Source organism: Rhodococcus sp. YL-1 (assembly GCF_001942025.1).
In the GTDB taxonomy this organism is placed as follows: Bacteria; Actinomycetota; Actinomycetes; order Mycobacteriales; family Mycobacteriaceae; genus Rhodococcus_F; species Rhodococcus_F qingshengii.
On sequence record NZ_CP017303.1, the window covers coordinates 172,169 to 287,511 of the forward strand.

Annotated in this window: 104 protein-coding genes and 8 pseudogenes; 44 read left to right on the forward strand and 68 right to left on the reverse strand. The window is 61.1% G+C overall.

Annotated features, from left to right (window positions below; translation table 11 throughout):
• The first annotated feature begins 73 nt into the window (after positions 1–73).
• On the forward strand, positions 74–1,090 hold the full coding sequence (locus BH682_RS32975; RefSeq protein WP_075836212.1) for a trypsin-like peptidase domain-containing protein: 1,017 nt from the start codon (positions 74–76) through the stop codon (positions 1,088–1,090).
• Positions 1,091–2,073: 983 nt separating this feature from the next.
• Entirely contained in the window at positions 2,074–3,171 is a 1,098-nt protein-coding gene (locus BH682_RS32985; protein ID WP_075836214.1) for a hypothetical protein, read from the forward strand.
• 1,899 nt (positions 3,172–5,070) lie between these two features.
• On the opposite strand, the gene BH682_RS36930 is transcribed toward BH682_RS32985, so the two are convergent.
• Complete coding sequence (locus BH682_RS36930; RefSeq protein WP_223304538.1) at positions 5,071–5,307, reverse strand: hypothetical protein; 237 nt, start codon at positions 5,305–5,307, stop codon at positions 5,071–5,073.
• 923 nt (positions 5,308–6,230) lie between these two features.
• Positions 6,231–7,134, reverse strand: a pseudogene (locus BH682_RS33000) (IclR family transcriptional regulator).
• A gap of 198 nt (positions 7,135–7,332) precedes the next feature.
• Between BH682_RS33000 and BH682_RS33005 the strand changes: the two are divergent.
• The 4 genes from BH682_RS33005 (at position 7,333) to BH682_RS33015 (ending at position 10,197) form a co-directional block, all read left to right on the forward strand.
• Positions 7,333–7,530 (forward strand): hypothetical protein, encoded by a 198-nt coding sequence (locus BH682_RS33005; RefSeq protein ID WP_143542550.1) that lies wholly within the window; start codon positions 7,333–7,335, stop codon positions 7,528–7,530.
• A gap of 814 nt (positions 7,531–8,344) precedes the next feature.
• Positions 8,345–8,500, forward strand: a complete 156-nt coding sequence (locus BH682_RS36535) for a DUF6131 family protein (protein WP_087503832.1) — start codon at positions 8,345–8,347, stop codon at positions 8,498–8,500.
• Positions 8,501–8,745: 245 nt separating this feature from the next.
• Positions 8,746–9,678, forward strand: coding sequence for a DoxX family protein (locus BH682_RS33010; RefSeq protein WP_003944048.1), 933 nt, complete (start codon positions 8,746–8,748; stop codon positions 9,676–9,678).
• Between the two features lie 297 nt (positions 9,679–9,975).
• Positions 9,976–10,197, forward strand: a complete 222-nt coding sequence (locus BH682_RS33015) for a hypothetical protein (protein WP_178377395.1) — start codon at positions 9,976–9,978, stop codon at positions 10,195–10,197.
• 69 nt (positions 10,198–10,266) lie between these two features.
• Here BH682_RS33015 and BH682_RS33020 read toward each other — a convergent pair whose 3' ends face one another.
• Both BH682_RS33020 and BH682_RS37390 read right to left on the reverse strand, forming a co-directional pair.
• Positions 10,267–10,620: a hypothetical protein gene (locus BH682_RS33020; protein WP_075836219.1), complete on the reverse strand. Its 354-nt coding sequence runs from the start codon at positions 10,618–10,620 to the stop codon at positions 10,267–10,269.
• Between the two features lie 336 nt (positions 10,621–10,956).
• Positions 10,957–11,289, reverse strand: coding sequence for a sigma factor (locus BH682_RS37390; protein ID WP_064442799.1), 333 nt, complete (start codon positions 11,287–11,289; stop codon positions 10,957–10,959).
• Between the two features lie 503 nt (positions 11,290–11,792).
• Between BH682_RS37390 and BH682_RS33030 the strand changes: the two genes are divergently transcribed.
• The 3 genes from BH682_RS33030 to BH682_RS33040 are packed head-to-tail and all read left to right on the forward strand — an operon-like array spanning position 11,793 to position 13,566.
• Positions 11,793–12,935, forward strand: coding sequence for an alkane 1-monooxygenase (locus tag BH682_RS33030; RefSeq protein WP_075836220.1), 1,143 nt, complete (start codon positions 11,793–11,795; stop codon positions 12,933–12,935).
• The gene (locus BH682_RS36540; protein WP_198174647.1) at positions 12,935–13,282 is read left to right on the forward strand and encodes a hypothetical protein; all 348 of its coding nucleotides are present in this window, start codon (positions 12,935–12,937) and stop codon (positions 13,280–13,282) included. Before BH682_RS33030 ends, BH682_RS36540 begins: the two co-directional genes overlap by 1 nt.
• Positions 13,273–13,566, forward strand: a complete 294-nt coding sequence (locus BH682_RS33040; protein ID WP_083954795.1) for a BldC family transcriptional regulator — start codon at positions 13,273–13,275, stop codon at positions 13,564–13,566. Before BH682_RS36540 ends, BH682_RS33040 begins: the two co-directional genes overlap by 10 nt.
• A 66-nt stretch (positions 13,567–13,632) precedes the next feature.
• Here the strand turns inward: BH682_RS33040 and BH682_RS33045 are convergent.
• Positions 13,633–13,898 (reverse strand): annotated as a pseudogene (locus tag BH682_RS33045) (carbonic anhydrase); the annotation flags it as partial.
• 1,164 nt (positions 13,899–15,062) lie between these two features.
• Complete coding sequence (locus BH682_RS33060) at positions 15,063–16,004, reverse strand: GlxA family transcriptional regulator (protein WP_075836171.1); 942 nt, start codon at positions 16,002–16,004, stop codon at positions 15,063–15,065.
• Between the two features lie 108 nt (positions 16,005–16,112).
• Between BH682_RS33060 and BH682_RS33065 the strand changes: the two genes are divergently transcribed.
• Positions 16,113–16,424: a putative quinol monooxygenase gene (locus BH682_RS33065; protein ID WP_075836169.1), complete on the forward strand. Its 312-nt coding sequence runs from the start codon at positions 16,113–16,115 to the stop codon at positions 16,422–16,424.
• Between the two features lie 245 nt (positions 16,425–16,669).
• Here BH682_RS33065 and BH682_RS36135 read toward each other — a convergent pair whose 3' ends face one another.
• From BH682_RS36135 to istB, 3 genes are all read right to left on the reverse strand, one after another.
• Positions 16,670–16,834, reverse strand: coding sequence for a hypothetical protein (locus tag BH682_RS36135; protein WP_157127686.1), 165 nt, complete (start codon positions 16,832–16,834; stop codon positions 16,670–16,672).
• 800 nt (positions 16,835–17,634) lie between these two features.
• Positions 17,635–17,892 (reverse strand): hypothetical protein, encoded by a 258-nt coding sequence (locus BH682_RS36140; protein WP_143542633.1) that lies wholly within the window; start codon positions 17,890–17,892, stop codon positions 17,635–17,637.
• A 517-nt stretch (positions 17,893–18,409) separates the two neighbouring features.
• Complete coding sequence (gene istB / locus BH682_RS33075) at positions 18,410–19,192, reverse strand: IS21-like element helper ATPase IstB (RefSeq protein WP_075836228.1); 783 nt, start codon at positions 19,190–19,192, stop codon at positions 18,410–18,412.
• Positions 19,193–19,234: 42 nt separating this feature from the next.
• Here istB and BH682_RS33080 point away from each other — a divergent pair, with 42 nt between their 5' ends.
• A complete protein-coding gene (locus BH682_RS33080) occupies positions 19,235–20,524 on the forward strand; it encodes an ISL3 family transposase (RefSeq protein ID WP_083954796.1) in 1,290 nt (429 codons plus the stop codon).
• A gap of 107 nt (positions 20,525–20,631) precedes the next feature.
• On the opposite strand, the pseudogene istA reads toward BH682_RS33080, so the two are convergent.
• The 12 genes and pseudogenes from istA to BH682_RS33150 form a co-directional block, all read right to left on the reverse strand.
• A pseudogene (gene istA / locus BH682_RS33085) lies at positions 20,632–22,175 on the reverse strand (IS21 family transposase).
• 931 nt (positions 22,176–23,106) lie between these two features.
• On the reverse strand, positions 23,107–23,379 hold the full coding sequence (locus tag BH682_RS33090) for a DUF4235 domain-containing protein (RefSeq protein ID WP_003943358.1): 273 nt from the start codon (positions 23,377–23,379) through the stop codon (positions 23,107–23,109).
• Positions 23,376–23,597, reverse strand: a complete 222-nt coding sequence (locus BH682_RS33095) for a DUF3618 domain-containing protein (protein WP_003943397.1) — start codon at positions 23,595–23,597, stop codon at positions 23,376–23,378. The genes BH682_RS33090 and BH682_RS33095 overlap by 4 nt, the downstream gene beginning before the upstream one ends.
• Before the next feature lie 71 nt (positions 23,598–23,668).
• On the reverse strand, positions 23,669–25,219 hold the full coding sequence (locus BH682_RS33100) for a YhjD/YihY/BrkB family envelope integrity protein (RefSeq protein ID WP_075836230.1): 1,551 nt from the start codon (positions 25,217–25,219) through the stop codon (positions 23,669–23,671).
• A 381-nt stretch (positions 25,220–25,600) separates the two neighbouring features.
• The gene (locus BH682_RS33110) at positions 25,601–26,164 is read right to left on the reverse strand and encodes a hypothetical protein (protein WP_003943350.1); all 564 of its coding nucleotides are present in this window, start codon (positions 26,162–26,164) and stop codon (positions 25,601–25,603) included.
• A 102-nt stretch (positions 26,165–26,266) separates the two neighbouring features.
• Positions 26,267–26,533: a hypothetical protein gene (locus tag BH682_RS33115; RefSeq protein WP_075836232.1), complete on the reverse strand. Its 267-nt coding sequence runs from the start codon at positions 26,531–26,533 to the stop codon at positions 26,267–26,269.
• A 536-nt stretch (positions 26,534–27,069) separates the two neighbouring features.
• Positions 27,070–27,864, reverse strand: a complete 795-nt coding sequence (locus BH682_RS33120) for a transposase (RefSeq protein ID WP_083954797.1) — start codon at positions 27,862–27,864, stop codon at positions 27,070–27,072.
• Positions 27,824–28,915: a hypothetical protein gene (locus BH682_RS33125; RefSeq protein WP_075836235.1), complete on the reverse strand. Its 1,092-nt coding sequence runs from the start codon at positions 28,913–28,915 to the stop codon at positions 27,824–27,826. The genes BH682_RS33120 and BH682_RS33125 overlap by 41 nt, the downstream gene beginning before the upstream one ends.
• A gap of 530 nt (positions 28,916–29,445) precedes the next feature.
• Positions 29,446–30,309, reverse strand: coding sequence for an IS5 family transposase (locus tag BH682_RS33130; RefSeq protein WP_223304550.1), 864 nt, complete (start codon positions 30,307–30,309; stop codon positions 29,446–29,448).
• 68 nt (positions 30,310–30,377) lie between these two features.
• Positions 30,378–30,839, reverse strand: a complete 462-nt coding sequence (locus BH682_RS33140) for a hypothetical protein (protein WP_223304549.1) — start codon at positions 30,837–30,839, stop codon at positions 30,378–30,380.
• Between the two features lie 111 nt (positions 30,840–30,950).
• Entirely contained in the window at positions 30,951–32,063 is a 1,113-nt protein-coding gene (locus tag BH682_RS33145; protein ID WP_019749850.1) for an NDMA-dependent alcohol dehydrogenase, read from the reverse strand.
• Positions 32,064–32,178: 115 nt separating this feature from the next.
• Positions 32,179–33,633, reverse strand: coding sequence for an aldehyde dehydrogenase family protein (locus tag BH682_RS33150; RefSeq protein WP_075836237.1), 1,455 nt, complete (start codon positions 33,631–33,633; stop codon positions 32,179–32,181).
• 299 nt (positions 33,634–33,932) lie between these two features.
• On the opposite strand from BH682_RS33150, the gene BH682_RS33155 reads away from it, so the two are divergent.
• Both BH682_RS33155 and BH682_RS33160 read left to right on the forward strand, forming a co-directional pair.
• Positions 33,933–35,567, forward strand: coding sequence for a helix-turn-helix domain-containing protein (locus BH682_RS33155; protein WP_075836239.1), 1,635 nt, complete (start codon positions 33,933–33,935; stop codon positions 35,565–35,567).
• A gap of 129 nt (positions 35,568–35,696) precedes the next feature.
• Positions 35,697–36,056, forward strand: a complete 360-nt coding sequence (locus BH682_RS33160) for a histone-like nucleoid-structuring protein Lsr2 (protein ID WP_075836241.1) — start codon at positions 35,697–35,699, stop codon at positions 36,054–36,056.
• Positions 36,057–36,142: 86 nt separating this feature from the next.
• On the opposite strand, the gene BH682_RS33165 is transcribed toward BH682_RS33160, so the two are convergent.
• Complete coding sequence (locus BH682_RS33165; RefSeq protein ID WP_070160344.1) at positions 36,143–36,391, reverse strand: hypothetical protein; 249 nt, start codon at positions 36,389–36,391, stop codon at positions 36,143–36,145.
• Positions 36,392–36,568: 177 nt separating this feature from the next.
• On the opposite strand from BH682_RS33165, the gene BH682_RS33170 reads away from it, so the two are divergent.
• The 3 genes and pseudogenes from BH682_RS33170 to BH682_RS33185 all read left to right on the forward strand — a co-directional run bounded on the left by BH682_RS33170 (position 36,569) and on the right by BH682_RS33185 (position 39,408).
• Complete coding sequence (locus BH682_RS33170; RefSeq protein WP_075836243.1) at positions 36,569–37,303, forward strand: IS6 family transposase; 735 nt, start codon at positions 36,569–36,571, stop codon at positions 37,301–37,303.
• A gap of 929 nt (positions 37,304–38,232) precedes the next feature.
• Positions 38,233–38,463 carry a hypothetical protein gene (locus BH682_RS33180; RefSeq protein ID WP_075836245.1) on the forward strand — a complete coding sequence of 77 codons (231 nt, stop codon included), beginning with the start codon at positions 38,233–38,235 and terminating at the stop codon, positions 38,461–38,463.
• 169 nt (positions 38,464–38,632) lie between these two features.
• Positions 38,633–39,408, forward strand: a pseudogene (locus tag BH682_RS33185) (SigB/SigF/SigG family RNA polymerase sigma factor).
• A 150-nt stretch (positions 39,409–39,558) separates the two neighbouring features.
• Here BH682_RS33185 and BH682_RS33190 read toward each other — a convergent pair.
• The 8 genes from BH682_RS33190 to BH682_RS33225 all read right to left on the reverse strand — a co-directional run bounded on the left by BH682_RS33190 (position 39,559) and on the right by BH682_RS33225 (position 48,960).
• Positions 39,559–39,885 (reverse strand): hypothetical protein, encoded by a 327-nt coding sequence (locus BH682_RS33190; RefSeq protein WP_075836247.1) that lies wholly within the window; start codon positions 39,883–39,885, stop codon positions 39,559–39,561.
• A 308-nt stretch (positions 39,886–40,193) separates the two neighbouring features.
• Positions 40,194–40,439 carry a hypothetical protein gene (locus tag BH682_RS33195; protein WP_075836249.1) on the reverse strand — a complete coding sequence of 82 codons (246 nt, stop codon included), beginning with the start codon at positions 40,437–40,439 and terminating at the stop codon, positions 40,194–40,196.
• Positions 40,436–41,944 (reverse strand): YhjD/YihY/BrkB family envelope integrity protein, encoded by a 1,509-nt coding sequence (locus tag BH682_RS33200; protein ID WP_075836251.1) that lies wholly within the window; start codon positions 41,942–41,944, stop codon positions 40,436–40,438. Before BH682_RS33200 ends, BH682_RS33195 begins: the two co-directional genes overlap by 4 nt.
• A gap of 51 nt (positions 41,945–41,995) precedes the next feature.
• Complete coding sequence (locus BH682_RS33205; protein ID WP_232354271.1) at positions 41,996–42,826, reverse strand: FUSC family protein; 831 nt, start codon at positions 42,824–42,826, stop codon at positions 41,996–41,998.
• Positions 42,827–43,086: 260 nt separating this feature from the next.
• Positions 43,087–45,207 (reverse strand): xanthine dehydrogenase family protein molybdopterin-binding subunit, encoded by a 2,121-nt coding sequence (locus tag BH682_RS33210; RefSeq protein WP_075836253.1) that lies wholly within the window; start codon positions 45,205–45,207, stop codon positions 43,087–43,089.
• The gene (locus tag BH682_RS33215) at positions 45,207–46,199 is read right to left on the reverse strand and encodes an FAD binding domain-containing protein (RefSeq protein WP_191908629.1); all 993 of its coding nucleotides are present in this window, start codon (positions 46,197–46,199) and stop codon (positions 45,207–45,209) included. The genes BH682_RS33210 and BH682_RS33215 overlap by 1 nt, the downstream gene beginning before the upstream one ends.
• On the reverse strand, positions 46,196–46,702 hold the full coding sequence (locus tag BH682_RS33220; protein WP_029256721.1) for a 2Fe-2S iron-sulfur cluster-binding protein: 507 nt from the start codon (positions 46,700–46,702) through the stop codon (positions 46,196–46,198). The genes BH682_RS33215 and BH682_RS33220 overlap by 4 nt, the downstream gene beginning before the upstream one ends.
• 305 nt (positions 46,703–47,007) lie before the next feature.
• The gene (locus BH682_RS33225; RefSeq protein ID WP_232354280.1) at positions 47,008–48,960 is read right to left on the reverse strand and encodes a cutinase family protein; all 1,953 of its coding nucleotides are present in this window, start codon (positions 48,958–48,960) and stop codon (positions 47,008–47,010) included.
• Between the two features lie 300 nt (positions 48,961–49,260).
• On the opposite strand from BH682_RS33225, the gene BH682_RS33230 reads away from it, so the two are divergent.
• Positions 49,261–50,331: a PDDEXK nuclease domain-containing protein gene (locus tag BH682_RS33230; protein ID WP_075835789.1), complete on the forward strand. Its 1,071-nt coding sequence runs from the start codon at positions 49,261–49,263 to the stop codon at positions 50,329–50,331.
• Between the two features lie 127 nt (positions 50,332–50,458).
• Here BH682_RS33230 and BH682_RS33235 read toward each other — a convergent pair whose 3' ends face one another.
• The 11 genes from BH682_RS33235 to BH682_RS33290 form a co-directional block, all read right to left on the reverse strand.
• A complete protein-coding gene (locus tag BH682_RS33235) occupies positions 50,459–51,256 on the reverse strand; it encodes a hypothetical protein (RefSeq protein ID WP_064688352.1) in 798 nt (265 codons plus the stop codon).
• On the reverse strand, positions 51,256–53,106 hold the full coding sequence (locus tag BH682_RS33240) for a hypothetical protein (RefSeq protein WP_075836257.1): 1,851 nt from the start codon (positions 53,104–53,106) through the stop codon (positions 51,256–51,258). Before BH682_RS33240 ends, BH682_RS33235 begins: the two co-directional genes overlap by 1 nt.
• Before the next feature lie 28 nt (positions 53,107–53,134).
• Positions 53,135–53,434 (reverse strand): type II toxin-antitoxin system PemK/MazF family toxin, encoded by a 300-nt coding sequence (locus tag BH682_RS33245; protein WP_064444974.1) that lies wholly within the window; start codon positions 53,432–53,434, stop codon positions 53,135–53,137.
• A complete protein-coding gene (locus BH682_RS33250) occupies positions 53,434–53,670 on the reverse strand; it encodes a YlcI/YnfO family protein (RefSeq protein ID WP_042445813.1) in 237 nt (78 codons plus the stop codon). The genes BH682_RS33245 and BH682_RS33250 overlap by 1 nt, the downstream gene beginning before the upstream one ends.
• Positions 53,671–54,042: 372 nt before the next feature.
• Entirely contained in the window at positions 54,043–54,783 is a 741-nt protein-coding gene (locus BH682_RS37155) for a TetR/AcrR family transcriptional regulator (protein ID WP_082920770.1), read from the reverse strand.
• Positions 54,780–55,748 (reverse strand): DUF2637 domain-containing protein, encoded by a 969-nt coding sequence (locus BH682_RS33260; RefSeq protein WP_064444976.1) that lies wholly within the window; start codon positions 55,746–55,748, stop codon positions 54,780–54,782. The genes BH682_RS37155 and BH682_RS33260 overlap by 4 nt, the downstream gene beginning before the upstream one ends.
• Before the next feature lie 630 nt (positions 55,749–56,378).
• Complete coding sequence (locus tag BH682_RS36940) at positions 56,379–56,573, reverse strand: hypothetical protein (RefSeq protein WP_232354273.1); 195 nt, start codon at positions 56,571–56,573, stop codon at positions 56,379–56,381.
• A gap of 116 nt (positions 56,574–56,689) precedes the next feature.
• Positions 56,690–57,472 (reverse strand): ParA family protein, encoded by a 783-nt coding sequence (locus BH682_RS33270; protein ID WP_029256883.1) that lies wholly within the window; start codon positions 57,470–57,472, stop codon positions 56,690–56,692.
• A 4,220-nt stretch (positions 57,473–61,692) separates the two neighbouring features.
• Positions 61,693–61,950, reverse strand: coding sequence for a hypothetical protein (locus BH682_RS33280; RefSeq protein WP_029256882.1), 258 nt, complete (start codon positions 61,948–61,950; stop codon positions 61,693–61,695).
• Positions 61,951–62,685: 735 nt separating this feature from the next.
• Positions 62,686–63,624, reverse strand: a complete 939-nt coding sequence (locus BH682_RS33285; protein ID WP_064444978.1) for a phospholipase D family protein — start codon at positions 63,622–63,624, stop codon at positions 62,686–62,688.
• Positions 63,625–64,099: 475 nt separating this feature from the next.
• Complete coding sequence (locus BH682_RS33290; protein WP_190287610.1) at positions 64,100–64,327, reverse strand: hypothetical protein; 228 nt, start codon at positions 64,325–64,327, stop codon at positions 64,100–64,102.
• Between the two features lie 78 nt (positions 64,328–64,405).
• On the opposite strand from BH682_RS33290, the pseudogene BH682_RS36945 reads away from it, so the two are divergent.
• The 6 genes and pseudogenes from BH682_RS36945 to BH682_RS33315 all read left to right on the forward strand — a co-directional run.
• Positions 64,406–64,654: pseudogene (locus tag BH682_RS36945) on the forward strand (NAD(P)-dependent oxidoreductase); the annotation flags it as partial.
• Entirely contained in the window at positions 64,655–65,122 is a 468-nt protein-coding gene (locus BH682_RS36950; RefSeq protein WP_232330094.1) for an imine reductase family protein, read from the forward strand. It abuts the pseudogene before it with no gap.
• A 10-nt stretch (positions 65,123–65,132) separates the two neighbouring features.
• Positions 65,133–65,321 (forward strand): hypothetical protein, encoded by a 189-nt coding sequence (locus BH682_RS33300; protein WP_190287609.1) that lies wholly within the window; start codon positions 65,133–65,135, stop codon positions 65,319–65,321.
• A 36-nt stretch (positions 65,322–65,357) separates the two neighbouring features.
• On the forward strand, positions 65,358–66,641 hold the full coding sequence (locus BH682_RS33305; RefSeq protein WP_075832375.1) for an IS256 family transposase: 1,284 nt from the start codon (positions 65,358–65,360) through the stop codon (positions 66,639–66,641).
• Positions 66,642–66,668: 27 nt separating this feature from the next.
• Positions 66,669–67,400, forward strand: a complete 732-nt coding sequence (locus tag BH682_RS33310) for a phytanoyl-CoA dioxygenase family protein (RefSeq protein ID WP_075836263.1) — start codon at positions 66,669–66,671, stop codon at positions 67,398–67,400.
• A gap of 461 nt (positions 67,401–67,861) precedes the next feature.
• Positions 67,862–68,611, forward strand: a complete 750-nt coding sequence (locus tag BH682_RS33315; RefSeq protein ID WP_075836265.1) for a GAF and ANTAR domain-containing protein — start codon at positions 67,862–67,864, stop codon at positions 68,609–68,611.
• A gap of 108 nt (positions 68,612–68,719) precedes the next feature.
• On the opposite strand, the gene BH682_RS33320 is transcribed toward BH682_RS33315, so the two are convergent.
• A complete protein-coding gene (locus tag BH682_RS33320) occupies positions 68,720–69,487 on the reverse strand; it encodes a GAF and ANTAR domain-containing protein (RefSeq protein ID WP_075836267.1) in 768 nt (255 codons plus the stop codon).
• 269 nt (positions 69,488–69,756) lie between these two features.
• Between BH682_RS33320 and BH682_RS33325 the strand changes: the two genes are divergently transcribed.
• Together BH682_RS33325 and BH682_RS33330 are read left to right on the forward strand one after the other, a co-directional pair.
• A complete protein-coding gene (locus tag BH682_RS33325; RefSeq protein ID WP_075835087.1) occupies positions 69,757–70,404 on the forward strand; it encodes a GAF and ANTAR domain-containing protein in 648 nt (215 codons plus the stop codon).
• 58 nt (positions 70,405–70,462) lie between these two features.
• Positions 70,463–71,161, forward strand: coding sequence for a GAF domain-containing protein (locus BH682_RS33330; protein WP_042445280.1), 699 nt, complete (start codon positions 70,463–70,465; stop codon positions 71,159–71,161).
• 194 nt (positions 71,162–71,355) lie between these two features.
• On the opposite strand, the gene BH682_RS33335 is transcribed toward BH682_RS33330, so the two are convergent.
• Both BH682_RS33335 and BH682_RS33340 read right to left on the reverse strand, forming a co-directional pair.
• A complete protein-coding gene (locus tag BH682_RS33335; protein WP_042445278.1) occupies positions 71,356–71,556 on the reverse strand; it encodes a hypothetical protein in 201 nt (66 codons plus the stop codon).
• 27 nt (positions 71,557–71,583) lie between these two features.
• Positions 71,584–71,928 carry a MerR family transcriptional regulator gene (locus BH682_RS33340; RefSeq protein WP_054781737.1) on the reverse strand — a complete coding sequence of 115 codons (345 nt, stop codon included), beginning with the start codon at positions 71,926–71,928 and terminating at the stop codon, positions 71,584–71,586.
• 164 nt (positions 71,929–72,092) lie between these two features.
• Between BH682_RS33340 and BH682_RS33345 the strand changes: the two genes are divergently transcribed.
• From BH682_RS33345 to BH682_RS33355, 3 genes are all read left to right on the forward strand, one after another.
• Positions 72,093–72,551: an Hsp20/alpha crystallin family protein gene (locus BH682_RS33345; RefSeq protein ID WP_058036959.1), complete on the forward strand. Its 459-nt coding sequence runs from the start codon at positions 72,093–72,095 to the stop codon at positions 72,549–72,551.
• A complete protein-coding gene (locus BH682_RS33350; protein ID WP_075836269.1) occupies positions 72,548–72,934 on the forward strand; it encodes a hypothetical protein in 387 nt (128 codons plus the stop codon). The genes BH682_RS33345 and BH682_RS33350 overlap by 4 nt, the downstream gene beginning before the upstream one ends.
• Positions 72,935–73,196: 262 nt before the next feature.
• The gene (locus tag BH682_RS33355) at positions 73,197–77,213 is read left to right on the forward strand and encodes a non-ribosomal peptide synthetase (protein WP_082920772.1); all 4,017 of its coding nucleotides are present in this window, start codon (positions 73,197–73,199) and stop codon (positions 77,211–77,213) included.
• A 3-nt stretch (positions 77,214–77,216) separates the two neighbouring features.
• Here BH682_RS33355 and BH682_RS33360 read toward each other — a convergent pair whose 3' ends face one another.
• The 5 genes from BH682_RS33360 to BH682_RS33380 all read right to left on the reverse strand — a co-directional run bounded on the left by BH682_RS33360 (position 77,217) and on the right by BH682_RS33380 (position 80,168).
• Positions 77,217–77,657, reverse strand: a complete 441-nt coding sequence (locus BH682_RS33360) for a DUF1003 domain-containing protein (protein WP_223304627.1) — start codon at positions 77,655–77,657, stop codon at positions 77,217–77,219.
• A gap of 68 nt (positions 77,658–77,725) precedes the next feature.
• On the reverse strand, positions 77,726–78,463 hold the full coding sequence (locus tag BH682_RS33365; RefSeq protein WP_064444988.1) for an SDR family oxidoreductase: 738 nt from the start codon (positions 78,461–78,463) through the stop codon (positions 77,726–77,728).
• A 10-nt stretch (positions 78,464–78,473) separates the two neighbouring features.
• Complete coding sequence (locus BH682_RS33370; protein WP_064444989.1) at positions 78,474–78,725, reverse strand: hypothetical protein; 252 nt, start codon at positions 78,723–78,725, stop codon at positions 78,474–78,476.
• On the reverse strand, positions 78,722–79,633 hold the full coding sequence (locus tag BH682_RS33375; protein ID WP_223304629.1) for a universal stress protein: 912 nt from the start codon (positions 79,631–79,633) through the stop codon (positions 78,722–78,724). The genes BH682_RS33370 and BH682_RS33375 overlap by 4 nt, the downstream gene beginning before the upstream one ends.
• Positions 79,527–80,168: a flavodoxin domain-containing protein gene (locus tag BH682_RS33380; RefSeq protein ID WP_223304628.1), complete on the reverse strand. Its 642-nt coding sequence runs from the start codon at positions 80,166–80,168 to the stop codon at positions 79,527–79,529. The genes BH682_RS33375 and BH682_RS33380 overlap by 107 nt, the downstream gene beginning before the upstream one ends.
• A 238-nt stretch (positions 80,169–80,406) precedes the next feature.
• Here BH682_RS33380 and BH682_RS33385 point away from each other — a divergent pair, with 238 nt between their 5' ends.
• Complete coding sequence (locus BH682_RS33385; RefSeq protein ID WP_064444991.1) at positions 80,407–80,784, forward strand: hypothetical protein; 378 nt, start codon at positions 80,407–80,409, stop codon at positions 80,782–80,784.
• 12 nt (positions 80,785–80,796) lie between these two features.
• On the opposite strand, the gene BH682_RS33390 is transcribed toward BH682_RS33385, so the two are convergent.
• The 3 genes from BH682_RS33390 to BH682_RS33400 are packed head-to-tail and all read right to left on the reverse strand — an operon-like array spanning position 80,797 to position 85,969.
• Entirely contained in the window at positions 80,797–84,051 is a 3,255-nt protein-coding gene (locus BH682_RS33390; protein WP_064444992.1) for an HAD-IA family hydrolase, read from the reverse strand.
• Entirely contained in the window at positions 84,048–85,046 is a 999-nt protein-coding gene (locus tag BH682_RS33395) for a zinc-binding alcohol dehydrogenase family protein (RefSeq protein ID WP_064445019.1), read from the reverse strand. The genes BH682_RS33390 and BH682_RS33395 overlap by 4 nt, the downstream gene beginning before the upstream one ends.
• A gap of 35 nt (positions 85,047–85,081) precedes the next feature.
• On the reverse strand, positions 85,082–85,969 hold the full coding sequence (locus tag BH682_RS33400) for a universal stress protein (protein ID WP_064444993.1): 888 nt from the start codon (positions 85,967–85,969) through the stop codon (positions 85,082–85,084).
• 236 nt (positions 85,970–86,205) lie between these two features.
• Between BH682_RS33400 and BH682_RS33405 the strand changes: the two genes are divergently transcribed.
• The 5 genes from BH682_RS33405 (at position 86,206) to BH682_RS33425 (ending at position 91,306) form a co-directional block, all read left to right on the forward strand.
• Positions 86,206–87,177, forward strand: a complete 972-nt coding sequence (locus tag BH682_RS33405; protein ID WP_064444994.1) for an Acg family FMN-binding oxidoreductase — start codon at positions 86,206–86,208, stop codon at positions 87,175–87,177.
• A gap of 80 nt (positions 87,178–87,257) precedes the next feature.
• The gene (locus tag BH682_RS33410; RefSeq protein WP_064445020.1) at positions 87,258–87,905 is read left to right on the forward strand and encodes a response regulator transcription factor; all 648 of its coding nucleotides are present in this window, start codon (positions 87,258–87,260) and stop codon (positions 87,903–87,905) included.
• On the forward strand, positions 87,902–89,593 hold the full coding sequence (locus BH682_RS33415; protein ID WP_082920773.1) for a GAF domain-containing sensor histidine kinase: 1,692 nt from the start codon (positions 87,902–87,904) through the stop codon (positions 89,591–89,593). The genes BH682_RS33410 and BH682_RS33415 overlap by 4 nt, the downstream gene beginning before the upstream one ends.
• 2 nt (positions 89,594–89,595) lie before the next feature.
• Positions 89,596–90,189, forward strand: coding sequence for a flavodoxin domain-containing protein (locus BH682_RS33420; protein WP_064444995.1), 594 nt, complete (start codon positions 89,596–89,598; stop codon positions 90,187–90,189).
• An 85-nt stretch (positions 90,190–90,274) separates the two neighbouring features.
• Entirely contained in the window at positions 90,275–91,306 is a 1,032-nt protein-coding gene (locus tag BH682_RS33425) for an Acg family FMN-binding oxidoreductase (protein ID WP_064444996.1), read from the forward strand.
• Between the two features lie 5 nt (positions 91,307–91,311).
• Here the strand turns inward: BH682_RS33425 and BH682_RS33430 are convergent, their stop codons facing one another.
• Entirely contained in the window at positions 91,312–92,217 is a 906-nt protein-coding gene (locus BH682_RS33430) for a bifunctional aminoglycoside phosphotransferase/ATP-binding protein (protein WP_064444997.1), read from the reverse strand.
• Between the two features lie 60 nt (positions 92,218–92,277).
• Between BH682_RS33430 and BH682_RS33435 the strand changes: the two genes are divergently transcribed.
• Entirely contained in the window at positions 92,278–92,976 is a 699-nt protein-coding gene (locus tag BH682_RS33435; protein ID WP_143542577.1) for an IS6 family transposase, read from the forward strand.
• Positions 92,977–93,534: 558 nt separating this feature from the next.
• On the opposite strand, the pseudogene BH682_RS33440 reads toward BH682_RS33435, so the two are convergent.
• The 4 genes and pseudogenes from BH682_RS33440 to BH682_RS33455 all read right to left on the reverse strand — a co-directional run.
• A pseudogene (locus BH682_RS33440) lies at positions 93,535–94,023 on the reverse strand (IS6 family transposase); the annotation flags it as partial.
• Between the two features lie 187 nt (positions 94,024–94,210).
• On the reverse strand, positions 94,211–95,056 hold the full coding sequence (locus BH682_RS33445; protein WP_075836275.1) for an alpha/beta fold hydrolase: 846 nt from the start codon (positions 95,054–95,056) through the stop codon (positions 94,211–94,213).
• Positions 95,056–96,084, reverse strand: coding sequence for a quinone oxidoreductase family protein (locus tag BH682_RS33450; RefSeq protein WP_075836277.1), 1,029 nt, complete (start codon positions 96,082–96,084; stop codon positions 95,056–95,058). Before BH682_RS33450 ends, BH682_RS33445 begins: the two co-directional genes overlap by 1 nt.
• Positions 96,081–96,350, reverse strand: a pseudogene (locus BH682_RS33455) (ABC transporter permease); the annotation flags it as partial. The gene BH682_RS33450 and the pseudogene BH682_RS33455, both read right to left, overlap by 4 nt.
• Positions 96,351–96,406: 56 nt before the next feature.
• Here BH682_RS33455 and BH682_RS33460 point away from each other — a divergent pair.
• Positions 96,407–97,105, forward strand: coding sequence for an IS6 family transposase (locus BH682_RS33460; RefSeq protein ID WP_125053637.1), 699 nt, complete (start codon positions 96,407–96,409; stop codon positions 97,103–97,105).
• Between the two features lie 67 nt (positions 97,106–97,172).
• On the opposite strand, the gene BH682_RS33465 is transcribed toward BH682_RS33460, so the two are convergent.
• Together BH682_RS33465 and BH682_RS33470 are read right to left on the reverse strand one after the other, a co-directional pair.
• Positions 97,173–97,727 (reverse strand): hypothetical protein, encoded by a 555-nt coding sequence (locus BH682_RS33465; RefSeq protein WP_075836281.1) that lies wholly within the window; start codon positions 97,725–97,727, stop codon positions 97,173–97,175.
• 179 nt (positions 97,728–97,906) lie between these two features.
• Positions 97,907–98,605 (reverse strand): IS6 family transposase, encoded by a 699-nt coding sequence (locus BH682_RS33470; protein WP_125053637.1) that lies wholly within the window; start codon positions 98,603–98,605, stop codon positions 97,907–97,909.
• A 235-nt stretch (positions 98,606–98,840) separates the two neighbouring features.
• On the opposite strand from BH682_RS33470, the gene BH682_RS33480 reads away from it, so the two are divergent.
• On the forward strand, positions 98,841–99,857 hold the full coding sequence (locus BH682_RS33480; RefSeq protein WP_075836285.1) for a nucleotidyl transferase AbiEii/AbiGii toxin family protein: 1,017 nt from the start codon (positions 98,841–98,843) through the stop codon (positions 99,855–99,857).
• Here the strand turns inward: BH682_RS33480 and BH682_RS33485 are convergent.
• Entirely contained in the window at positions 99,845–100,687 is an 843-nt protein-coding gene (locus BH682_RS33485) for an IS3 family transposase (protein WP_317629237.1), read from the reverse strand. The genes BH682_RS33480 and BH682_RS33485 overlap by 13 nt on opposite strands.
• A gap of 227 nt (positions 100,688–100,914) precedes the next feature.
• Between BH682_RS33485 and BH682_RS33490 the strand changes: the two genes are divergently transcribed.
• The gene (locus BH682_RS33490) at positions 100,915–101,976 is read left to right on the forward strand and encodes an IS110 family transposase (protein WP_075836287.1); all 1,062 of its coding nucleotides are present in this window, start codon (positions 100,915–100,917) and stop codon (positions 101,974–101,976) included.
• Positions 101,977–101,995: 19 nt separating this feature from the next.
• Here BH682_RS33490 and BH682_RS33495 read toward each other — a convergent pair.
• From BH682_RS33495 to BH682_RS33515, 5 genes and pseudogenes are all read right to left on the reverse strand, one after another.
• Positions 101,996–102,262 (reverse strand): annotated as a pseudogene (locus tag BH682_RS33495) (transposase); the annotation flags it as partial.
• 460 nt (positions 102,263–102,722) lie between these two features.
• Positions 102,723–103,010 carry a hypothetical protein gene (locus BH682_RS33500; protein WP_054781240.1) on the reverse strand — a complete coding sequence of 96 codons (288 nt, stop codon included), beginning with the start codon at positions 103,008–103,010 and terminating at the stop codon, positions 102,723–102,725.
• 407 nt (positions 103,011–103,417) lie between these two features.
• Positions 103,418–104,701: an IS256 family transposase gene (locus tag BH682_RS33505; RefSeq protein ID WP_075832375.1), complete on the reverse strand. Its 1,284-nt coding sequence runs from the start codon at positions 104,699–104,701 to the stop codon at positions 103,418–103,420.
• A gap of 77 nt (positions 104,702–104,778) precedes the next feature.
• Positions 104,779–105,612: a DUF5710 domain-containing protein gene (locus BH682_RS33510; protein ID WP_232354274.1), complete on the reverse strand. Its 834-nt coding sequence runs from the start codon at positions 105,610–105,612 to the stop codon at positions 104,779–104,781.
• Between the two features lie 349 nt (positions 105,613–105,961).
• Positions 105,962–107,959 (reverse strand): cutinase family protein, encoded by a 1,998-nt coding sequence (locus BH682_RS33515; RefSeq protein ID WP_083954801.1) that lies wholly within the window; start codon positions 107,957–107,959, stop codon positions 105,962–105,964.
• A gap of 613 nt (positions 107,960–108,572) precedes the next feature.
• Between BH682_RS33515 and BH682_RS33525 the strand changes: the two genes are divergently transcribed.
• The 5 genes from BH682_RS33525 (at position 108,573) to BH682_RS33540 (ending at position 112,052) form a co-directional block, all read left to right on the forward strand.
• The gene (locus BH682_RS33525; protein WP_223304598.1) at positions 108,573–109,349 is read left to right on the forward strand and encodes a hypothetical protein; all 777 of its coding nucleotides are present in this window, start codon (positions 108,573–108,575) and stop codon (positions 109,347–109,349) included.
• A complete protein-coding gene (locus BH682_RS33530) occupies positions 109,349–110,005 on the forward strand; it encodes an RES family NAD+ phosphorylase (protein WP_075836295.1) in 657 nt (218 codons plus the stop codon). The genes BH682_RS33525 and BH682_RS33530 overlap by 1 nt, the downstream gene beginning before the upstream one ends.
• 234 nt (positions 110,006–110,239) lie before the next feature.
• Positions 110,240–110,407: a hypothetical protein gene (locus BH682_RS36545; RefSeq protein WP_190287638.1), complete on the forward strand. Its 168-nt coding sequence runs from the start codon at positions 110,240–110,242 to the stop codon at positions 110,405–110,407.
• A gap of 336 nt (positions 110,408–110,743) precedes the next feature.
• Positions 110,744–111,193: a hypothetical protein gene (locus tag BH682_RS33535; protein ID WP_075836447.1), complete on the forward strand. Its 450-nt coding sequence runs from the start codon at positions 110,744–110,746 to the stop codon at positions 111,191–111,193.
• On the forward strand, positions 111,183–112,052 hold the full coding sequence (locus BH682_RS33540) for a zeta toxin family protein (protein WP_083954803.1): 870 nt from the start codon (positions 111,183–111,185) through the stop codon (positions 112,050–112,052). The genes BH682_RS33535 and BH682_RS33540 overlap by 11 nt, the downstream gene beginning before the upstream one ends.
• 328 nt (positions 112,053–112,380) lie before the next feature.
• On the opposite strand, the gene BH682_RS33545 is transcribed toward BH682_RS33540, so the two are convergent.
• Complete coding sequence (locus tag BH682_RS33545; protein ID WP_075836297.1) at positions 112,381–112,584, reverse strand: cold-shock protein; 204 nt, start codon at positions 112,582–112,584, stop codon at positions 112,381–112,383.
• A gap of 132 nt (positions 112,585–112,716) precedes the next feature.
• Positions 112,717–113,082 carry a MerR family transcriptional regulator gene (locus BH682_RS33550; RefSeq protein ID WP_075836449.1) on the reverse strand — a complete coding sequence of 122 codons (366 nt, stop codon included), beginning with the start codon at positions 113,080–113,082 and terminating at the stop codon, positions 112,717–112,719.
• Between the two features lie 789 nt (positions 113,083–113,871).
• On the opposite strand from BH682_RS33550, the gene BH682_RS33555 reads away from it, so the two are divergent.
• Positions 113,872–114,183 (forward strand): MerR family transcriptional regulator, encoded by a 312-nt coding sequence (locus tag BH682_RS33555; protein WP_075836451.1) that lies wholly within the window; start codon positions 113,872–113,874, stop codon positions 114,181–114,183.
• 85 nt (positions 114,184–114,268) lie between these two features.
• Here BH682_RS33555 and BH682_RS33560 read toward each other — a convergent pair whose 3' ends face one another.
• Positions 114,269–114,640, reverse strand: a complete 372-nt coding sequence (locus BH682_RS33560; RefSeq protein ID WP_075836299.1) for a hypothetical protein — start codon at positions 114,638–114,640, stop codon at positions 114,269–114,271.
• Positions 114,641–115,343 lie beyond the last annotated feature (703 nt).

The window sequence follows — 115,343 nt, forward strand, 5'->3', positions numbered from 1 at the left end:
GGTATGTTGATCTGGTGGGCCCACTCGCAGTAGGTGCATGTAGGAGACCGATGTCGTACGGAACCGGTCGCTGATGCACGTGCCGTCGACCGTCCGATCCTCTATCTGGGTGCCGCTGGTCGCGATCGTGGTCCTCCTCCTCGCGGGATGCGGCGGCTCGGCTCCCACCACCCCGACCCCCTCAGCCGGGCCCGCCGTGGACCTGCCGGCCCTGGTTCGGCAGGTGGAGGCCTCGGTCGTCACCGTGCTCACCGGGTCCGGTGTGGGCAGCGGCATCGTCTACAAGACCGACGGCACCATCGTCACCAACGCCCACGTGGTCGAGGGTGCCAGGCAGGTGAGCGTGGCCTTCGCGGACGGGCAACAGGTGTCTGCTAACGTGCTGGCCGTCGACCGGGTTGCCGATGTCGCGGTCCTTCACGCGGACCGCACGGGCCTGACTGCGGCGACGTTCGAGACAGCGCTGCCGGAGGTCGGCGCCCTCGCCGTGGCCATGGGCAGCCCGCTGGGATTCGAGGACACGGTCACCTCGGGCATCATCTCCGGATTGCACCGCCAGATCCCCGGGTCGGCCTCCACCGGTGCGCCGCTGGTCGACCTGATCCAGACCGACGCCGCGATCTCACCGGGCAACTCCGGGGGTGCGCTGATCGACGGACAAGGCCGGGTCGTGGGGATGAGCCAGGCCTACATTCCCCCGGCGGCGGGTGCGGTGGCTCTGGGCTTCGCCATCCCCGCGGCGGAGGTCGTCGACGTCGCCGACCAACTACTGGCCTCGGGAACCGCCCAGCATGCGTACGTCGGCATTCAGCCCGGCACACTGACCCCGCAGATCGCCGAACAATTGGCGGTCGACCGCACCGACGGTGTCGTCGTCCTCGAGGTCGCCCCGCTCGGTCCGGCAGCGACCGCGGGCATCCGGCCCGGCGATGTCATCACCGCGGTCAACGGCCACGACACCGAGTCGGCGGAGGACTTCATCGCGGCGCTCCGTGCCGTCGCCCCGGGCGATCGAGTCGAACTGACCGTGCTCCGCGGCGGCGAGACCCAGCAGATATCGGTCACCGTGACAGACCGCCCCGCCAGCTGAGACGATGCCTGGAGCGTCCGAAACGGGCGTGGACGCGATCGGTGCTACGGCCCGCCGGCACGTTGCGGGCGGCGCTGGCCAAAATTTTGAACGACGAGGTCACGCTGCGGAAGCAGCGGATCGAGATCGGTCAGGGTCCTCTGCCGTGATTCCCTCCAGGCGATATCCGGTCATGGATCCGCTTACGGGGTCTCCAACCACTCCTGACGTGGTGTCAGCCATCCTGATCGCGGCAGAGCACCGGCACGGCCCGTCTCGCTTCGTAATTGGCTGAGGAAATGCCAGGGAGTTCAGACAGATTGCTCTGGCCATGCCGGAGACGAGCAACACGTCCGCAGGTCGCGGCGGCTCACAATGCCACAGGTCTCGAGACCCTAGAAGTGGCCAAATTTCACGCGAGATGGCCACTCGGTGGCCAGTTGGCCATCTGGGTGAGATTGTCTCGGCGTGGCTGCGTGGTGGGAGCGGATTGCGGGTGGATGATCCAACCGAGTACTTCCGATGCGGGGAGATGCCGCGATGGGGAACGCTACGGTCGCTGGGTCGGCGAGAACGCGTGCCGGGTCGTCGAATCTGGGTGCGGCGCAGCTGTCGCGCCGCCACGTAGTGGACGGCGCCGAGGAGATCCGACCGCTGGATGAGGTCGCGGTCGATGATATCGTTGCCTCCGCGCTGTGGCGGACTTTTCGCTGGTATGGAGGTCAGCAGCATTATTCGGGTACCTATTGGACTGCGACCGAGTCCGATCATGTGATCTACGAATCGCGGCTGGAGCTGTCGGCGTCGAACACGGTGGCGTTTACGTGCGAGTGGACCAGGTTGGTGTTGATCGCGCGGGGATGGCGGTACGAGGTGTGGAGCGAGCCGCCTCCGATCGAGCTGGAGAATGTGCGGTTCCTCGCCGGCTATCGCCGGGCGTGGTTGTTCGATCCGGATGTGCTCGACGTGGTGAGAAGTGTAGTGCGGGAGGGGGTATGTGAAGGGTGGATGCGAATGAGCACCTGCAGGGAGGGCAATCCGGTGCGGACGGTGAGCAGGTCTCGGTACTGTTCATCGCGGATCCGGGCACGCCTGCGGCTCTCGCGGAACGCATCGCGGAGTACCTGCCGCAACGCCTGCGCAGCCCTGACCGGCTCGAGCGCCGGTGGACGACGGGCGTGCGCCCGAAACCGTACCTCCCCGACGAGCAAGCTGATTTCGCCGATGTCATCGACACGGTCGATCCGTCCTCCGAAGCGGAAGACATCGTCGTGTACCTCACCGACCTGCCGCGCCGCGAGGACACCCTTCCGGTAGTGGGCGAAGTCAGCGCCGACCACAAATTCGCGCTCATCTCGGTCGCCGGAGTGGGCGGCATCCACATCGAGCGCCGCGTCCGTACCGTCACCGAACTCGCCATCGCCCACATCCTCGGTGAGCCGGAACTCATGCCCCCCGGCGCGGCGCGACGGTTCCGGTCTGCGCAAGTTGAGGACGGCATCCGGTACTTCGCGCCCTCGGGCCTGCGGCGACTGCGACTGCTGTCAGGGATGGTGCGGGCCAACCGGCCGTGGCGACTGGTCACCGGAATGTCGAAGGTCCTCGTCGGCGCCTTCGCCACCGGTGCGATCGCGCTGGCCACCGACACGATTTGGCTGTTCGCCGACATGATGGGGCCATGGCGTATGAGTGTGGCGATGATTTTGTCGATCGTGGCGATCATTCTCTGGCTGATCCTCGACCACGAACTCTGGGAGCGGCCGAAGTCGCCGGCGGAACGCGATCGATCGGTGCTGTACAACACCGCGACCGTAGTCACCCTGGTCATCGGTGTCGTCGTCCTGTACGTGGCCCTGTTCTGCCTGCTGCTGTTCACTGCGTGTCTCGCTCTTCCCTCGGAACTGCTGTCCCGCACTCTCGGGCGAGGGGTGAACTTCTCCGACTACCTCACGCTCACCTGGCTGCTGGCGTCCATCGCCACCATCGGTGGGGCCCTCGGTTCGGGTCTCGAGGACGACGCCGCCGTCAAAGAGGCGGCCTACGGGGTCCGGCAGCGGCAACGAATCGAGGAAACGCGGAGTCGGTCGAACGAGGCGCGATGATCGCGGCCCGGCGAAACATGCGTCCCAACTCAAAAGCGCCGACGAGGTTTGCGATGTACCGTCTGCCGAACCCGCACCGGCACGTCCTGAAACCGGCCCTTGATCGAAACTCGCCGACCAGCACAAACCCGATAGCCCCGTCCACTGATTTTGCCTTCGGGGCGTCAAACGGGGCAGTCCGAACAAACGGGATCTCGCGGTCGGCTACTCGGAACCAACGCGAAAACACGGGGACAGCCAGCTGGTGTTGGCACAGTGTCCGATGAAGAAATGTCATCAGGTTGAGACAGATCGCGGTGGCCATACCGTGAGACCCGACATGAACGCGCATGTCACGGCGTCTCGAAATGTCATCGGCAGCGAGACCCTACACCTCTGCCAGAGCCGCAGGCGATGCAGGACGAAGATCCTGCATCCACGAATTCGCCTCGTCCTCGCGCCTGCGGATAGTCACAAATCATGCGACTCTCACACGATGGCGACGGGTGGGGAATCCGGCTTCTACACCGTTACGGAACATTCGTCGGACCCGCTGGACTTCGAGTCCGACGCCCACCCACACGCTGCCCGAACCGAAGACGAAACACTGCGTATCGCCCACATGCTTATGAGGCGCCGAAGCGAGAGCGAGCTCCTGGTCACATTCGACAACCGCGACGGCACGACTGAACCAGTCGGCACCCTGGACGCCTTAGTCCACTTACCAGGCAGCCCGGACCGGCCCCGACCTGTTACTCGTTTTCGGTCGTCAGCACCCATTCGCAACGGGGTGTCCTCTTTGGAAGAGATGTGAGTGAGGGCGCAGGTCACGGACTCTCACACGTACTCGAAGTACAGCGTGGACACCCAGATGCGTAGTGGACCACGAGGCGACCAGTTCGGGCGCCACCTTCTCTGCGGAGAGGATGACTTCGGCATCGTTCGCGATCCTTGTCTTCGACGATGACTACTGCCTTGCCTACCGCGATATCGGCGCTGCGCGCTCAATACTGTCGAACCCGGTCAAGTCTTGCGCGCCAGCGCTTTACAATCTAGCCCCTCCCTGCTCCTTCTCGCCGCCGGTTTCATCGCTGCGCCCAGCACCTCCGTAGATCGGGATATTCCCGGCTGCGCACTCGCTAGGTCAGGGACCGAAAGCTGGGCGGGCCCTCGGATGCCTTTTACACCCTGATTAAGAAGGTTCTGGATAACCCCAGGGAGCACTCTCACCTACCTCGCCGAGATCTACGCCTCGAAGCCCTCATCACCGAACTCCGCGACTTCCCCATCCGGACTTCAGTTGGTGAAGGCTCGCGCGAACGTCCACCCCCTACTGGCGGACGCCAACTGGAATGTCGATCCGATGGGCGTATTCGGCAATCTCGGTCACTGCCACCATTCCGCGCGGTCCTCCCATCGCTCGCAACGCGACGTTTTTTTGCCTGCCCGGCAGGCAAGCAGGAACCGAGGTTCTGACGAGAACCTCGGTACCGGCGGCTCGTTCACCTCTGTCACATGTTGAGCGAACTTGCTCAGCCGCCTCAAGGTGCTACTCGAGCAGGGCGGTAAGGGAGTGAAGCTTGCCGGCGAGCCGGACGCCCAGAGCCGGCAAAGGGCACGGGACCTCAAGTAGGGGTGGTAGGCAGAGAAATGCCGTGACCCGTCCCCCGGCGCCATACTCTCGGGGTTGGGTCGATAATCTGGCGGAATCCGACCCTACGTCGGGTAGTGAGCGATCGCACCGCAAACACGCCGAACGTTCTCCGACGATCGAGCACGGCATAGTCGAACGCATCCCGGAGAGCAGTCCCAGTGGTCTTCGAAAACGAGTTCCCCAGTCAGGAGCAGATACTCGTCCCTACCACTCCAGACCGTTCACCTTTCAGCGTCGGGGAACCGGTCTATAGCAGTACGTTTCGGTCAATCAGCGCCCGCAGTGATCTCTGGAAGTTTTTCTGCGCGGCGCAAACGTTCCGCCATGTCGACGACCAGCCCTGTGGACGACTCGGAAAGGCCGACCACTGCAGCCAACAGTTGCCGCAACGCCCCCTGTTCGAGACAGTCGATGACAACCGACGGTTCCGCCCCCTCACTGTCGACCGGCAGATAAAAATACTTGTCATCGACGCCGAAGAAATTAGCAAGCACGGCGACCACATCCGGAGAAGGGTTCGTCCGCCTACTTCGACGTAACTGAGACAGATAAGGGCGGGAGAGGCGAGAGCCACTCGCGGCGAGACCGTCCGCCACCACAGCTTGCGTGACCGGACGACCGAATCGCGGCGAATCCTCGAACAACATATTCAACCGATCAGCGAACATACGATCCTCACGTCGAAAAACCTAGACAGTATCGATTTCAGAACGATGATCACATGTCGCCGCCGGTTTGCGGAGCTTTCGGACTCAGCAGCTCGTATCCTTCCCGCGCATGCAGCGGTTCCCTCGCCGCTATCGCGGTTAACCCTGCCGTTTTCTGCTTCCGACTCCCGTGCGCCCCTGTCAAGCAATGGTGAAAATAAGGACACATTGCAGCACAACACCATTACCGCCAATAGTTCGCTGTCGTGCCGACAAAACGGAAACATTGTCGCAGGCTCGGCACAGAAATTTCCAGGGGCAGCCCCGGCCGAAGCATTGAAAGTCGCCCACATCAACCACGACGACAACGAAACTGAGGCCGGTCTGTCGCTACTATCGACCCTCGACATTTTCACCCAGACGCCCACCGTCTTCTTCGTTCCAGCCCCTGCACATTGCGCGGCACCTCGACGCCGCCGCAGCATCCTTCTTGCGTGGCGCGAACCTCTCCGACGGACTCGACAAATCCAACCGCCACTTCGCCGACATCCTCGCCCAGGACGCCAACGGAATCCGCATTCTCGCACAATGACGCATTCAACGAAAAATGTATCTGCTTGCAGCCCAACATGTTCAAAATGACATGGCTGATCCACGGCGAGCCCTGGAGAATGCAAACAAGCGCCATCCAGCGTGGTCGAGGAGTTAAGGATGCGTCAGCGAGTTCTCGGGAATACCGTCCAGAAACTGACACCGCGGACTCGATCGGTCGAGATACGTTAGATCCAGTCTTCCGGTGATGCCGCCAGGAGGCGATCCATTATCTCCGCGGAGAATGTGGCCGCAGGAACGGAAGGCGCCTTTCGTGGTCTACGGGAATGGTCCGATTCGGGGTACAACGATCGAGAAATTTCACGGACCACGTGGACGACCAAGGGGGCGAGGCGTTCTAGCTGAACGGATTTGTTGTTGCCGCACAGGGCGATGCTGCCGACGAGTTCTTCGTATCCGCGAACCGCAGCAGCGATGCAGGCCACACCATGAGCTGACTCTCCTCGCTCGAAGGCCACACCGCGGCGCCGGCGGATGCGACTCAGTTCCTGGTGCAAAACATTGATGTCTGTGATGGTGTTTTCCGTACTGCGAGAAAGGACTGAGCCGAAAAGAGCGTCGACGCGTTCGGGGGTGATCCACGCCAGGATCGCTTTTCCGCCGGCGGTGCAGTGGGCGGGGGCGTGACCCCCGACACGCGACGGGATTGCAGCGGCGAAACGTCCGCCGACTATGTCGAGATAGACGACGTCGGGGCCGTCGAGGACGGTCAGATGCACGACCATACCGGTCTGCTGGTGCAATTCGTGCAGAAACGGTGCGGCCGCTTCACGAAGCGAGCTGCGCCTCTCGCCGTCGCCGTCCCCCGAGAGCGCGGCGACCGAGGCAGTATCCGAAGGAGGCGTGCTCGACCCATCCGAAGGTGGTGAGTTGATCGAGAATGCGGTGGACAGTGGAGCGAGGTAATCGAGTACGGCATGCAACCTGTTCGAGCGTGATCCGAGCTCCTCGGCCGCCGAAGGCGTCGAGAATCAACGTCAGTCGCTCGATCATCGAGGGCGGCAGGTCCTTGCCCGACTGCATCTCTGTCGAGACGCCCGGCGTTGTGCCATTCTGGTCAGCGATGCCCATGAAGCCCCTTCCGAAATTTACTAGAATTCATTCTAGATCCTGTGTTCCCCACCCAGTCGGTGGCTCGCTTGCAGAATGCGACGGTAAGCGCAGCAGACACATACATCGCATCACAGACTTACCGGTGTCATCGGTGTGCGGGATGCGTTGCCTGCCATTAGGAATGCGCGTTCGAAGAATTGGCCTATGGTCGATTTCGTGAGCACTGTGCCCGTCGTCGGCACCGAACTCGGACGCGACTGCCTTCAATGTGGATGTCCACTATTTATTACCGTGCTCGAGTTCTACGCCGGTTCACCGCCTGAACTGACCGACCGCCGGGACAGTTTCGTTGATTGCCGCAGCGGATGCAGGGGCGTTATCGAACAGCCGGTCGGTATCGACATCAGCCGTTGACCGATACCACGATCTCGCCACTTCGCGGGGAGTGATCACCAACGTCTATCCGCGTCGCAACCGCTGCAGAATGGCATCGAATTACGGGCGCGAGGCTTCGCACCGCCGGCATGATCGAGATGAACATCCTCGGTCCCCCACCCACCCGCGCCAGCCTGGAACGAGGGCCGAACACTACGCTTCTCCGTCACTTGTCAGGAACGCGGCGATATACCTACTGACACACCGCCGAATAACGCGCGTCTGGCGCAACAGGAATCTCGGGACGACACAGCCAGCACCAGGAGTGCTGCCCGCCGCCTGATCGGTTTCTGCTGGGCTTCTCTAAGTCTGCTCGACAAATACGGCGGGCTGTTCATGTTTGTAGAACAAGGCACCAGGGCATAGAGGACGTTGACCCGCCGGTTGAGTCCCCCACTCCGTCCCGGCGGGTCTTCGGTCTGAGTGTCGGAGTTGTCGCCGGTTCTGACACGCACGGTCCACCGACCGGTGTTCACACCTGATGTCGGTGGACCACCCGAGCTTCGCGCTCGTCGCCGACACGGCGGGCGCGTGCCCGCCCACCGAGACTGTGCTCGCGCTCAGTGTCGGTGGGCCCTTGACTACGGCGTTCCTCAATGTCTGCCAGGCACCGACCGGCCTCCCGGCCGAGCCAGGTCGGCGCTTACCGCACCTCACTACATCTGGTTTCAATTTTGCCTATAATCTATGTCTGATGGTATAGATTCTGTGATCTATTGAACTTCTCGCACCGCCGGATCTGGTGGCTGGCCGGTGCGCAGAGCGAGAACCTAGCGAGAGAATAGGAATCACTGTGATTGTCCTCGGCATCATTCTGGCCCTGATCGGTTACTTCACCGCAATCAGTATTTTGACGACAGTCGGCATCATCTTGGTGGTGGTCGGCGCAATCCTGACACTTCTGGGCACCATGGGTCGCGCTGTGGGCGGTCGAAAAGTTTGGTACTAACACCCTATATACCCCGGCCTAACCCTCGCCTGGGACATCTGGCTCGCGCGGGTACCTAATTTGCTCGATCCATGATGATGCACCACTACCGGGATCGCCTCCTCCTGTAAGAGAGGTACTGGGCACATCCCACCTCCACGTTTGAGGGTGCCTGTCGACAGAGTTCAGTACAGCTGAGCAACCTGCCGGGAGGCCCGCGGAGAGTGGTTCTCCAAATGTCGCATTCACTCTGGAAGGCTTGAAACATGCTGGTACGTCGAATTGCTCGTCCACTGCTTTCCACGATCTTCATCGCCGGGGGAATCGATGCTTTGCGCAACCCCGCTCAGCGAGCAGCCAAAGCGTCACCGCTGATCGACAAATCCGTCGAGACGCTGCCAGGAGCAGTGACGCAGAAGGTGCCTGCTGATCCGGAAACACTCGTCAAGATCAACGCCGCCGTCCAGATCGGCGGCGGTGCCCTGCTGGCCACCGGCAAGGCGCCGCGGCTCGCGTCGTTGGTGCTCGCGGGGAGCCTGGTACCGACCACGCTTGCCGGTCACGACTTCTGGAACGAAACCGATCCGTCACTGCGAGCGATGCAGCGCACAAACTTCATCAAGAACGTCAGCTTGCTCGGCGGACTGATGATCGCCTCCGTCGACACCGAGGGCAAGCCGTCGCTCGGCTGGCGTGGCCGCCGCGCCGCGAAGAAAGCCCAGGCGTCTATCGCCGCAGCACTTCCATTGGTCGCATCGCAGACCGATCACACGAGCGATCGCGTCGAGCATGCTCTGTCGGTGGCATCCGAACGCGGTTCCGAGCTTGCCGAAACCGCGAAGGCACACGGCACGGATTGGCTCGAACTTGCCAAGGAGCGCAGCTCCGAGTTCGCGGAGATCGCGAGCAAGCGAGCCGCGGAATTCGGAGAGGTCGCCAAGGAACGCGGCCCGGACATCCTCGAAGTCGCGCAGAAGCGCGGCTCCGAACTGGCCGAGACCGCACGCGAGCGCAGCGCCGAACTGGCAGAGCTGGCGAGCAAGCGCAGCTCCGAGTTCGCCGAACTCGCGCTCGAAAAGAGCAACGAGTGGGCCGAAACGGCGTCGGAGCAGACCGAGGTGCTGGGTAAGCGTGCCCGAAAGCGCGCCGAGAAGGCGCTCGAAAAGGCTCGCGCCAAGAAGGACGAATTGACGCACTGAGTGCACCGAAAAACACGGTCACCATCCTGCAGTGACGTTGTTACGAGTTATTGGCTAGCATTTCCTGTTATTGGCTAGCATTTCCTGGCTAAATTTCATAGCCGACGAAAACACAATGGACATGCACTCCCAGAGATAAGTGCTCCGAGCGGATAACACAGCGGGGCACCTAGCTGCGCTCGCGCGAGGCTTTGTTTGAGAGCGCGACTCGGGGGTCCGCCAACGAACACGAAGGTAGAGGCAGGTCATATGGGGACCTGGCTCGCGAAATTGACGGATGATCACGGAGAGTGGCTGATGACGGCTCGCGCCGACAAGACCAAGATCACCAGAGAAGACGTCACCCTCCTACGCGGAGGACAGGTGATCGGTGTTGACGACGGTGTCATCGGCGTGGTCGGGTCGATGCCTCTCGATCCGACCACCGCATCTCCGCGGTGGGTCACAGTACGCCGGGACCACTCAGGAGTGGTGCACGCACCACTCCCCCCTGTACAACAGCGAGGTGTGCGGCCCTAGACCTCACGCGTGAGTCGACTGCAGATCAGGAATCATAGGTCCCCGACCGATACCTCACCGAGTCGTGCGTCATGTGGTCATGGAGAACGCGTTCGTGGGGCATGCTGAAGCGGATCGGCGGACATGCTCAAGCCATTGTGCGTGGCATATGTCTTCTACTTCCGGGAATGCGGGCCCTCCCGAGAGGTCGAGGATCTGGTCCGGTCGTCGAGGTAGGTCGGCGTCGGTCACACGCTCGATGAGCCCCAATGCTTTCCATCCGCACGAGCATTGCGCGCGCCAACCGATCGTCGCTTCATCGGGCACGTACGTTCCGTCCTCGAGTCCGAAGCCCCGGGCGCTGTACGACAGTGCGGTGCGATCGCCGGCGACGATCGTCGCCGGCGCTCCTTCGTGAGCGCCGTCAGTACTCGTCCAGCACATCTCGTCTCCTTCCTGCAAACCCTTTCACAGTCGGACCACCTAATTCGTGCAAACCTCGATTACTGCGCCCGATCACCCCGCGAAGCTCTCCGCTCGTAGCACCAACGCCGAACATGCCTCCGTCAGAACTCCGGCTACATCAGACCGCATTGCTGACTAGCGCGTGCAGTCAATACGGCTGATTTGATGCTCGATCGCACAAGGGTAACGGTCACCCCGTCACGGTGGGCTATCTGCCGCTGTGTCCAACCGCAGTAATATCCCTGGTAGAGGTATCTTCTTGCGCGGCAATCCCCTGTTGACCAACTGAAGCCGTCTTTGCATGCGTGGGCTTCCTCAGCCGATCCGGAGGCCTCCTGAGAGGACCATAAAGCCTCGCGCCGAGGGCGGGGAGCGAATCTTTTCTATCGCTCGCCGGTGAGCAATCATGATTACCCACGCCGTAGGGCTCCCGTTTTCCGTCTTGTACTCGGGCGCGCATGCCCATACCTCGCGATACACCGACCGTGCCAGTTCGTCGCTAACTCGCTGATCACCGAACATCTGCATGAGCAGGTCGCAGACCCAAGGGGAAGTCCGGTCGTAGAATTCGGCGAAAGCTGCACGACTCCCGGAGGAAACAGAACACAGCACAGCAACAAGGTGGTCGTCTGGATCAGCCTTTACCATCACGGTCGCCCCACTCTCACGTGAACTTACAGAGCGAGCATAGTCATCTGCACTCAGCAGGAACCTCGGAAAGTGGGGCTCGAACGTCTCGAATGAATGTCAGTTAGTACACAGCAGCCGGAAGTCGTGTAGCTAGCCCCTGCCATATTGCTGTGGTCTCCATCACCCGCATCCGAGGTTGATGGAGCGCTCGCTCCGAATCCTGGGCACACCCAAAGTCGCAACATGCCCAAGCAGGTTGGCAAAGGCATCCCGGAATGAACACGAGTCTTGTTCTTCACCAAGATCATTCATCGATCGTGCGAAAAAGACGGATTACCCACCGGCGAGTCATGGACATCTGAGCAGGCGAGATCGCAGGGCCACGCCTCAGCCCACGACTGGCGATCATCTCTTACTTCGATTCCACGTGTAACCTCGGCTCTGGAATGAGATACACATATCGTAAACGTCCTCTAAGACTGAATCCTTAGGAAAATGCCCCCTCTTCACCAGATGTCACCATGACTCCCGCGGCTTCCACACCCGCGAGCATCGAAGGCCCTTCGGTGTGGCGTGATCGTAAGAGGTACCTGTGGCCGCTCGGATTGCTGATTCCACTCAGCCCGTTCCTCTCCTGGATTCTCGTCGACAACCTTCGTCTCGGATTGTTCTGGGCGACCGGCGCGTGGCTACTGGTCATCGTCATCCCGATCATCGACATGCTGGCCGGTGAAGACGGCGAAAGTCCGCCGGACGATGCGATCCCACGACTGCAGAAGGACCGCTACTACCGCTGGTGCACTTACGCGTTCCTCCCCTTGCAATACGCCGGTCTGATCTTCGCCTGCTGGTGCTGGATCAACGCTCCGATGGGAATCGCGGAGAAGATCGCGATGTCGTTCACGGTGGGCGTCGTCGCCGGCGTCGGTATCAACGCGGCCCACGAGCTCGGCCACAAGAGCGAGAAGATCGAACAGTGGCTCGCGAAAGTGGCGCTTGCGCAATCTCTCTACGGGCACTTCTACGTGGAACACAATTTCGGCCACCATGTGCGTGTAGCTACTCCGCAGGACCCGGCCAGCTCACGGTTCGGTGAGAGCTTCTGGAGGTTCTTGCCACGAAGTGTGTTCGGCGGGCTGCGTTCGGCATGGCGCATCGAGAGCGCTCGACTCCAGAGGAAAGGCAAACGAACCTGGAGCTTCGAGAACAATATTCTCAACGCTTGGGCGATGAGTGTTGTCCTCTTCGCGACGCTGATCGGTATCTTCGGTTGGGAGGTCGCGCCCTGGCTCCTGCTGCAGGCAGTTGCCGGATTCACCTTCCTCGAAGCCGCGAACTACCTCGAGCATTACGGCCTGCTGCGTGGCAAGCGTGCCGACGGCTCGTACGTTCGCGCCAGCCCCGCTGACAGTTGGAACAGCGATCACGTCGTGAGCAATCTGTTTCTCTACCAACTGCAGCGGCACAGCGATCACCACGCCAACCCGAAGCTGCGGTACCAAAGTCTGCGTAGCGCGGCCGAAGCGCCGCAACTTCCGGCCGGCTACGCAGTGATGATCGTGATCGCGTGGATTCCACCGCTGTGGCGCCGGGTGATGGATCAGAGATTGTTGGACTACTACGACGGCGACACAGAACGAATCAACGCCAGGAGCACGACCTGATGAACGCCCACGACCCAACGGATACAGAGTCAGATCCGTACCCGCACACCGACATAGATCGCCACCTGCAGTCTCACGCCAGATTCGCACGTGTAGCGCCGAGTCCAGAAGTCATCGCCGCCGCGCAATTCCTGCTGCAGCAACCCGATGCCTATCTATACCGCCGCCGCTACCTCGAACTCATCGTCGATACCACAGACTCAGACGGCACCCCGATCACCGTCTACACCGCTGCCGAAAAATATCTGCTCACCGCGTACAGAAAAATTCTTCGATCCGATACCGGGCATCCGAGTCAGAAAGAATCACGCACCGTCGACTCCTCGAAAGGACAATCATGGGCCTGAACGGGTCGACTCCAGCCACCGCTCAGCACGAAAGCAGCGGCGGCAATGGACCGCCACCTCCTCCCGCTGTCTTCGATATCGGCTCCGAAGACTTACTCACTCCAAAACAAGTGTCCGAACTTTTTCGTGTAACTCCGAAAACAGTCGCTCGCTGGGCTGACGAAGGAAAAATCGGGTTTACCTCGACCATCGGCGGTCACCGCCGCTACCACCGCACCGAGATCCGTATGCTCTTGCACTCGCTTCACACTCCAGGGCCAAAAACGGATCCGACGGCACCCTGAAATTCAAGCCCGAAATGCTGCAACCCAACCCGGACGATACCGATGCACGTTACTTTCGTTCGCGGATCAGATGCTCCCGATGTCGCCGACTGTGCCCTGAACTCGCATGCGACCGTCGGACAACGTGTACGTGACACCGACGATCGCGCACGCACTCTTGTCCATTCTTGTCGGCGATAATCCGCGACCTCTGCATGATCAGCGAGCCGGTCTCCACGACGTGACGGCCTTCGAGTTCGTCGACGGTGGACAAGCCCTCGTTGCTGCCCATCAGAACCACGCTCGACCGCACTGCGGACGAAGCTGTCCGGAACAGTTCCGTTGTCGAGGGCATGGACGCGTGGTTGACAAACCGCTCGTTGCCTTCGCGAAGAGACGTCCAAGCGGAAAGGGGGGCTTGATCGCGGCATCCATCTACCGTGCATACAAAGTCTGGCGACTCACTATCGACACCTGAATTGAGGGCCTGGAACCGTGCGGCGGGGCGCTGGTCGACGATACTAGAACAGTACGAGGGACTGAGCCCGGAAAACAATTTACTGCGGTGCAGGCCGCATTCTCTTAACACCGTGGTGACGGATCGGGCCACCGCTGAGGGTCTGCACCCGAATCGAGGCTACGCGCCGCCACATCCTCAAGAAGATGCACGTCCATTTGTTGACCCCGAGATTCAGTCCGGCCGGAAGGTGTTCGCCGCGAGACTTGTTCGCCCACAATCACACGTCTCAGCCTAGACAGTGATGCGTACCGGAAAGCTGAATTTCTTCTCACCGTGGATATTACGTATTCCTATTGCCGGCGCCGATGGACCGGGATCAGGAATGACCGCTTCCGCTCCCCTGAGATCTATCTACTCAAAAACTGAACTGCTCCCTACACGTAGGGCCGTGGAGTTCGGTCCCGACGCGCAGGGAGCATCTCGTGGCGAACTCATACCTCGACAGGTTTTCGGTTCGGCGTCAGCCCGAATGTTCGCTCAGCTGAGCGAGTTCAGTGCGGTGATGAAAGAGACGGCGGTGATGCCGAGCTTGAGCAGTTCGCTGATCTTGCCGAGATTCAGTTCCTCGAGCGAGTCGGTGCTCAGCGATGCGGTGTCGAAAGAGGCTCTTCCCAGATGAGGGTGTAGGTCGGCCGGGCGCGTCGGTCCGCAGGTAGACGTCGAGGTCTCCCGACGATGGAGGTTCCTACGCCATCCATCCGAAAGACCTCGACGTGACCGACGCTACCCCGCCGGCCGGCTTCGGCCGCCCTGACCTGACCGCCTTCGCGTCTCATCCCAATCGACCCTGATCGAGTCTGCTGACCCCCTCGACGAGAACGCAGCGACATCACAGCCACCCAACCCCGACCGTCCGGGAAGCCGGGACACGTCACATGGCCTGTGCTGCGGGCGTGTCGAGTGGGTCGTCCAGGGGCGACGCAGGAGCGTCGACGCGACGTGCTGAGAGGTGGTTCCAGTCGAGCACTAGGACACCGGCTACAGGCATGGCGATAGGTCAGGAACGGCGTCGCTCCCTACGCAGGAGGGAGCGCAGAGTCTCGGCGTTCGCGTAGCCGACCCGTAGCGCGATCTCGGCGGAGGTGAGGTCCGTGGTTGCTGAGAGGTGCCGAGCTCGTTCGATGCGAAGCCGTTGGACGAAGCCGAGCGGAGTGAGGTTGAGCGCCGCACGGACTCGTCGTTCGAGGGTGCGCCGGCTGGTGCCGAGCGACTGCGCGACGAAGGCGACGTTGAACGGTTCGTCCAGGCGGGCGCGCACGAAGCGTTCGAACTCGACGACGATCGGGTCCTCGTGCCGGAGATGTTCGTAGGCGACGAAGGCCGCCTGCGACGGACGCTCGTCGATGATGAGGAGCTTGGCGACATGTTGGGCCAGATCGGGGCTGATCGATCGCACGAGTGAGAGCGCGAGGTCGATGTGGGCGAACGCGGCGCCGGCGGTGACGAGGTTCCCGTCGACCACGACCATGGTGTCGAGATCGAGGGCGACGGTCGGATAGCGCTTCAGGAACTCCGGCCCCAGGAACCAGCTGGTCGTCGCCCGCCGATGATGCAGCCGTCCGGTCTCGGCGACAGCGAACACGCCGGTGCACGCCGCGGCGATCCGGGTGGTCGCGTCGTCGAGGCGCCCGAGCGAGGCGATGACCGAACGAGCATCTCGGCTCTGGAGGGCGTCGTTGGTAGCGGCGGCCGTGAGGGTTCCAAGCGCAGGGATGACGACCACGTCGAACTCTGCGGACTCCGACAGCGGGTGGTCCACCGACAGGGTCATCGATGCCGTCGTGGTCACTCTCCGTTTCGGTCCGAGGATGGCGAGTTCGATCGGGTCGATCCGCGGGTCGACATCGCCGCGGGCTCCGTCGGCCACCCGCACGATGTCGATGACCGACGCGACAGCCGAACCGAAGCAGCCGTCGATCGCGATCAGTCCGATACGCATGGCGCGAACAATAGCAATACTGCCGTATACGCCACTTCTCACATGCCCTTGCTCGTCATACGCTGAACTCGCTTCACCAAGAAACCTCGACACCTAGGAGAACCCCTCATGTCCACACCCGCATCACTTCCGTATGCCTTCGTCGCCAAGATCGTCGCGGCAGATGGACAGCACGAGGCGCTCGCCGATCTGCTCGCCGGCGCTGTCGCGCTCGCCAACGAAGAAGTAGGAACGATTGTCTGGTTCGCGGTCAGGACCCACGCCGACACCTTCTGGATCTTCGATGCATTCCCCGACGAGGCCGCTCGCGACGCCCACGCCAACGGCGCCATCGTCGCAGCCCTGATGGCCAACCAGCACCTCCTCGGCGCAGCACCCGAGATCCTGGCGGCCGACGTCCTCGCGTCCAAGCTCCCGTAGTCCGCCAACGCACGAGACGATCGCGCCCCGCCGAGCCGTCGCCAGGTCGCGACGCAACGCCACGCTGCGTTGCCGAGCGGTACGAGGCCTATCGGCACACGGACAGGATGCCGGCCGCGAGCGCTCAGCCGGCGAGGGGTCCGTCGCAGAGGAGAGCGACATCGGTGTCGGGCAGAGCCGTGAGGCCAGCGCATCGCGCGACCACCAGAACCGAACCGCCTGTCGGAATCGAACCGACGACCTAATCACGTCGGCTTTGCGTCTATCGCTTGATGCTCCCACTGGGCGAACGAGCCACTGACCTGCGCAAACGCCGAGCGTGGGGGACGCCGCCATCCGGTGGTGACCGACGACGACCGACCAGTACCGACCGTTTCACCGGAGCTTGCGGCGGCGTCGAAGCCGAGCAAGCTCCATTCCTTTAGCTCACCGCGCCCTCCTCCTCGCCGGTCCCGTCGTCGTCGAAGACGTTTCTAATGCGACCGAATCCTTCTGTTCCGGACTTGCTTTATCGAGGCCGGACACACCGTCGGTGAACTCATCCTCGCGCTGCGCTGACCGGACGGTAGACCGGCACCTATTGATGAGGAAGAACACGTCCCGGGTGCGGTTGTACAAACCTCGAAGAATTTTGTGTCCTCGCGGCCCGTGCCTGCCGACAATCCGAGCCGTCCCGCCGTCCGTTGAGGCTGACGCCGATCGCCGCATCATCGCCCGGCCCGTGACCTGAGCATCCCGTACTTGACGACGATCGCACCGACGAAATCGCGGCGGACAAACAGCGGATACTTGATGTGACTCGTAGAGCGGGCCGGTAACCCGGTCCTGCATCTGCTCGAACACCTTGTACGTGATCCGCGAGATGGTCGCCTTCGAGACAGATGTGACTGATGCTTCCAAGAACCCTCGATGACGGCCACACTGAACGAGGAAAATAATGGTCAGAATAACCTTCATTTCACGATACACATTTTATGCTTTTGTCGGAGGACATGTGACGAGTACGACGATCGGTTGTATCTAGCGCCGGCACTGAGCCACGCTCTTGTCAGTACCGGCGTCGTGCATTTTCTTCGAGGGCACCGCGTGCCGCCACCGTTCATTCTCCGCGATCTCTGGAAAGCGGACCCGCATCACGAGGCTTTCGTGACCGACGTCGTTATCTGGGGTGGCCCGTTGCGGGGTGAAGTCGTGGTGACTCGCCCAGTCGTCAGGGGTGGAGGGATCTTTGCGCGCGGAAGGTATATCGCCGGCGCATCGCTTCGAGGGCGTGGGTGTCCTCGTCCGTGAAGCTCGACGCATGTGCCCGGGCCAATGCCTGACGATAATCGCGGTGGCATTGGTCCAGGCCTTCGGGTGACAGTCCCGCGTACCGACTTTCGGTCGGGCTTTGCTCGGGATCGGGAGACGGGACGAACTGGGCCAAGTGCGCGGCGAGTGCAGCGTGGCGACGACGATCTGCCGGCATGACGGTTTCACCTTTTCGGTCGAGACATATGTCGGTAATGCAACGCGCACACGCCTCTCGCCGCACCAGTGGCCGACGAGCCGCAGCGGCTCGTCGCCTCGGAAAAGATTGCAGCAATCACCTAGTTATCTACTAGGTATCGAGTGTTAGCAGAAAGGGTTGTGTTTCTCTTCCAGCACGTACCGTGACACCTTAACTGTGCACGGGCAGAACCGAATTCTTCCGAGCGTGTGCCTTCGGATTCCCCTCTGGGCGTGTTCTCGGAAGCTGTTATCCGGCGTTGAGGTTTCCTGGTGCGGTGATGTGAAGGTGAACGTTCTCGAACTCGGCGACGCCTGTCGGAAAACCTTGAATAGCGGTAGTTTTCGACGCGTGTTGTTGGGTTCCGCACGCATATCCCGTGCGGAGCAGAATCCCGCCTACCAGTGTCAATGGCCACGAAGTTCTCCCCGTAGGCGGCCAGTAGTTCTCCCCGGTGGCGGCCAGTTGTTTTTCCCCACCCGCTTTCTGATTTGGGTTAGCTGAAGGGCTTCACCCCCTTGCCGGTGGTGGCTTCGGTGAGGCGGAAGGAGTCGCCGTCGGTGACGACGACGTGCGCATGGTGCAGGAGCCGGTCAACGGTGGCGGTGGCCAATGTTTTGGGCATGATCTCGTCGAAGCCGCAGGGGTGCAGGTTGCTCGAGACGGCAATCGCTCGGCGTTCGTAGGCAGCGTCGACGAGGTGATAGAATCCTTCGGCGGCGTCTTCAGAGACCGGGAGCAGACCGATGTCGTCGACGATGATCAGGTCGGAGCGGATGATCCTCGTCAGGGCTCGGGCGATGGAGTCGTCGGCACGGTGCCGGCGGACCAGGGCACCGAGGTCTTCGATGGTGAACCAAAGACACCGCCAGCCCAGCTTCGACTGCGGCTGCCCGAGTGCCTCGGTGAAGTGAGACTTGCCAGTTCCCGAAGGCCCGCAGACGCAGAAACATTCACGCCGCCCGACCCACTCCAGGGTGCGGAGCGCGTCCTGGGTGGCGCGGGGAATCGACGATTTCGTTTCGTCCCAGTCGCCGAAGGTCTTGCCGGTAGGGAAACCCGCGCGGTTGCGGCGAGTGTGCAGGTTCGCCCGGTCCCGGCCGGCGGCTTCCTCAGCGAGGAGAACCCGCACGACTTCGGCGGGGTCCCAGCGTTGGGCTTTCGCAGTCGGGATGATATCGCTCAAGGACCTGCGGATATGGGGCAGTTTCAGGCGTTTAGTGGCTCTTCGCGCTTGAGCGGGGTGCCCGGTAGTTGATGGGGCTCGTGGCCCCGACATGCTGTTGGTCTCTCACAACGCGACAACAGCGAGGCCACGAGCATGAACGAGGGTACGTCAGTGCTGCTCGGGCTGGAGGACGAGTTCACCGTCCTGCAGCTCGAACGAATCGATGCCGACACGGTGCGTGTCGTCATCGAGGTCATCGACCCGGAGGGCGCCTGCCCCGAGTGCGGGGTGCTCACCTCAAGGATCAAGGAGCGGCCACTGGTTCGAGTCAAGGACTTGCCTGCCTCCGGCCAAAGAACCGATCTTTGGTGGCTCAAACGGCGCTTGGTGTGCCGCGAACCGGCCTGTGGGACAGCGACATTCACGCAGCAGTCCCGCGCTGTGCCGGCACGGTCGCGGCTCACGACCCGGCTACGAGAGAAGATCGGTTCGGCGATCGCGTCGGGCAACCGCGCCGTCAGCGAGGTCGCTAGCGAGTACCAGGTGGCGTGGTCGACCGCGCACCGGGCGCTCATCGCACTGGCCAACCAGTGGCTGCCCGAGCCGGAACCCACCCGCGTGCTCGGCATCGACGAGACCCGCGCCCGGTCGGTGCGCTGGGTGCTCGAAGAGGCCGGCTGGACACGGTCGAACCCGTGGATGACCTCGTTCGTCAACGCCGACCCCACCCTGCCTGGGCACCTTCTCGGGCTGACCCCGGGACGCTCCGGGGCGTGCGTGATCGACTGGCTCGCGCTGCAGACACCCGCGTTCCGGGCCGGCATCGACCTGGTCGTGATCGACCCGTCCGCGCCGTACGCGGGCGGGATCCGCACCGCCCTGCCGGACGCGCGGATCGCAGTCGACAAGTGGCATCTCGTCGCCCTCGCCAACCTCATGGTCACCCAGGTCCGTCAACGGATCACCCGGCAACTGCACGGCCGCCGCGGCACCGCCACCGACAAAGTCTGGGCCAGCCGGCAACTGCTGCTCACCGGCTACGAGCACCTCACCGTCAAGCAAAAGGCCCGGTTCAACGCCGCCCTCGCCGCCGAGGATCCGACCAACGAGATCGCCGCCGCGCATGCCGTCAAGGAACGCCTGCGCCTGCTGCTGGCCGAACACCAGCCGCACCAGATCCGGCGCAGGCTGTACGACTTCTACGACGCCGCTGCCCGCGCCGACATGGAGGAAACCAGCCGCCTAGCGACCACGATCGACACCTGGTGGCCAGCGGTGCTCGTCGCGCTCACCGAGGACGTGACCAACGCCCGCACCGAGGGCTTCAACCGGATCATCAAGCAAACCAAGCGTGTCGGATGCGGCTTCACCAACATGGACAACTACCGAAGGCGCATCATGGTCCACATCGCCCTCACCCGAGGGCAGAGACCAGCAGCATGAAATCAGCACACGCCCCGCTCAGATGCGGAGAGCCCGTTTAGTCAGGTCGATCGCCTCGGTCAACGGGTCGCCGTTAGCGCTGGTAACAGTGCGCAAAGGGGTGCTCATCAGGCGTCACCGCTTTCATCGTCAGTAGTGGCAGGGCTGGCCGGTGCTGGTGTCTGGCCGAAGGTGGACCAGGCGGCGGTGCCCGGTTGCAGAGTGTGGTTCTCGCTGCGACGGACCGGATCAGCGTGTTCGTGGGTGACTTGGTAGTCGAGGATCGAGATCAGGTCCCGATCGGCGAACCGGCCGGTCATCGCCGCCGCCCCCAGCGCTCTGTCGACTGCGTCCGGGGAGTGCAACTTCGAAAGGTCCACGGCCTCGGCCATCTTCGCCCTGATGCGGCGCGCTCCCGCGGCGGCAGCCTCGACCAGCCAGCTGTTGGCACCCTGGCCCAACTGTAGGAAGGCGAGCTCGGCGGCGGTACGAGGCTTGGGCACCCGGTCGGCGGCGTCGCGGTCTGGGCGGGGTGGGTAGTGGTCGTTGTCGAGGACCGGTGAACCGGGTTGGCCGCAGCGGTGCCGCGCGACTTCGACTGCACCGCAATCATTGTCGACGGCGGTCACGATCAGCTCCTCACCATGGAAGCGGGCCCAGACCCGCGTGACGATCAACGTGTGCGGCACCGAATACCGCACCCCTTCCACCGAGATCGTCGACTCCCAGTTCACCCGCCGGGTGGTGCCGAACACCGCGGTGAACGGAGATTTCGGCAGCGGATGCAGCCGCTGCAACTCTTCGGCCAGCCGCTCGACCGGCCGCCGCCGAGTAGAGCTGTGGACGCGGGTGTTGACGTCGGTGCAGAACTGCCGGCAAGCCGACTCGAGCTCACCGAAAGAGTGATACTGCTCGCGCAGGTTCACCTCCTTCGGCAACAGGTCGGCTTTGGCGATCCGCACCGTCGCCTCACTTCCTCCCTTCGACTCCGGATCAGCAGGTAAACACGTCCGCAGCGTCGTGCCGTAATGCCGTGCCACCTCCACGATCTCCGGATTGCGGACCGCGACCCCTCCACGTGATCGATCGTCGCGGTCTTCTCTTTGTCGGTGAGGACAACATAGACCGGAACCCCGCCCAAGCGGCGGAATGTCGCATCCAAACACGCCGCCACCGTCGGCAATGTCTTGTCCCAGATCGGGATCACCACCCGAAATAGCGACCACGCCAACCATGCGCAGAACAACGTCGTCTTCCGGACGGAAATCGTTGGCCCGTCACCGAAGTCGTACTGTAACCACAGCCCAGGTTCGGTTACCCACGGCCGATACACTCGCCGCCGACCAGCCCGACACTGGGCCTTCGCCTCCGCGACCGTCCGGCGCGTGGTCCGCTCACCGCCGGTGAACCCGAGCGCGACGATCCGTTCGTGGATGACATCCGCGCGGATCTTGCCCTGCGAGCGGACCACCAACTCCTCGATCTTCGGCAGAAAGTCGTCGATCGCCCGCGCTCGATGCCGCCGGCGGTCCGGCGGCTGCCCCGCAGCGCGCATCTGCACATACCGGGCCACCGTGTGGTGATCACACCCAGCCAGCTCCGCCGCCGCCCGATAACTACCCGTGAGGTCGTACGCCTCCAAAATTTCCATGATCTCCCTGCTCGATTTCATCCACCCAGCGTTGCCGGGACCGAATCTGACTCACAGCAGGCGGGGAACTATCTGGCCGTACGCGGGGAGAAACCATGGCCACAAAATGCGCCATAAATGGCCGCCATTGGGAGCTTACGACGGCCGTCGACATACCAGGTCGACGCGTTGCTGCGAGCCGGGCTCGACGCCGAAAACAATCATACCGACCACGCGAGTGCGAAGGCCTCACGCTCACAGTTCGATGAACGTTCCCCGTACCACCGTGTACGGGCACCTCAACACACGCACCCGGGCTGCGAGTTCGTCGGCTGTACCGGTGAACATGGTGGGCTGCGGTCCCTGTTGTGGCGATGCTGTCGCCGCGGATCTGCCCCTGCGGCTACGAGCCGAGCACCAGAGCCGAAGACGCCCACCAACGCGCGGACCTTCTTGGTTCGGTCATCGCCCGATCTCATTGCGACCAGTGCGAACCGCCGCCGGCATTCGATGTCGCGTGCGCGGTGTGCGGCGACGGGCCGAATCCTCGCCGGCGATCTCGCCCAGGCCGCCCACAGTGGTGATGGTTTTCCGGACCCGGTGCGCCGGTGGCTCACAGCGAGCGGATGGACCGTACCGTCTGAGTTGCGGTGCCCGGATCACGCCTGAGGGTTGACGTCGTTGTCGTTGTCGTTGTCGCAGCGACTCGTCAGTCCTGTACTCCACGCCGAAGGCGTCGGAGAAGGGTGCACATCGGTTATTGCCCGGGTAATAACGTTGGTCTGCCCACCTGCACCAAGATGGTCGGTTCGTCCGCGTCCCCCGGCCGTGCGGCGCGTCGTATCTTCACGCGAGCCGGTCCTCACGACTGGTTCCATCGACCAGGTCGAGCCGCGGCATCGTCGCCGACCGCGCATCTTTCGATGCCGAGAGTCAACCCACTTATTTCGGCAACCTCGGTGACCGAGAACGTCTACACCGGATCTTCGTGAGTCAAGGCACGATAACCGGTGGCACCGGCTCGGTCCACTGCTGCCTTGACCAGGCCGAAGAATGCCCCTTGAATGACTGCGGCAATCAATACTTCTCGGACACTACGGTGGAGATCTTTCGGGTTCGGTGCGGCCGCGTCGTTGTCGTCGACGCGCTTCCAAATCTGTTTGAACACCACGCCGGCGGCGATACCGCCGAGCACGCTCGTCGCCAGGGAGAGCGGTTTGTAGATTGCTTTCACGACCGCGCTCATCGATCACTCCTTCTGTGAGACCGCTTGCGGCGGAAGATGATCAACGCGACGAGGGCGATGCCGAGCGAGACTGCGGTGAGGATTTGCGGGTTTTCTTTGGCAAAGGCTTTCGCTTCGTGCAGCTGTGCATTCGCACTGTCCTGCACCCGCGCGGGTACATCCGCTTTGGCGGCGAGCGCGGCGACGGTGTCCGCGAGATCGGCGCGCTGTTCTTCCATGCTCCGCTCCGGGTCAGTCGACGCGGTCGCCCCAGGTGGAATGCTCTCGGACGGGTTGTCATGACTGTCGGTCATCGGATGCCCTTCTTGATGGTGGAGATGTCTTCGCTGACGCTGGCCGCGGTGTCCTGCGGAACTGGTGGTAGTGCCTTCTTGGATCGGGTTGCGCCCACCGCGGCCACCGCTCCGCCGATCATCAGAACAGTAACGCCGACGATCAACGCTGCGAGCCAGGGGGCAACGACGGTGGCGAGTCCGAGTACTGCTGCGGCGATCAGAGTTGCGAGTCCGAACAACGCCAAGACGGCTCCCGCTCCGGAGATGCCGATCCCGATCCCGAGTCGGGTGCCTTTGTTTTTGACTTCGTCCAGTCCGGCGGCGATTTCAGTGCGCACCAGTGTCGACACTTGCTCGGTGAGTCGCTCGACGAGTTGAACGGTCGACAAGTCCGCCGCTTGGGGGGAGTTCGGCGTAGGGGTGCGCTCAGCGTGGTCGCGTGTGGGATCACTCATCAGTGTTCCTCCCGGTTTCGGTGGGTACGGGTCGGCAGAACTAGCAGCCCTGGACTTTTCGCTACCGTGGTCGGAGATGTGCGCCTGACGCAACTCTCGCCCACGTTCGACCTCGTCGGCGTCTTTCTGGGCGTTCTTGTCCGAGACGCGAGTGTCTCTGGGTGGGAGTTGGAGTTGTTCTTCGGCGGCGATCCCGGCTTGAAGTTGTCGTCCGCGTTCGAGTTCGGAATCGAGTTCTGCGCCGAACAGCAGTGCAAGGTTGGTGATCCACAACCACAGCAGGAACACGATCGCGCCGGCGAGGGAGCCGTAGGTCTTGTTGTAGCTGCTGAAGTTGGCGACGTAAAACCCGAAACCGACCGATGCGAGGATCCACACCACAATGGCCAGGGCGGCGCCGCCGCTGATCCACCGAAACTTCGGTTGCTGGATGTTCGGCGTGGCGTAATACAGAATCGCAACGGCGAGAACGACGAACACCAGCACCACCGGCCAGCGAGCGATATTCCAGACAGTCAAGGCGGTGTCTCCCGCCCCGATCACATCGCCGATCGCTCGTGCAACGGGCCCACTGATCGCCAACATCGCTGCAGCGCAACCGATCAACGTCAACGCGACGATAGTCACCAGCAGCATCACCGGCCGAAGTTTCCACACTGGACGGCCTTCGTCGACCTCGTACATGCGGTTCATCGCACGCCCGAACGCTCCGACATACCCGGAAGCGGACCATAGCGCGCCCGCGATACCGGCGATGAGGGCGAACCCAGCCGCCGGGGCTTGCACGAGCTGCTGGATCGGTCCCCTCAGGGTATCCACTGCCGAGGATGGACCGAGGTCGCCGACAATTTGCAAAACCGCATCCACGGTCGACTGACCTTGGCCGAATACTCCGAGAAGGGAAACCACTGCCAGGATCGCCGGAAACAGCGACAGCACAGCGTAATACGTCAACGCAGCCGCGAGGTCAGTGCACTGATCACGCGAGAACTGGCGAGCGGTCGAGCGCAGTACGTAGAGCCACGACGATTTCGTCAGCTCGGTCGGCGACTGCGGTTTGCGAGGGTCGTCCGGGTCCGCCTCGACCGGAGCGGTGTCAGCGCCGGTCATCTCTGATCAGTTCCTCTCGCTCGAACTTGTACGTAGTAGTTGCGCAAAACCTGTTCGTCATCAGGAGTTAGAGCATCGACATGTCCCCGCTCCGGTGCAGCGCTGACCTGGGCGCCGGTGAACGGCACTCGCAGGCTTTGCCCGTCATGATAAGCACCAGTCAGAGGAACCAAGGCATACCCAGCGTCATCGAAGTCCACAGTCACCCAATGCGGTGACGCTGTGATCGGATCGAGAAGCAACGACCCGATCACACCGATAACATCGCCGTCAACTCCGATTACCTGCCCTCCGCGCAGCAGTCGAGCGTCCTCCACCGTAATCGTCGAACTGTCACTGTTTTGCATCATCAATCGTGTCTGTTCGGGAAACAGTGCGGGTTCACTTGCGGACACGACGGGCCAGAGTGGAACCGAGCCCGGTGAGAATTTGTGCGGGGCGTTGCTGCTCGCCCTGCTGCGCTCCCAGAACCACGATGGCCCCGGTCAGAGCCGGCAGAGCCCACTGCACATACTGCAGTTGCCGCTGAGCGGCGGTGACCTCGTCGGGGGTCGAGGGCGCCGGTTCGGTAGCACCCTCGACGTATTCGCCGTCTGCTGTGGCGATCTTGGCTCCGAGGACACCGCTGTATGCGGTCGCCGCAAGGGCAGCGCCCGTGACAACGATCTTGGTGATCGTGTTCGCTTTGACCCCGCCCTGGTGTTGCGCTCGGTCCCTGTTCGCATACAGCAGTGCCCCGCCGCCGACGAGGTGAGCACCGATAGCGGCCGCGTTGACCGGAGCCCATTTCGCCCATCCCAACGAGGCGACCCGTGCGCGGTCCTGGGGGTCACGAACCGCATCGGCGGCGCCGTTAAGACCGACTGCCCCCATCAGCGAGCCGCCGAACCATGCTGCTGCTCCGAGGTCGTGCAGACTGCGAATGACGGTATTACGTGATGGCATAAGTTCCTCCTGGACTGGGATGGACGGTGGCGTCGGGGGATGTCGCCGACTTCGAAGCCGCTCGATGTCGCGAGGTGAGTTGCGGCAGCGAACTGTGGTCTCTCACGTAGTGAGCGTGCCTAGAACGAAGCGGAAAGCTACCGCGGTGCCGAGCGTAATTGCCAAGCCTGCGGCGACGTTGGTAAGCAGCCACCCCACCGTGAGGCCCAGGACAACAGCTGCCATGACCACCAACGCGACATCGATGAAAGGCCCACGCGGGATGCCTCGAAGCATCGAAGCGATACGCCGCCCGACGTCCGCTGCACCCCAGCTCGCGCCGGTGAAGCTGATCTCGCTGTGCCGAGTTGGTGAGACGGCGATCGTCATTATCGGGCTCCCGACTCTGTGAGTGCTTTCTTCGTACCTACGTCAACAACACTCTAAAATCTATACCATCGGATACAGATTATGAACAGCTGCCGAGCTGTCCACCGATTGAAAGGGGCTGCGTCATTGGTTGTTGCGTAGTTTCCTGATCTGCGGAGATTTCGTTCTCCGTCAACGGCCGAGGGCTCCCTTCTTTCTCATCCGTGTTGAGCACATAACCGCTGAGTAGCACCACACGTTCGGGCTTCCATCTATGCGGGCCCAGAGGTGTGGAGGTCTTCTGAAGATCGCGGGCATTGAAGCAGAGTGGAAGGGGCAGAAGCTGGCAGAACCCGCCTTTGGTGTCCAAGGATTGGACGTCTATGCGCGCCGATATGGAGGGGCAAGTTGTGGAGTGGTTCGTATCGATATGGGATGAGGGATCCGGTTTTCTTCGCTATCGCGGCGGCTCCGGGTCCGATCGTGGGTGGGTGATCGAGCAGGTGGTTTCGGCGGGTTGCGCGGCTCTCCGCATTTGAGCGGGGCGTGTGCTGATTTCATGCTGCTGGTCTCTGCCCTCGGGTGAGGGCGATGTGGACCATGATGCGCCTTCGGTAGTTGTCCATGTTGGTGAAGCCGCATCCGACACGCTTGGTTTGCTTGATGATCCGGTTGAAGCCCTCGGTGCGGGCGTTGGTCACGTCCTCGGTGAGCGCGACGAGCACCGCTGGCCACCAGGTGTCGATCGTGGTCGCTAGGCGGCTGGTTTCCTCCATGTCGGCGCGGGCAGCGGCGTCGTAGAAGTCGTACAGCCTGCGCCGGATCTGGTGCGGCTGGTGTTCGGCCAGCAGCAGGCGCAGGCGTTCCTTGACGGCATGCGCGGCGGCGATCTCGTTGGTCGGATCCTCGGCGGCGAGGGCGGCGTTGAACCGGGCCTTTTGCTTGACGGTGAGGTGCTCGTAGCCGGTGAGCAGCAGTTGCCGGCTGGCCCAGACTTTGTCGGTGGCGGTGCCGCGGCGGCCGTGCAGTTGCCGGGTGATCCGTTGACGGACCTGGGTGACCATGAGGTTGGCGAGGGCGACGAGATGCCACTTGTCGACTGCGATCCGCGCGTCCGGCGGGGCGGTGCGGATCCCGGATCGACAGGTACAACAGCGCCCGCCCGCACACCCGCCTCGGCAACGCCCCACCCGCCGAGTACGAGGCAGCGCACTGCGCTGAGCCCACCAAGTCATCGCGACCGGCAATGACACCTGCATAGACGTGGCATCAACGCGTAGATGTTTCAGTTTCTTCTGTGCTGGGGCTGTGTCAGGTGCTGGACCGGGTGTAGGCAGCGGCGCGCACCACATCGTCGTCCTCCAGTCCAGCTCCTAGTGCTCCGCCCACGGTGGCCAGGCTGGCGGTGAGCCAGCTGATCTTCGCGTAGTCCAAAGCGTTCACTGGGTGACCGGCGACACCGGCCAGTACCTGCTCGTCGATGAGCAGCAGCGCGCCGACCCAGGACAGGATGAATAAGACGAGGTAGAACACCACAACCCCGATGGCCACGGTCGCGGTGGTGGCCAAATTGAACAGGATCACCTGCTCACGTTGGGCTCGCCGCCGTGGGCGCTCCCACAAGTCGGCTCCCAGGATCAGGGTGGCACTCACCGCCCCGATCGCCATCACCGCCAGCAGGACCAGGCGCACCGGCCCGTAGGCCATGGCCAGTACCCATAGGTCCGAGGCCACCAATGTCAGCATGCCGGTGGCCACTGCCACGACCAGCGCCCGGGAGAGCCGGGCCACGAAGGCCCAAGGCTGGTTGGCGCGGATCATGCCCAGCAGCAACCGCACGTTGCCGCTCAGCACTCGGGCCGTGAACTGCACGACGTTGTCGTCCGGGCGTTCGTCGAGATCGGTGGACAGCTGGTGGGCTCTTCGAGCAAGATCCCGCTGGGCGTTGAGGTCTTCGGCGTCGTAGCCCAGGAGCTGCCCGACCACGTGCACGGTGGTCTCTTGCACCTTCTGCCGCACGTGCACGGCTCCCAGGGTTGGGACGGAGACCAGTCCTACCCCGTGCACGGGGCTGAGCTGGGCGAGCACCGGACGTCGGCCGGTCTTCAGGGGGATCTCGGTGAGCACCACGGCCAAATCCCAGTTCTCCTCCAGCACGCGGTTTCGGGCCGCCTCCAGCAGGTCCAAGGTCTCGGTGGGTGGATCGACCAGCCGGTCTTCGGCCATCTTCAGTTGCCAGCGCACTCCCGGATACCGCTGCACCAAAATCTTGCGCACCGAGGTGGTGACCTCGGGGCCGAGCACCGCACTCAGGGATGGTGAGACCACCAGGCCGATGAGCAGCTCGGCATCGGAAAGGGGTTCGGCAGGATCGGCGGTGGATCGGCAACGCTCAGCAGTCACCGCTCCATGGTAAGGCAACCACGGGCCGGATTGCCGCTGGCTCGATGGAGCCCCCAAGGTTTCGTGCAGCACCGCGGGCCGGATTCGGTGGTCGCCTCGATCCCGGAAAGAGCGGTGCTGCTCACTGCGAAATCCTCTCCCCGCCGACGCCGCCAGCGCGAAGACATCACAGCCAGCGGGCCCGGGACCTGCCGGTGTCGAGGACGGCTTCTCGATGATGCTGCAGTGACGGATCGGTTGAAGTGCTTCGGCGGTGTGGGAGCAGTGATCAGCGTGGGGCCGGTCGATTCCGTTCGGACAGGTGATGCATCGACTGCCCAGCGGCAGGTGCGGTACTGATGCGGGGGTACCCGGTGCAGGGGTGTCAAGGCCCAGCTCCGAAGACGGCAAGCCGGGCACGTGAAAGGCGAATTATGGCCCGCCGCAACCCGAGCGGGAAGGCATGTGTGGCACGAGGCGCCGAAGACGGGCCGGGCGTTTACTGCAGAGATAAATGGCTCTCCGCATCTGAGAACGTGTTTGAGAACCGGTCACGTTCGGGCGAGTCGGCGGGTCATGAGGACGATCATGGCGATGCGGACCATCGCTTCGTGGTGGTCCGGTCTGGTTTCGTAGTCGCGGACGCAGCGGCGGTGCTTGCTGATCCACGCGAAGGTCCGCTCGACCACCCAGACGTGGGGGCGGACGTGGAATCCGGTACTGCCCGGTTTGCGTTTGATGATCTGAATTCGCAGGGCGAGAACATGTTCCGCCCAGACGAGTAGCCGACCTGGGTAGCCGCCGTCGGCCCAGATCAGCCGTATGGTGGAGAACGCGACACGCAGTGCGGCGAGTAGCCGGTGCGCGGCGTCGCGGTCCTGGATGGACGCGGCGGTGACCACGACGGCGAGCAGCAGGCCGTTGACATCCACTGCGATGTGTCGTTTGCGGCCGTTTGTTCTTTTCGCGCCGTCCCACCCGCGACTGGATCGGGGCACCGTATCGGCTGCGGGCACGGTCTGCGAGTCGATGACCGCAGCGGTCGGGCACCGGTCCCGCCCTCCTTGCGTGCGTGTCCGGTCTCGCAGCATGTCATGCATGCGTTGCCACGCGCCTCCGCGTACCCAGCGAGCGAAGACCGCGTATACGGTCATCGGCGGCGGGTACTCCGCCGGTAGCTGGCGCCACGCGATACCACCCCGAACCAGGTAGAAGATGGCATCCAGAATCATTCGGCGGCAATGCTTCTCGGGCCTGCCGCCGCGACCTGCCGTGTTGCCCGGCGGCGGCAGCAACGGTTCCAGGATCGCCCACTGGGCGTCGGTCAGCGACGACGACGGATACATCGCGCAGCAATGTCCGCGCGACGGATGGGGCGGGCACGACGGGCACAGCGAGATCGGTGATGATGGCATTCGTGGGCTCCTGGGCACGGGCAGCGACATTGGTAATCACTGACCAAACCAGGAGCCCGTCCATCGTTCTACCCGCAGCACCGCCCACAATCACGAGTTCTCAAACACGTTCTTACCGCGAGCGAGTCGGTCATCGCTATTTCTTTGCCGCTCGACGTATGGGCAGCGGGTATTTCCCCGACCAGACGGGCCAGTAGCTGACCCAACATTCCGAAGGCGGCACCGACGCCGATGATGGACATCTTGTTGTAGACGATCAGAGGCGCAGTGATGTCTCGTGCAGAGTCATGCTGTCGAATGTAGGCGGCGTAGGCCGCGGCCGCCACGCCACTAGCGAACATCACGTGGGGGCCAAATACCGGACCGAAGGCGAGGGTCTCGACAAGCGTCGAACTGGGGACAGCTACTGAGATCAGAGTCGCGATCATCACGATTGCACCCAGTAGCGCAAAGCCCCCGAGCGCACCGAGCGCGGCTCCGAGCGCACCGCCGCCGGCAGCGCCGACGAACTCGGTCAGTGTGAGCGTCATGAGGAATCCTTCGGTCGAAAAGTCATGTAGGAGAATTAGATACGTGGTGGCGGCAACACCTCGAAGGCGCTGCCGCCACCACGCGTGCGGTCAAGATTCAGTGATCAGTGATCAGTGCTGGTGCTTGATGATTCCGCGGATGTTCTTGCCCGCCAACAGGTCGTCGTAGCCTTGGTTGACCTGATCAAGGCTGTATTCCTTGGTGACCAGTCCGTCGAGTTCGAGCTTGCCGTCGGCATACATGCGAACGAGCTTCGGAATGTCGTAGGCCGGGTTGCAGTCGCCGAAGAGTGAGCCCTTGATGGTCTTGCGGAAATAGCTCATCTCGGTGCTCGGAACCTTGACGGTCACCTCGTCGATCTTGTTGAGCGCAGTGAGCACCATGACACCGCAGCGTCCGATCATCGAGAGCCCGTCGCTGACCTGTTGGTCGGTGATCAGGTCGGTGGTGATGATCGCCGAGTCGCCGCCCTGCCCGTTGGTCAGTTCATCGATGGCCGCCTTGGCTTCGGCCGCAGTCTCGAAGGCCAGGGTGGCTCCGAGTTCTAGCGCCTTGTCTCGCTTGTTCTTCAGTGGGTCGATGGCGATGATGTGCTGGGCACCAGCATGCTTGGCTCCCTGCACGGCATTGATACCGATGCCGCCGATACCGAAGATGGCGACGACGTCGCCGGGCTTGGTTTCCGCGGCGTACACAGCCGAGCCCCAGCCGGTGGGCACGCCGCAGCCGACCAGTACTGCCTTGTCGAGGGGGATGTCGTCGTCGACCTTGACCACCGAGTACTGGTTGATCACGTTGTACTGGCTGAAAGTGCCGAGGGTGCACATCGCGCCGTAGCTTCCTCGGGGCCCGCTGATAGGCCAGCGCGGGCCTTCGAGGTGGCCCTCGAGCATGGCGGCGTTCATGTCGCAGACGGAGCTACGCCCGGTTGCGCAGTACTTGCACCGGCCACAGGTGGGGGTGAACGAGCAGACGACGTGGTCGCCCGGCTTGACCCTGGTGACGCCCGGCCCGACTTCCTGGATGATTCCCGCACCCTCGTGGCCGAGAACCATCGGGAGACGGGCGATGGTATCGCCGATGGAGATGTGGACGTCGGAGTGACACAGGCCGCCGTAGAGGTACTGGATCAGCACCTCGTTGGGGCCGGGCTTTTCGAGCGTGAGCTCTTCGATCTCGATGGGCTTTCCTGGCTCGATGACGACAGCTGCGAGAGTTTTCATATCGGTTCCTTCGGTTGGCCGCGGCCCCTCCCAGGTGGGAGTGACTCGGAAGTTTGTTCTGGTTCTGTTCGGCGGCAACGCGTTTGCGCCGTCGAGGCTGTTGGTCGCGTGTCTACTAGACGCGTTTGAGATTCACCACGTGCACGTTGGTGAACTCCTCGATTCCGGTCCGGCCGAATTCCGCACCGAGACCGGACTGCTTGACGCCACCGAACGGCACATCCGGGGTTAGCTGGAAGTGGTGGTTTATCCAGCTGGTGCCGACGTTCAATCGAGCCCCGACCTCGATCGCGCGCTCGACGTCGCTGCCCCATACGGAGCCACCAAGCCCGTACTGGGTGTCGTTCGCGCGGTCGATCACTTCGTCCAGATCGTCGTAGGGCATCACCGAGCGGATCGGGGCGAAGGTCTCTTCGCGCACCAGGGGACTGTTCTCGTCCAGGTCACGCACCAGAGTGGGCTGCACGTAGTAGCCGGGTTGATCGAGCACTTCACCGCCGGCCACGACGCGGCCGTCCCGTGCCGCCACCGCCAGCGCTTCACGTGCCTTCTGGAAGGCTGCCTCGTTCTGCACCGGACCGAGCTGGCTGAGCGGGTCGAGGCCATGGCCGACGGTCAGCGCAGACACTCGCTGAGCGAGAGCTTCGACCAGCGGCTCGTAGAGCGAAGACGGCGCGTAGATCCGTTTGATGGAAACACATACCTGGCCTGCGTTGGCGAACGCCCAGTTGCACAGACCGTCTGCGGTCTTGTCGATATCGGCGTCGTCGAGCACGATCGCCGCGTCGTTGCCTCCGAGTTCCAAGGTGAGGCGCTTGAGGGAGGGGCCAGCCGCGGCCATGACTCGTCTACCGGTCACGGTGGAACCTGTGAACGACACTTTGTCGATCCCCTCGTGCGAGGTCAGCAGAGGGCCGAGCTCTCCGCTGTCGCCGACGACGTTGAACACGCCGGCCGGGATCACTTCGCGTACCAGTTCGGCGAAGTGCATGGTGGCGAGCGGGGTGGTCGGTGAGGGCTTGAGCACCATCGTGTTGCCGACGATCAGTGCCGGAGCCAACTTGTAGACTGCCTGGAACAGCGGGAAGTTCCAGGGCGTGATCGCTCCGACCACACCGACCGGCTTGCGGCGCAGCTCCACATAGCTCGACGCGTCGTCCCGCAGGATTTCGGTGTCGAGGCGGTAGTCGGCGAAGTAGCGAGTGAAGTCGATGGACCACGCCACGTCGTCGCGTGCCTCACTGATCGGCTTTCCCTGCTCCAGAGTGGTCAACTGCGCGAGCTCTTCGTGGTGAGCTGCCAGCACTTCTGCCACCGCGTGCAACACCTTGCTGCGCTCGTCGTATCCGAGAGCCGACCAGCCGGGGAGGGCGCGTCGAGCGGCCTGCACCGCCATGTCCAATTGCTCGGACGACGCGACTGGAGTGGTCGCAATCCTTTCCGCAGTACCCGGATCCAGCACCGGCATCTCGTCAGCACCGTCGACCAGTTGTCCGTCGATCAACTGGCCGTACTTTTTCGATGACAGATCGAAGCTCAGCGCGGTGCTGGGTGTCAGTAGTGAGGTCATCAGAATCCTCTCAAGTGTTTTGCATGTATCAACAGGGGAAGGTCGCTACCGCGTAGGCCGCACCAGTGGGGCAGCGGCCGCCAATTCAACTGGGAAAAGCGCCAAGATCATCATTGCGACTTCCGTCACAGGTATTTGTCCGTGATCCGTACATCTGCGTACGGGGGTCTGTCGCGTATCAGATCGGCTACGGTATGAACCATTGCCAGTGATCGGTTTCACAGTCGAGCGGCTGCGTGGGGCGTGCTCAGTCGCTAGCTGGATAACCTCCGCATGAATTGATAAGAGGTCTGGTGTCAATGGTCAAAAGTTTCGAGCGTGCGTCCGCAAGATTCTCCGCGAGCCGAGAAGGCCGCAATCTCAAGGCGTCCTGGGCGCGTTCTCAGCAGGCCGGTCTCGATCCATCCAAGCCTATGAATCCGCCAACTTCCGGCAGCGTAGATACCGAGAGTCGGCTCTTTCGCGCGGCAGCCCCGGTCCTCGACCGGGTACGTAGCGAGATCGATGGTGAACGACTGTCGGTGATGCTAGTTGGTGCAAAGGCTGAGATGCTGGCAACGATCAACGGCTGCGCTCAGATCGATTCGGTGGTTGCGCGTATCGGTGCCACGCCTGGAGCTCTATGGCGAGAGGAAACCACCGGAACCAATGCTTTGGCTACCCCGTTCGTGACCCGCGAGCCGCTGTTCGTTCGCGGGTCAGAGCACTACATCGAAGGATTGCACAACTACAGCTGTTACGGCCGCCCCGTCTTCAGTCCGCTCAACGGCCAGCTGGTAGGAGTGCTGGACATTATGAGCGATGCCGGTGCTGAGTCGGCTTTGATGCGGCCGTTCGTCGACTCGGTCATCACTGAGATCGAACGAAACATCAAACGAAGCGTCGGCAGTAGGTCTCAGTCCGTGATCTGTGCATTCGAGGCGGCTGCTCGGCATCCTGCCGCGATGGTGGTGGCGGTGTCGCGATCCATGGTGCTGCAGAGCTCGGCTGCTGCGCGAGTGCTCTCCTCGACCGATCTGGCCTGGATGCAGCAGCTTGCTGAGGGGTTGCACAGGTCCACGCGATCCGAAATTGAGCTGACCAGCGGGCATACCGCCCAGTTGGACATGGAACCGATCGAAGACGCGGACGGGGTGTTGATTCGGGTGCAGAGCAGACAGCGTCCGGTCGTCCCGCGCACCGCAGAGCCGCTGCGCCATTGGAGTCGCATGCGCCAGTGGTTCGACGAGTTTCGAACCGACAACGTCTCGGGCGTGATCGTCGGCGAGTCCGGTACAGGTCGTAGTACTGCATTGCAGGAGGCGGCCGGTGCGGAGCCGCACTGCACCATAGACGGGCGCTCATCGGACAAGACCGAGGTCGAGGCGAAGCTGCGCGCTTTGGCAATCGGGCCCTGCCACGATCTACTCCTCATCGACAACCTGGACCAACTGTCAGCTCTGTCGCAGGCCCTCGTCGAGAAGTTGCTCCTCGGTGCCCCGCGCATCCTGGCCGCTACGGCGGATACCGACAATACTCGACTGCTCAGCCTCTTCGAGCGTCGTCTCGACCTGCCGACCTTGCGCGCGCAGCGCTCGGAATTGCTCACTACGCTCAACGCGCTGGCCGGCCCGGGCGTACGCTATCGCTTCACCTTGCAAGCAAGTCGCGTGCTCGAATCCTATTCTTGGCCTGGTAACCACCGGGAACTGTCCACTATGCTCCGTTCTCTGGAGCGCCTGCGAGGAACAACCATCGACGTTGCCGATCTGCCGATCGAGCTACGCACAAAGTCCACCACCAAATCGATGACGCCATGGCAGCAGGCCAGCCGCGATGCAATCATCAGGGCGTTGGAAAGCTGTCACGGCAACAAGGCACACGCTGCCGAGTATCTCGGAATTAGCCGCAGCACGCTCTACCATCACATCAAGGAGTGCGGAATCGTCGGATAGTTTCCGGACTGATGTGCCCAGCGACCCGGGGCGGGACTCTCTCTGAAACCTAGTAGCGCTCCCCGGATTATTCGATACTGCGGATAACCTGAACGCGGTATTCATTCCGCATTACTGAAGGGGATTGCTGTGGCTGAGATATTTATTCGCCAACTCATCGACGATCTCGACGGAAAGCCGATCGACGCAGGGTTGGGGCGCGAGGTCACTTTTTCTTATCAGGGCGCCGATTATCGGATCGATCTTCGGCCTACCAACGCCGACAAGATCGAGGCTGTATTCGTCCCGTACGTAAAGGTTGCGGAGAAAGTCCCCACGGAAGGCAAAGCTCGTGCGAAAACCTCGACTGCGATTAAGCCGTCAGGCTCCGGTCGATCAGCCGAACAATTGAAAGCGATCCGTGACTGGACCGGCAAGAACGGCTTCGAAGTCTCCCTACGCGGGCGGATCAAAGCAGACGTGATCGATGCTTTCGACGCCGTTCACTGAGCCTTGAGGGTAGCATCGTCGTCTTTCGTCGACATCTATGAGTCGCGGACCTGTAACTCGTAATTCTGGCCCGCGAGACGGACAGATCAGGCGAGCTCGAGACCGTCCTCGGCGGCGAATACCAAACGCCCGTCGTCGAGGGCTATCGCCCACCGCAGCGCCGGTGCCCAATCCCGACCCAGGTCAGTGTCGTCGATGACGGTGTCGGCGAAGTCCTCGACCACGATACCGACCTGCAGTTCGGTATCGCTGGGCTCTAATCCAGGGGTCCGGATCACAATGACCCGGGACCCGACTGTGATGGGATCTGTGGAGTGAGCGTCAGAATCGGGCATAGTCCATATTCTGGCAGAGGACCCGCCGACCCATCTCCTCACCCAACGATCGCGGATGTTTCCATTACGGTCTTGGTCTCAACAGGTCAACGCATCACCGACGATAACGGATCAACCCCAGAAGATCGGATCGGCCTCGTCAACTTAACCGGGCCGTCAGTCAGGGATGATTGTCGGATGAGTCGTGGAGACGAAACGCGGGTGGATTCGACGCGGTCGCCGTATAAACGGCACCGCTATCCCGCGGAGATCATCGCGCACTGTGTGTGGCTGTACTATCGGTTCACGTTGAGCTTGCGCGACGTCGAGGAGTTGATGCTCGCCCGCGGCATCGTCGTCTCGCACGAGACGATTCGCACGTGGTGCGCGAAGTTCGGACCCGAATATGCACGTGGCCTGCGCCGACGCGCTCCCGAACCCGGCGACACATGGTATTTGGACGAGGTGTTCGTCAAGATCGGTGGCATCCGACACTACCTGTGGCGGGCGGTCGATCAGGACGGCACTGTCCTCGATGTTCTGGTCCAGTCCCGACGCAACGCGAAGGCGGCGAAACGCTTCTTCGGCAAGCTGATGCGCAAGCATACCCGGGTTCCGAGGGTGCTGGTGACCGACAAGCTCGCCAGTTACGTTGTGGCGCATCGAGAGTTGATGCCATCGGTCGAACATCGGCGCTCGAAGTATCTCAACAACCGGGCCGAAAGCTCGCACCAGCCCACCAGGCAGCGTGAACGGGCGATGAAGTTCTTCCGCTTACCAGGTGCGGCACAACGGTTCCTGGCGGCGTTCAGTGCGATCTCGCCGCACTTCCGGCCAGGCCGACACAAGCTCACCGCGAGCGATTACCGCTCCGAAATGACCGACCGATTCACCACCTGGTACGACGTGACCGGCGTACCAGCCGCCGTCTGAACCCGGCGTCCCACCAACATGATCCGCGCAAGTGCGGCCGAATGCTGTTGATTCCCAGTTGCGTTCAGTTAAGTTGACAGAGCCAGCGCGAGAGCATCGGGTTCCGCAATGTCCGCCCGGAGGCAGTTTCGTGGGCAGCAATCGACCACGATCGTCGTAGCGCTGAACATGGAGCCCTTGACTGGTTCCGCCGTTGGCGGCGGTTGCAGCGAGAATCGCCTGGTTGTCCGACTCGAAGAACTCGTCACCGCTCGATCCGTCCGCGAGCGTTATCTTGTATCGCTCCATCACGCCACCACCGTTTTCGATACGAAACCATCTCGTAGGCAATGTGTTTCAATTTCTACACGTACATCGGCTGCCATGTAGGCAGTGACCGAATGTTCGAGTCGGCGCCGCATCCACTCAGTATCTATCGCGTACACCGTAGATTTGGTATACCACCGAGGTAAGATCAGTTCAAGATCCTGCAGAGAAATTTGCAGACAGGAGATACGGCCTCGCACACGTCCGGACATCCGGTCTCCCCGCCCGTCCTGGCCTCTACGGAAACTCGGTGACCGGCGTAAACCATCGGCAGTTCCGGCTTCTACGTCGACGTCACCCGACGACCGAGCCTTCGACATCCTGGTCTGTCACTCACGACAAACTCGGCGACCTCACCGATTAGCCCGCGCACGGTAGCAGGCGATTCGACGGCTATACCACCCTGCGCACGCCCTTCGATCACCTACATTTACTCAACGGACCCATGCCCTGAAGTGGCACATGTGGGTCTTTGGACATTGCTCCCGCTCGCGCCGACAGTAGTGCGATAACCTGGTGCCACTCCGGGCATTCTGTGCAGTGCCCACTCGCCACCTGGGAATACGATGCTCACGACCCCCCAACGGGAGCAACGCCGATGACATCGCCTGAGCAGGCAGGGCGTGCCGCGTCTACGGCGTCCCTCTCGGTTCCAGCTTTCCCTGATCAACTCGGTCTACTTCGAGCCATGGTACGGGCTGCGGCCGACCATCACGGCCTTTTTGATGGACGCACTGGCCGACCTCGTCATCGCAGTCGACGAGGCCGCCACCACCCTCGTCAGTCATGCTCGCCGCTCCAGCACACTGTTGTGCACATTTGACCCGTCACCAGCCCGAGCCGGCTCCGAGTGATCCTCGCTGCAACGACATCGTCTCTGGTCGACGCCAGCACTTCGTCGTTCGGTTGGCTCTTTCTGCGGACGTTGGTCGATGACGTCATGCTTGAACAAACACCAGCAGCGGCCCCTACCGGCGACCGATCTGTGACGATCACCTTGGAGAAAGCTCTCCCTGCGAGCTCATGAGCGCTGCCCCGAAAGAGAACAATGCTTACACGCACCTCACCGATCTGTTCGCTGAGATGACAGCGCTGGTGGACGGCGATCCCGAACGGGAACGGCTCCGGACACAGATCATCGAGTCAAGTCTGCCGATTACCGACAACATCGCTGCCCGGTACCGCGGACGCGGGCAGTCCCACGAAGACCTCGTCCAGGTCGCACGTCTCGGCCTGGTGAACGCCGTCGACCGCTTCGACCTGGGCAAGGGCCGCGACTTCCTGTCCTTTGCCGTCCCCACGATGATGGGCGAAGTGCGCAGATACTTCCGGGACAAAGGCTGGGGAGTCCGGGTTCCTCGCTCGCTGCAGGAGAACTACCTCCCACTCAACAAAGCGCACACTTCCCCTCACTCAAAGCTTCGGACGCGAACCCACCACCTTCGAACTCGCTCACGAGATCGGCGTCGAACCCTCCGAGGTCGGACAGATCGCCGCCGCCGGCGACTCCTACCAAGCAGCCTCCCTCGAAGCGAAAACAGTCGGCGACGGACGGTCCATCGGGGGACACTCTCGGCGACTTTGACGCCGCACTTGACGGCATCGACAACCATGAAACTCTCCGTCCCGCGCTACTCGCTCTCCCCGAACGAGAACGGATTATCCTGCTGTACCGATTCTTCGGCGGACTTACTCAAGCGGAGATCGCGGAGAAAGTCGGCATCTCCCAAATGCACGTCTCCCGATTACTGACCCAGTCGCTGAAAACATTACGTGCCGAACTCGGAAAACTCAGCTGAACCTTGCAGCCAGGCCTTACCTTTCAAATCCCCACACTGACGCGCTGACACATCCGCAATGACGATGCGGATGTTTGGAATACCCCTCCGACGGGGAGGTTGTGGTCGGTCCGCCGGACAATGCACCCCCACTCTGGCCCGGCGGACCCCTCAGATACGAGGAGGGCCCGATTGCCGTGGACGGGAGGCCGTGTGGGCTGCGTCGATTCCTGCTCGGACGCGGTCGAACTGGGCACCGATCAGCCAGCGAAGTTCATCGTCACCGATACCGTTGTCCCCGAAAGGAATTGCATCCACAGGCATGCCGTCGATGACCACCTTGCCGACCGTACCGACCACCGAATCATCCTGACGGCGCGCGATCACCCGACCCGCAGCGAGCACCTGCTCGATCACCGACGCTCGATCAAATCCTTCACCGCCGCGGTACACATGAACGCCCATGTCCTCGTCCCACACCGATACGAACCAGTCCACCGCATCCTCCTCTGCCCTGCCGAGATACACGCCCCGCGTTCACCGCTTGGGAAATGTTTCCACTAACTCCGTTGCGAGTGCTGAGAGCCGGATTTTCCGGCGCTGGGACTGTCACACCAGCACACCATGCACACTACGAAGAACCATCCCTGCGAGGTCCGTGCACCGACGTAGGTCGCGAACCTATCGAAGACGGAGATAGCTCGCCGAAGCTTCGAACGGGACAATTGCAAGGAGCTTCATCGTTGGAATCTTGTTCGAATCCGGGACATCGAGCCGATCGTTGCCGCAAACGTCGACGGCGCTCGCTATTTGTGCGTGGTGAGGCGGGAACGCTGCCTGCGGCGGCGGAGGACAAGTACGAACACCACTAAGAGACCGAACGCCGCCGCGACGGCTGCAGGCCGCTGCCTTACCCGTTCCACGTCACGCGACACCTCGCCCTTGACTCGGGCCGGTACGTCGGCCTTCTCGGCGAGTGCGCCTACGGTTGCGGCTAGAGCCTCACGTTGGGCTCGAACATTCTCGTCGGGTCCGTCTGCGGTAGTGCTCATTTCACGTCCTTCTTGGCAGTAGCGATGTCAGCTTTGACGCTTTCGACGGTCTCTTCCGGAAGTGGTGGCGCCGCGGACTTCGCTCGTTTGGCTCCCACGAGTGCGGTTATTGCTCCGATGGCGATCACGATTGCCGCGATGATCAGAGCTGCAAGCCAAGGTTCGAGGGTTGTGGCCAATCCGAGTACTGCTGCCGCCAGAAGTACCGCGAAGCCGTACAGCAGCAGCAGTGCGCCAGCGCCGGAGATACCGACCCCTACACCGAACCGGGTGCTCTTCGTCTTGACTTCGGCTACTGCGTGCGACATTTCGGCCCGTACGAGGTCGGTCACCTGCTCGGTGAGGCGCTCGACGAGTTGTACGGTCGACAGTGCGTGCGGGTCTACGCCCTCTGTGTCGACAGTTTTCGGCGGCGCGGTGCTCGGAACGGTTGCCCGGCTATCGGATCGCTCGGTCATGGTCGACGTCCCTTCGTTGTCTTCGCCGCCGTGCGTTTCGCGAAGTTCGCGACCGGCGGCGATATCGTGTGCGTGCAGACGAGCGTTCTTTTCCGAAACGCTGGTGTCCCGAGGAGGCAGCCGCAGGAATTCTTCGGCTTCGATTCCGGCCTGTAACTGCCGTCCGCGTTCGAGTTCCGCGTCAACTTCTGCTCCGAACAACAACGCAAGATTGGTGATCCACAACCAGAGGAGGAAGATGACCGCCCCGGCCAACGATCCGTACGTCTTGTTGTAACTACCGAAATGACTTACATAGAAAGCGAATCCGACTGAAGCCACGATCCACACTGCAATAGCGAGTGCTGCTCCGACGCTGATCCAACGAAATTTCGGCTGTTGCACATTGGGAGTCACGTAATACAGCACCGCCACCGCCAACGCGACACAGATCAGAATGACGGGCCACTTCACAATATTCCACGTCGTCACCGCGCCGTCTCCGATGCCGAGCTGATCACCCAGCGCCTTGGCGACAGGTCCGCTGACGACCAGCATCAAGATCACCGCGGCAACCAACAGAAGTCCTGCGAGGGTGACGACCAGTTGCAGAGGACGAAGTTTCCAGACCGGCCTGCCTTCCTCCACCTCGTACATACGATTCATCGCTCGCCCGAATGCGCCGACATAGCCGGAGGCCGACCACAACGCACCCGCGAGACCGATGATCAATGCGAAACCGGCGGTAGGGGCCGCCACCAGTTGTTCGACGGTGCCACGCATCGTGTCCACGGCCGAGTCCGGTCCGACAGCGGCCACCAGTTCCATCACCGTGTCCACACTGGCACGCCCCTGGCCGACAACTCCCAGCAGGGACACCAGCGCCAGAAGCGCCGGGAACAGTGACAGCACAGCGTAGTACGTCAAAGCCGCCGCCAGATCGGTGCACTGATCGCGAGTGAACTCTCGGGCAGAACGTCGTGCTACGAACTTCCACGACTGCGCCGTCAGGTCGGTCGGATCGGAAGGCTTACGCGCGTCGTCCGCATCAACCGTGTGTGTCACCATGCCCGAGTTGCTACCCAGTGAGCCGGGTGTCGAAACTCGGTCGAGACTCCCCTAGCTTCCGTACTCCTCTCGATCGAGGACAGCGAGCGCCGCAAGTAACCCACGGCTGGAGAGAACTATCGAAGGTGCGACGGACGTTGTGACTGTTCCCTGCTGCACGAGCTTTTCGAGTGCGGTCAATCTTTCACGGGCAAGGGGCAAGGTCGTGACGGAACGATGGTCGGTAGGGTCGTGCACCGGACCTCTTCCCGCATCGGCAAAGGCTATGGCCATCGCTTCGAGCAACTCCGAGACGGCACTTTGCAAACTCCCGTTCTCGTTGAAATCGCCGTCCTCGACGGCAAGGATCAGGCCCATGAGATGTAGCGCTGCTCGATCGAGTGCTTCGGCGGCCGGGCGAAACAACTCGGATCCTCCTATACGCAACCACCCACGTTTGCGAAAGTTTCCGACCAGGCTGGCTTCACCGTCCATCACCGCGGTCTCCGCGGCAACGGATTTGTTCACCGACAGAGCGCGTTGACGCCATGAACCCTGTGTTCCAGCACTGGCTTTCACGTCCGCGGCCATCTGTCGGAGAATGTCCGCGACTTCATGCGTACGTGCCACCAAGAGGTCTCTGGCGTCGGAGAGATAGTCCGGCGGCACCAACACGGCATTGACCGCGATGCCCACGAATACTCCGAGCACTACGTCACCAATGCGGTGCATCACCAAGTACGGGTTGGTTGCTGTTCCGTACAGAAGGACCAATACGGCGGTGACGGCGACCCAAATCCCGTCAGGCGACAACCGCGGAATGCGGCCGACGAGTATTCCTGTACCCGTTGCGATGGCCAATGCAGCGACGGTCGGAAGGGTCACCGCCGCGACGGCGGCCACAACAACTCCGAGGACGACCACACTGACCGGCGGGCGGCCACCCGCATCGAGTTCCGTACGGTGTTCCCGATGATGAAGAGTGCAGCGTACGGAGCGAGAAATGCTTCAGGGCTATGAAAGACGCTGTTCGCGATCACCCACGCGATGACTACGGCGACTGCGCCTTTCAGAGCTGTGATCAAGCCTATGCTTTCACATCGCTGAATGAGGGGATGCTCGAGAATTGCTTGCTCCTTAACCTTCTACGGTCGTCCGAAGACTCATCTGAACAGGACCTTGTCCGCTGTTACCGGCAAGTCGCGTACCCGCACACCGGTAGCATCGTAGATAGCATTGACAACAGCGGCTGCTGCCCCGACGATCCCGATCTCGCCGGCGCCCCGCGATCCCATCGGGTTGACGTGTGCGTCAGTCTCGTCGAGCCAGAAGGCTTCGATGTCTTGCACATCCGCGTTTGTGCTGATGTGGTAGCTCGCCAAGTCGTGAGTCATCACGTGGCCGAACCTGTTGTCCCGGAAGCTTTCCTCGTGCAACGCCATCGACAATCCCATCGTCATTCCTCCGATGAGCTGTGAGCGAAGCGTTTTTGCATTGATTGCGCGTCCGATCGAGAATGCACCGAGCATCCGGGGGATCCTGATCTCGCCGGTCTCGCGATGTACGCGCGCTTCCACGAAATGAGCACCGAATGAATGCATGGAGTAAACGTCCTCGTCCGGATTCTCCGGCGTCTCAGTTGTCGTCTCCACGCCGGCAAGGGGAGTGGCGCTGTGTTCCGCGCGGAACTGACGGGCAGCCGCGACGATAGTAGAGCCCCACGACGAGATACCGGCGGAGCCACCGGCAACTGTGGCGAAAGGGAATGTGGTGTCGCCGATTTGGAGCCGAACTTCCTCTATGTGGCATTCGAGAGCATCGGCGGCGATCTGAGTCAGAGCGGTCCAGGTTCCCGTGCCAATGTCGGCCGCCCCGATCTGAACAGTGTAAATTCGATCGGCTCCGAAGACGATGCGCGCTTTCGAACCGGGGTTCGTCATTGCCGGATAGGTTGCCGCTGCCATGCCGGTACCCACCATCCAGTTGCCGTCCGGACTGAGACCACCACGCACCGGACGTCGTCCATCACCCCGACTCCGATCTTTCCACCCGAATCTCTCCGCGCCTGCGTACATGCAGTCGATCAAATTCCGCCCTGACCAAGATTTTCCGCTCTCCGGATCCACTTCGGGTTCGTTCCGAACACGAAGTTCGATCGGGTCGAGGCCACAAGCTACGGCAAGCTCGTCCATCGCTACCTCGACCGCATACATACCCGGAGTCTCGCCCGGGGCACGCATCCAGAACGGGACTGCAACATCGAGGGCTGCAACCCGGTGAGAGGTAGAGCGATTAGGTGTGGCGTACATGATCCGGGTGGCAACAGCAGTCTGTTCCGCGTATTCTTTGATCTTCGACGTTTGCTCGATTACGTCGTGGGACATCGCCGTCAGAAGACCGTGGGAGTTCGCACCGAGGCGCAGGTGCTGAATGGTGGATGTGCGGTATCCGACGATCGCGAACATCTGCTGCCGCGTGAGCGCGAACTTGACAGGTCGCCCCGCCGTCCTGCGGGCAGCAAGAATCGCTAATACGTTGTGCGCGTGAGGTGATCCCTTCGAACCGAACCCTCCGCCGACATGTGGCGCCACGACTCGCATCTGCTCGAGTTCGAGCCCGAACATGGGCGCCAGGGTCTCGCGAACGACATGAACGCCCTGAGTAGAGTCGTACAGGGTGACGCACGCCCGCCCACCCTCGGCGTCGTCCTCCCAGATTGCAATGCAGGCGTGCGGTTCCATCGGATTGTTGTGTTCGAGTGGAGTGGTGTAGGTCTGATCTATCGTCACATCCGCAGCCACGAATGCCGACTCGACATCGCCGTCGGTCGTGTCGGTCGCGAATCCGTTGACGTCCTCCGGGGCGTAGAGGTCGTCGCGATCGGCTCGTAGCTCACAATCATGAGGGAGTTCGTCGTACTCGACTTGTACCAACCCGGCTGCATGACGGGCTGTCTCGGGTGTTTCGGCAATCACAGCACCGATGAATTGTCCGCGAAAGTGGACGGCTGGGTCCTGGAGTACGGACAGCTCTCGGTCTTCGGTATCCGCCAAGCGTGGGGCATCGAAAACGGTGATCACGGCGACGACACCCTGAAGTTCCTCTGCCAGTTCCGTTTTCATGCTGACAACGCGGCCACGCGCAACCGTCGCCTGGACGGCGTGCAGGTAGGTGGGATTCTCCACGGGATGTTCGAACGCGTAGAGCGCCGTCCCCGTGACCTTCGCGGACCCGTCGAGACGCTCCATCGGATTTCCCAGGTAGCCCGGTTCGATCATCCTCATCACGTCGGCCCTCCGGTGGTGAGTGACCTCAGCACCGAAACCATGACGCCGCGTGTCAGGGGAATCTTGAAAGCATTGCCCGACTGTGGGTTCGCGTTCGCCAACTCGGCATCTGCGGCTTGCACGAACACTTCCTCGGTAGGCGGGGATCCCAGCAAGACCTCTTCCGCCTTGTACGCGCGCCAGGGGCGGTGCGCCACGCCTCCGATGGCGATTCGGGCGCCCGCGACAATACCGTTTTCGAGTTCGACCTCAGCGGCAACCGAAACCAGAGCGAAAGCGAAGGAGGCGCGATCGCGTGTCTTGACGTACGTCGACAGCGCCGCCGGTGCAGGCACGGGCAGCTCCACTGCAACGATCAACTGGTCGGGTTTCAGAACTGTGTCATGTTCCGGTGAATCTCCAGGGAGACGGTAGAATTCGTTGACAGGAATGTTGTGCTCGCCACGGCGGTCCCTTACGACGACCACGGCGTCCAACGCAGCCAGCGCGACCGCCATGTCGGACGGGTGCACGGCGATGCATTTGTCGGAAGCCCCCAGGATTGCGTGGTAGCGCACGTAGCCGCCGACGGCGGAGCAACCAGATCCGGGTTCCCGCTTGTTGCACGGAGTTGTCACGTCCTGGAAGTAGACGCAGCGGGTAGCTTGCATCAGATTGCCGGCTGTTGTCGCGGCATTACGAAGCTGCCCTGAAGCTCCGGCCAGGAGAGCGCGAGCAAGCACCGCGTATCGGCGGCGGATGACGGGGTGGGCTGCGAGATCGCTGTTTCGAACTGTCGCGCCGATGCGGACTCCTCCATCCGGGAGCATCTCCACTCCGGCGAGGGGCAGCCGACTTACATCGATCACCATGCGCGGGTTGGTCACGCCGAGTTTCATACGGTCGACCAGATTCGTACCGCCTCCGAGAAAGGCGGCGCCGGGGTTTTCAGTCACCAGGGCCAACGCGCCGTCGACATCCTCGGCGCGTCGGTACTCGAACGGCATCACGACTGCACTACCTGTCGAATCGCTGCGACGATGTTGCCGTACGCAGCACAGCGACAGAGATTCCCGCTCATGCGTTCTCGAATCTCGGCGTCGTCCAGATCCGGGTCAGCATCGAGGTCCTCCGTGACATGACTGGGGTGCCCGGCCTTCACCTCGTCGAGCATCCCCACTGCCGAGCACACCTGTCCCGGGGTGCAGTACCCGCACTGGAGCGCATCCTGGTCGAGAAAGGCTTGTTGTACGGCATGCAGACCGTCGTGGCCCGCCAAACCGTTTGCCGTGGTGATCTGTGCGCCGTCCTGTGCCACTGCGAACGTCAAACACGTAACAGCGCGCCGCCCGTCGAGGAGGATCGTGCACGATCCGCACTGCCCGTGGTCACAACCCTTCTTCGGGGACGTCACGCCGAGGCGATCCCGCAGCGCGTCGAGCAGCGTGGTTCGAGTGTCGACCGTCAGGGTGTGGCTGCTGCCGTCTACCATCAACGTGATCTCAGCATCGATTCGCGAAGACTCCATGACGAGCACCTACCCAGCTCCGGATTACTCAAACGGGTAGCGTCACGATCTGACGAGGCGGCGTTTGCAAGATCGCGACTAGATCGCACTCGTACACACCGCCGCTACAGCGACCTCACCCGCTTCGGCAGTATCGCGGTCTCCCCCATCTGGGACATGTGCTACTTCGTCAGATTGGGGAGGTGGGTTCGATCGGCGGTGGGGGCTGACCACGCGGGCCCGCCCCTCCAGGAGGGGCCGATCGTTAGATTCTTTTCTTCGAAATGTCGGAGTGCGGGCGGGTTACCGGCTCATGCTGCGCGTCCGATCTGCAGATTGAGCCAGTCCGAGATCCACTGGATCGCGTTGCGGCCAGCGTTGTCGACGACGAGAGAGTTGTAGTTCTGGTGTGCCCCGGAGGCGAAGAAGGACGCTGCGTCGAGCCCCTCCGCTATCAAGGATGCAAGGTCGTTGGCGCCTTGTGCACTGGCCATGGCGGTCAACGAATTAGCCAGTGCTGAGAGTTCCAGATTCTGTGTCTGAGCGGAATTGGTGGTCGCGGCCGTCGAGGCTTGCTTGCCGAGCAATGTCGGATCAGTCTTCGTAGCTTTGCCGGCGAGCATGTTGACCGCGACCGTAGCGAGTTCGAGTCCGACTGGGACGAGTCCGGTCATGGCGGCTCCGGCCCCGAGCGGGTCGGGGAGCTGTCCTGGCGGTGGGAGCAGCTTCTCGACTGCGGCCCAAGCGATTTCCTGCACCCGGCCGACGAGGTTTGCCAGGTTGATGATGTCGACTCCTCCCAGGATCGACGCGACGAGCGCCGCGACCTTTGAGTAGCCGGACGGATCCGGGATTGCCGACAGAATCTGTGAGACCCATTTCAGATCGATACCCGCGGCCATCTTCACCAATGGGGAGAACTGGTTGTTCAGATCCCCTGCGACCTTGTGGGCACCGTGGGCGTCGAGCGCGGCGACCTTCTGCGGAAGAAGGTTCAGGTTCGCCAGGATCGCAGGCATATCCAGGGAGGTGAAGGCGGTGGCGACGCCCAGGACTTGGTTGACGACCACTGTGGGTTTGAGTAAGGAGAGGACTCCGGAGGCAGATCCGAGGACGTCACTCGGTGTCGTGGCGAGCGGGGCGATCTGACTGTCGAGGGTGCCAGCAGCGGTCGACAGGGAGGTCAGGTCCGGAGATGAAGCCGGCAGCGTCGTGGAGCCCTTGCTGGCGAGCGTGCTCGCGGTGTCGGCGATCGCGGTCACTGTCGAGAGCGCACTGCTGAGATCAGATTCTCCGGCCTTGTCTAGAACGTGGCCGGCATTATTTTCGGCTGTTCCGGCGGGAGCTGCAGCGAGCTGCCCGTTCGCCGCAGGATTGGCGGCACCGGAGCCGAGTAGTTCCGCGAGCGGACTGATGGTGTTCGCCAGAGTTGTCGCGCTGGAGGCGACCTTCTCGAGGTCGACTGTGCCGTCCGTCTTCGAGAGTTCACTGGTCAGATTGCCAGTGGCTGTGGCGAGGCTGGGAAGGTCGGCTTGGGAGAAATCCGACGCCAGCGCGGTGGCCAGGTGTGAATTGTCGCCTACCTGGCCGTCAACTCCAGCACTCGGAGCTTTGGTGAGCACCGAACCCAGCGATCCGAGCAGCGGGCTCGAACCTTTTTGGATCGAGCAGTAGAGGTCTTTCGGATCGCAGATCGACGCGACCCGGCCCGAGAGCTTCCCCATGCCCTGCGGCCGCGGATCGGCGATCCCCTTTCCTGACGGCTTCGGGCCGATGACTGCTTCGCCGTTCGTTCCGGAACCGGGATCGGCGAGAAGCCCGACCGCGAGGACTTGCTCTGCCTTGAGGGGGCCGGAGCCGTTGCCGATTTCAGAGGCAAGATCACCTGCGATGTCCGCGCCCTGGGAATAGCCGGTGATGGTGAATTTGGTGTCGGAGCATTTCGTTGCGATCTCGGAGATCACGTCCTTCGCCCTCGCCAAACCATCAGATTTGCTGTCTGCGTATGTTTTTCCGTTGTCGAAGGCTCGGGCCATGTACGGCAGAGTGTGGAGCTGTGCCGCGCTACCGTTCGTGTCCGCGATGCTGTGGGCGATCGGTTTGAGCATACCGACCGGGATCGAGGGATCGGCGTCTTCTGCGGTTTCCCAGGTTCCGGGGATGAACAGGTTGAAAGTCTTCGAGCATCCGTTTGATTGGGCGGACGCGATGCCCGGCGACATCAAAGCGATGGAGGCTGCGACGACTGTTGCCGTCATCAGCATGCATACCGGACGGTGGATGGTCGAACCTAGGAACGGCATGAGAACCTTTCTCTACCAGGGAACACGATGTACCTGTCCGCGCGCGGACTGGTCTGAAGCGCCCGATTTCAGGTGAGGGCCGTCATGGTGCTGGACGGATCGACTCCGATCAATGCGCCCTGTGAAGAACTCAGCTGCGCGAGGGCCGGTGATCCCGTGTCTAGTGCGCATCCACGCCCGAGGCGCCGTTCCTGCGAGCTGAGGTGTCCAGTGGGGCATGTCCGGTGGGCGTTCCCAGCAGCGCTGGGTAAAGATGGATGGGTGAATGCTCCAGCCGAACTGCCCGCCGACTACGCCCAGCTTCTCGATCATCTCAAGTCGCACGTTCGGCAAGCGCGAGTGCGCGCCACCCGAATCGTCAACACCGAACTGCTCAGCCTCTATTGGGACATAGGGAACGCAATCGTGCAGCGTCAGGAGGCCGAGGGCTGGGGTTCAAAGGTGATCGACAGGCTCGCCGTCGATCTTCGATCAGCCTTTCCCGACATGCGTGGGTTATCGCGGACCAATCTGAAGTACATGCGGCAGATGGCGAGCATCTGGGGTCGCGATGCAATTGGCCAACAACCTGTTGGCCAATTGCCGTGGGGTCATGTGACGGTATTGCTCGACAAACTCGATAACCGGTCCGACCGCGACTGGTATGCATCGGCCGCTGCTGAACACGGGTGGTCGCGCAATGTACTGCAAAATCAGATCAACAGCGGTTTACGGCGCAGGATCGGTGCGGCACCGTCGAATTTTCAGGACCATCTTCCGGCCGAGGATTCCGATCTCGCTCAACAGTTGGTGCGTGACCCGTACGTCTTCGATTTTCTCGACATCACCGAACGCGTCGCAGAGCGGGAACTGGAGTCCGCGCTGATGCGACGTCTGGAGCAGTTCCTCCTCGAACTGGGACACGGGTTCGCTTTTGTCGGGCGCCAATACCATTTCGAGGTCGGTAATCAGGATTTCTACATCGACCTGTTGTTCTTCAACTGGGTGCAAGCGAGGTTCGTCGTCGTCGAGTTGAAGGTAGGCAGGTTCGAGCCGGAGTATGTCGGAAAGCTCGGCTTCTATGTTTCGTGGATCGACGACAACCTCCGCAACAAGGACATCCACGCACCGACTGTGGGAATCTTGCTCTGCGCGGGCCGCAACGACAACGTCGTCCGGTATTCACTTGCCGGAACAACTGCACCCCTCGCCGTAGCCGACTACACCTATGAGACTCTCCCCTCCCAGGTTCGCGCTCTCGTTCCCACCGACGACGAGATCGCCGCAGCTGTGGAAGCCACGGTCTCCGAACTCGACTCCCAACTGCCCGTCAAACCTGACAACTCCGGCTGAGAGGCGCCATTCGATTCCGAAGCTGGCCGAAATATCCTCTAGTGCCGAGATCGATATCGGTGTTTCGCACAAGGGTCTGCGAACGCGATGCCTGGACCTGCCCGGTGCGTCGAGGGGCAGGGCAGTTCTATGTCCAGTCGATGTGGACGGATTCGATGGAATCGAAGTGAAATCCGAAAGTGTCGCCGTACTGGTCGAATCCCTTGTTTTCGGGGTAGTCCATCGTGGCGTGACGTTCGAGGATCGCAACCACCCGGGCATGATCATCGTTGGCCAAAGCCATGGCGAGTTCCCGTGTTTCGTCGAGACTGAAGGGGCTGTCGGAGTTCGCGAAGTCGAGGGTACGCACTCGGTAGTCGTAACCTTCTTCGGAGCCGTTGCGGACGGACACTCCCCCACGGACTCGGATGGTGGCCTTTTTGGGTTGTCCGTCGGGTCGCAGGACGCCGGCGCGGTCCATGATGTCGCGGGCTTTGACGTTCTTGAGCTTCTTTTTCGCGTCAGCGCGCAGTTCGTTCGTTTCGCCGGAGCGGTAGCGAGAGACCGCTGATCGTGAACGGCCGATTTTCTTTGCGACAGCATCGATTCCGCCGAGGCGTTCGATGGCTGCTCGCCGTTGGGCGCGTTCGGTGACGTCGGGGTGTGGGATTCGTCCTTGCTGCGCCCAGCGGCGCAGTGTTCGGTCAGAGGGGGGCTTTCTTCCGGCGTCGATAGCTGCTTGCCGTAGGCCTTCTTTGCCGATTTCGGTACGGATCTGGCGTACGGAGACTTTGCTGGTGAGTCCGGCCAATCCCCCGCTTTTGACTGATTTCGATTTTTCGACACCACTGGTCGCTGCTGTCGAGACAGATACGTTGAGGCCGTCCAAGCCGACAGTTTTCTGTGCAGGTTTGGTTGATCGCGGTTTCGGAAGATGCAGGGCCACTATATGTTTCCTTCATCTTCGTCGGTGAACGCAGCTTTGAGTGCGAGGTTGATCTCGTGGGTGTCGCGTGCGTCGGTCAGCATGACAGTGATGTCCTCGTTGAGCGGGGCGTGCTTTTCCAGAGTCATTTTCCCGAGTGCGTCACTATCGTCTGCGATATCGATGCCCGGGGGCAGGGGGTAGACCCAGGAGTCGGTGACGGTGCGCAGTGGCCATCGGCCGGTTTCGCGCGCGATGCGCATCGCGACGCGGCGGCCTCGCCAGCGGCAGTGTGCGATGATCGCTGCTCGCCAGAGCGGTTGGTGGTGGTGTTGCATTTGTTTGGCGGTCCACATGTCGGGGTTGACCATTCGGCCGATGTAGCCCTTGTAGCAGGCGCCGATGAACCGTTTCATTGCTGTGTCGCCGGTGTCGACGGCAACTTTGCGGGCTTCTCTCAAGATTTTCGCCCACTTGTCGAGGGCCCGACCTTGTTCGGGGTAGACCCATGCTTCGGTGATGTCGAGGTCGTCGAGTTCTGCGCCGATTCCGCCATCTGCGATGGAGGTTTGCAGTGCGTCGAGGCTGACGGTGGTGATCCACGTTTGCACAGGTTGGTCGGCGAGCATGTGTGGGTGAGGCAACGGTAGAGCGGGTGGCAGTGCCAGCATGTCACCGGGTGGGAGGGTTACATGCCAGAGTCCGAACGGGGTTTTCGATTGCCGCGCAGCGTCGAGCGCGTTCTCGCCGCGAAGATGCCGAGGTTTTCCGTAGCCGAATTCGAGCATGCCAGCGGAAGCGAGGTATGCCGCTCGTTGGTCTATCGATACCAGTTGTGTTGCGTCGGAGAGTTCTTCGCTGCCCGGGATGCGGGTCCATCCGACTGCAGGTTCGAGATCTCCGCGGGGTTCGCCGTCCAGTGGTGGGACGGGTCCACCGACGGTGACGACGATTCCTTTACCGCTGCGGGTGCGGTCGCGTTTGATCTTGTCGACGATGGCGGCGCCGGTGCGTGCTGGGGTGGGGCCGGGTAGTACGCCGAGGTGTTGTGCGCACCAGGCGAGTCGGCGTCCCAGTTCCTGTGCAGCTGGCAGGTCGTCGTCGGGGAGGTAGGTTCCGGCGGTGGGTGATCCGAGGATCCCCATGTCTCCCACTCGATTGCCCCATCCGAAGTCCTTGTTCCAGTAGGTCCATACGTAGGGTTCGATGAAAATGTCGACCATGGACGTGAAGTTCCCGGTGGTGCGGGAGAGGTGAACGACGTGGCCGGGTTCTCCGCGGAGTTCCCATCCTGCGGTCAGCATCGGGGTCAGCGTGGCGTGGAGGATAGCTGTGAGTTCTTCGGCCGCGCGTGTGCGGAGGATTTCCATGTCGTCGACGTCGTCTTCGCTGCCTGGGTCGATGATCCATCCGAGCATTTCGCAGGCTTCGATTCCGACGATCCAGATCTGTGCCGGTGCGCCCAGCGGGGTGAGCGTTGCCCATCTGATGAGTTTGTCGAGTTTTTCGATGGAATCGACTGGGCCGGTGAGTGTATGGCCGGATGGTGTATAGGTGCCGGCTGCTGTGACAACGACGGCGTGGCCGTCTGCTGCCTCGCTGGCGGGAGGTAGGGCGGTGGGTTCGGTTGCGTCCCGTTCGGACGCCGGGGTGGGTTCGGGTTCCACGTCTTTGGAGCGCTTGTCCGGAGGGTCGACGATATCGTCGATGGCTGGGATCTCAGCGGCGTCGGAACTCGTTTCGAGAGAAGCGATGTCGTCAACGTCGAACAGTGCAGGCTGGTCTGGCTCGGGAATTTTGTCCGAACGGGTAGCGGATTCTGGTATTTCGAGCTCGAATAGCGCGAACTGCTCCCTTTTCCTCAGCGCCATGCTGCATCCTTTCCGTTCACTGTCGTCCTCATTCGAGATCGAATGCGGCGCGCACGGCTATGGACAGTGATTCTTCTTGTGCTGGCAGAAGATAACCGATGACGTTGCCGAGTGCACTGACGGGAATGGTGGTGATGTGATCGCAACTGACCACCGCGTCGGCGGATAGTCCGTTCGCGGCACTGACGGACACCTCAGTGGACAGTCCTCGGATCTCGTCGGTGATGGGCGCTACCGTGACGGTCCCGAGGTGTGGACGGACCACCTGTCGGGTGAGTACGAGGACCGGGCGGACTGTGTCGAGGTCGGCTTCGTGAATTGGTCGCATCAGCTCAGGCCTGTTGACTGCGGATTGGCGGCGTGGTGAGCGAGAGAACTCAGGTCATGTTCGGATGTGGCGTTCGCGAGAATCTCCGCGTCACGTGCGGCGATCTGTCGGCGACGCTCGCGTTCGAGAGCGCGCAACACTACCGAGGCTCGCGAGGTGGCGCGCTGTTCTCTGATTTCGTCGTCGAGAAATGCCACGATCTCGTCCGGTAGTCGTACCGCGATCTGCGTGCTCATATGTCTATGGTACCGAAGTGGGATTCGTTTTGGTACCGCGATCGTGTGCGAGTTGAGGAACCGATCATTTCAACGGGAGGCAAGAGTCGATGAAGTGCTCAGAGGCCCTAGTGCGGCACCCCTTCCCACGGTCCCGTCGATGGTCACGTCTTCACGTCGGCGCGGCGCGGATCGCTATTGCTGAAAGATTCGGCGTGAGACAAAGCCTTCGAGGATTCGACGCTCGATGCCTGGCACGTTGTGGCCCCTCTCGACGACGCGACTGCCTCGCTAGCGTCGAGGAATTAGCAGTACACCGTGTACACGGTTGGCGACGTCACCGCGAGGATTGAGTTCGGCCCCCTCCCCCACCCACGATCTCGCCAGCGCGAACTACATATCTGAGATCAGATACGCGTTCACTAAATCGTCAATCCGCGACGTGAAATCTCCAGGGTCGCCGAGCACCTGTATGACTTGAATCGCACCGATGAATCCCGCGCACAGATTCTCAGCCAGGCGCTGGGCGGCGGAGGCGGGGAGCTGTCCGTCTGCGATCGCGGTATCGACGACTCGGCTGACGAGTTCCACCCACTTGCGGAATGCGGGTCGGGCAGTATCGAGACCTGCTTCTGTGGTGAGCCTGAGGCCTGCTCGGGCCAGGTCATCGTCAGCGATTAGCGCCGCCGAACCGCTAAAGAATGCAGCCAACTGCTCGATCGCCGGTATTGCTGATTCGTCGGTTGATTGTCGGGTTTGGCGGAGCGCGGTCAACCAGTGGTTGATGAGTTCTCGCGCGATCGCTTCCTTGGAGTCGAAGTGGAAGTACACCGCTCCTTTCGTGGAGGCAGCCTCCGCGATGATGTCGTTCAACGAGGTGGCGGCATACCCATCGATTGAGAAGGAGCGTGCAGCTGCCTTGAGGATCTTTGCCTTCGTGTCGTGCGCTCGTTGTTGTCGGGGTCGTTGGCGTTGGTCGGGTGGAACGATCAGATGGAGTCGGTCGTCTGGGTCAGTCAATGCGGGTTCCTTACCTGCAGTCGGTGGGGATTTCGCGGGCGCCGTCCCCCTCCATGATGGCGTGTTTCCTGCCCCTTGGAGACTGTGGCATTGCTGAGTTGCGGCGCTAGTCACGCTGTAGGGACGAGTTGGTCGGCGAACTGGGCGTCGGAGGCTCGCACGTCGATGAGCGGGGGATTCTCGAAGCCGGCCGCTCGGGCCGCGGTGTCGAATTTTTCGTACCGGCGCCACGACGTCGATGTTGCAACAGGAGGGTTGGATGTCTGAGCGATCATCTCCCAGGTGAGAGTTGGGTCTGCGAGCTTGCGTCGTGCGGTGTCCTTGACAGCGTCGGGTAGGCCCGATGTGGCAATGAACCATTCCAGTTCGGCGTGCGCCTCGTCGTTCGACGATTCCGGATCGACTGAGGAGCTCGTCTGTTCGGAGGGGCTCGAATGCGGAGCGCTTTCCGGCGCGTGATGCGTTTCCACGATGCCCAGAGAAGGCTGGAATCCCTCAGCTGTTTCGTTGCGCATGACGCGTCTTTGCGTAGCGACAATGCCCACGCCTGCAGCGGCATTGTCGATCTCGATCTTGTAGTCGGAATACGCGATACCCGTTGCTTTGATCAGGATCCCCAGTCCATGGGTGAAGGCGAGTACCAGCACCGGCGGAATGATCGCGATCATGGCAGCAACAGCAGGGTCGAGAGGCATGTAGCCGATACTCTGACCTGCCGCAACGGCCTGTTGCGCACCCGTTGCAGAGTGGAACGCATGGTAGGCGTTCCCAAGGATGCTGATCGCGACCACTGCAACAGCCACGGCAACGTAGAAGTACTTGTCGCGCCGATGCATCTTCAGTTTGCTCAGAATGACGATGGCTACGGTTGATCCGAAGATTGCACTGTCAACGATGACGGGAAAGATCCATGCGAGGTTTTCGGGGATGGTTCCTTGGCGCGCGAGGTCCCGCTGGACCGCGAAGGAGAGGACGAATGCGCCTGCGGTGATCCCGATCGCGATGAAAATCGCGATGAGAAGTGCGGCGATCAGTGCTCCAAGCTGGATCCGCGCGGCGCGCAGACTAAAATCACGCATGATCGGGTTTTCCTTCCTACAAGGGGTGTTCTCGGTCTGGAGTCCCGCTGGTTGCCGCCGGCGGGACTCCTCTGGTTTCGGAAGATTTCTTCTGGTTGCACTCCTTGCGTTTCGTCCGTTTTGCGCGCGGTGAAGGTTGACAGCGATTTCTAACGGTCGTATCCGATAGTCGACTGATGCTTTTTGCGTCGCACTCAGAACACGTCGGGGATGTCGTTCCAGCGGCGTGCCTGTTGATCTCAGAGGGACGTGGGGTGGTCTGCAATTTTGCGTGAGAATTGCGTGACTGCAGCGAATTGTTCACGCAATTTGCTCCAGGGTTTGCGCTGCCAAGGCTTCCAAGTTCTACAGAACGGACTGTCAGCAGATGAGAGGTACATGGCATTGCACGCCCCAGCAAGGACTCCCACTCCGGGCGGGTTCGCATGTGCCCGCCCCCGCCGGCTGACCACTCGAAATACTGAAGTCTGTGGAATGCTTCTCGGGTGCAAACCCATTCAGCGGGCGCGCTAAGCGCCGGTGCGTAGGTCTTCCCGCCGAAGTACAAGATGCCCTTGCCCGTGACGGAAATTCACAACCAGGACAATCCTTGGAGTGCATGCACGCAGTGCATGCCGTGCACGCAGTGTCCTACAGTCCTCTGGCCTTCAAGTATTCGTCCAGCGCAGCCTCGGTCATCGACGCCTCGCTGATTTCGCGATCGCCTGTCTCGTACCGCAACTTGTCGACACCGCGCCGGAGGCGATCCTTGGTGGAAGGTTTGATGCGCGTGTTGTGGGTCATCGACAGCTTCTCTTCCTCGTCCTTGCGGCCGCTGAGGTCCACTGAAGGCGACGATGGCGCAGGTGCAGGTGTCGCAGGGGTCGTGTCTCCCCTAGGCGGACGTTCCGGGATGAGTTCAGCCGGGTGAGTCTTACGAATGGCAGGTTCCCGCTTCACGCTCATGCCGGTGCTCCGATCACGATGGGCAACTCAGCGAGCAAGTCGCTGTATGCAAGTTGCAGTGTCAAAGCCTTTCCGCCCTTGAACTGGTGAATCGGAGTGCGATTCGAATGCGCATCCTGACGAGCCGCGAGTTCCGGGATCGACGTCTTGGCGACGAGAGCTCCGTACGTCTCCCGTAACTCGCTCTCTCGGAACTCATGTTCGCCAGTGGAGCGTTTACGACTGATCACGATCTTGTCGAACGCCAGCTTGGGGTTTGCGCGTTTACGAACGGTGTCGATCGTCTCTTCGAGCTTCTGAACACCACCGACGCTGTCGATTGTGGGTTCGGTGATCGCGACAACGCCATCTGCTGCGATGAGAACCGCGAACAGCACCTTGCCCATATTGGGAGGGCAGTCGAACAGCACGGCGTCATACGGAGAAAGGTCGAGCCCTTCGAACGCAACGTCTAGGCGAAACACCAGGTCGTTCGACCCATCCGATTCGATTTTTCCGAGTTCTTCGTCCGCTGGAATGAGGTCGACGCCATCCCATGGAGTAGCAATGATCGCCTCCGCTGCAATGCCTTCCCTGGTCTGGTTCATGAGGTGGTAGGCCGTCATCATGCCCTCTTCGAGCGTGACGCCGAGGCCGCCGGTCGTATTGCCCTGCTGGTCCATATCGACGACGAGTACTTTTCCGCCGACCGCGGTGATGGCGCTGGCAAGCCCGAGCGTGGAGGCCGTCTTGCCTACGCCACCCTTCTGGTTGCCGAGTGCGATTTTGCGTGGCTGCATTGCGGACCTTTCATCGAGGGCGTTGACGCTTGCGGGGCGTGCATTGCGTGTAAATCACGCAATGCATGCAATAGGGGCATTGCTTGCCGTGTGCGCAGTCCACGCCGTACGTGGATCGCATGCAGACTGTGCGTCACATGCAATCTGAGCACCGCATGCATTGCATGCTGTAGCTGCTCTGCCCGCTAGACACGCACACTGTGCATTACGTGCGCGCGTAGCATAACACGCATGTAATGCATGTCGTTCAAGCCTTGCACTCTGTGCGTGTCGTGCATTTCGTGCATGCTTTGCATTACGCGCAAACCATGCTCGCAATGCGATTCCTGCAAGCATTGCGCGTAATGCTTGCGTTGCTAGACACGCTCGTATTGCAATACACGCTTGCATAACGTGCAACGCATTCCCTGCATTGTTTGCAACCCTCGCACTCTTCGCTCGGCGTGCACTGCGTGACATGCGTGCGCTCGTCGCAATGCACTCATAGCACGCATTTCACGCAGTGAATGCTCATCACGCATTGCATGCATGCAGTGCGTACGGCGTTGTGCATGGAGAACTCGCAGCGCATGCATCGCGTGGTCTGCATGGTTTGCACGTGCTGCATGTATTGCATGCACTGCATGCGCCCGCAAAAGTGCTGTTCACAGCACTAACTGGTCTCGAACGAATCAAGAAATTCGCCACGAAGATCAGACATCGAGGCAAAGGTTCGACCGGCCGAGAGCAGATTGACTGTCGTGATCGCCCGATCCCGACATGTCGCAGGCCCCGAATCGAACCAGGAGGCAGATAGTTCGCAGCGAGATTGTCGAGGAGATCGATCTGAAACTCCTGGAATGCCAACTGGCTCGAGGCCCGAGATCAGGGGGATTCGACCATTCCGGTTTGGACAGCACGGATTGTTCAGAAGTCGCCGAGCGACCATATTCAGCCAGTTCGTACCCAGGGCATCATTTCGAGGCCGGCGGGAACGGGCTGCCACTTCAGAAAATCTCTGATACTGCCCCGCGGCGGTAGGTCGACAGATGCACATGCTGTCAGTCGAAGCCAGAACATATTTCATCTCATCGGGCTCGGAAGGCCGAGACCCGCACGAGGGCACACAATGAACCGCGAGACGTGCACTGAAAGTGGCTTCCGGCACGCGGCGAGGAGGGGCGAACGACCACACTGAATCCCCATTTTGGTTGGGCGGAGGGACACCTAAGTTTATTGAGAGTTGCAACTACAGCAGATTTCATTGGCCAAATGGCGTGTTCACCTGACTCGCGAAGAATGTTTTCCGAGACATCCCAGGTACCTCCGGACCCGTGCACAATCGAAATTTCCGCGCGAAATGCGCGTCGAGTGTGTGACTCCGGAGGTACAAGGCAAACGACATACCGAGGTCCGAATGGGGCCGAGGTTCGGTCGACGTGTGGGCATCAAAGCGAATCCAAGCAGGCATGGAGTTATCGTCACAGTGACGAAATCAGGTTAGGGGATACGGTGGGGATGATCAGCACTGTGAGGGCCGATTTCACTGCTTCACGAGCAGAATTTTCGCATGCGGGCACTCGCACCCAGCGTCGCGCAGTTCGGTACAACCAAACACGCGTGTCCATTCGACCGGGTGGGGGAGTGGCGGCGATCAAGACCTAAGTCAAGTGTCTGTGAGAATCCCGTGCAGGACGCCTACTCTGCCGTGTCGGCGGATACGAACGTCACAAGGTGGCCGACGGTTGCCCGCAACAGTAGTGCCTTACATGCAATGCATGCCTTGCAACGCACGCATTGCGTGTATGGCACGCGCGATCAGAATGCCTCGCAACGCGTGCGTCACATGCAGTGATCGCAAGGCCATTCTTCCGCGCAAAATAGCCTCTACCTGAGAAAATCAAATTTCAGGATCAGACGCACCGCAGCATTGCGGGACGCACGACAGGGCGACACGTCCTCAGGCGTGCGAACGTGTCGGCATCCGGGACGGCAGTTTTCGACGTGACTATGCGCCCCGACGGCCACTATTCAATGGTTTGGGCGGGTTCAGTCCTTCGAAAGCGGGGGTCGAGTGCAATGCATAGACCCAAATACCGTCCTCCTGATTCTCAGTGCACGATCAACCACCTCACGCGTATTCAGACCAGGGCAAGCAGGGCTTTATCCAAGCGCAATCCTTCTCGCCAGCACTCGTTGCCCACCATGCGGCGCGATTCTGGACGTGCACTGCAGCCTTGGATTGGACGGCCTCAATGCTGAAGTTTGCTCAGGTGCGCACGAATGCTGGCGAGACTCCTCGCGCGGTGGTCCGGGTCCGCTGCCATTTTCGTGCGGTGTACGTGTGAGTTTTCGAGTAGTTGTTGTTCCCTCTTTCTCGCCAGGTCGGCTGACCTACGCTGTTCGCTGGGGGATTCTCTCGTCCAGTCGATGCCGTCGAGCCTTCGTCTGAGGTAGCCCAACGGCGAACCCAGGCTTGATCTCGTTGGCCAGATCCACCCCCGGTCTGCTGTGTCACGGGAGAGCGTCAGTGCGATGTCACGGCCGGTCCACCGAGTCGTATCGATTTTGACATCGCGGAGAAGATCGCAGATCACCCCGATATGTCCGGGTGGTCTGAGGGCCGGAGCATGGTTGACGAGTTCAGCCGCAGTCCTTTGAAGTGCCAGAGGCCGCGGTGTCCGAGCGCTGCTTCGTTTTTTCGATGTCGGCCGAGTTCGCGCGTGTACGCGTTGGTGAGTTCTTCCTAACGGAAGAACTTCAGAAGATAAAAAACCAACACTAGATAGGGTGTCAGCTCCTATCGACCCTGGTCGACCGGTGTGGGGCGGGTTGACTCGGTTGAGGCCGTCCCCCCGAGAGCTCCGAACCCTGCGGCGGGGAGCCCTCTCAGAGGCACGAGACGGCCGTGTCTTGGCGACCTTTCGAGGTGGTGTCGTTGCTACGACTGTTCGAGGAGAAGACAGTGACCATGTCGATGCAGCGCGGTGCTGTTGACCCCCGTGGTGGGCCTCAGCAGCGAGAAATTCCAGGGTTTTGAGGTTTCGCCCCCGGACGTGTTCGATGCCCATTCCAAGAGCGATGAGCACTCTCCTGGCGCGGTTGACCGAGGATTCGCTGACTTTGGCCCGGGCAGCGATTGTTGACTTGGCTGCGCAGACCCCGCGGCCTGTGTGGGATTCGGCGAAATGTGCGTGAGCTTGTGCCACGAGGTAAGCCTTGTCGGGCCTGATCAGGTTGCGCGCGCACAATGCCTTGCCGGCCGGAGTGGTGGTGTGGTGCCGGAACTGGCGGAGCCATTCCCTGCGTGACGTCCAGACCGGAACGCGTGCTTGTTCTTTTGGTTCGACGGGGAGGGACCAAGAGCGCCCACGCTGGTCAGTGCGCTCGTTGAGTTGTCGTGCGGCGGCTTCGATACGAGCCACACGTGCGAGCGCGTCGTCGACTGCTGCTTGCCATTCGTCGACTTCTGTCGATTGAGGGACAGCGGATTGGGTGCCGATGCGCGACACGCCGACGGTTGGTGATATGGAATGAGTTGGGGTGTATTCAGGGTATGCGCTACCCTGAGACATACCTGCCATAGGTAAGTCCCTTCCAGGGGATGCAGTACGAGCAGAGAAAGCGCCAACTTTCGAAGCTCACCTCTCGAGAATGTTTCGAGAACGGATGTCGGAGAACCTGCCAGTTCTCAGTCGACGTCAAGGACCTGCCAGTCCTATTTCGCCGCGATGCGGTCCGCTCCCAATCACCCCCTTCGGGGGCCTTTGTACTTTTCAAGAGGTCTGCGCTGTTTAGTTAGGTATCGGGGTACTTCGCTCGCTGCCGGCTAGGGGCGCCCTCCCTCTCTGCGGATCCGCTGTACGCGCGTTGCGGCCGCGGTCGTTCGAGAGGTCTGTTCGATCCGGCGGCCGCACATCGGTACCGCTATGGGTAGGGTGCTGGCCTGCTCGGAGGGGACATTCGGTACGCAGAAGTGTGATCCTGGCGTCGCGAAAGCTGAAATGTGATCTGGACGTGCCAGAAATGACACCGAGAACACGTCCGCGGGTATGGCGGAATTGCGTTTCTGCGATATCATCGAGTAAGCACCGCCTCTTCCTTTCGAGGTAGTGGTGGTCACCGCCTCTTCCTTCTCTGGGTTAGTGGTGGTCAGGAAGCTGGGAAGCTTCCACAACCGCATAAACGGACAGCCCCCGATGCCGCCAAGCCCTGGGGGTTGTTCGCTGTCTAGGGATAGTTCATGCGCCGACCGCAAGCTGCTCGATGCGACGCAACGATCCGGCCGCTTCGACTTCGAGAAGTCTTAGCTGCTCCGGATGCAGCTTGTCGCTGATGTAGTCCGGTATGTCCAGTCCGTGTGTGATGGCCAGTATGAGCACGGAGTAGTCCCCAGCAGGGATTCCGAGTTCGGCGGCCCGATCCTCGTACACCTTGTGCTGCTTGAGGGGAGCACGAGTCGCGATGTGTCCGCGAGGTCCCTTGTTGTGCTGTGCCATGAGGAAAGACTAGAACCAATCTGTAACTGATACGGGTAGGCGCGCTTGTTCGGTGTGTCGCGTGTGGTTGATGTTGCCATGGAGTTCTGTGGGATTTTTCGGCGGCCCGCGTCACGGGCCGCCGCCGGCCCGTCCAGCGACGAGCCCGATGGGGTGTTACTAAGGCTTCACCGAAGGCGGATCCTGGGTGTGTCGGCGCCGGCTCGTTCGAAGGCGTTCTCGTGTCGGAGTCGGTTCGAAACTTGAGGAGCGGATGGAGATGCTTAGCGCTCATGCTCTGAAATGCCGGGTGCAATCATGTGTGATTGAACGAGGGGGAGGGGTGGGGCAGCCCACGCGTGAGCTGCTGCCTCCGCAGCGCACTGTCGTGTGACGAGGAGAGGAACTTGTGGACAGTGGACGGGGGGGAGGGGGGGAGGGTCATCGGAAGGATCCGGAAAGGAAAACTCGATGTGGCCTCTTGTCGAATGCGTCTCGAACGGGGAGAACTTTACGTTTCGTGTTCGCGGGCGAGTCGTGACGGGACTTCGGTTGGCGCGAGGTTCATCTGCGTGCAATGCCGCGGTTAATGCTCTTCATCGCAGTTACGCAAAGGATTTCGTTCGGCAGGTGGGGCAGCAAAGTCGCGTGTTGTTCGACTTCCGCCAGTGCAATGTTCGGGTCGACATATCGGGAGAGAAGTGCACTTGCGTTCGAACGGGTGCTGTGTGTTTCGTCAACATGTGTTCCTCGGGGTCAATGGCTCCACAGTGCCAAGAGTTCGGCCCGAAGGCTGGGGGAGCGAACATAGTGGTTAGACCTCAGTTGTGCGCTGGGATGCCCAACGTCGGCGAGACGCTTTTCGACGTCCGCAGCAGGAAGCGGCACTAGATCGTTGCGAACGCGGAGAAAGCAGTGAAATTGGCTGGGGGAGAGGGGCATTCTTTCCTGATTGGATATCACGGCAGCGGGTGGCAGTAGCAATTCGTCATCCATGGAGACGCGAATGACGACGTCCCCGCGTGCAATGCTGCATGGCTTTTCGATTGTGAGCGTTTCGAGTCGGTATCTCGCTGTCGGATCGACCGAAAGCTCCTTCATTGAAGGCTTTTTCACAGGTGGGGTGCGCGTGTGAGGATGGCTCTCGTGGCGCCTGATGAATACTCTGTTGGTCGGAGTTGGAAGAAAGTCGTTGTCGAGGTTCTGAATTCGTCCTGCGATGCCGGGGATGGGTACGGCTCGCCCGGTTGCCCATTCGCGTTCAGCGTTGTCGATGAATGTCTGGTCTACGGTGGTGGTTTCGTCGATGTTGTTGATGAATGCGCGACTGTCGGCGACCACTTGAGGGTCATCGGAAATGATGACCGCCTCATGGGAGAATATGGAGTTTTCGGAAGCATTCGCCGAGCCGATTACAGCTCGTTGGTTCGTCACGATGACCTTGGCGTGCAATGCTGACGACGAGAGGATGCGAACGCCCTTGCTGAGGTAGTGCGAAAGAACGACAGGTGAAGTGGCGTGGGCGCGGATCGCCGCGGTTGAAGCATTGACGACCAGAAGGTCTCCACTGCGAAGTGGAAGTAGTTCAGGCGCAAGGTGTCCAAGGTAGGGGACAGCGGCATAGCGTGGGCCTCGCGTGCGGATTGCGCGAGTGATGTGTGGCCACGGGTTCGGTCCGTGGAAGCTGGTCCCCATAACCTAGAACGGTAGCGCGAATCGGGCCCGATTTATGGCGCCTGAGTGAAGTTGCTGTTGTTCTGCGTCACCTCCGAAGCAGAAGCATCGTCCGGATGTCTGTCGTGGAGGTAGTGGAACGGTGTGGCGATCACCCCCGCGGGGCCAGGCGATGTGATTTTCCAGTGCTACTGCAACGCTGTCGATTCGGCGTGCGAATCCGATACGGGACAGTGGCAGTAGTAGGGCGGACGTGCCGGGGAAGGCGTCTGCCGCCCGTTCGAACAGCGCCCTGCACAGTTCACCGGGAAACTCTCCGCCTGAGCGATCCCGCCGAGGTAGGGTGGGCGTGGTGGCTCGTGATGGCGCTCGAAAAAGGAACGTGCAGAGAGCTTCTCAAGCTTGCAGTGGAGGTCGATTGGCGTGGTCTTCATGAGCTGGTGAACCCATGCGTTGCGTCGGGAAGCCGGTTTGTTTGCTTGAGGTTGAGGTTCGCCTACTGCTCTCGGGTCGTCGCTCGTCCCGAGTTCAGGTGAGGTGGCGGCTGGGAGGCGTCAGCGTGGCTTCGACGCCCCATCAGGTAAAAGGCGATAGTGGCCGGCGTGATGGTTGCGAGCGCAACGTAGGACATGGCACTGACTGGAGACGGTGCGGGGAAGAAGATTCCGTTGAGATAGATCCATGAGGTTGCGACGGCACCGGCGATCAGTGCTGCGATTGTCACGGCGGTGGCTGCGCGCTCGCGGAAGAGGAGCCCCTCGCTGCGGCTGGAGCTACAGTCGCCGAATCTCCACAATCTGCGATTGCGGCCAGCCCGCTAATCGTCATCAGTCTCCTGAACTACGAGATCGCCAAAGATGTCGTTACAGAAGCAGATTCGATTGCCGGAAAAATCATCGTCAACACCGCAACCGGTACGCCGGAGGAAGCGAACCAGTTCGCCGAGTGGATCGCAGGGCGAGGCGCTCGGTACCTCGACGGAGCCATAGCTGCATACCCGGAGGACATCGGAACCGAAAGTTCAGGGATCAACTATTCCGGAGACGAGGACGTGTGGGAGGACGTCCAGAGCCTTCTGACACCCATCGCCGCCCAATCACGATATGTCGGAGCCCGTCCCGGTGCCGCCAACGTGATCGACGCGGCCATGGCAGGCGCATTCTTCAACGTCGCGCTCGGTGCCTTCCACGAAGCAGCAGCGTACGTGCGGTCCGAGGACGTCGCGATCGCGGAGATGCGCCACAGTTTGCACCTGTGGACCGACAAACTTCTCGAACTCCTTCACGAAGCACTCAAAGCGTTCGAATCCGGAGAGTACGAGACCGATCAGGCAACCTTGAACGTATACGCAGCCGCAGTAGAAGCCTGGCAACAATCGATGCAGCGAGCAGGCCAACGCGCCGCTCTGATGACGGCGAATCTCGACAACTTGCAACGTGCATGCGCAGCCGGGCACGGGGACAAGGGCATCTTCGCCCAAATCGAAACACTCTCCGCCAACCCTCAATCCGCAATCTAAGGAGACATCAATGACAACCATGGCCAATCACCTCACCGCCCTGCCCTCGACAACAACAGTCGACGAGATCGTCGACGTGATCCACCGCGACGGCGGTGTCATCGTCGAAGATTTCCTCGACACCCCCCAGCTCGACGAGCTGCGCGCCCAACTTGGCCCCGTCCTTGAAAGCACCGGCTACGGAGAAGAGGGACTGTAAGAACAACGGTGTAACTCTGAAAGGAGATACGCCACTATGACTGACGTGATTGAACGTGAGACAGAGACGAACTCGGCTCAGCCGGGTATCAGCGATGCGCGGCTCAAAGAGCTGGTCGAGCAGGCGCGAGCCGAAGGGCTGCAGTTGACCGGAGATGGTGGATTGCTGTCGAAGCTGACCAAGCTAGTCGTGGAGTCCGCGCTCGAAGGCGAGATGGACGACCACCTCGGATACGGCAAGAGCGACCCGGCAGGCAGGGGCAGCGGCAACTCCCGCAACGGCAGACGAGCCAAGAACGTGTTGACCGAGGCCGGCCCGGTCGAACTCGAGGTGCCCCGTGACCGGGATTCCTCCTTCGAGCCGAAGATCGTGGCCAAGCGGCAGCGTCGGCTCTCAGGCGTGGAGGACATGGTGATCTCATTGTCGGCCAAGGGTTTGACGACCGGTGAGATCGCTGCACACCTGGCCGAGGTGTACGGAGCTGATGTGTCCAAGCAGACGATCTCGACGATCACCGAGCGGGTGATGGAAGGCATGGCCGAGTGGCAGAACCGGCCGTTGGATCCTGTGTACCCGGTGTTGTTCATCGACTGCATCCACGTCAAGATCCGCGAGGGCAACGTCGCTAACCGGCCGATCTACGTCGCGATGGGGGTGACTGTCGACGGCACCCGCGACATCCTCGGATTGTGGGTCGGTGAGCACGGCGACGGGGAGGGAGCGAAGTACTGGCTTCGGGTGTTGTCCGAGCTGAAAAACCGTGGTGTGCAGGATGTTCTGATCGTCGTGTGCGATGGTCTCAAGCATCTACCCGACTCGATCGAGCAAGTGTGGCCACAGACCATCGTGCAGACTTGTGTGGTCCATCTTCTCCGTAACACCTACGCCTATGCCTCCCGCAAGGACTGGTCCGAGATCGCCAAGGACCTCAAACCCGTCTACACGGCTCCGTCGGAGCAGGCCGCGCTCGACCGATTCGCAGAGTTCAGTGACAAATGGGAGAAACGCTATCCCGCGATCATCAGGCTCTGGACTAACGCCTGGGCTGAGTTCGTGCCGTTCCTACAATTCGACAACGCCATCCGGCAGGTCATTTACACGACCAACGCCATCGAGAGTGTCAACGCTCGAATCCGCAGGGCTGTCAAGGCCCGTGGACACTTTCCGACCGAGGCCGCGGCCTTGAAATGCGTGTATCTGGCCATCATGAGCCTCGATCCCAAAGGCACCGCCCGCAGGCGCTGGTCCAACCGATGGAAGGCAGCACTGAATGCCTTCGAGATAACGTTCGACGGACGGCTGTCTGCCGGACGAAAGTAGTTAGAAACCAATCAATTACACCGTTTTCTGGACAGACCCGGAGAAGACGAATTCTTCGCCGGAACCCAAACGCGAAGAGCAGGAGGGCTGTTCGGTCGGATCGACCTCATGCCCGAGATCGCGCTCCACCCGCTCTACTACGGGGCCGCCAAGAAGATCCTTCAGGTGCCCCTGTCCGTCTGGGTCGGAGACGACCAGATCGAAATCACGCCTGATATCCAGATCGGTGTCACTCAGGCAATCGAAATCCACCCAGGGCAGGGTGCCCAGCGTCTCCATCGAGACGACACGAGCTTTCTGTGGCGCCACCCCGACTACGGACGCGAGGGCCGACTGCAGATCATGGTGGCGGTCAGCGATTTCACAGCAGAAAACGGCGGCACCCTCGTCATACCCGGAAGCCATCGGTGGGACGACCAACGAGGCCCGAAACAAGCCGAAGCGGCGCCGACCGTAATGCGGGCCGGTGCTGCCCTCATCTGGACCGGTTCTACGTACCACGGCGGTGGTAACAACTCGTCCGAGGCGCCACGGACCGGCTTGACGATGGCATTCGACCTCGCCTGCTTACGTCAGGAAGAGAACCAATACCTGTCAATCCCGCGTGAAAAACTGCTTGATCTTTCCGAAGAGGTACAGCGACTGCTCGGCTGGGGGTCCGGAGCGAACCTGATGGGTTACGTCGAACGGGGCGGTCAGATGATCGACGCACACGTTCTCCTCGAAAACGGCGCCGTCGAACTCCCGACTGCCCGCTGAACTCTAGAACCTGCACGGTTGTCACCCGCAACCCAACTCGCTCAGTAGTTTCTGGGGTTCGAATCGAGAAATAGCCCGTAGCGTGACCGTCTGCGTGCCATCCGTAAACCTACTGGTGGTCAAGCAGATACGGGAAGACTGGTGGAAATCGCTGGACTGGCCGGGCGCGAGGAGGGCCATTATTGGCAGCAAAGTGATGGGTCTCCACGAGTGGTTCGGCGATTTTTTGCGGGATCCGGCTCCCGCAAACGAGTTCGGGTGTAGCAGTCGTCCGCTGGACGCCTGTACCCCTCACCGCTGGTGAACCCTCCCTTTTTTGGTTGCCGGTCTGGCGGGCCCCGCCATGGGTTTGGTGGTGGTGTGTTCGGGCATTCGTGAGTTGTTGACAAGTGGAGATCGGGGTTTTGCCGTTTTTCGTCGTGTGCCGTCACGGTCTCGTGGGAGTGCGTGTGAGGTGTGGGATGGATGTCGTACGAAGCGCTGCTGTCGGTGATGGGTGGTTTCCTCCGCTCGATGCGGCTGCCGAAGCGTTGCAGGATCTGTATCGGGTGTTGAATCCGGCCGGTCACATCGAGAAGTATCTGAACCGGTTGTGTGAGCATGCGGTGGAGTTGATCGAGGATGCGGACATGGCGGGGGTGACGGTTCTCGATGAGGAGGGTGCTGCGTCGACGGCGGCGCGCACGTCCCGTGAGGTCGTCATGGTGGACGAGCTGCAGTATCGGTCGTGGGCGGGTCCGTGTATCGAGGCCGCGGAGAGCGAGCAGATCGTGGTGGCGGACCGCACGACTGCCAGTGAGCGGTGGCCGGGTCTGGCGTCCGAGGCCCGGCGATTCGGGGTGCAGAGTTTCCTGTCGATTCCGTTGCCTGCGCTCGAGCCCGGGGTGCGTGCGGGTGCGGTCAACGTGTACGGCAGCCGTGCGGACGGGTTCGCCCGTTCTGAGGTGGCGTTGATGAATTTGTTCACCACTGCCGCTGGGTATGCGATCGGCAGTACCGAACGCTACCGGGGTGCCCGGCAGTTGGCTCTGCAGCTCGAGCGTGCTCTCGATTCGCGGGCGGTGATCGATCAGGCGAAGGGGGTGTTGATGGCGGTGCACGGTGTCGATGCGGATGCGGCGTTCGCGATGCTGGTCGAGAGATCCCAACGCACCAACACGAAACTGCGGGCGGTGGCAGAGGATCTGCTGGCGAGTGTGCGCATCACCTAGAGATGACGAGGCCCCGCGAACGCGGCGATGGTGAGCTCTCCCGCCTATCGACGGCACGCCGCTTCGTGCCGTCGCAGCGTCCTGACCGGTCGATCGGAAGCTCTAGCTCTATGTGCGTTCGTCATCGGCTGAAATGATCATCTGACGTGCAACGTCCAGTAAATCCCTGGACTCACGACGTGCTGAAGCCTGGAGTTCGGAAAGCGCGGTCTCGGGGTCTGTATCTCGGCGGATCATCAAGATTCCGACTGCTCGTTCGATGTCGGCACGTGAGGCGATTCCTCGGCGCAGGGCGTTGGCGGCACGTTCGAGTCGATGGTCTGTTGCGATGGCATCGAGCCCCGCTCCCAGATATTCGGCGATGACGACGACGAGATCACGGTCCCGGTCCGTCTCTGCCACCGCTGAATGCGAGTACAGGTTCAGCGACCCGACCGGCACGTCGTAGTTGAACAGTGGTACCGCGAGAAAACCTTCCAATCCGGCGTTGCGCGCAGCAATACCGAGAGTGGGCCACCGTGTACCTAACTGCTCGACCGACATTCGGACCGACCGACCCGTACGCGATGCTGACAGGCAGGGTCCGTCACCGAGAAGATATTGCGTGCGATCGAATTCTTCTACACGTTCATCGGTAGGGGCGACGGTGAACGGTTCGCTGTCCAGGGATGCCGTGACACCGGCGTGATCAACACCGACAACCAGATCGACGGCGGCAATCGTGCATCGAATCATCAACTCCACGACTCGATCCGGGGAATCAGCCGGTATCGAGAGAGATTGTTCGAGGCGATCGATGAGTCGCGGCTCGCGACCCTGTGCTCGTACGAAGGCGGCCGACGGTCGCGCGCGCGGATGAGAACTGTCGAAGTTCATGATTTCTTGCCCGATCCGCGCGGTGGAAGTGGTCCACCAACGAAAAGTGGCACCGACGCGGCCGACTCGGCCGCGCGCCTGAGAAGTACCTCTATTCGGTAATCTCGACTTTACGCCGGATCGGAGTGACCAGGCGCCGTGTGTGTCCCGTGAAGGCGACTGAGGAGGTGCGTCCTGTGAATGCAGATCCGAGAGGAAGTCAGGACACACCCGAATTTCCCGACGAATCCGAAAGTGAGAGAGGGCGCCGCGCATCAGTCGAGTTGCCGATGACCGCGAAACTGTGTCGACAGTGTTTGAGGCTGGCGGAAGTTCAAGGGGCGGCGATCACAGTGCTCAGCAGCTCTTCGTCGAGGGAATTGATGTACGCGACGGACTCGGTGGCACAACATCTCGACGAACTACAGTTCACCGGCGGTGACGGTCCGTGCGTTGATGCATTTACAACTGAGCGACCGATGTTCTGCAACGACACTTCCAGTGATTCCGCCAATGACATCTGGCCGGGGTTTGCCAGCGAGGCAGACAAAGCCGGTGTCGGATCGGTGTTCGCCTTTCCGCTCAGGGGCGGAGGTGATGTCTTCGGTGTGCTCGAACTGTACCGTCTCGATCCCATTGGCCTCGACGACGAGCAGATCGAATTGGCGACTGCGAGTGCCGCTGCGATTTCGATGGCGATTCTTGCCGAACTTCCTGTCACCGGTGATCTGGACGCCGGGATGCTCGTCAATGCCTTTCACCGACCCGAGGTGAACCAGGCAGTCGGGATGATCGCGATCCAACTTCGTGTCTCGGTCGAAGAGTCGCTTTCTCGGCTTCGAGCCGCCGCGTACTCCTCGGGGAGGCCGATTTGGGAGATCGCCGCAGATGTCGTGAATCGGCGGATCCGATTCGCACACGGTGGTGACGACGGATGACATCTGATTCGGAAAGATCGCGCAATGTCTCTGCAGTACTTGACGATGGGAGCCCAGGATGAACACCCCCGCAATACAATTGAGCATTGCCGAGGTGACTCATCTTCTCACCACCGACTTCGATTCCCTGCGTGTACTCGAGACGATCGTTGAGCGATCGAGACAGAATCTGAGCGGTGTGTGGTGCGTCCTCGTCGTGCGAAACGGGGAGCAAGGTTATCTCGATGTGTTGGTGGAGTCGGCAAATGCCGAGTTCGTTCCCGACCGGACTCTTGCCATATCGGGTCCGGCTGCGCTGAGCGCTGAGAGCGGAGCGGTTGTGATGGTCGACAGCTTCAAAGACGTGGGGGAGCGGTGGCGGAAATTCGGTCGCTCAGGACTCGAACATGGGCTGGGCGGGTGCCGCTGCTTTCCGATGAGGTTGGGTCGGACATCGCTCGGATCACTCGTGGTCTTTACTCACGATTCGTGGCACAGCGCGGAGCGTAGTAATGCATACGGGCAGTCGATGGCAGATTTGGCCGCTCTGACTCTGTCCACGGACAGTCGTCAGGATCGTCATTCGCAGGTGGTGACGGCGGTCAAGAAGCTGATCGCGGTCCGCGGCGACGTGGAACAGGCAGTCGGCATGATCGCCGAACTCGACGGTATTTCGATCGAACTCGCAACTGCACGGCTGGCGGAGAACGCGCGGCGACGAGGGATCAGCGCCGCGGCGTACTCGTCGTTGGTGCTGGCGAACCCGGATGCCCGGTGAGGCAGAGCCTCCTAGGTGGCACGAGCATGAAGTGATCCTTACCGGGAAGTTTTCGTATCGTATGCACTCTCAGACCCGGTCGTGCAGTCGTTCCCGAAAGAGCTGTTAGACAACGTATTCGGATACAGAGATGCCTCGGGTCGGCAGGGCGTTCCCTGCCCGGTTGGTGTAGTGCACCAGTCGGACAGGGAACCTCAGCGTTCGTCGTCGAGCGGGGCGGGTGTCGATTGTTCGAGCAGATCTCCCTCGGGCGCCGGCCATGGGGTGTCGAGTTCCGTGGTGAGGGCTTCGAGGTCGACGGCATCCACTGCATTCGGGTCGGCTGGGATGGTTTGTTCGAGGTAGTCGGTGTCGGGTGTCGCGTCGAGGGCTGAGCGAATGCGGTTGTCTTCCATGGCGGTGGCCCTTTCTCTGTCGGGCGATCACGGACGTTTCTCTGTGTCGTGTGTGTTTTTCCGGCGTAGGTGGGCGTTGTCTGCGCGTAGCCGGGTGTTGTCGCGGCGTAGTAGGGCGGTGCTGTCTTCGAGTTCGAGGACTCGTTTGATGCCGACGAGGTTGATGCCGTCGGCGATGAGTTCTGTGATGCGGCCCAGACGAGTAAGGTCCTCGTCGTTGTAGCGGCGGGTACCGCCGCGGGTGCGGGCGGGGGTGATCAGGCCGTACTGTTCGTAGAGTCGCAGCGTGCCGGCGGTGAATCCGGAGAGCTCCGATGTCACCGAGATCGCGTACAGGCCAGGGGGTTCGGCGATAGCGGGGTTGCGCGCCATGATGGTCCTCCCATCAAAGAAATTTCGATATCTGCGGGCAAGCTCTTGATCCGATGTGTGTTTGATGATATACCAAATCTACAGCATCTACTGTAGAAGTTCGGTGGATGCGGTGGTGGTAGTCAGTGAACGGTTCCAGTGACTTTTCCTGGAGGTGACCGAAAATGTTGATGCGCACCGATCCTTTCCGTGACCTTGACCGCCTGACCCGACAGCTGTTGGGTACTGCTTCGCAGCCGGCGGTGATGCCGATGGATGCATGGCAGGAAGGTGAGCAGTTCGTCGTCGAGTTCGATCTTCCCGGCATGGACCCGGATTCACTCGACCTCGATGTGGACCGCAATGTGTTGACGGTGCACGCCGAGCGGCCGGTTCGCGCCAGCGAGGCGGAGATGATTGCCGCTGAGCGCCCGCGCGGGGTATTCAGTCGTCAACTGTTCCTGGGCGAGAACCTCGACACCGACAATATCGAGGCCGGCTACGACGCGGGCGTACTGAGGTTGACGATCCCGCTCGCGGAGCGGGCCAAGCCCCGCAAGATCGAGATCAGCAGCGCCGGGAACAGCAACGGGAGCAGCAAGGAGGTGGGCCACAAGCAGGAGAGCAAGCAGCTCGATGCGTGAACAGCACGCCGGAACAGTCCGCAGTCCACAACAGCAGGTTTCGAGAGGGTGCAGCGACAATGACTGGGGTCGATGACGTCGAGATCGACCGCATCGCCGAGTATGAGCGTGAAGTAGCCGGCAGGGGTCGGCGCGGCGACTCGGAGTGGGAGAGGCTGGGTATCCACCTCTGGCACGAACTGGAATATGCTGCCGTGGTGGAGGATTCGGATCGGATTCTCGCCGATGCGCTCACTCCGGCGGCGTGGGTGTTGCTCACCCGGATTGCCGGCTGCACCCTCGACCCCGGCTTGGTGGCCCCGCCGATCATGATGTCCCGGTATACGTATCGGGTTCCGGTGATGCGGCCTCGGGCGACCCAACGCTCCCCTCCACAGGGTTAGAGGCGTGGGCGGGTTTCTCGTTGCCCGGCCCTCGACGGCGCAGCGGGGGACCCTCGGGTGTGAGGACTTGCGGGCAGGGTCCGTGGGTTCTTGTGCGGTGGTTGCCGAGACGCTCACACACTGTGACGTCTTTTGTGAGTACCGAGCAGCAGCGGGTACAGGCCTTGGACGGCGAAGAGTGCGAGACGTGTGACCGGATCGGCAATCACCTTTTCCGGCGGGCAGCGTGAACGCGCACCGTGCAGAGTTTCGTCCGAACACAATGTCTACGAGTTATTTTCGACAAACGGTGAGGTGGCGTGATGGAGCGGTACAGGTTCACGTTCGCGGACGGATCGACCGCCGAAGAGTTCTTCGATTCGGACACCGAGGCGATCGTGGCGGCGACGGCAGCCAACGGCGGCAGCAGTGCGTGGCGGCGGTTGCCCGCCAGGAAAGCCGATACCGAGAATCACCGCGCTGTGTCCGCGATCGAGAATTCTGGCACGAGAAACTCCGGTCAGTTCCTTCCTCTCCGGTCTTGGGAACGAGCGCGACGGGCACTTCTCGGGGAAGTACGCTGCGAGCGAGTGGCACAGTGCCACTGTCCGATCTCTCGGCAGCAACGGTGATATCGGCGTTCGCGTCATACGTCGCACTGATGTGTGGTGTCGACGACCTGTGTTTGTCTCTGCCGGTGTCCGGACGAGTGACTGCTGCGTCGAGATCGTTGCCAGGCGCGATGTCGAACGTGGTTCCTCTGGTACTTCACGGAGTGGATGCATCGACCCCCTCCTCGGCGGTATGCGCTGTCGAGAGCGCACTGAGCGAGGCACTTCGGCACCAACGTTACCGCCGGGAGGACATGTCCGCTCTGCCTGACGGTCGACGGCAGTCAAGAGTGCAATCTTTCGGTCCGGTCGTCAACATCATGTTGTTCGACAGGACCCTGACCTTGGGCGCGGTACGAGGTCACGTCGAGATACTCACGACCGGACCGATCGACGATATCGCGCTGAACGGCTACCCCGGTCACACTGGGAACATTCGCGTCGATCTCGAGGCCAACGGTGCGCTGTACAGCTCTGCCGAGCTTTATGCCCATCATGATCGATTCGTTCGGTTTCTCGAGGCATTCGTCGACACGCCGCCGGATCATCCTGCTCCGCCCCTGTGGACGGATGCCGAGCTGGGAGCCACGAGTCCGGCGCGTGGCGAGCCTTCGATCGAGCCCAGAAGTCTTGATTCTCTTCTGCGTTCCGCAGTGCACCGCGCTGTCGATTCGGTTGCCATCACCGACGGTGATAGATCGTGGACCTACGGGCACCTCGATCGGATGGCGGGACTCTGGAGTCGGCATTTGAAGTCCGTCGATGTGGGCCCCGATGATGTTGTCGTCGTGGCGATCCCGCGATCCATCGAATCGGTCCTGGCAATGTGGGCTGTGGCGCGTGTAGGAGCCACATACGTACCGATCGATCCGGCCCACCACGCCGAACGGGTCGTGGACATGCTCGGTGTATGCAAACCAAAGATCGGGCTCACGACTTTCGGGATGCGGCATTCGTTGCCGTACGACCTCGAGTGGCTGTTCTTGGACCGTGACCCCGATACTTTCGCGCCGTCCTTCGACCCCGAGCCCGTGCATGCCGATCATCGGGCTTACATGATCTTCACCTCCGGCTCCACGGGCCGGCCCAAAGCGGTGTCGGTCACTCACCGTGGCCTGGCCAATTTGGCTACCGACATTCGCGAGAAATACGGGCTCGATTCACGCTCTGTCGTAATGCATTGTGCTTCAACCAGTTTTGACACCTCTGTCGTAGAGATGCTCGCTCCCGCTCTGTTCGGCGCCTCGTCGGTGATCTGCCCACCCGAGACCGTTGGTGGATTCGAGCTGGAAGACCTCATCTGCCGTCATGCCGTGACACATCTACTCGTAACACCTTCGGCGCTCGCAACATTGGCTCCGGAACGGGTGCCCGGCTTGAAATTCCTGATAGTCGGTGGCGAGAAATTATCGCACGAACTGATGCGCCGGTGGGCGCCGTTCGTGCGTGTTCGAAGCGCGTACGGCCCTACCGAGGCGACATGCAGTGTCACCATCACCGACGTCTTGAACGTCGACGATCGTGTGACACTCGGGCGGCTCATGCACGGAGTCGAGGCGGTGGTTCTCGACGCATCGCTCGAGCCGTTGTCCTCAGGGGCCGCGGGGGAGCTCTACTTGTCGGGGCCTGGTTTGGCCAGAGGGTACGAGGGTGGAGCGGGGGAGACGGCTGCGCGTTTCGTTGCGTCCACACTTTCAGCGGGGCATCGTATGTTCCGAAGCGGCGATCGGGTCCGATGGACAGACGACGCCCAACTCGAATTCCTCGGTCGCACAGACGATCAGGTGAAGGTGCGTGGGCGCCGAATCGAACTCGGTGAGATCGATTCCGTCCTGTACGGCCACCCGTCGGTCGAGTTCGCCACGACGTTGGTCCGCGATCTGGCCAATGGTTCGCCGGCGCTGGTGAGTTACGTGAAACTGCACACGGGAATCTTGGACTCGGATGCGAGTATCGAACGCCTTCTGACACAGAAATTGCCGGAATACATGGTCCCGGTCGTCGTGATTCGCCTCGACGCGGTTCCGCTCACCACGAACAAGAAAGTCAATCGGGGCGCGCTCCCCGCTCCCACCTTCGAGCGGAGAGAATCGGTACGGGTCGCAACACCGATCGAGTCCCGCATCATCCGTACCTACGAGGAAGTGCTCGGGGCCACCGAGATCGGCCACAGCGATTCGTTCTTCGGTCTCGGGGGAGACTCATTGTCCGCAACTCGAGTGATCGGCCGCCTCAACGCTGATTTCGGCATAAACCTCGGTGTTCGTGATCTGTTCGACTCGCCGAGCGCCGCCGCGCTCGCGAGTTCCTTCGGCCAACACGTCGGGTGGGTGCCACCATTGGAACAGGCCGTCGACGCCTCGACGCCGCTGCTTTCACCTGCACAGGAATACATCGGTCGAGAACTCACCTCGCCTGCTCTGTACAACCTGCCCTTCACAATTCGCGTGCGTGGCAGACTCGACCACGACGCGTTGGCTTCGGCCGTGCAGGACGTAATGGTCAGGCACGAAACACTTCGAACCGTGTATCCGGATGTCGCGGGTTCGCCCCGCCCGCTAGTGGTGAATCCGGACCGGATTCCGCGCGGACTTCAAGTGGTCGAAGGGAATTCGAGCGATGCAGAATCGATCGTTCACCAGACGCTCTCTCGGGGTTTCGATGTGCGTTCCGAGATCCCCATTCGCTTGATCGTGTGTGCATACGGTCGGGACGATCATCTGTTGGCGGCGGTTGTCCATCACATTGCGGCAGATGGATGGTCTCTCGCCATCCTCGCGCGCGACTTGTCCGTCGCGTACGAGGCTCGCGCGCGGAACACGCACCCGACGTGGTCGGAGACCGCGGTGCGGTACTCGGACTACGCCATGTGGCGCACGGAAATTCTGGGAGCGCACGAGGCGCCTACCGAGCTCGCTGTCGGTCAACTCGAACATTGGGCGGCGGTTCTCGACGGGGCGCCGAGCGAGATTTCTCTGCCACTCGACCACACTCGACCCTTGATGTGGACATTCGGGGCCGGGCGAGTCGAATTCTTGGTCGATCCGGAGACTCATCGCGGGTTGACTACCTCTGCAAAGCGAGCCGAGACCGGGATGTTCACTGTCGTTCACGCCGTCCTGACGGCGACACTGAGTGCTCTGTCCGGTGACCACGACATCATCGTCGGTAGCCCGGTCGCAGGCCGCGGCCATCCGAAACTCGACGACCTCGTGGGCATGTTCGTGAACACACTCGTCCTACGCACACGCGTCGACGTTTCGGCGGATTTCGACGCTCTTGTCGCCGAGTGTCGCCGAGTAGAACTGTTGGCCCACGATCACAGTGACGTGCAGTTCGAGCGGCTGGTCGACTACCTCGATCCTCCTCGTCACACATCGCTGCACCCGTTCTTCCAGGTGGCATTGTCGTTCGAGAACTTCCCTGCCGCAGTGCTCGAATCCGACGGGCTTACCTTCGAGGTCACGCCGCGGCCACTCGACATCGCCAAGTGTGACCTTCATTTTCACTTTGCCGAAACGTTCGACGAAACCGGTGAACCCGCCGGGATCGAGGCGGCACTCGTCTACTCCTCCGATCTCTTCGACGCAGCCACCGCCACCCTCTTCGCCAAGACCCTGTCCGCAACCGCAGATGCTCTCGTGAGGAGTCCGGATGCACCGCTGCTCGCGCTGGACACGAGATCGTGACGGTCAGCGTGCGGTGTGTTCCGGAGTGCAGACATGCTTGTGAATCTCCCGCGAGAGTTCCGCGACGGTCTCGGTCAGTGCCGTGTTCGCCTCGATCAACTGTCGGAGTTGATTGGTGTTGTCGAGAGTGTGAACCGCAACTTCACTACTGATGGCGTCCGCCCGTTTCGCCGAGATCAACAGAATTGCTCCCTGCATGCCGGCAAGCATCGACAAAAATAGATTCAGCAGAATGAACGGGTAGGGATCGAAACCGGTATTGCCGTTGAACCCTGCCCAGATACCCATGATCGCGACGAAGACGAAGACGAACGGCCACGACCCCATACCGTTGCGGACCACATCGGCCGCACGTTCTCCGCGGGTCAGCTCCGAACCCGTACGGACTGCGGGATGCAGATGCCACCGATTCTTGTTTCCGAGTCTCATGGTTCTGCGTCTCATGGTTTACCATTGTGCGCTTGCCGCTGGTCGTGTTCAGTTCAGGTCGACCATCCTCGGTGTTCTTTCGGTCACGAGCGCGGTCTCCCCGCAGCGTATCCACCGTCGACGACAAATTCTGTGCCGGTGGAGTACGTCGCTTCGCTGACGATGAAGCGCACTGTCGATGCTATCTCGTTCGGACTTCCGAGACGCGGGATAGGCTGATCGGCGACGAAGGGTAAACCGCCGAAATCATTTGTCGCTGAGCCCTGTATCGGTCCGGGGTGCACGGAACATACTCGCACGTTGTTACCGCACAGGTCGAGGGCCGCCGCCTTGGTAAGTCCTCGAAGGCCCCATTCGCTGGCAACGTAAGCACCCATTCCCTGGTATCCGGTCAGACCCGCTGTGGAGGAGATGTTCACGATTGCACCTCCGCCCGCGGTTGTCAGGGACTTTGCAGCACAGTGTATTCCGAGCCATGCCCCGTACAGGTTGGTATTGAGGACATGTTTGAACTGCGTGGGGCGTTGTAGTTGCACGCTTCCCGACTCGATGATTCCGGCATTGTTGACGAGGACGGACAGATGTCCGAAAGTTGACTCGGCTGTGTCGATGGCGGATTCCCAACTCTCCGGTTGTGTCACGTCGAGACGCTGGAACGCCACGCGGTCACCGAGTTTCGATGCTGTGGCGTTTCCTTCTCCTTCGAGGAGGTCGCCGATGAGGACTCCGAAGCCTTCTTCGGACAGGGCTTTGGCGATGGCCGCACCGACCTGGCTCGCTCCTCCGGAAATGAGAGCGCTTCTTCCGTTGTGGTCGGTCATGCGTAGCCCTTCAGTTGAAGTTGTCGGCCTTGCTGTCGAGATAGCTGATGATGCGTTGCCGCGCGAGTCGTTCGCTGAGTTCAGGTCGGGCTTGCGGCGTTGTCCAGGACAGATCGTCGAGGCAGCCTGTCACGACGATGTTGATGCATTCCGCCGAGATGAGTCCCTTGAACTCCGCGGCGAGTCGATTGACTGTGGTGGAGTATTGGTTGCGGTCCGAGGGCGAGTTCGGTGGTGATTGGGGTTCGAGGTGCGTTGTCACGTGTTCTGGTCCTTATGGCGGGTGGGGGACGGCATGATCAGCAAGGGGCAGGACGCTGTGTGCATGAGACGGCGACTCGTCGAGCCGAGTAGCATCGACGAGAATCCGCCCCGTCCTCGTCGTCCGACGAGTACGAGTTGTGCCGATTTCGATTCGATTTCCAATTGTCTTGCAGGATTGTCACGTACGACGACACATCGAACGGCGACGTCGGGGTACTCCTGCCTCCACCCCGCAAGCCTTTCCGCCAAGACCGCATGCTCGGCGGTTGAGATCGTGTCCCAGTCCGGCGATACACCGTCAGGGTCGGAGCGAAACACGGTTGTAAGGTCGGAGTCGCTCCAGGCATGGACTGCAGTGAGCTCCACTCCGTGGAGTGAAGCGGTCTCGAACGCTTCGGCAATCGCGGGTTCGCTGTTCTCTGTCCCGTCGATACCCACCACTATCGGGCCGCTCATTTGCGGCTGTTTCGAATTCGGGACGTTTCGGATGACTGCGACAGGCACGTTCGAATGGAGTACCACTGCCGCGCTGACGGAGCCGAGTATCGCGTCGGCGAATTGGTTGAGCCCGTGTGATCCGACGACAAGCATTGCAGCCGTGCGGGATTCGTTGAGGAGTGTTTCTACACCGTTTCCGAATCTCAGCTTGTCGACGATCTGTAATTCTCTGTCTCCTAGCGTCGCTGCGGACAGCAGCGCCTCGGAACGAGCTGTGGAGAGTCGTTCGCGACCAACAGTTTGTTGGTTTGGAAACCGTGGTGCACCGAGTTTGACAGCACCGCCGAAAGTGGATGCTTCGTCAGGCATCACGGACAGTAAGTGGAGCGGTCGAGTGCGAAGTACGGCTTCTCGGGCCGCCCATCGGACTGCGGACAGTGCTGGCGCCGACCCGTCGACACCCACCACGATTGGTGCTCCGCGGTTCATGACGTTTCCTCTGATTCGATATGCCGTGTGGTGCGAACGGCCTCGCGGATCGACTCAGCCCAGGAGCGAACCGAAGCCCAGTCCCGGAAGTCGCCTTCGGGCGCGTGAACGACTCGTACGGCCACTCGTTCACGGACCCCAATCTTTCGCGGTCGAGTTTGCCTGCGAACGATTTGTGTTCGACGGCACCGGTTTTCTCCATCAAGGTGGCGATGTCGGATGGAACACCGGTCGTGGATTCGCCGGAACCGATCGGTCCCGAGGAGAACAGCCAAACCTGGCGAAGCCGCAATGCATCCGAGAAGCGTTTGGTGAATTCCTCTGCGTCCTTCATCCAGTGACCCATATAGATCGCGCTCCCGAGGACTATCGTGTCGTACTCGGTGAGTTCGAGAACGTCGTCAGGATGGCGGCGGTCGGCGTCCATTCCGCCCTCTCGCAAGGATTTTGCGAGATAATCCGCGATTTCGCTTGTTGAACCGTGGCGGCTTGCGGCCGTGACCAGTGTCTTCATCCAATGCTCCGCTCGGGAATCAACAGGGCGATTGCTTACGTGCACTCGCCGTGCTCGGGTGATCGTGATTCGAATTGTGCCGGAGTCAGGACGTCCTGGTCAGGGCCGCGAGGTGCACGAAAAAGGGTCTTTCGGCCTTCTGGTCCGTGTGCAGTCGGCACCTGTGGTGGTGGTTGTTGTGGGCTAGCGTCGACGGCAGGTAGCGACTCGACCGGTACGGCTGCTCAGGAGGCGCACAATGAACTCGCAAAGGTTTGCGCGGTTGGTGAGCGCAACAGGGGAGACAGTGGCGGTGATCGGCGAGAATGTCGATGCCAGGTCGTTCCCGGTAGGGGTGTGGTTGTTGACAGACGGTCGGCATGTGGTGGTCGTTGGTGAAGGCGGACCGCTTTCGGCGGAGGCGGTAGACGGGAAGGCTCTGATTGCGGCGGTGCATGCGCGATGGCCTGGCGCTGTCGTGTTGGAGAGGTTGTCTGCATCGGAGAACGCAGCTGATCCCCGTGCCTACTCGGCCAGATACGTCGAGGTTCGAGAGGACGGTTCGCACGGCGAGCCCGCCTATGCGGATCTGACCGACGCAGGATTCGCCCTCGATCCGCCAATTGACGTCGAGTGACGGGATCGCTGCTCAGATTTCGTCGGTGTCCGAAGCTGCCCGCGATGTAGACGCCACGTTCACCGAGGAACTTGCAGCAAGGGTGTAACTTGTGGCGTGTATCGAAAGTTCTATCGGTGGGACATCTTTCGTCTCCGATGTCACGGTCACATCCGAATGGGTGCACTGTATTCGAAGGCGGTGGCCACGGTAATAGATCGTGAAGGCGAGTTCATCCAGCTCGAGGGGTAATTGCGGATGCAGCCACAGAGTATTGTCCCGGAAATCGAGTCCGGTGTAGCAGCGTTCGAGAATGTCAATCGCTCCCGCCATCGCGCCCAGATGTATGCCTTCTCTTGTACTTCCGCGCTGTGCGTCGGACAGATCCGCGGCCAGAGCATCGCGGAGCATCGCCCACGAGTGTGATCGATTGCCCCGTACAAGGACCCAGGTGTGGGAAATCCGGCTCAGTGTCGAACCGTGTGTGGTGCGCTCCAAGTAGTAATCGATCATTTCAGGTATCACGGAGGGATCGAACTCGTATCCAAGCCGTGTGATCAACTCGGTCAGTTCCTCCGCTGTGAAGACGTAAAGCAGCATGAGGATGTCTGCTTGTTTCGAGGCCTTGTAGTGGATGGGCGAATCTCCCTCGGCCTCGAGAATGAGATCCAGGCGGCCGATGTCCCCGTATCGTGACCGGTAGTCGGCCCAATCCAGTTCGGTCAACGCGCCGAAGCCCTCGAATTGGCTGATCAGGCCGTTGTCGAGGAAGGTCAAGCGCAGCCGCCTGCTCATTCGGTCCCACGATGTGAGTTCTTCTTCACTCACATCGATGCGGCCGGGAAAGTAGCGGTTATCGTTCCGGAGTACCCGAACGGCGTCGACTGCGCGCATGAGCGACCACTCCGTCATGACGTTCACATAAGCGTTGTTGTCGATCCCGGCGCCGGGGCGGTCGGGGTAGCCGTCATGGAATTCATCGGGACCCATGACTCCGCGGATGTCGTATCTGTCGCTGCTCGCGTCGTATTCGGACTTTGCCATCCAGAAACGCGCATTCTCGATGAGGAGATCGACCCCGTGATGGGCAAGAAATTCCAGGTCGGTAGTCATCTGCCAGTAGTGCCAGACATTGTGGGCGATCGCGAGGTTGACATGCTGCTGACGACGAGAGTGATCGGGCATCCAGTGGTCGGATCTCGGGTTGAAGAGAAATGTCGGTGTTTCCTCTCGTCCGTCGCTGCCACTTTGCCAGGGAAAGAGCGCTCCGGCTAGATTCAGTCCACGCGCGTTTCGGCGCGCCTGGGACAGTCGTCTGCACCGATAGAGCAACAATGACGATGTCAGCTCGGGAAGCCGACGCGTCAGGATGGGCACAACGAACAACTCGTCCCAGAAGACGTGGCCGCGGTATGCCTCGCCGTGGAGTCCGCGAGAGGGAACTCCGACGTCCAGATCTGTCGTGTGGGTCGACAGTGTCTGAAGCACGTGGAGGAGTGAGACGTTGGTCGCGAGAGCCGTGGAGTCCCTGGCCGCGAGAGTGATGGCAAATCGGTGCCAGACTCGATCCCAAGCGGAGCAGTGGCGTCGAAACAGTATCTCGTGAGTCTCTGCTTCTCGAACTCGCTGCCACGCTGCGGACTTCGGATCGAGTGTCGATCGATCGCGCGAGGTGAAGAGCGCTGATGTCTTCTCTACGTTGGCCGGTTGATCTCGGCTGATTCGGCAGCGGACGACCTGCATGATTCCGGAGTGATCTGTGCTCACGCGACGGTTGCGCTGCGTTACGGCTTCTTCGCTGTCGACTAGGCGCAGGCGCTCGGCCTGGGTGACTTGGATGTGGGAGCGAGTGGTCTGGACCGTTGCGGAAATGCATTGGTCGTCGATGGTGTCCAACGAGACGATATCGAGATGGTTCCCGGCCAGAGTCGAATAATCCGGAACATTGTTGTTCACAACATTTGTGGTGATGCCGGACGTGACGTCGATTGTTCCCTCCCAGTTCTCGGCCGCGACAGTCATGGTGATCGCGGCGAGGTGCGGGTCGTCCATCGACACGATTCTGCGTTGTCGAATTCGAGTGACGCGACCGCGCGTATCGCTGAACACGCTTTCTCTGGAACAGATTCCGTGCGCGAGATCCAGGCTTTCATGGTGGTGAGTGACAAGCGTTGATTTCTCGTCGAGCCGTTCTCCGTCGGGACCGGTCACGACGATTGTCGTCCAGTCCGGCAGATTGACCATGCTTTCGTCCTCGCGTGAGTGTCCGTCCACGTCCGAGGTGAGTCGGTTATAGCACCCCGCGACGTATGTACCGGGATAGTGGATGCCATCGTCGTGGCACTCCGACAACGCGCCCCTAGTGGCAAAGAAGCCATTTCCCACGGTCGACATGGTCTCGCGAAGGCCAGTGGCGCTCGGGTCGACCCCACGATATTCGAGTGTCGAGTCGGTCTCGTTTCCTACACCACAGAGACGGCATCCAGGATCGTGGTTGTCGCCTTCGCGTGCTGTAGGTCTGACGAAGCGGAAGTCGATCTCGCCGATGTCCGTGACTGCGAGTTCGGCGCCGTTCTCGGTCAGAGCGTGAAGATGTTCACTCGAACCAAGTCCGATTGGTAGACCGAATCCACCGGATCGGGCTGCGCGGATTCCGGCGATCGAGTCTTCGACGACGACGCATTCGGCGGGCGGAATCGCAAGCCTCCGTGCGGCTTCCCGATACGTGTCAGGGCTTGGCTTGCCGTCCAACCCGAGTAGTGCAATGTCGCCGCCGTCGAGTCGGATGTCAAAACAGCTCGAGAGACAGGCAACTTCCAGCACTCGTGGCGCGTTCTTACTTGCCGAAACCAGGGCTGTACGTACGCCGGCGGCGCGTAGTTGCCGGATCCACCTTACCGTCGGGGCAATGACCCCGACTCCTTCTCGCTCCAGTTCCGCGAGGAAGAAACGATTTTTACGTTCGAGCAGGTTCTCGACCGTCGCGGAGCCGACGAGATCATCTGGAGTCCCCAGGGGGAGTTCAATGTTTCGAGAGTTGAGGTATGACCGTAGACCTGCATTTCTCTCCTTCCCATCGATGAATTCTCGGTAGCTCTCGTCATCGAGTTCCACGTTCCCGACGCTGCCACTCTCGCTCAATTCGTGAAACAAGCAACCCCACGCCGCTCGATGCGTTTGTCGGGTATCGGTAACCACTCCGTCCATGTCGAACAAGACCGCTCGAAATACTTGTCCACCAATGACTACCGAGGCGTGTTCGGAGTTCTCGGGGCGCCAGATACTCATGGCATCAGTACTGCTGCACCTGTGACTCGATCGGCCGCCAGGTCTTCCAGCGCGCGATTCGCACGAGCGAGCGGATAGGGCGTGGTGTGGACATCGAGGTGGTGATTGCCGGCGAATTCGAGGAACTCCAAAGCATCTCGCCTGGTATTCGAACTTACCGAGCGAACCTCGCGCTCGTAGAACAGATGTTTCTGGTAGTTCAGCACAGGTATGTCGGAGAGGTGTATTCCGGCGATGGAGAGGACACCTCCGCGGTCCAGTGCCTCGAGAGCGGTGGGAACGAGTTCGCCGATCGGCGCGAAAAGCATTGCCGAATCGAGTGGTTCGGGTGGACGGTCGTATGCGCCCTGTACCGAAGTGACTCCGAGACAGTGGGCAAGCTCGCGCGCGGGCTCGCTGCGCGTCATCACATGTACTTCCGCGCCGCGAGCGATGGCCACCTGGGCCGCAAGGTGTGCACTCGCGCCGAAACCGTAGATTCCCAGCCGCCCTCCCTCGCGTAGGTCTGCGCGCTCGAGCGCGCGGAATCCTATGATTCCCGCGCACAGGAGTGGTGCAAGCTCGTTGTCGTGGTATCCCGACGGAAGTTTGAGTGCGAATCTTTCTGACACAGACGTATATTCGGCGTACCCACCGTCGACATCCCAGCCGGTGTAGGTGGAGTTCGGGCACAGGTTCTCGTCTCCCCGTCGGCAGTAGCGGCATTCACCGCATGTCGAGTGGAGCCACGCAACCCCGACACGATCTCCCGGCAGGAACGCTTCGACAGATGTTCCGACTTCTTCGACGAGCCCGACCACCTCGTGACCGGGGACGATGTTGCGGCGGTGTACGGGCAGGTCGCCTTCGGCGACGTGAAGGTCGGTTCGGCACACTCCGCAGGCGAGAACCCGAACGAGTAGTTCATCGGCACCTATTGTCGGGCGTGGTACAAGTCTTCTGACGAGTGGGTGCGTCTCGACAGGGCCGGGTCTGTCGACGTGCCACGACATCATCCATTGTGCAGCGGGAACTCGGGGAGTCATCTCGTTCATCGGTGACTGTTGACGATCAACACCGGGCAGTGCGCGTCGTGAAGCACCTCTCGACAGGTGCTACCGAGGAGCATCCCACTGAATCCGCCACGACCGCGTCGACCCAGGACAACCAGTTGCGCTCGTTCGGTGTGATTCACGAGATTCCGCCCAGGCCTGTCCTTCACGACGACGGTGTTGACGCCGACATCTGGGTAGCGATCGGCGTAGCCAGCGAGACTTTCGGCGAGTAGCGCGCGCTCGGTGTCCTGACGAGCGTGCCAATCGACCTCCCTGAACTTCGAGAAAACTACGTCGAGGGCGACGTCGGACCATGCGTGGACCGCAACTAACTCCACGCCGCGAATGGAGGCTTCCTCGAAGGCGGTTGCGATGGCGGGTTCGCTGTGTACGCTGCCGTCGACCCCGACTACAACAGGACGAGTGGCGACATCCCCGTCGCCAGCGAGTCCCCGAATGACGGCGACCGGGCACAGGGAGTGCACTGCCAGCGACGAACTCACCGAACCGACTAGACCGCCGGTGTATTCGCCGTGTCCGTGGCTTCCGACGACGATGACCCGGGCAGTTTTGGAGATATGGCGCAGGACTGGAATCGGAGGATCCGACGCCAGTTCGACATCGATCTCGACTGCACTGTCGCCGATCGCTTGCTTGGCCAGTTCGGTCGCCTCGGCAAGTCGTTTCTTGGCGGCTGCTTCTTGTTCGTCGAAGTAGAACGCCGGCATACCGATCGGAACGCCGTAGGTGGTCGGGGTGAACATTGTCGTCAGGAGGAGTAGAGGTGCGCCTTTGAGTGCGGCTTCATGCGCGCCCCACCACACCGCGTCCCGTGATTGCGAAGACCCGTCAAATCCGACAACGACAGGTGGGTTGATTTTCACGACTGTTCTCCTTGCTCATCGCGATGGATGCCAACTGGCCGTGACCGAATTTTTCGCGAAAGCCATCGGCGACGGCAGAGGAGAAAGTCATTTTCGGTGTCACCAGTCGGTTGGATCTACATTCACACAATCGGTTCGTCGGTGACCATTGGCACTACTGCGAAACGTGTGATCCTGCAACGCTCTCTACTGAGGGCCGTGCGAATGGCGTTGGGCCGCCCGAGATCGGAGGAGACGTGGACCTCACCAGACCGGATTCGAGCGTGATCCAACTTGCTGTCGATCTCGCGTGTCGTGCGCCGTCTCTGCACAACAGCCAACCCTGGCGATGGATCTACACGGACGGCAAGCTGCAACTGTTCGGTGATCACAGCAGGCTACTGCGGGCTGCCGATCCCACGGGGCGGCAACTGCATATCAGTTGCGGTGCTGCTCTCGACCATCTGAGAGTAGGTCTCTTGGGGCTGCGCTGGAACGCAGAGATTCACTACGAACAACGTGCGGTGTCCCCGAGTCTTCTTGCCACAATCACCTTTCGGCATGACGGGCATCCCCGTTCCCACGACTTCGACATGTTGACGGCTATCCGACGTCGGCGGACCGACCGGCGATCCTTCGGGATATTCGAGGAGATCGACGACGTGGTTGACAGTGTGGCTCACGATGCCGCGGGCTGGGAGGTGAGAGTTGTGGTGCTGAACGAGGCTCAACGGACCGGCCTGACCGCCGCGACAGAAGCGACAGCTGCAGCCAGACGATACGACTCGGAGTATCAAGCCGAGCTTCATTGGTGGGCTGGGCATTCTTTGAAATCGGGCGGTATTCCCGCAACCGCACTTGTTTCCGGCGCCGGTGGCGTTCCGCTGGGACGGAAATTTCCCTTCCGTCCCGATTCGCCTGTAGAAGTCGGTGGCCCGATCGACGAATCCTCTGTCGTGGCCCTCGGTACCCCAGCTGACGCACGTATCGACTGGTTGCGAGCCGGGCAAGCGCTCTCTCGCGTCTTACTCGAGTCGACGGTGCGAGGCGCGGCGACTTGCCCGCTCTCGCACATGACCGAAGTGACAGTGAGTCGTTCGGTCATCGGGAAACTGGTTCCTGAGATCGGCGTGCCGCAGATGTTGGTCCGAATCGGGCGAGCGCCCGAGGCCACCCGGCCGGCGGAGACACCACGACGATCCGTCGCGGATGTCCTCACCCTGAGTTGAGCGGGGTGATTCGTTCGTCCGCCGCTGGGTAGTCGTTCTATGTGGGCGAATGCGCCGATGGTGGCAGAACGGATGGTTCGATGACGGACGTGTTCCTGGTGGATGATCACGAGGTTGTTCGGCGCGGCCTCGTCGAGTTGCTGGAGGACGACCCAGGGTTGCGAGTCGTTGGAGAGGCGTCGGACTACGCCCATGCCATTGCGCGGATCCCGGCCCTGAAGCCCGACGTGGCTGTGCTCGACGTTCGGCTTCCTGACGGAAACGGCATCGAACTGTGCCGTGAACTTCTGTCGAAGTTGCCTGGTTTGCGGTGTTTGATCCTCACCTCCTTCGAGGACGACCAGGCGATGCTCGACGCGATCCTGGCCGGTGCGAGTGGTTACGTAGTCAAGGACATCAAAGGCCTGGATCTCGCCCGAGCGGTTCGAGATGTCGGTGCGGGGAAATCGTTACTCGACAACAGGGCTGCTGCCGCATTGATGGCCAAGTTGCGAACCGATGCAGCGGATAAGAACGGTCCATTCGAGGAACTGAGCCAACAAGAGCGCGTTTTGCTGGGATTGCTCGGAGAAGGATTGACGAATCGACAGATCGCGGCGCGGATGTTCTTGGCGGAGAAGACAGTGAAGAACTACGTGTCGCGATTGTTGAGCAAGCTGGGCGTCGAGAGACGAACTCAGGCGGCGATACTGGCAACAAAGATGCACGAACATCTGCCGCCGCCATGACGAACAGCGAGTCGAGCTCCCGCCTGGAGAGCGGGACGACGTCGGTCAACTTGGGCGTCCCGATGGAACAACTCATCCACGTCGACGGGTTTCTCGAAGCCTTGCTGGCAGTGTCCTCCGGTCTGGATCTGGATTCGACGCTACGGACGATCGTCAAATCTGCCATCGCGTTGGTCGACGCGAAGTTCGGGGCGCTCGGTGTAGTCGGCGAGGGCGATGAGTTGAACCAGTTCGTCTTCGAAGGAATCGACGAGGAGACGACGAAGCTGATCGGTGACCTTCCGCGCGGGCGCGGTGTGCTCGGCGTTCTGATCTCCGATCCGAGGCCGTTGCGGTTGGGCGATCTGGCGGAGCACGACGCCTCGGTCGGCTTCCCGAAACACCATCCGCCGATGAGGACCTTTCTCGGGGTGCCGATTCAGACACGCGGCAAGGTTTTCGGAAATCTCTACCTCGCTGAGAAATCGAACGGAGAGGAGTTCTCTGCGCGCGACGAAATGACAGTTCTCGGATTTGCTGCAGCCGCTGGAATCGCGATCGACAATTCGCAGCTCTACGCGTTGGCTCGGATGAAGCAGGAGTGGATGCAGGCGACCAGCGAGGTAACCACCGAGTTGTTGGCCGGGGTGAATCCGCTGGAGGTCCTTCAATTGATCACAGACAGATCCTCGTCTCTCACACACTCCGACTGTGCGTTTCTCGCCGTGCCCCCCGACCCGGAAGTAACAGGACGAGAGCCAGCCGAGCTGGTAATCACAGTTGCCAGTGGACCCGAATCCGACATCCTGGTGGGGCACAGCATTCCGTTGGACTGCTCGACGTCCGGTGCCGCTTACAGGTCGAAGATGCCGATTTCAACCGAGTCGTTGGCCTTCGATCCTGGATTCGGTGACGAGAACGAGTACGGACCCGCGATCGTACTGCCGCTGAGAGACGGCCAGTACATTCAGGGCGTTCTGGTCGTGTTGAAAGTAAAGGGATCTGAGCAATACACCGCCGATCAAGTTTCGTTGATGTCGGCGTTCGCAGACCAGGGCGGGGTTGCACTGCGGCTGGCTGACAATCAGCGTCGGATGCGCGAAATGGATATTCTCTCGGATCGGGATCGGATTGCTCGTGACCTTCACGATCACGTGATTCAGCGGCTCTTCGCCGTAGGGTTGTCCGTACAGGGGACCCTTCAGCGTGCGCGCGCGCCGGAAGTCCAGAGGCGTCTCGACGCGACCATCGGTGACCTGCAAGAAATAATTCAGGACATTCGCCGTGTCATTTTCGACCTGCATTCAGGTGACGACGGAGCGCTGTCTCTCCGAAAACGATTGAACCAGGTAGTAGCAGAAGCGAGCGCTGACACCGAATTGCGGATAACTGTCCAAGTCCGAGGGCCGCTGTCAGTTGTAGATGCCTCGTTGGGAGAGCAAGCTGAGGCGGTAGTACGAGAAGCTCTCAGCAACGTGGTCCAGCATGCCCACGCGTCCACCGTCGGGATCACCATCGACGTGCACGATGCATTGACCATCGTGATCGAGGATGACGGAATAGGTTTCGAACCGACCACGCACCGGCGTGGATTGAAGAACCTGTGCGACAGGGCGCTCGCACGGGACGGGACGTTCGAGGTACGGCCGCTCCCTGGAAGCGGTACGAAGCTGGTCTGGTCGGTGCCACTACCAGACTGGAACGGGTGACGATGATCAAAGTGCTGATCGAGTACGCGAGTGCCAACGGGTCGACTCGAGGAATCGCCCGGAAGATAGCCGACCGATGTAGCGTCCCGGGATTCGACGTGTCACTGTCGGCAGTGGAAGAGGACCCAGGGCACGAATGGTTCGACGCTGTGATCGTGGGAAGCGCCATTCACGGAATGGATTGGCTGCCCGCAGCAAGGGAAGCGGTCTTTCGTCGGAGTTCGGCAGCGAAGACTCAACCGGTGTGGGCTTTTTCAGTCGCGACGTGGGGAGCGACGTCAACTCTTCTGGCTCCTCGTCTGACTCGTCGAATCAGAACGACAGCGTCTGAACCCAAGACCGTGACGAAACTCCGCGAGTCTGCCGACTTGCGCGACCATCGTAGATTCGCCGGCATGCTGACACGGGGAGACTGGCCACTGTTGGGTCGCGTTGTCTTCAAGATCATGGGCGGTAGATATTCGGATGCGCGCGACTGGTCCGACATCGACGAGTGGGCGGACGGCATCGTGGAGCAACTCCGTAGCGGTACGTTCGAGTATTCCGCGAGAACGGAGGATGCTTCACGGCAGTTCGACGATGACAAAGGACCGTAGCGAACACCGCGTGCCGGGGGACACGATCAACAGAGACGTTCGCCGCTCGTCCGACAGCGGACCACTTCGACGAGAGTGATCGACCATGGTGCACTACGCGAGCGCGGATGCCGAGACAATCACCAATGCTGTCCGTTGGGCCTGCACCGCACCGTCCGTTCACAATGTCCAGCCGTGGTCGTGGAGATTGCAGCGCGGCACACTTGAACTACGTGTCGATCGGCTGCGCTCGATCCCGGTGGAGGATCCCGCGGGGAGGCAGTTGATCATCAGTTGCGGTGCTGCATTACATCATTTGCGAGTGACCTTGGAACACAATCTCATCGAGCCGATCGTGGCAAATTTTCCCGACCGAGGGCAACCCGATCTGCTCGCGGTGATCACGTTCAGAGGGCGCCCACGCGCGATGAGTTCCGAGGCAGCACTCTTCGCATCTCTGGAGCGCCGAAGGTCCGACCGCCGGCCATTCGATGCACCTCCCCTCGGCTCCCTGGTCAACCTTGCCCAGCACGCCTCGGTGTTCGGCGTCTCGGCGATCAGCTTGTCAAAGCGATTCGCGGGAATGCTTGATCGCGCGGCAACTCTTTCAGCAGAGCAGCACCATAGCGATCCGGCGTACTGGAACGAACTGGAGAGCTGGATCCGCCCGACTCCGACAGCAGACGGATTGCCGCGAGGTGTGCTACCGGATGCGCTGTCGGTTCACGAATCTGCGTCCGCGCGAGGGTTTCCATCCGGGCATTTGAGAATCGGATACGGAGTCGGAGACGATGCAGCTTTGATGTTGCTCAGTTCGGTTGCAGATCTGCCGATGGACTGGCTGAACGTGGGTCAGGCGATGTCCTCGCTGCTGCTGCACGCCACTGCATCGCACCTTGCCACCTGTCCTCTGACGCATCTGACAGAAGTGGATTCGAGCCGGGAAATTGTTCGAGATGTTGCCTCGAGATCGGGCGAGACGCTTCAGTATCCCCAGGTCATGATTCGTGTGGGGGTGCAGAGAAATCCGTCCGCCACTGCACACGATGCAGGGACGTCCGAAGTCGGAGTCGGCGAACATCGCCCAGAGGAGACCGGCCGTCGTCCACTAGACGAAGTATTGACCGTTTCGAAATGATACTACTAACCCACGTTGATTGAATTTTTCCAGGCATCCAGCGCCGACGCGGCGCTGGCGTCGATGGATGTGTCGGTATCGATCGATATCGCTTCCGGCCATGGGTCGTGTTCTTGCGCGATAGCGACTGCCGTTGCCGCGGTGGCGTCGGACAGCGTGTCGGCTCGCATGGCTATTCGTTGTACTGCGACGGGCAGCGGAGCGCTGGTCGACAAACTGATCAGTGTTGATGATGTTGCTGTGCATAATGATTCGGCCTCCCTGCGGTGTCGAGATCGTGCCCACGTTGCGTCGAGTACGACCGATTCACCCATCGAGAGACGATGGTGGGCCCGCCGGAGCATCTCGCTGTACACAGTGTGAACCGAATCGGGTGAATACAGCCCGGACCGATAGGTGTCGGCGGAGCCGCCGAGTGCACCGGAGCTGACGAGTTCGCGCCGTACTCGGTCGCTGGATATGACGGTAGCGCCGGTGTGTTCACCAAGTGCAGCAGAAAGCGTCGACTTACCGGTCCCAGGGAAGCCGCCCACCAGGCACAGTCTGACCTGTGCGCTGCGCAGGTGGTTCTCACCAAGAATCAGGTGGCGTTCGAGCCCTGCCAAACTGTCCGAATTTCCTTGCTGCAGACGCAAAACGTCGACCTTGGCGCGTACGATCGCACGGTAGGCGATGTAGTGATCGATCAGCGAGATCGGCGGCTGATCACTCGATTTCGTCACCATGGATGCGAGAAACCTTCGCGCGAGATCCTCATGGCCGAGGAATTCCAAGTCCATGGCGAGGAAACAGCTGTCGTCGAGAATGTCGACACACCTGAGTTGATCGTCGAAGTCCAGGCAGTCCAGAATTTTGGGTCCGTCGGGAAGCACGAAAATGTCATCCGCGAGTAGGTCTCCGTGGCCGTCCACGAGGCACTGTCACGTTGTTGAAGTCGGCAAACTGGGAGAATCGGTGGGGTGAGCACTGCAATGCCGTCGTACAAAGGCCACCGGTACCCAGTCGAGATCATCAACCACTGCGTGTGGTTGTACTTCCGGTTCCCGCTCAGCTTCCGTGAAGTCGAGGAACTCATGCTCGAACGCGGTGTCGTGGTGAGTTACGAGACGATCCGGCGGTGGTGCGCCAAGTTCGGGCAGGCCTACGCCAAGCAGTTGCGCCGGCGGCGCCCACGGCCCGGTGACAAATGGCACCTCGACGAGGTGTTCATCCGCATCAACGGTACCCAGCACTACCTGTGGCGTGCGGTCGACCAGCACGGCAACGTTCTCGACGTGCTGGTCCAATCCCGCCGAAACGCGTTGGTGGCCAAACGGTTCTTCCGCAAGCTGCTCAAGGGCTTGCAATATATGCCGCGGGTGATCATCACCGACAAACTCGCCAGCTACCAGGTCGCCCACCACGAGATGCTGGCCTCTGTCGAGCATCGCCGATCGAAGTATCTGAACAACCGGGCCGAGAATTCCCATCAGCCGACCCGACAGCGGGAGCGGGCGATGAAACGCTTCACATCGGTCACGCACGCGCAACGCTTCCTCTCAGCTTTCTCAGGCATTTCACCGCATTTTCGGCCCTGCCGGCACCGACTGACCGCGGCCGAGTGGCGTACCGAGATGGCCGACCGATTCGCGGTCTGGCGGGACGTCGCCGCGACCGGGGTTACGTCCTGAAATGTAAACACCCCAAAGGGGTTACATCGCTACGTGCTCCAAACCAATTGCACCGCTATTTCTTCAATTAACGTGACAGTGCCTTCGCGGTGTTGTCAAGTTTCTGCTTCATCTATTTCGGGTGAATGCCAAAGCATTTCGGGTGTTCGTCCTGTGCCACGAATACGGTGTGGGCCTGTGTTGCTGCATGATCGGGCTCTCCCAGTCTTTGAGTCCGCGCTCGATCCTGCTGCGCCGCTCTTTGATCTAGCGGATGCTGTCGTGGCTGGTGCGCTGTCGCAGCCTCGACCGCGACTATGAGCATCTCCCCACGCTCGGAGGCGTTCATCAGTGGGCCATGTTCGGGTCATGACGCGACGACTCGCGCTCACACGGGGATGCCGCCGATGGCAATCGACCCGCACATCGTGACCGTGTCCAAACACTTGCTGAAGTCAAATGCTTTCCTCCCCACACCGAGAGTTGGCCGGCGACGGCGACGGCGACGGCGCCGGCGCACAGTCGCGACGACGTCGCTGCCGCGGCGATGGAACTTGCCGACGGGGGGAACGCTCGTACGGCACACGCGAGCTTGTGTCGGCCTGGTCGGAAGTGCGGCGAGACGGCGCTGAACACCGCCAGGAACCGTTGCGCCGCAACCGGTGAGCGGAAGAACTTGCTTGCCCGTTCTTGCTGTCTGGTGGGTTGGTGCGAGTTCTCGGCCCGGTTGTTGAGGTACTTCGAGCGCCGGTGTTCGACCGATTGCATAAACTCCCGATGCGCCACAACGTAACTGGCGAGCGTGTCGCAGGCCAGAGCCCTCGGCGCCCGGGCCTTCTTGCGCATCAGTTTGCCGAAGAAGCGTTTCACCGCCTTCGCGTTGCGTCGTGACTGAATCAGGACGTCGAGGACATAGCCGTCCTGATCGACCGCCCGCCACAGGTACTTCCGGATGCCGCCGATCTTGACGACCACCTCGCCGGTAAACCATGTGTCGCCAGGTTCGGGAGCGCGGCGGCGCAGGCCACGCGCATATTCGGGTCCGAAATTCGCGCACCACGTGCGGATGAACTGACCCCCGGGAGTTTGGACTGAGAAATCAGTTCCGACTCCCGGGGGTCAGTTCAGTCCTGGGTGCCGCTTCCGCCCGTCTCTTGATAAATTTCTCTACATATCAGGTGTTTCGTGTCGACAACTGCGTTCGTCAGATATTGGATCGATGTATCGAGTCTTAGTTCTGGAAAATCCATACCGCCTACACTGGTTCACGGCGCCGGAGCACACGATTGGATCTAGTTGTGGGTTGGTTGGTGCTAGTGCGTAGGAATGTGTCAACCAGGCTGCTGAACAACTCCGGAAATTGTTCCACGAGTGGGATTTTCCCGCCTTGTATTTCGACAATGTGCGAACTGGGTAGTGCTTTCCTCCACGCTTCCAGATGGGGGAAGGCCGCAGGATCGTTCGTTCCGCAGATAAGGAGGACGGGCGCGGCGATGTGGTGTACGACGTTTTCCATCCGGTAGTTGTGCACAGCGTCGTGCCCGACTTCGGCGCGGTCGCCGCTTTTCACTATGTCGATCAGCGCGCGTTGGACGAGGTCGTTGCGGTTTTCGGGGTAGATATTCTGGCGTCTGCTCCAGATCTTCAGCAGGTGGCTACCGTCATCGCTGGTTTCGAATCCGTCGATGGGGGAGGCGTTGATCCAGGAATCTCGGGATTCTTGATCGCAGAATGGTGTCGCCGAAAGTACTATCGATCGAACGGAATTCGGGTTGCAGGCTGCAACTTCGACGGCGATCACGCCTCCGGTGTGGTGGCCGACGATGTCGACGCTGGGTACCCCGAGCCATTCGATGAATGCTTCCACACCTTCTGCGTAGCATTCGATGGAGTCGATCGGAGTGGGGTCGGAGTCCCCGAAGCCTATGGTGTCGATAGCAATGGCCCGTCGATGGGCTCCGAGTAGTGGTAGGACTTCTCGGTACTCGTCCCATGATCGAGGTGTTTGATGCAGTAGGAGAACTACCGGACCTGAGCCGTACTCGGCGTAGTGAATCGTCCCCATACGAGTCGCTGCGAAACCGCGTTTGATGCGTGCCATCAGATTCCCCCGGTCATCCAGTGCTTCTGTAGGTCCAAGACGACGCGCCGACCTGCGGTTCCGCGTTCGACGTGTGCGACTGCGTCCGCGATGCGGTCCATCGGATATGTCGTTGTTTCGAGTGGGAGAACTCCGGTGCCGACCGCGTGGAGAGCATCCGCCACTCGATCCGGGGACGGTTGTCGTCCTTGCATGTTGACCGGCAGGATTCGACGATTTCCGGTGATGAGGTCGAAGAGATTCACCGTGGTGTGGTTCCCAGCTGTGTAACCGAGTACGACAAGACGCCCACCAAGGCGCAACATTGGGATCAGTACCCCGGCCAGCTGGCCTCCCACTGTGTCGATGACGACGTCGACATCGTTCGGTAGCGCAACTGGTCCATCGGAGCGGAGGTCGACTTCGAGGACTTCACGATCAGCCGCGATGTGTGGAGCGGCAGGCGATGTCGAGCGAACCCTGCGGGCTCGTCCTTTGACGTGTACCTCGATGACCGTTGCGCCGCGTGCTGCCGCGAGGTTGGCGCACATATCACCCACGACGCCTCCCGTCCCGGTGACTGCAACTTTCTGTCCCGCTTGGACTTCCGCGATGTCGACGACAGCTGCATATGCTGTGGAAGCCGGTGCGAGCGCTGCGGCTGCGGCAGTGTCGGGAAGGCGGTCCGGGCAGGGATGTACCGCATCATGTGGGACAGCGACGTGTGTGGACCACAGGCCGGGCCGGCCGACTCCGACCCCGCAGCCGCGCACGACCACTCGTGTACCGGCAGCATGGTGCGGAGAGGACACGATGCGACCGACTCCCTCGGTTCCCGGGACGAACGGTGTGGTCAGCTGGCCGGGGATCCGGCCGGCGAGAACCGACAAATCGAGGTGGGTGACCGCGGCGAACTTCATTGCGACGACGGTGCAATCTGCGGTTACGACAGTGTCCGGTTCGAATCTGGAGACGATTGTCCCGGAATCGGTCGCCAGGACGCACTGATCGAAGTCGACCTCCGCTTTGTGGGACGCTGGATACGTCATGCCGGTACCTCGAACCGAGACAGGAGTGTCCGGCTGATCCAACGAATAGCGCTGTCGATGATCAATCCGAGTAGTCCCAAGGTGATGATGCCGACGAAGACCCATTCGGTCTGTCCGTAGTTGCGGGCGGTCCAAATCAGGGAGCCCAAACCTACCTGCGCCGCAACAATTTCTGCCGACACAATAGTGAGAAACGAGTTACCCATCGCAAGTCGTGCACCTACCACGATATGCGGAATCACGGACGGCAAGATGATCGTCGTGAGGGCACTGTCACGTTGTTGAACCCAGCAAGCTGGGAGAATGAGGCGTGAGCACCGCAATGCCGTCGTACAAAGGTCACCGCCACCCGGTCGAGATCATCAACCACTGCGTGTGGTTGTACTTCCGGTTCCCGCTCAGCTTCCGTGATGTCGAGGAGATGATGCTCGAACGCGGTGTCGTGGTCAGCTATGAGACGATCCGGCGGTGGTGCGCCAAGTTCGGGCAGGCCTATGCCAACCAGTTGCGCCGCCGACGCCCACAACCCGGTGACACATGGCACCTCGATGAGGTCTTCATCCGGATCAATGGCCGGCAACATTATCTGTGGCGCGCGGTCGACCAGCACGGCAACGTGCTCGATGTGCTGGTTCAGTCACGCCGAAATAGCAACGCCGCCAAGCGATTCTTCCGTAAGCTGCTCAAGGGCTTGCGCTATCTGCCGCGGGTGATCGTCACCGACAAACTCGGCAGCTACCAGGTCGCCCACCGCGAGATACTGGCCTCGGTCGAGCATCGCCGGTCGAAGTATTTGAACAACCGGGCCGAGAATTCTCATCAGCCGACCCGACAGCGGGAGCGGGCGATGAAACGGTTCACCTCGCCCGGGCACGCGCAACGATTCCTGTCCGCTTTCTCGGGTATCTCACCGCATTTCCGGTCCGGCCGACACAGACTCTCGGCGTCCGAATGGCGTGCTGAGATGGCCGACCGGTTCGCGGTCTGGCAGGAAGTCACCGCGACCGATGTTGCCGCCTGAAAGTGAACGGCCCAGCGGTGCCCTGTAATAGCCTGAACCAAACATGCTTCGCCGCTTAACTTTTCGATTAACGTGACAGTGCCGATCCGAGCACCTCGAGCAACCGGTTCCACGACAACTGCGCACTGAGTTCACTGACCGACAGATCACCGAGCACTTCCAAAAAAGCCACCTCGAGACCCGTCAGATCCGCCTTGACACGACCCGGCCGCGCCGAACGCGTCAAAAATTTCACCGTCGACGTTCCCACTGGCGCCCTACCGGGCACCGCGATTTGCCGGAACCTGGGAACCTGGGTCGACAACCGCAACGCGCTCGCCGCCGACAGCCCCGCAGGACCGACACCCTTCATATCGCCCACCAATTCGGCCACCACAGCAGAGTCCGGCGGCGGACTCATACCCAACGGCGTCTTCACCCCACGCCAGTACACGCCGCGCCGCACCGGAATCAATTCACCCTCACGGACAAGCTCGGAGAGCACATTGCTGATTGTCTTCGACGCTCCGGGGAGTTCGTCATGGTGCCAAAACCGTTCCGCCGAGCCCAACACTCGAGCGCGCGCAGAACCCGGTCTCACCTGGCGCTGCGGAACCCGAGATTCCACCGCTGCTGCAGCCATCACCCATCCCACCTCCGACAATCCCCTATTATAGGCGAACTTGCAGATCAAGCTCAACAATGTGACACGAGAAGCTCCCGAGAAGGGCCTTCGGACGGCACTGTCACGTTAATCGAAAAGTTAAGCGGCGAAGCATGTTTGGTTCAGGCTATTACAGGGCACCGCTGGGCCGTTCACTTTCAGGCGGCAACATCGGTCGCGGTGACTTCCTGCCAGACCGCGAACCGGTCGGCCATCTCAGCACGCCATTCGGACGCCGAGAGTCTGTGTCGGCCGGACCGGAAATGCGGTGAGATACCCGAGAAAGCGGACAGGAATCGTTGCGCGTGCCCGGGCGAGGTGAACCGTTTCATCGCCCGCTCCCGCTGTCGGGTCGGCTGATGAGAATTCTCGGCCCGGTTGTTCAAATACTTCGACCGGCGATGCTCGACCGAGGCCAGTATCTCGCGGTGGGCGACCTGGTAGCTGCCGAGTTTGTCGGTGACGATCACCCGCGGCAGATAGCGCAAGCCCTTGAGCAGCTTACGGAAGAATCGCTTGGCGGCGTTGCTATTTCGGCGTGACTGAACCAGCACATCGAGCACGTTGCCGTGCTGGTCGACCGCGCGCCACAGATAATGTTGCCGGCCATTGATCCGGATGAAGACCTCATCGAGGTGCCATGTGTCACCGGGTTGTGGGCGTCGGCGGCGCAACTGGTTGGCATAGGCCTGCCCGAACTTGGCGCACCACCGCCGGATCGTCTCATAGCTGACCACGACACCGCGTTCGAGCATCATCTCCTCGACATCACGGAAGCTGAGCGGGAACCGGAAGTACAACCACACGCAGTGGTTGATGATCTCGACCGGGTGGCGGTGACCTTTGTACGACGGCATTGCGGTGCTCACGCCTCATTCTCCCAGCTTGCTGGGTTCAACAACGTGACAGTGCCCTCGGATCCGAGTCGGTACGTCCGGACAAGTTGGCGGCCGCTGCGGTCACGGAGCCGGGCGTCACCCGTGCTCGGTTGCGGGCGATGTTGACGAGTTGTGGGCGGGATCGGTTGTCGGCGCGGATCCCGCCGGCAGACAAACGGACCGCTTCGCGTGCCCTCGATTTCGAGCACGAGAAGTGAGTTCGCGCCCGGTCATGTTGTGGCGGAACGAAAATGAGTCGATTTTTTCCCAGACAGTAGCTGCGGCAGCATCGAAGCTGAACATTTCGGAGTTGGCGGTCGCCAAGGACTACTGGGTGTGTGAGGCACTGCGCGCTGTTGTTGCGCATGCCGCCGATGACCTCGTCTTCAAGGGCGGCACCAGCCTGGAGAAAATGCGTCTCGTGCAACGTTTTTCCGAGGACCTCGACCTGTTGGTCACCGGCCGGTACGGCAACAAACGGGCGACCGAACGAGCATTGAAACGCATGTGTGAGGCTGCAGCCGACGCAATTCCCGGTGCGGTCGCGCTCAAACCTGACAACGGTTCCGGAGGAGAGAAAGGGGCCGAGGGCACCGACGACAGCTTCTGGCGCAAGGTGTATATCGAAGTGCCTCTCGCTCCAGAGTTGGACGTAATGGGGATCGCGGACCCGACCCGCATCATGCTCGAGCTCGGTCAGGCCGGGGGACCGACACCGACACAAATGATGCCGGTGACCAGTCTGCTCGGACGTGAACTCGAGGCTGCGGGTGTGCCGATCGCGGCGTACCCGGATCTGGCAAGTTTTGAGGTGCGAATGTTGCATCCGGGCCGAACATTGATCGAAAAATTGTTGCGTATGAACAACTTCGTGGCACGAACCCGCAGCGGTAGGGGACAGGCCGATGGGTGGTCGAGGATCGGACGGCAACTCTACGACGTGTGGGCGTTGCTCGGTGATCGCACCGTGCGCGAGTTGTTGTCCGACAAGGAGACCGCTCGTGCGATCGTTCGTGACTGCATCGTCGTCTCGCAGGCCTATCCTTTGCCGGATGAGGAACCCCCGGTGGGTGGATTTGCTGCATCGGAAATTTTTTCACGCGAGTGGAGACATTCGGGGGTGCTGCGGGTGGAGCATGAGAAAGCGATGCGGGGCCTCTACTACGGCGTGGACGCGCTGGCAGGACCCCATTTGGTGAGCCACTCGCTATCAGAGAATCAATGCGTGTGAATACAGCTGGCAGCGTACTCATTTGGAGTTCGATACGCCAGCGATGAATGACGGTGCCGGTTGTTGTAGTCCTCCTTCCAGTCCTCGATGACCACCCGAGCTTCGAGGAGGCTGTGGAATTCGTTCATGTTCAGGCATTCGTCACGGACACGGTTGTTGAAGGACTCGATGTAGCCGTTTTTCCACGGCTGACCAGGTGGAACGTAGCCGATACCGACCTGATCCTCGCAGAACGTCCTCAGCGCCTCGGAGATGAACTCGGGCCCGTTGTCGCACCGCAGGACCTGCGGTGGGCCGCCCCAGAGCGCGAACGCCTTCTTCAACGCTGCGACGAGGTCCTCTGCCGGGATGGATCGCTCGACAATGTTCAGTACGGACTGGCGGGTGTGTTCGTCGACCATCGACGCGATCTTGAACTTCCGGCCCTCGGTGGTCGAGTCGAACTGAAAGTCGATCGCCCACACAACCTTCGGTGCATCTGCCTCGGTGATCGGAGTAGTCGAGGCGCCGGCCCGTTTACGTATCTTGCGGACGTTCACCCGCAGTCCTTCCTCGCGCCAGAGTCGCTGAACCTTCTTCTTGTTAATCACCCAGCCCGCGGCACGCAAGTCCGCCCATGCCCGCCGGAACCCTTTTCGCTGGTTGACTTTGGCCCAGTCCCGCAACCACTTCCGCAGATCGGCATCCGGATCGTCCGGGGTGTTTCTCGCAGGCTCTTTCCGTTGGGTCGATCGCGGTTGCCCGACGATTCTGCAGGCGAAACGCTGCGAGAGCCCCATTGTTTCCTGGAGCATCATCACGGCGTTTCGTTTGGCGGTCGGGCTCAGAATTTTCCAGTAATAATTAAATCAACCCACCGGCGGGGAGGCCTGACCCGGAATTTTCCTGGCCACCAAGTGTGCCTTTCTAAGGACCCGTCGACCTATCCGTTGGTGGGCTACCAGCACCGAATGTGGAGTACGCGATGTTTGTGACCTCATAGGAGCCTGCCGCCACGCCGGCCCGTTACTGGCCTGTCCGAACCTCGCACGCGCCACTCGAGCGGAAGGCAGCGCACGTGAACACAACGCCGACAAACCCGAACATTTACTGCGGAGTTGATACTCACGCCGACACCCACCACGCGGCAATCGTCACAGAACACGGCGTCTTCATCGAAGACCGCCAATTCCCCACAACTCGAACGGGATACGACGAACTTGCTGAGTGGATGAACAACCTCGGACACGTCATCGCCGTCGGAATCGAAGGCACTAGCTCCTACGGCGCCGGCCTCGCCCGACACCTCCGCAACATTGATACCGCGGTAGTCGAGGTTCCCCGCCCCAACCGCCGCCTGCGGCACGATCACGGCAAAAGCGATCCCATCGACGCCGAAGCTGCAGCCCGCACCGTCCTCGCCCGCCACCAACTTTCCGAACCCAAATACGGCACTGGCGTGATCGAATCCATTCGAGCACTCCGCATCGCACGAAACAGTGCAGTGAAAGCGGCTACCGCCGCGATCAACGCCCTCCGGTCGATGATCGTCACCGCACCCGAACAACTTCGCACCCAACTACGAGGACACTCGCAGGGAAAATTGCTCGACGCATGCGCGGCGCTCACCCCCAACCTCGCCGATCTCGCAGACCCCGCCGAGGCGACGATGGTCGCATTACGGTCCCTGGCACGTCGCGTCGGCGAACTCCGCAAGGAAGCACGTGATCTGAAAAAGCAACTGACACAACTGATCAACGATTCCGCACCACGCACGGCCGGGGTCTTCGGGCTCGGACCGGACACCGCGGCTGCCCTGTTGATCACTGTGGGCGACAATCCTGAGCGCCTCCGAAGCGAAGCCTCGTTCGCTCACCTGTGCGGGGTGGCACCGATACCGGCCTCGTCGGGGAAGACGAACCGGCATCGGCTTCATCGCGGTGGTGACAGGCGCGCCAACCAGGCGCTGCACACTGCGGTCGTCGTTCGCCTCAGGTACCGCGACACCGCTCGCGAATACGCGAAACGTCGCACGTCAGAGGGCAAATCGATGCCCGAGATCATCCGGTGCCAGAAACGCTACCTCGCCCGGGAAGTGTTCAGCGCACTACGAGCGGATTATCAGGGGCTGACCACTTGACGTCTATAGGAGCGTCCCGAGCAATCTCCTTGAGGGCAGCCTTTTCGAGCTCGGCTTCGGCGAGGAGCTTCTTGAGCAGGGCGTTCTCGTTCTTGAGTTCCTTGAACTCTTTGGCGTCGTCGGCTTTCATACCGCCGTACTGCTTGCGCCAGTTGTAGAGCGTCGGCACCGAGACGTCGAGTTGTCGGGCGATTTCCTCGACGTCGGCGCCTGTGGCGGCGAGTTCGTCGCCGTGGCGCAGTTTGCGGATGATCTGTTCGGGTGTGTGCCGTTTGCGTCCAGCCATGAGATGAAGCCTTTCATGCCCTTGATCAGGGCGGAAGGATTCTCATAACTTGCGGGTCACTTCACGGGGGTCATGCCAGCGCCCTCGTTCGATGTGGTGCTCGATCGAGTAGAAGAGCATCGCAGCTTACTTGACGTGAACATTTCCGATCGGACCTGAAAACAGCTGCAAGACCAGAGATTGATCTGTTTCATCGGCGCAATTTGCGCGATTGAGTCGATGGGACCATGAGAGTTTCATACCAGCATGTCACTCACGGCCGTCATCAGGTGGGCGCGAACGACACTGAATGCGACTGATCGCACTTCCCGACTCGCAGGCGAAACATGCACGCTGGCAGTCAGACTCGAAGTTAAATCAGCGCAGACTATGAAAGCGCGCTACACACAGCTCGACGATCAAATCTTCATAGCTATGAACTGAACCGCAGGGCGGAGGAAATCTTGAATCTCACGCACCGTCACGAATCCCTCAACATCACCCGCGAAAGCATCTGCTCCATCTGAGGCCACCCCAACGACAGATTTGCGGCCTGCATACTCAACCGGGTATTCCACTCCGGAGCAAACGCATCAAACATCACCCGTGCAGCAGGAGCCAAGACATCACGTTCGACCGCGAAGACGGTCTCCACATCCCAATGAGACTCCCCATCAACGGAATCCGGCTCCCCGAACATCGAAGTTAAACGCTCGCTCACATAACCCAGCGCAACCAAATCCGATGTACTGTAATAATCTTTGCCCACAAAAGCCCCCGCATCACACCCTCGACAACAACGTCCACATCATTTTGCCGCATCAGGCCGAGCGCCGCCCAAAACTGGCAGCCTCAAACATGTCGGAACCTTCGGATACCATCGAAATCGCGACGAGCACCAGGTCGCCACACTGACCAGACCGCAGCGAAAGCTAAAGTCCTGACCTGCAAGAACGCTTGCAGGTCGGTCACACGTGGCGGCCTGAATCTCATTCACCAGCAGAAACTAGGCCGAGCGCGCCCCGTAGCGATCGTCATCGTCGAACGCACCGAAGGCCGAGGGTGGAACCCAGTAGTGGGCGTGTCCGTGAACTCACCACACATGCCGGCTTCGATGCCGACCTCACCTCTCCATCAGGGTCTGTCCAGAAAACGGTGTAATTGATTGGTTTCTAACTACTTTCGTCCGGCAGACAGCCGTCCGTCGAACGTTATCTCGAAGGCATTCAGTGCTGCCTTCCATCGGTTGGACCAGCGCCTGCGGGCGGTGCCTTTGGGATCGAGGCTCATGATGGCCAGATACACGCATTTCAAGGCCGCGGCCTCGGTCGGAAAGTGTCCACGGGCCTTGACAGCCCTGCGGATTCGAGCGTTGACACTCTCGATGGCGTTGGTCGTGTAAATGACCTGCCGGATGGCGTTGTCGAATTGTAGGAACGGCACGAACTCAGCCCAGGCGTTAGTCCAGAGCCTGATGATCGCGGGATAGCGTTTCTCCCATTTGTCACTGAACTCTGCGAATCGGTCGAGCGCGGCCTGCTCCGACGGAGCCGTGTAGACGGGTTTGAGGTCCTTGGCGATCTCGGACCAGTCCTTGCGGGAGGCATAGGCGTAGGTGTTACGGAGAAGATGGACCACACAAGTCTGCACGATGGTCTGTGGCCACACTTGCTCGATCGAGTCGGGTAGATGCTTGAGACCATCGCACACGACGATCAGAACATCCTGCACACCACGGTTTTTCAGCTCGGACAACACCCGAAGCCAGTACTTCGCTCCCTCCCCGTCGCCGTGCTCACCGACCCACAATCCGAGGATGTCGCGGGTGCCGTCGACAGTCACCCCCATCGCGACGTAGATCGGCCGGTTAGCGACGTTGCCCTCGCGGATCTTGACGTGGATGCAGTCGATGAACAACACCGGGTACACAGGATCCAACGGCCGGTTCTGCCACTCGGCCATGCCTTCCATCACCCGCTCGGTGATCGTCGAGATCGTCTGCTTGGACACATCAGCTCCGTACACCTCGGCCAGGTGTGCAGCGATCTCACCGGTCGTCAAACCCTTGGCCGACAATGAGATCACCATGTCCTCCACGCCTGAGAGCCGACGCTGCCGCTTGGCCACGATCTTCGGCTCGAAGGAGGAATCCCGGTCACGGGGCACCTCGAGTTCGACCGGGCCGGCCTCGGTCAACACGTTCTTGGCTCGTCTGCCGTTGCGGGAGTTGCCGCTGCCCCTGCCTGCCGGGTCGCTCTTGCCGTATCCGAGGTGGTCGTCCATCTCGCCTTCGAGCGCGGACTCCACGACTAGCTTGGTCAGCTTCGACAGCAATCCACCATCTCCGGTCAACTGCAGCCCTTCGGCTCGCGCCTGCTCGACCAGCTCTTTGAGCCGCGCATCGCTGATACCCGGCTGAGCCGAGTTCGTCTCTGTCTCACGTTCAATCACGTCAGTCATAGTGGCGTATCTCCTTTCAGAGTTACACCGTTGTTCTTACAGTCCCCTCCATCAGATGACGGAGAGGTGAGGTCGTCTCAGAGCGCTCGCCACCAGGCAGCGATCCGATCCCGCCACCTCAACGGAGTAGATGCATCGTTCATATGAATGGCACCAGTCGGAGGAACAACTTCTCGTGGTCGCTGGGCCTGTATCGAGCTGGGCAGGCCGTGTCCGATGATCTGTCGATCAGTGGCGCTCGGAGGTCGACGGACCTCAACTCCGATGTCGGTGAGGATGCTGAGATCGAGAGTCCATACCCCGTGTGAGCGGATCTTCCACTCGTCGAACGCGGCGGCAATATGGCGCCGCGCCTGCGGCCGGGTCATTCCGGTCACCGCCGTGAAGTGCTGCAGGGCTTCTTCTTCGTTGCCTTTGATCTGTGCGAGACCGAAGTGAGTCACTCGGTGGCAGGGCGTACAGACACAGATGAGCCGACCCAGCCGTTGCACCTTGGTGGGCCAGTCGTATTGCCATCTCTCGTGGACCTCGAGCCATCGCTGCGTCTGCTTGTCTTCCGGGAAGCCGCATATTTCGCATTGCATTCCTGCCCGCCGTGTGACCATGCGGCGCAGTCTTTCCCATTCCTTGGGTTCGACACAGAATCGGACGTTGGTGAACCAGCAGGTGTCAGGGACGAGGTCGACGAACAACCCGTGGCCGAGAGATCGGTCTTCGCCCGGCAGGATCTCCGGAATGTCGGGGGTCGCAGTCCATCGTGTCAGGCCTGCCATCGCAGCCTTGGGTGCGTACCAGCGCTTTGCGGACGGGTCCCATTTCGCGCCTTCGGCTTTCGCTAAGTCCTTTTCCACGTACGGAACATCCAGCCATATCCGATCAACCACTCTCGCTTCTCCCCTCAGCTTGCTCAACGAGCAGGACTCTACCGATCTCACATCGCCTGTTCCGGGACCGTCGACGGGGACTGTCCGAAGCGAGGCCATCGTGTGGCACCGCAAGGCGGTGTCGGTTGGTTGGGAATTGAGGTTCGCTACCAGCGAGGCGAGCGAAGGTGGGACGGAGCTGTGTCAACAGGAACCGGGAAACTCGCGTGCAGCGTGGAAGGAACTATGTTCGCACCGGGACAAACCTGCGGCCAGTCCGCGCCATCACCAGTTGAAGGGTCGTTGGCCTAACAGAGGTAACCACGAAAACAGGGCTGTAATTGGTGAGGGCTGGTTCTCGTCAGTACTGCTGGGATCGATGCTCATGGGTGTATTGCTATGTGGTGTACTGGATTTGGAGTGCGAACCAGTCGGTGAGCCATTGGATTGCGTTGCGGCCGGTGTTGTCGACGGTGAGTTGTGTGTAGTTGGTGTGTGCGCCGGAGGCGACGAACGTGGCGGCGTTGAGTCCTTGGCCGACGAGGGCTGTTAGGTCTTCCGCGTCTTGCGTTCTGGCCATTGCGGTCAGGGAGCTGGTCAGGGCATTCAGGTCGTTGTTCTGGGTTTGGTGGTTGATCTGCGTTGGCGAGACGTCTGGGGTGCTGTCTTTGTCCAGTGATGTGTCGGTGTGTGTTGGGTTGCCGGTGATCATTGTTGTTGCGGCGGAGGCGAGGTCGAGTCCGATTGGGAGTAGTCCGGTGAGTGCGGCCGGGTTTCCTTCGAGGAGCTGCCAGGCGATTTCTTGGATCTGTCCGACGTTGTTGGCGATCCGGGTGATGTCGACCCTGGAGAGAAGGTCGCAGACGACGGCTGCGATTTGCGCGGTGCCGGTCGGGTCCGGGATGGCGGAGAGGATCTGCGATATCCATGTGAGGTCGACGTCGGCGGCCATTTTCACCAGTGGTGCGAACTGGTTGTTGAGATCTCCTGCGATCTGGTGGGCTCCGGCGACGTCGAGAGCGGCCACTCTCTGCGGCAGCATCGCGAGATCATTCAGAATCGCGGGGTAGTTGATGGAGGTGATACCGGTTGCGATGTTGAGAACTTGATCGACCACGACCCGCGGCTTGAGAACTGCCAGCACGCTCGATGCCTGGCCGAGGACATCCGGTGGCGTGGCGGCCAAGGGTGCGACCTGGTTGTTTAGTGCCGCGGCGGTGCCGGCGAGCGTGCCAGCTTCCGGTGAACGTGTCGCCAGGGATGTGTTCCCTGTGTCGATCAATTGCGTTGCAGCGGACGCGATCCTGTTTACGCTTGACAACGCGCCCGACAGATCCGAAGCCTGGGCGTCTGCGAGTACTTGGTTAGCCGCGTTCTCCGAAGTACCTGCCGGGGCGGCGGCGAGTCGGCTCGTCGATGCTGGGTTCGCAGCCGCGGAAGTGAGAAGCTCCGCCAACGGGCTCAAGGTGCCCAGCAACGATGTCGCACTGTGGGCGACGCTGGAGACGTTGATTGATTGTCTTTCAGGAGGGTTGAGCGCTGCTGTCAGGTCGGCAACGTCGTCGCCGATGCCGCTCAGGTCGGCATGGGAGAAATCGGACGTCAGGGCGGTCGCGAGACGTGAGCCGCCGCCGACGACGGGGGAGTCGGTGGAGGCGCCGGGCGACTTACTCAGAACGGTTCCGAGCGCCCCGAGAATGCTGTTGCGGCCTTTGTCGATCGAGCAGTAGAGGTCTTGCGGGTCACAGATCGTCGCGACTCGTCCGGTGAGCGTGCCCATTCCGTGGGGGCGCGGGTCTGCGATCCCGGTCCCGGCGACGGATGGGCCGACGACGGATTCACCTTCAGTTCCTCGGCCGGGGTCCGCGAGTAGTCCGACGGCGAGGACCTTGTCGGCGCTGATCGGGCCTTTGCCGTTTCCGACGGCGGAGGCGATGTCTCCGGTGGCATCCGCGCCTTGGGAGTAACCGGAGAAGATGAATTCCGTCTGAGGACAGTTTGCGGCGACAGTGCTGACTTTGTCGTTGATGGCGTCGATGGCCGTGGTCTTGCTGTCGCCGTAAGTCTTTCCCTGATCGAACGCCGAAGCAGCGTACGGGGTGTAGAAAATCTCAACTTTGTTGTCGTACTTCGTCTTCAGAGAATTACCCACCGCTGCGAGCATTCCGACGGGAACGCGGGGATCGGCGTCGGACGTCGTTTCCCACGTTCCGGGGGTCATCACCGCGAGGACATCGCTGCACCCTGATGGTGTCGCCGATGCGAGTGTGGGAACCGTGAGCGCCAGGGTTCCCGCTCCGAGAGTGGATATGGCGAGCCCGAGCGCTAGTGCGCGGCAATTGGAACCGGTCCTTCTGGTACGTCGACGGCCGAATGATGTTGGTGCGGTCGACATGTGGGTACCTCATCTGCGGGATGGACGACGCTTCACCCGGCAGATGAGGTGGAGTCCGTTTCTGCCGGGATGATTGTGCGTTCAGTGTCGACGGCGGTGGGTACGGACGACAAAGTCACTGTGGATAACTTCGCCGGTTGGCTGGTGAACGACAGGCCAATGTGTTGGGGAGGATGGGTCGGTACCTCAGCGGCACCTCGTCGGTCATGGAGCGGGGGCTGATAGGTGTTCGATGGTGATCGGCACTCTTGCGGGTTCGGATGAGTTGGCCGCTGCGGGCGTCATTGTTGATGAAGTGCTCGCATTGGGTGATGCTTGCGCTCGAAGACTCGGAGGATCGGTCATGACGGACTCGAGACCACAAGGCGCTGCGCATGTCACTGACGCGCGGATCAATGCGGATCAATGCAGCGCGGACGACGTTGATCATTGACAAGAGGTTGAAGAGGGGGTCGAGAGATTGGCTCAACTCGAAACCACTGGTGAGCGGCGTCTTGCCGCCGGCATCGAGGGAGCGGGGTCTGGTGGTGGAGGGCGAGGTGGTTGAAGCTAGCAGTGGATGCTACGTAAGTAACAGAGTACTATGATGGTGCATACGTAGCAGGGAGTGCTCATGGTTACGAAGAAGATCGTCCCACATCCGCGTGCCGTCAAACTTGCCGGTCACCGCGCCAAGCGTGTTGCGACGACTGCCAGGTACCGCCATACGGATCGCACCGGTACCGCCCTCGCCGACGAGTCCCGGTTGGCTGCAACGCAGCGCGATAGGGGGAGCGCAGCTGACCGCATCGATGTCGCGAACGATGAGCGTGGTGGCTTGTCGAATCTCTCGACACCGGAATTGATCGACGTCGTCGCCTCGGAGCTCGCGGCGCGCCCCGAGATGCATCTCGTCCGCAACCAGGTCACTGCGTTGCTGGCGATGGCACCGACATTGACCGATCGCACGCAGGCAAATCGTATCGGCGCAGACCTGGTCGACGATGCCGTCGAACAAGCCGAACTCGAGACCCGAGCGCGTCGCCATGTCCTCGATTATCCGATGCTGACTGCAGGTCAGGTGGCAGCGGTTTTGCGGCGGCCGGAATCGGACCGCACCGTCGCGTCGCGATTGCGTACCGCCGGTAAGGTCGTCGCATTGCCTGTCGGCAACGGCTACCGGTACCCGGAGTTTCAGTTCGACGATGCCACCGCGTCGGTGCGTGAGGTCGTGGCCACGGTCAACGTGCTTCTTGGCGCGGGGGCTGACCCGTGGGGGGTGGCCTCGTGGTGGCTGACACCGTCCACGCGACTGCCGCAGGGGCAAACCCCGGCTGATCTCGCGGTAGATCCGGATCCTGCCGCCCATCGGAAGCTCGAACGGCTTGCCTCCGCGGTGCTCGCTGACTGATGCCCGATATAGAACCACCGGCTGGGGGCCTGTTCCGGCCGGCTCATCGCAGCACACTGGCTGCCGGCACGACGGTGTGGCGAGTCCACCGCAGCCGCCGCAGCGCGTTGGTACCCAATCCCACCGCTCAACCGGACGAGCTTTCCGGGGGTCGATTCGATTCGCTCGACGGTGCGTACGCCTACCTGTACATCGCTGACAGCCCGGACGGGGCGATCGCCGAAACTATCTGCCGGGATCTGCCATTGGACCCGACTACCGCGAGGATTGTGCCTGCCAGTGCGGTGACGGGCCGCACCTTGACGGCGTTGACACTCACCCGCAGCGTTACCGTTGCGGCGCTGCACGGTCCTCACCTGTCTGCGGTTGGTCAGGACTTGTGGTTGACCAAATGTGAAGCGCGACATTACGTCACCACACGCAAGTGGGCGCACGCGATCCATGCTGCCGACCCTGCTCTCGGTGGCCTCGCGTACCGCCCTCGACACAACGAGGACACTCTCGCGTGGGTCCTGACCACAAATCCGGCCGTCACATCGCATCCGGCTCTTGCAGTCGATTCGTCCTTTGCTGCACTGTCGCTCGATCGGGGCAGAGGCCGCGATCTGGTAGAACGCGTCGTCGCCGATCACAGCGCCATTCTCTCCTCAGCATGAGCGCGTGACGTTGTTCGACTGCCCGGCGCATTCGGTCGCCCTCGTGAACTGGCTACACAGACTCTCGAATAGGGTCAGCTTCAGCGTGATCTAGAGGCTAAGCGTGAAGAGTGGTGGCGACGGTTTCAGCACGTCGCGGAGCTGGCTCTGGACGAGAACACGAGCGCCGCGCCAACATCGGTGTTCTGATAGCGCTGAAGATGGTAATGACAGTGAAGACTTGGGGGATCAGTCATGACGGACTCGATACCACAAGGCGCTGTGCATGTCTCTGACGCGCAGATCAATGCAGCGCGGACCAAGTTGATCATCGACAAGAAGTTGAAGAGGGCGTCGAAGCCCCAGATCGAGCGATTGGCTCAGCTCAAAACCACTGGTGAGCGGCGCCTCATCGCCAGCTGACCTCTCAGTTCAATGCTCGGCCGGTACTGTTCTGCCGCATCCGTGAAAATGGCCAACGCTGCCCCGGATCCGGGGCAGCGTTGGTGTTGTCGGTAGGGCCTTTGCTCTGACGCCGTCACTGCCTGCCGGGACACGCCCCGGCTGATCTCGCGGTCGATCCGGATCTGCCGCTCATCGAAAGGGTGAACGGCTTGCCTGCGCGGTGTTGTCGCAACTGATGTCAACTGTGGGACCGCCGGGGTGTCAGTCGGTGGGGTGCGGGGCGGTGGGCATTACCCGCCAAGGCGCCGCCAAGGTGATACTATTTGGTATAACTGCAGTTGGAGGGAGATGGCGATGACCATCGATTACGGCATCGAGCGGGACCTGCGGGCTATCCCGGCGGAGAAGGAACTGCTGCAACTCAAGCTTTTGCGCGCGGTCGGCAAGGCAACCGACGAGAACGTCCCCCAACGCACGATCGCGGTGATGCTCGGTGTCGCGCAACCCGAGGTGAGCCGGATCTTGAAGAAGCTGCGCCTCAATCCTGCCGCTCGTGATCGGAGTCCGCGTGAGGTGATGCTCGAACATGCCGCCGGCCGTATCAGCCACGAACAGATGATGAACGAACTCCGCAGCTGGGACTACACGTTCGGCCGCATCGCCCCCGATGACCCGATCGGTGAATCGTATGTGCGTGGGTCGTGGGATCAGATCGAACGTGCAGGAGAGCTTCTCACTGACGATGATCGCCGCGCACTGTTCGAGGCCACGGCGAAGGGGCGTGCGCAGGCGAATGCACTCTGAACTTTTGGAGGCGGTCGCAGCTCAACTCGAAGCACTGTGCATCCCAGGTCAACCGTTGGACAAGAACGGTCCGCGCTCCTCGACCCGCGCCCGGGATGCATTATCGCGCAGCAGAACTCGCATGAACATCGTCGAGATGTACCTGTCCGAGCAAACCGACGTCGCCGTGGGGCGACAGTTCTTGGCGCTCGCGACGGCTGGGCCGCCGGCGGCGGGAAAGAGTTCGAGTATCGAACGCCGGGAGTTGGCCGGGCAGGGGTGGCGTGTCGTCGACGCGGACCGAGTCAAAGACTATCTCCTGCGCGATGCACTCGATCAGGGGTTCTACGACGACCTCCTCGACCAGGTGCTGGCAGACGGTCACCGGTTGATGCCACGCGAACTCGCGACGCTGGTGCATACGGAGTCAACGGTTATCGTCGACGCTATCACCGAGCGTTGCCTCGGAATCGGTGAAAACGTGGTGCTGGAAGGAACATTCAGCTGGCCGGGTCTCGGTCGACGGTTGCTTGCCGAGCTGGCGGAGGCGGACTATCAGAAGCTGACGATTCTCGATGTCGAAGCGCCAGTTGATATCACGAAGGCGCGTGCACTCGGTCGATGGTGGCGGGGCCGTGAAACTGCTCTGCGGGGCGGCGACGATTTCGGGGGACGGTTCACCCCGGCATTCGTCATCGACGCTCTCTACAGCGGCGCCGTCTCGACGGTCTGTGCCCGCAATGCTCGCGCGGCGTTCGATGATCCGCTCGCCGCGGACATTCCTACCGTGGAGTTGCTGATCGAGAACTGGGGCGGCGACGATGAGACATGGGTGAAGGAGAACGGGCGAGTGGTCTACCCCCACACCTTCGTTATCTGAGCGGTAGCACCCTCTATATCGGTTCTCGAAGTGTCGACGGGATGGTTATGTGATCGTTGCCAATTTTATTGGAGTGCAGTGGTTCTCGGTTGTGGGATCGAGGTCACGGCCGACTTGTCCAGGGCGGCGACCCGGCCGGGTGTTGTTGATGGGTGGGCTCGGTCATGTCGCGTTTCCTTGTCTTGGAGGGGCCGACCGTCGTATGCTCGGGCCACACCGGGTGTGGTCGTTCTGTGTCGACGTTCGCGTTGATGGCCCGAAGGGCCGCCGCGATGCAAAGAAGAGGGTCGTACCCGTACGGGTACGACCCTCTTCTTTAGGTCTTTAACTAGACTGTGCGCACATTGGTGGCCTGGGGGCCCTTCTGGCCCTGGCCAACCTCGAACTCCACACGCTGGTTCTCCTCGAGCGACTTGTAGCCGCTGCCGGAGATCTCAGAAAAGTGAACGAACACATCCGGTGTTCCGTCGTCGGGAGCGATGAAACCAAAGCCCTTTTCGCCGTTGAACCACTTCACGATGCCCTGCGCCATACAAACTCCCTACAAAATCGATCCGGGTTTCACATCGAAGTCCCGATCTCGATGTGCTTATCCTCCCACGCCGTACGAGTCACACTTACCGCGGAGTACGAATACGCAGGGTGCCGACGCTCGAGATCAGGGTTATTCGGGCGTGGCGCCAGGTCCGTTCGACTGCTGCTGGGTGTGTCGAAGTTCGGCGTTGATACGTCGGGCTTCGGCGAGCTGGTCTTCGAGGATGATGATCCGGCACGCCGACTCCAGCGGGGTACCGCTGGCGACGAGTTCGTGGGCGCGAGCGGCGATGCGGAGTTGGTAGCGGGAGTAGCGGCGGTGCCCGCCGTCGGAGCGTTGCGGGGTGAGGAGTTTTGCGGCGTCGAGACTGCGCAGGAACGCTTGCCGCACACCGAGAATGTCGGCGGCCTGGCCCATGCTGTACGCCGGGTAATCTTCGTCGTCGAATTTGCCGGACAGGGCATTGCTCGCGCTGTCGGGTGTTTCTGCCTGGATGGGGTGTCCTCTTTCGTTTGCTGGACTGGCCCCCGAGGCGTGAAAAACGGCGAAGAACGGGAAATATCGGGCCCCCGGCGCCACGGGGGGTGGGTGCGCCGGGGACCGGATGGTGGAATCACTTACACAATCTGCACTCTCGCGAGCTGCCGCACTCGTGGGGACGTCCAGCAGCCGCCTATATAGGGTCTTCCGAGCCGAATACCTATCGAACAACACACTTTTCGGTCTCGGTACGGCCCTGGCTGCGGTACTGCGTGCGGGCAGTTCATCTCTCCCGCACTTCTTGATTCGTTCCTCGCTACGACACAAAAGATACAACACCCTTTTCAGAATGTCTACCCCCATCGCTGTAGATATTTTCCAGTGAGCGCAGAGGTATATCTGACCAGGAAAAACGTGTCGACAGTAGTCCGTGAGGGCGGCATCGGAAGGGGGCGGTGCCGGGAGTCCGCGCCGCGGGGACTGTGGCAGTTTTCGTGAGGATCCGATCGACGCGGCGACGAGCACTGGGTCGATCACTACTGCGGCTACCCGGCTTTACGAAAATGCAGGTCGCACGCAGGGCTTGGCGTGTGTGTCGCATGTTGTACTGCCCTGGTGCGGTGCTGTGGCGGCCGGAGGGAGCGCCCGAGGTGTGAGAGTTCGGATCTCGTACCTGTCCCGGGCGCCGTAGAAATTGTCCTGGCCGCTTGGATGTAGGAAATCTGTATCGTGGGGATGAGATTGTTTCACTTCATATGAGCTCTGGAGGCGCGTGACCAGATGACGATCCTCGAAGGAGTGGCCATGACAGAGGAGCTAGGGGCACGTTCACGGAGCGGGGTGTACGGGATTTCGGTGATGGCGGAGCTCTCCGGGGTGGGGCCGCAGACGCTTCGACTGTACGAGCGGCGGGGGTTGTTGACGCCGGTGCGGACAGGTGGGGGTACTCGCAGGTACAGCGAAGCGGATCTGGATACTTTGGGCCGGATCACCGCGTTGCTCGACGCCGGCGTCAACCTCAACGGTGTTCGATTGATTCTCTCACTCGAAGCCGAAAACTCGATTCTGGCGGCGCGGGTTGCCCAGTTGAGCGAATCCGCCGAGGGGCGAGGATGATCACCGCACCGCCGCGATCAGCTGTGTCGGGTTCTCCCGGAAGTAGATGAGGAACGATCCTTTCCGCGGGCCGGACTGATGCGGGTTACCTCTCGGACCGCCCGATGTCGCCGAAGTCTACGTCCGCTTCGATTTTGTTTCCGTCGGCTTCGAGGTGTTCGAGGGCGGAATCGAAGGCGTCGATGAGCCATTGATCGGTGGCTTCGGTGAGGAGTTCGTGCGGTGCGTCGTCGTTGCCGGATTGAAAGATACGAACCAGCCACGAGCCGTTGGCATCGGGTTCGTCGGAGAGTCCCTGGGGTGTGTTGGTGGCGACGACGTAGCGGTTGTACTCGAGATCGACGCGAATGGCGTATTCCCCGGCGAGATTGACGATGTTCGCCGGCCGCTGGGACGCCGCGGCCAGTGCGATCAGCGCGTCGTTGTATTTTTCCGAGTATTTCCCTCTCAGGGGCATGGCCGTCCTCATCTGTTTGTCGGCGGCTGCGGCATGGCGCGGCCGAGTCTTGAGGTCTGTCGCCGCGCCAGACCGGGGAACCGCAGGCGATCGGGTCCGGGCGGGGGCGGCGATGAACGATCTATCCAACCATGTGTAGGGGATGTGCTCGTGTCGGGGGAGTTGCGAGCAGGAGAAAGTGCAGCAGAGATCGAACTTTGGGGTTTTTCGCTGCGCGACACCCCGTGCCGGTTGTGGGACAGCTTCTCCTTCCGTGTGGTCGGCACGTTTTTTCTGGTCAGATATACCTCTGCGCTCACTGGAAAATATCTACAGCGATGAGGGTAGACATTCTAACAAGGGTGTTGTATCTTTTGTGTCGTAGCGAGGAACGAATCAAGAAGTGTGGGAGAGATGAACTGCCCGCACGCAGTACCGTAGTCAGGGCTGTACCGAGACCGAAAAGTGTGTTGTTCGATAGGTATTCGGCTCGGAAGACCCTATATAGGCGGCTCCCGGACGTCACCACGAGTGCGGTAGCTCGCGAGAGTGCAATTGTGTAAGTCAGTTCCACCCCCCATGGTCCCCGGCGCAGCGACCCCCCGTCGCGCCGGGGACCGGTCTGCGTGCCAGGGCTATGTCCGGGCAATGTTGTTGCCGGCCAAGGGACCTCAGGAAATCACATGATGGTCAGATCCGCGACGGGGTATCTGGCAAAACTGCG

What these genes read in the sequence shown, in the direction of transcription:
- BH682_RS32975 (WP_075836212.1), top strand. Translation starts at nt 74, where the DNA reads ATGCACGTGCCGTCGACCGTCCGATCCTCTATCTGGGTGCCGCTGGTC.
- BH682_RS33010 (WP_003944048.1), top strand. Translation starts at nt 8,746, where the DNA reads ATGCTGGTACGTCGAATTGCTCGTCCACTGCTTTCCACGATCTTCATC.
- BH682_RS33015 (WP_178377395.1), top strand. Translation starts at nt 9,976, where the DNA reads ATGACGGCTCGCGCCGACAAGACCAAGATCACCAGAGAAGACGTCACC.
- BH682_RS33020 (WP_075836219.1), bottom strand. Translation starts at nt 10,620, where the DNA reads ATGTGCTGGACGAGTACTGACGGCGCTCACGAAGGAGCGCCGGCGACG.
- BH682_RS37390 (WP_064442799.1), bottom strand. Translation starts at nt 11,289, where the DNA reads ATGGTAAAGGCTGATCCAGACGACCACCTTGTTGCTGTGCTGTGTTCT.
- BH682_RS33030 (WP_075836220.1), top strand. Translation starts at nt 11,793, where the DNA reads ATGACTCCCGCGGCTTCCACACCCGCGAGCATCGAAGGCCCTTCGGTG.
- BH682_RS36540 (WP_198174647.1), top strand. Translation starts at nt 12,935, where the DNA reads ATGAACGCCCACGACCCAACGGATACAGAGTCAGATCCGTACCCGCAC.
- BH682_RS33040 (WP_083954795.1), top strand. Translation starts at nt 13,273, where the DNA reads ATGGGCCTGAACGGGTCGACTCCAGCCACCGCTCAGCACGAAAGCAGC.
- BH682_RS33060 (WP_075836171.1), bottom strand. Translation starts at nt 16,004, where the DNA reads ATGCGTATCGGACTGATCGCGATCGACGGCTGCTTCGGTTCGGCTGTC.
- BH682_RS33065 (WP_075836169.1), top strand. Translation starts at nt 16,113, where the DNA reads ATGTCCACACCCGCATCACTTCCGTATGCCTTCGTCGCCAAGATCGTC.
- BH682_RS36140 (WP_143542633.1), bottom strand. Translation starts at nt 17,892, where the DNA reads ATGCCGGCAGATCGTCGTCGCCACGCTGCACTCGCCGCGCACTTGGCC.
- istB (WP_075836228.1), bottom strand. Translation starts at nt 19,192, where the DNA reads ATGTCGGGGCCACGAGCCCCATCAACTACCGGGCACCCCGCTCAAGCG.
- BH682_RS33080 (WP_083954796.1), top strand. Translation starts at nt 19,235, where the DNA reads ATGAACGAGGGTACGTCAGTGCTGCTCGGGCTGGAGGACGAGTTCACC.
- BH682_RS33090 (WP_003943358.1), bottom strand. Translation starts at nt 23,379, where the DNA reads ATGAGCGCGGTCGTGAAAGCAATCTACAAACCGCTCTCCCTGGCGACG.
- BH682_RS33095 (WP_003943397.1), bottom strand. Translation starts at nt 23,597, where the DNA reads ATGGAAGAACAGCGCGCCGATCTCGCGGACACCGTCGCCGCGCTCGCC.
- BH682_RS33100 (WP_075836230.1), bottom strand. Translation starts at nt 25,219, where the DNA reads ATGACCGGCGCTGACACCGCTCCGGTCGAGGCGGACCCGGACGACCCT.
- BH682_RS33110 (WP_003943350.1), bottom strand. Translation starts at nt 26,164, where the DNA reads ATGCCATCACGTAATACCGTCATTCGCAGTCTGCACGACCTCGGAGCA.
- BH682_RS33115 (WP_075836232.1), bottom strand. Translation starts at nt 26,533, where the DNA reads ATGACGATCGCCGTCTCACCAACTCGGCACAGCGAGATCAGCTTCACC.
- BH682_RS33120 (WP_083954797.1), bottom strand. Translation starts at nt 27,864, where the DNA reads ATGTGGTGCGCGCCGCTGCCTACACCCGGTCCAGCACCTGACACAGCC.
- BH682_RS33130 (WP_223304550.1), bottom strand. Translation starts at nt 30,309, where the DNA reads ATGCCATCATCACCGATCTCGCTGTGCCCGTCGTGCCCGCCCCATCCG.
- BH682_RS33140 (WP_223304549.1), bottom strand. Translation starts at nt 30,839, where the DNA reads ATGACGCTCACACTGACCGAGTTCGTCGGCGCTGCCGGCGGCGGTGCG.
- BH682_RS33145 (WP_019749850.1), bottom strand. Translation starts at nt 32,063, where the DNA reads ATGAAAACTCTCGCAGCTGTCGTCATCGAGCCAGGAAAGCCCATCGAG.
- BH682_RS33150 (WP_075836237.1), bottom strand. Translation starts at nt 33,633, where the DNA reads ATGACCTCACTACTGACACCCAGCACCGCGCTGAGCTTCGATCTGTCA.
- BH682_RS33155 (WP_075836239.1), top strand. Translation starts at nt 33,933, where the DNA reads ATGGTCAAAAGTTTCGAGCGTGCGTCCGCAAGATTCTCCGCGAGCCGA.
- BH682_RS33165 (WP_070160344.1), bottom strand. Translation starts at nt 36,391, where the DNA reads ATGCCCGATTCTGACGCTCACTCCACAGATCCCATCACAGTCGGGTCC.
- BH682_RS33170 (WP_075836243.1), top strand. Translation starts at nt 36,569, where the DNA reads ATGAGTCGTGGAGACGAAACGCGGGTGGATTCGACGCGGTCGCCGTAT.
- BH682_RS33195 (WP_075836249.1), bottom strand. Translation starts at nt 40,439, where the DNA reads ATGAGCACTACCGCAGACGGACCCGACGAGAATGTTCGAGCCCAACGT.
- BH682_RS33200 (WP_075836251.1), bottom strand. Translation starts at nt 41,944, where the DNA reads ATGGTGACACACACGGTTGATGCGGACGACGCGCGTAAGCCTTCCGAT.
- BH682_RS33210 (WP_075836253.1), bottom strand. Translation starts at nt 45,207, where the DNA reads ATGAGGATGATCGAACCGGGCTACCTGGGAAATCCGATGGAGCGTCTC.
- BH682_RS33225 (WP_232354280.1), bottom strand. Translation starts at nt 48,960, where the DNA reads ATGCTGATGACGGCAACAGTCGTCGCAGCCTCCATCGCTTTGATGTCG.
- BH682_RS33240 (WP_075836257.1), bottom strand. Translation starts at nt 53,106, where the DNA reads ATGGCGCTGAGGAAAAGGGAGCAGTTCGCGCTATTCGAGCTCGAAATA.
- BH682_RS33245 (WP_064444974.1), bottom strand. Translation starts at nt 53,434, where the DNA reads ATGCGACCAATTCACGAAGCCGACCTCGACACAGTCCGCCCGGTCCTC.
- BH682_RS33250 (WP_042445813.1), bottom strand. Translation starts at nt 53,670, where the DNA reads ATGAGCACGCAGATCGCGGTACGACTACCGGACGAGATCGTGGCATTT.
- BH682_RS33260 (WP_064444976.1), bottom strand. Translation starts at nt 55,748, where the DNA reads ATGCGTGATTTTAGTCTGCGCGCCGCGCGGATCCAGCTTGGAGCACTG.
- BH682_RS33270 (WP_029256883.1), bottom strand. Translation starts at nt 57,472, where the DNA reads ATGCAGCCACGCAAAATCGCACTCGGCAACCAGAAGGGTGGCGTAGGC.
- BH682_RS33280 (WP_029256882.1), bottom strand. Translation starts at nt 61,950, where the DNA reads ATGGCACAGCACAACAAGGGACCTCGCGGACACATCGCGACTCGTGCT.
- BH682_RS33285 (WP_064444978.1), bottom strand. Translation starts at nt 63,624, where the DNA reads ATGGGGACCAGCTTCCACGGACCGAACCCGTGGCCACACATCACTCGC.
- BH682_RS33300 (WP_190287609.1), top strand. Translation starts at nt 65,133, where the DNA reads ATGACAACCATGGCCAATCACCTCACCGCCCTGCCCTCGACAACAACA.
- BH682_RS33305 (WP_075832375.1), top strand. Translation starts at nt 65,358, where the DNA reads ATGACTGACGTGATTGAACGTGAGACAGAGACGAACTCGGCTCAGCCG.
- BH682_RS33315 (WP_075836265.1), top strand. Translation starts at nt 67,862, where the DNA reads ATGGATGTCGTACGAAGCGCTGCTGTCGGTGATGGGTGGTTTCCTCCG.
- BH682_RS33320 (WP_075836267.1), bottom strand. Translation starts at nt 69,487, where the DNA reads ATGAACTTCGACAGTTCTCATCCGCGCGCGCGACCGTCGGCCGCCTTC.
- BH682_RS33325 (WP_075835087.1), top strand. Translation starts at nt 69,757, where the DNA reads ATGACCGCGAAACTGTGTCGACAGTGTTTGAGGCTGGCGGAAGTTCAA.
- BH682_RS33330 (WP_042445280.1), top strand. Translation starts at nt 70,463, where the DNA reads ATGAACACCCCCGCAATACAATTGAGCATTGCCGAGGTGACTCATCTT.
- BH682_RS33335 (WP_042445278.1), bottom strand. Translation starts at nt 71,556, where the DNA reads ATGGAAGACAACCGCATTCGCTCAGCCCTCGACGCGACACCCGACACC.
- BH682_RS33340 (WP_054781737.1), bottom strand. Translation starts at nt 71,928, where the DNA reads ATGGCGCGCAACCCCGCTATCGCCGAACCCCCTGGCCTGTACGCGATC.
- BH682_RS33345 (WP_058036959.1), top strand. Translation starts at nt 72,093, where the DNA reads ATGTTGATGCGCACCGATCCTTTCCGTGACCTTGACCGCCTGACCCGA.
- BH682_RS33355 (WP_082920772.1), top strand. Translation starts at nt 73,197, where the DNA reads ATGTCTACGAGTTATTTTCGACAAACGGTGAGGTGGCGTGATGGAGCG.
- BH682_RS33360 (WP_223304627.1), bottom strand. Translation starts at nt 77,657, where the DNA reads ATGAGACGCAGAACCATGAGACTCGGAAACAAGAATCGGTGGCATCTG.
- BH682_RS33365 (WP_064444988.1), bottom strand. Translation starts at nt 78,463, where the DNA reads ATGACCGACCACAACGGAAGAAGCGCTCTCATTTCCGGAGGAGCGAGC.
- BH682_RS33380 (WP_223304628.1), bottom strand. Translation starts at nt 80,168, where the DNA reads ATGAAGACACTGGTCACGGCCGCAAGCCGCCACGGTTCAACAAGCGAA.
- BH682_RS33385 (WP_064444991.1), top strand. Translation starts at nt 80,407, where the DNA reads ATGAACTCGCAAAGGTTTGCGCGGTTGGTGAGCGCAACAGGGGAGACA.
- BH682_RS33390 (WP_064444992.1), bottom strand. Translation starts at nt 84,051, where the DNA reads ATGAGTATCTGGCGCCCCGAGAACTCCGAACACGCCTCGGTAGTCATT.
- BH682_RS33395 (WP_064445019.1), bottom strand. Translation starts at nt 85,046, where the DNA reads ATGATGTCGTGGCACGTCGACAGACCCGGCCCTGTCGAGACGCACCCA.
- BH682_RS33410 (WP_064445020.1), top strand. Translation starts at nt 87,258, where the DNA reads ATGACGGACGTGTTCCTGGTGGATGATCACGAGGTTGTTCGGCGCGGC.
- BH682_RS33415 (WP_082920773.1), top strand. Translation starts at nt 87,902, where the DNA reads ATGACGAACAGCGAGTCGAGCTCCCGCCTGGAGAGCGGGACGACGTCG.
- BH682_RS33420 (WP_064444995.1), top strand. Translation starts at nt 89,596, where the DNA reads ATGATCAAAGTGCTGATCGAGTACGCGAGTGCCAACGGGTCGACTCGA.
- BH682_RS33425 (WP_064444996.1), top strand. Translation starts at nt 90,275, where the DNA reads ATGGTGCACTACGCGAGCGCGGATGCCGAGACAATCACCAATGCTGTC.
- BH682_RS33435 (WP_143542577.1), top strand. Translation starts at nt 92,278, where the DNA reads ATGCCGTCGTACAAAGGCCACCGGTACCCAGTCGAGATCATCAACCAC.
- BH682_RS33445 (WP_075836275.1), bottom strand. Translation starts at nt 95,056, where the DNA reads ATGGCACGCATCAAACGCGGTTTCGCAGCGACTCGTATGGGGACGATT.
- BH682_RS33450 (WP_075836277.1), bottom strand. Translation starts at nt 96,084, where the DNA reads ATGACGTATCCAGCGTCCCACAAAGCGGAGGTCGACTTCGATCAGTGC.
- BH682_RS33460 (WP_125053637.1), top strand. Translation starts at nt 96,407, where the DNA reads ATGCCGTCGTACAAAGGTCACCGCCACCCGGTCGAGATCATCAACCAC.
- BH682_RS33465 (WP_075836281.1), bottom strand. Translation starts at nt 97,727, where the DNA reads ATGGCTGCAGCAGCGGTGGAATCTCGGGTTCCGCAGCGCCAGGTGAGA.
- BH682_RS33470 (WP_125053637.1), bottom strand. Translation starts at nt 98,605, where the DNA reads ATGCCGTCGTACAAAGGTCACCGCCACCCGGTCGAGATCATCAACCAC.
- BH682_RS33505 (WP_075832375.1), bottom strand. Translation starts at nt 104,701, where the DNA reads ATGACTGACGTGATTGAACGTGAGACAGAGACGAACTCGGCTCAGCCG.
- BH682_RS33515 (WP_083954801.1), bottom strand. Translation starts at nt 107,959, where the DNA reads ATGTCGACCGCACCAACATCATTCGGCCGTCGACGTACCAGAAGGACC.
- BH682_RS33525 (WP_223304598.1), top strand. Translation starts at nt 108,573, where the DNA reads ATGGTTACGAAGAAGATCGTCCCACATCCGCGTGCCGTCAAACTTGCC.
- BH682_RS33530 (WP_075836295.1), top strand. Translation starts at nt 109,349, where the DNA reads ATGCCCGATATAGAACCACCGGCTGGGGGCCTGTTCCGGCCGGCTCAT.
- BH682_RS36545 (WP_190287638.1), top strand. Translation starts at nt 110,240, where the DNA reads ATGACGGACTCGATACCACAAGGCGCTGTGCATGTCTCTGACGCGCAG.
- BH682_RS33535 (WP_075836447.1), top strand. Translation starts at nt 110,744, where the DNA reads ATGACCATCGATTACGGCATCGAGCGGGACCTGCGGGCTATCCCGGCG.
- BH682_RS33540 (WP_083954803.1), top strand. Translation starts at nt 111,183, where the DNA reads ATGCACTCTGAACTTTTGGAGGCGGTCGCAGCTCAACTCGAAGCACTG.
- BH682_RS33545 (WP_075836297.1), bottom strand. Translation starts at nt 112,584, where the DNA reads ATGGCGCAGGGCATCGTGAAGTGGTTCAACGGCGAAAAGGGCTTTGGT.
- BH682_RS33555 (WP_075836451.1), top strand. Translation starts at nt 113,872, where the DNA reads ATGACAGAGGAGCTAGGGGCACGTTCACGGAGCGGGGTGTACGGGATT.
- BH682_RS33560 (WP_075836299.1), bottom strand. Translation starts at nt 114,640, where the DNA reads ATGCCCCTGAGAGGGAAATACTCGGAAAAATACAACGACGCGCTGATC.